This window comes from uncultured Victivallis sp., from assembly GCA_944389935.1.
Lineage (GTDB): Bacteria > Verrucomicrobiota > Lentisphaeria > Victivallales > Victivallaceae > Victivallis.
The window spans coordinates 1-115,343 of record CALXOE010000001.1; the positions used below are offsets into that span (position 1 = coordinate 1).

The 115,343-nt window shown below is 59.1% G+C and carries 98 protein-coding genes and 4 tRNA genes (1 of these 102 running past the window's edge); 22 read left to right on the plus strand and 80 right to left on the minus strand.

Annotated features, from left to right (window positions below; all coding sequences use genetic code 11):
- The 28 genes from rpoC to purB all read right to left on the minus strand — a co-directional run.
- A partial coding sequence (gene rpoC / locus Q0J85_RS00005; RefSeq protein ID WP_367274565.1) for a DNA-directed RNA polymerase subunit beta' occupies positions 1-3,924 on the minus strand: 3,924 nt, incomplete at its 3' end.
- A 48-nt stretch (positions 3,925-3,972) separates the two neighbouring features.
- On the minus strand, positions 3,973-7,797 hold the full coding sequence (gene rpoB, locus Q0J85_RS00010) for a DNA-directed RNA polymerase subunit beta (protein WP_294477013.1): 3,825 nt from the start codon (positions 7,795-7,797) through the stop codon (positions 3,973-3,975).
- Between the two features lie 364 nt (positions 7,798-8,161).
- Complete coding sequence (gene rplL, locus Q0J85_RS00015) at positions 8,162-8,551, minus strand: 50S ribosomal protein L7/L12 (protein WP_294477014.1); 390 nt, start codon at positions 8,549-8,551, stop codon at positions 8,162-8,164.
- A 29-nt stretch (positions 8,552-8,580) separates the two neighbouring features.
- Positions 8,581-9,102 (minus strand): 50S ribosomal protein L10, encoded by a 522-nt coding sequence (gene rplJ / locus Q0J85_RS00020; RefSeq protein ID WP_294477016.1) that lies wholly within the window; start codon positions 9,100-9,102, stop codon positions 8,581-8,583.
- On the minus strand, positions 9,099-9,806 hold the full coding sequence (gene rplA / locus Q0J85_RS00025; RefSeq protein WP_294477018.1) for a 50S ribosomal protein L1: 708 nt from the start codon (positions 9,804-9,806) through the stop codon (positions 9,099-9,101). Before rplA ends, rplJ begins: the two co-directional genes overlap by 4 nt.
- On the minus strand, positions 9,799-10,227 hold the full coding sequence (gene rplK, locus Q0J85_RS00030) for a 50S ribosomal protein L11 (protein WP_294477019.1): 429 nt from the start codon (positions 10,225-10,227) through the stop codon (positions 9,799-9,801). Before rplK ends, rplA begins: the two co-directional genes overlap by 8 nt.
- A 96-nt stretch (positions 10,228-10,323) precedes the next feature.
- Entirely contained in the window at positions 10,324-10,911 is a 588-nt protein-coding gene (gene nusG, locus Q0J85_RS00035) for a transcription termination/antitermination protein NusG (RefSeq protein ID WP_294477020.1), read from the minus strand.
- Between the two features lie 9 nt (positions 10,912-10,920).
- Positions 10,921-11,163, minus strand: a complete 243-nt coding sequence (gene secE / locus Q0J85_RS00040) for a preprotein translocase subunit SecE (protein ID WP_294477022.1) — start codon at positions 11,161-11,163, stop codon at positions 10,921-10,923.
- 38 nt (positions 11,164-11,201) lie between these two features.
- A tRNA-Trp gene (locus Q0J85_RS00045) sits at positions 11,202-11,278 on the minus strand.
- Between the two features lie 21 nt (positions 11,279-11,299).
- Entirely contained in the window at positions 11,300-11,449 is a 150-nt protein-coding gene (rpmG, locus tag Q0J85_RS00050; RefSeq protein ID WP_294477024.1) for a 50S ribosomal protein L33, read from the minus strand.
- Positions 11,450-11,530: 81 nt separating this feature from the next.
- On the minus strand, positions 11,531-12,727 hold the full coding sequence (gene tuf, locus Q0J85_RS00055; RefSeq protein ID WP_294477025.1) for an elongation factor Tu: 1,197 nt from the start codon (positions 12,725-12,727) through the stop codon (positions 11,531-11,533).
- Positions 12,728-12,782: 55 nt separating this feature from the next.
- A tRNA-Thr gene (locus Q0J85_RS00060) sits at positions 12,783-12,858 on the minus strand.
- A 107-nt stretch (positions 12,859-12,965) separates the two neighbouring features.
- A tRNA-Leu gene (locus tag Q0J85_RS00065) sits at positions 12,966-13,050 on the minus strand.
- Positions 13,051-13,238: 188 nt separating this feature from the next.
- Positions 13,239-15,011 (minus strand): hypothetical protein, encoded by a 1,773-nt coding sequence (locus Q0J85_RS00070; protein WP_294477027.1) that lies wholly within the window; start codon positions 15,009-15,011, stop codon positions 13,239-13,241.
- The gene (locus tag Q0J85_RS00075; RefSeq protein WP_294477029.1) at positions 15,008-16,207 is read right to left on the minus strand and encodes a hypothetical protein; all 1,200 of its coding nucleotides are present in this window, start codon (positions 16,205-16,207) and stop codon (positions 15,008-15,010) included. Before Q0J85_RS00075 ends, Q0J85_RS00070 begins: the two co-directional genes overlap by 4 nt.
- A gap of 7 nt (positions 16,208-16,214) precedes the next feature.
- A complete protein-coding gene (ftsA, locus tag Q0J85_RS00080; RefSeq protein ID WP_294477032.1) occupies positions 16,215-17,492 on the minus strand; it encodes a cell division protein FtsA in 1,278 nt (425 codons plus the stop codon).
- 89 nt (positions 17,493-17,581) lie between these two features.
- Entirely contained in the window at positions 17,582-18,655 is a 1,074-nt protein-coding gene (locus tag Q0J85_RS00085) for a glycosyltransferase family 2 protein (protein ID WP_294477034.1), read from the minus strand.
- A gap of 71 nt (positions 18,656-18,726) precedes the next feature.
- Positions 18,727-20,067 (minus strand): tRNA (N6-isopentenyl adenosine(37)-C2)-methylthiotransferase MiaB, encoded by a 1,341-nt coding sequence (gene miaB, locus Q0J85_RS00090; RefSeq protein WP_294477035.1) that lies wholly within the window; start codon positions 20,065-20,067, stop codon positions 18,727-18,729.
- Complete coding sequence (proB, locus tag Q0J85_RS00095) at positions 20,064-21,194, minus strand: glutamate 5-kinase (RefSeq protein ID WP_294477036.1); 1,131 nt, start codon at positions 21,192-21,194, stop codon at positions 20,064-20,066. The genes miaB and proB overlap by 4 nt, the downstream gene beginning before the upstream one ends.
- Before the next feature lie 49 nt (positions 21,195-21,243).
- Complete coding sequence (locus Q0J85_RS00100) at positions 21,244-23,142, minus strand: hypothetical protein (RefSeq protein WP_294477038.1); 1,899 nt, start codon at positions 23,140-23,142, stop codon at positions 21,244-21,246.
- Positions 23,139-24,950, minus strand: coding sequence for an O-antigen ligase family protein (locus Q0J85_RS00105; RefSeq protein WP_294477043.1), 1,812 nt, complete (start codon positions 24,948-24,950; stop codon positions 23,139-23,141). The genes Q0J85_RS00100 and Q0J85_RS00105 overlap by 4 nt, the downstream gene beginning before the upstream one ends.
- 83 nt (positions 24,951-25,033) lie before the next feature.
- On the minus strand, positions 25,034-25,624 hold the full coding sequence (locus Q0J85_RS00110; protein WP_367274560.1) for a type II secretion system protein: 591 nt from the start codon (positions 25,622-25,624) through the stop codon (positions 25,034-25,036).
- 246 nt (positions 25,625-25,870) lie between these two features.
- Entirely contained in the window at positions 25,871-26,881 is a 1,011-nt protein-coding gene (locus Q0J85_RS00120) for a DUF4105 domain-containing protein (protein ID WP_294477045.1), read from the minus strand.
- Positions 26,859-28,757: an alpha/beta fold hydrolase gene (locus Q0J85_RS00125; RefSeq protein WP_294477047.1), complete on the minus strand. Its 1,899-nt coding sequence runs from the start codon at positions 28,755-28,757 to the stop codon at positions 26,859-26,861. The genes Q0J85_RS00120 and Q0J85_RS00125 overlap by 23 nt, the downstream gene beginning before the upstream one ends.
- Positions 28,758-28,774: 17 nt before the next feature.
- Positions 28,775-30,724, minus strand: coding sequence for an AI-2E family transporter (locus Q0J85_RS00130; protein ID WP_294477048.1), 1,950 nt, complete (start codon positions 30,722-30,724; stop codon positions 28,775-28,777).
- Positions 30,725-30,829: 105 nt separating this feature from the next.
- Complete coding sequence (gene purM / locus Q0J85_RS00135; protein WP_294477050.1) at positions 30,830-31,873, minus strand: phosphoribosylformylglycinamidine cyclo-ligase; 1,044 nt, start codon at positions 31,871-31,873, stop codon at positions 30,830-30,832.
- A gap of 89 nt (positions 31,874-31,962) precedes the next feature.
- Positions 31,963-33,333, minus strand: coding sequence for a glucuronate isomerase (gene uxaC, locus Q0J85_RS00140; protein ID WP_294477053.1), 1,371 nt, complete (start codon positions 33,331-33,333; stop codon positions 31,963-31,965).
- 15 nt (positions 33,334-33,348) lie between these two features.
- The gene (gene purB, locus Q0J85_RS00145; RefSeq protein WP_294477055.1) at positions 33,349-34,788 is read right to left on the minus strand and encodes an adenylosuccinate lyase; all 1,440 of its coding nucleotides are present in this window, start codon (positions 34,786-34,788) and stop codon (positions 33,349-33,351) included.
- A gap of 222 nt (positions 34,789-35,010) precedes the next feature.
- Between purB and Q0J85_RS00150 the strand changes: the two genes are divergently transcribed.
- Positions 35,011-35,364, plus strand: coding sequence for a VOC family protein (locus Q0J85_RS00150; protein WP_294477057.1), 354 nt, complete (start codon positions 35,011-35,013; stop codon positions 35,362-35,364).
- A gap of 113 nt (positions 35,365-35,477) precedes the next feature.
- On the opposite strand, the gene Q0J85_RS00155 is transcribed toward Q0J85_RS00150, so the two are convergent.
- The 4 genes from Q0J85_RS00155 to Q0J85_RS00170 all read right to left on the minus strand — a co-directional run bounded on the left by Q0J85_RS00155 (position 35,478) and on the right by Q0J85_RS00170 (position 40,839).
- On the minus strand, positions 35,478-37,352 hold the full coding sequence (locus Q0J85_RS00155; RefSeq protein WP_294477059.1) for a beta-galactosidase: 1,875 nt from the start codon (positions 37,350-37,352) through the stop codon (positions 35,478-35,480).
- Positions 37,353-37,406: 54 nt separating this feature from the next.
- Complete coding sequence (locus tag Q0J85_RS00160) at positions 37,407-38,375, minus strand: DUF4838 domain-containing protein (RefSeq protein WP_294477062.1); 969 nt, start codon at positions 38,373-38,375, stop codon at positions 37,407-37,409.
- A 34-nt stretch (positions 38,376-38,409) separates the two neighbouring features.
- Complete coding sequence (locus Q0J85_RS00165; protein WP_294477065.1) at positions 38,410-39,285, minus strand: prepilin-type N-terminal cleavage/methylation domain-containing protein; 876 nt, start codon at positions 39,283-39,285, stop codon at positions 38,410-38,412.
- A 423-nt stretch (positions 39,286-39,708) separates the two neighbouring features.
- On the minus strand, positions 39,709-40,839 hold the full coding sequence (locus Q0J85_RS00170; RefSeq protein ID WP_294477067.1) for a substrate-binding domain-containing protein: 1,131 nt from the start codon (positions 40,837-40,839) through the stop codon (positions 39,709-39,711).
- Positions 40,840-41,051: 212 nt separating this feature from the next.
- On the opposite strand from Q0J85_RS00170, the gene holA reads away from it, so the two are divergent.
- Positions 41,052-42,146, plus strand: coding sequence for a DNA polymerase III subunit delta (holA, locus tag Q0J85_RS00175; RefSeq protein WP_294477068.1), 1,095 nt, complete (start codon positions 41,052-41,054; stop codon positions 42,144-42,146).
- On the opposite strand, the gene Q0J85_RS00180 is transcribed toward holA, so the two are convergent.
- Positions 42,127-42,762 carry a phosphopantothenoylcysteine decarboxylase gene (locus Q0J85_RS00180; protein ID WP_294477071.1) on the minus strand — a complete coding sequence of 212 codons (636 nt, stop codon included), beginning with the start codon at positions 42,760-42,762 and terminating at the stop codon, positions 42,127-42,129. The two genes, holA and Q0J85_RS00180, sit on opposite strands and share 20 nt — an antisense overlap.
- A 148-nt stretch (positions 42,763-42,910) precedes the next feature.
- Between Q0J85_RS00180 and gatB the strand changes: the two genes are divergently transcribed.
- Both gatB and Q0J85_RS00190 read left to right on the plus strand, forming a co-directional pair.
- The gene (gene gatB / locus Q0J85_RS00185; RefSeq protein ID WP_294477073.1) at positions 42,911-44,350 is read left to right on the plus strand and encodes an Asp-tRNA(Asn)/Glu-tRNA(Gln) amidotransferase subunit GatB; all 1,440 of its coding nucleotides are present in this window, start codon (positions 42,911-42,913) and stop codon (positions 44,348-44,350) included.
- 7 nt (positions 44,351-44,357) lie between these two features.
- The gene (locus Q0J85_RS00190) at positions 44,358-44,972 is read left to right on the plus strand and encodes a recombination protein O N-terminal domain-containing protein (RefSeq protein WP_294477075.1); all 615 of its coding nucleotides are present in this window, start codon (positions 44,358-44,360) and stop codon (positions 44,970-44,972) included.
- Positions 44,973-45,135: 163 nt separating this feature from the next.
- Here the strand turns inward: Q0J85_RS00190 and Q0J85_RS00195 are convergent, their stop codons facing one another.
- The 14 genes from Q0J85_RS00195 to Q0J85_RS00260 all read right to left on the minus strand — a co-directional run bounded on the left by Q0J85_RS00195 (position 45,136) and on the right by Q0J85_RS00260 (position 56,167).
- A complete protein-coding gene (locus Q0J85_RS00195) occupies positions 45,136-45,384 on the minus strand; it encodes a hypothetical protein (RefSeq protein WP_294477077.1) in 249 nt (82 codons plus the stop codon).
- Entirely contained in the window at positions 45,318-46,253 is a 936-nt protein-coding gene (locus Q0J85_RS00200) for a GDSL-type esterase/lipase family protein (protein ID WP_294477079.1), read from the minus strand. Before Q0J85_RS00200 ends, Q0J85_RS00195 begins: the two co-directional genes overlap by 67 nt.
- Positions 46,254-46,674: 421 nt before the next feature.
- Complete coding sequence (locus tag Q0J85_RS00205; protein WP_294477081.1) at positions 46,675-46,821, minus strand: hypothetical protein; 147 nt, start codon at positions 46,819-46,821, stop codon at positions 46,675-46,677.
- Positions 46,822-46,920: 99 nt separating this feature from the next.
- Complete coding sequence (locus tag Q0J85_RS00210; RefSeq protein ID WP_294477084.1) at positions 46,921-47,229, minus strand: hypothetical protein; 309 nt, start codon at positions 47,227-47,229, stop codon at positions 46,921-46,923.
- 63 nt (positions 47,230-47,292) lie between these two features.
- Positions 47,293-48,303 carry a phosphate acetyltransferase gene (pta, locus tag Q0J85_RS00215; protein WP_294477086.1) on the minus strand — a complete coding sequence of 337 codons (1,011 nt, stop codon included), beginning with the start codon at positions 48,301-48,303 and terminating at the stop codon, positions 47,293-47,295.
- Between the two features lie 83 nt (positions 48,304-48,386).
- Positions 48,387-49,589, minus strand: a complete 1,203-nt coding sequence (locus Q0J85_RS00220; protein ID WP_294477091.1) for an acetate/propionate family kinase — start codon at positions 49,587-49,589, stop codon at positions 48,387-48,389.
- A 103-nt stretch (positions 49,590-49,692) separates the two neighbouring features.
- Positions 49,693-49,911, minus strand: coding sequence for a translation initiation factor IF-1 (gene infA, locus Q0J85_RS00225; protein ID WP_294477092.1), 219 nt, complete (start codon positions 49,909-49,911; stop codon positions 49,693-49,695).
- On the minus strand, positions 49,893-50,663 hold the full coding sequence (gene map / locus Q0J85_RS00230; protein ID WP_294477094.1) for a type I methionyl aminopeptidase: 771 nt from the start codon (positions 50,661-50,663) through the stop codon (positions 49,893-49,895). The genes infA and map overlap by 19 nt, the downstream gene beginning before the upstream one ends.
- A 2-nt stretch (positions 50,664-50,665) precedes the next feature.
- The gene (locus Q0J85_RS00235; RefSeq protein ID WP_294477096.1) at positions 50,666-51,316 is read right to left on the minus strand and encodes an adenylate kinase; all 651 of its coding nucleotides are present in this window, start codon (positions 51,314-51,316) and stop codon (positions 50,666-50,668) included.
- 39 nt (positions 51,317-51,355) lie between these two features.
- Positions 51,356-52,621: a histidine--tRNA ligase gene (hisS, locus tag Q0J85_RS00240; RefSeq protein WP_294477097.1), complete on the minus strand. Its 1,266-nt coding sequence runs from the start codon at positions 52,619-52,621 to the stop codon at positions 51,356-51,358.
- 133 nt (positions 52,622-52,754) lie between these two features.
- Entirely contained in the window at positions 52,755-53,054 is a 300-nt protein-coding gene (locus tag Q0J85_RS00245; protein ID WP_294477099.1) for an HU family DNA-binding protein, read from the minus strand.
- A gap of 118 nt (positions 53,055-53,172) precedes the next feature.
- A complete protein-coding gene (gene larC, locus Q0J85_RS00250; RefSeq protein ID WP_294477101.1) occupies positions 53,173-54,444 on the minus strand; it encodes a nickel pincer cofactor biosynthesis protein LarC in 1,272 nt (423 codons plus the stop codon).
- Positions 54,441-55,529 (minus strand): tRNA guanosine(34) transglycosylase Tgt, encoded by a 1,089-nt coding sequence (gene tgt / locus Q0J85_RS00255; RefSeq protein WP_294477103.1) that lies wholly within the window; start codon positions 55,527-55,529, stop codon positions 54,441-54,443. Before tgt ends, larC begins: the two co-directional genes overlap by 4 nt.
- 92 nt (positions 55,530-55,621) lie before the next feature.
- Complete coding sequence (locus Q0J85_RS00260) at positions 55,622-56,167, minus strand: DJ-1 family glyoxalase III (protein WP_294477105.1); 546 nt, start codon at positions 56,165-56,167, stop codon at positions 55,622-55,624.
- Positions 56,168-56,255: 88 nt separating this feature from the next.
- On the opposite strand from Q0J85_RS00260, the gene xerD reads away from it, so the two are divergent.
- From xerD to Q0J85_RS00280, 4 genes are all read left to right on the plus strand, one after another.
- On the plus strand, positions 56,256-57,155 hold the full coding sequence (gene xerD / locus Q0J85_RS00265) for a site-specific tyrosine recombinase XerD (protein WP_294477107.1): 900 nt from the start codon (positions 56,256-56,258) through the stop codon (positions 57,153-57,155).
- Positions 57,156-57,277: 122 nt separating this feature from the next.
- Positions 57,278-58,381 carry a LacI family DNA-binding transcriptional regulator gene (locus tag Q0J85_RS00270; RefSeq protein WP_294477109.1) on the plus strand — a complete coding sequence of 368 codons (1,104 nt, stop codon included), beginning with the start codon at positions 57,278-57,280 and terminating at the stop codon, positions 58,379-58,381.
- Positions 58,378-59,148 carry a prepilin-type N-terminal cleavage/methylation domain-containing protein gene (locus Q0J85_RS00275; RefSeq protein ID WP_294477112.1) on the plus strand — a complete coding sequence of 257 codons (771 nt, stop codon included), beginning with the start codon at positions 58,378-58,380 and terminating at the stop codon, positions 59,146-59,148. Before Q0J85_RS00270 ends, Q0J85_RS00275 begins: the two co-directional genes overlap by 4 nt.
- A 24-nt stretch (positions 59,149-59,172) precedes the next feature.
- Positions 59,173-61,038: a beta-galactosidase gene (locus Q0J85_RS00280; RefSeq protein ID WP_294477114.1), complete on the plus strand. Its 1,866-nt coding sequence runs from the start codon at positions 59,173-59,175 to the stop codon at positions 61,036-61,038.
- A 163-nt stretch (positions 61,039-61,201) separates the two neighbouring features.
- On the opposite strand, the gene murJ is transcribed toward Q0J85_RS00280, so the two are convergent.
- The 18 genes from murJ to Q0J85_RS00370 form a co-directional block, all read right to left on the minus strand.
- Positions 61,202-62,806, minus strand: a complete 1,605-nt coding sequence (gene murJ, locus Q0J85_RS00285) for a murein biosynthesis integral membrane protein MurJ (RefSeq protein ID WP_294477116.1) — start codon at positions 62,804-62,806, stop codon at positions 61,202-61,204.
- 7 nt (positions 62,807-62,813) lie between these two features.
- Entirely contained in the window at positions 62,814-63,533 is a 720-nt protein-coding gene (locus Q0J85_RS00290) for a pyridoxine 5'-phosphate synthase (protein WP_294477118.1), read from the minus strand.
- Positions 63,527-64,297 (minus strand): hypothetical protein, encoded by a 771-nt coding sequence (locus Q0J85_RS00295; protein WP_294477121.1) that lies wholly within the window; start codon positions 64,295-64,297, stop codon positions 63,527-63,529. The genes Q0J85_RS00290 and Q0J85_RS00295 overlap by 7 nt, the downstream gene beginning before the upstream one ends.
- Positions 64,294-64,950 carry a riboflavin synthase gene (locus tag Q0J85_RS00300; protein ID WP_294477123.1) on the minus strand — a complete coding sequence of 219 codons (657 nt, stop codon included), beginning with the start codon at positions 64,948-64,950 and terminating at the stop codon, positions 64,294-64,296. Before Q0J85_RS00300 ends, Q0J85_RS00295 begins: the two co-directional genes overlap by 4 nt.
- A gap of 1 nt (position 64,951) precedes the next feature.
- Positions 64,952-65,989: a bifunctional diaminohydroxyphosphoribosylaminopyrimidine deaminase/5-amino-6-(5-phosphoribosylamino)uracil reductase RibD gene (ribD, locus tag Q0J85_RS00305; RefSeq protein ID WP_294477125.1), complete on the minus strand. Its 1,038-nt coding sequence runs from the start codon at positions 65,987-65,989 to the stop codon at positions 64,952-64,954.
- A gap of 5 nt (positions 65,990-65,994) precedes the next feature.
- On the minus strand, positions 65,995-66,945 hold the full coding sequence (gene ftsY, locus Q0J85_RS00310) for a signal recognition particle-docking protein FtsY (protein WP_294477128.1): 951 nt from the start codon (positions 66,943-66,945) through the stop codon (positions 65,995-65,997).
- The gene (gene nusB / locus Q0J85_RS00315; RefSeq protein ID WP_294477131.1) at positions 66,942-67,463 is read right to left on the minus strand and encodes a transcription antitermination factor NusB; all 522 of its coding nucleotides are present in this window, start codon (positions 67,461-67,463) and stop codon (positions 66,942-66,944) included. Before nusB ends, ftsY begins: the two co-directional genes overlap by 4 nt.
- On the minus strand, positions 67,463-67,948 hold the full coding sequence (ribH, locus tag Q0J85_RS00320; protein WP_294477132.1) for a 6,7-dimethyl-8-ribityllumazine synthase: 486 nt from the start codon (positions 67,946-67,948) through the stop codon (positions 67,463-67,465). The genes nusB and ribH overlap by 1 nt, the downstream gene beginning before the upstream one ends.
- Positions 67,949-68,010: 62 nt before the next feature.
- Positions 68,011-70,395 carry a phenylalanine--tRNA ligase subunit beta gene (gene pheT, locus Q0J85_RS00325; RefSeq protein WP_294477134.1) on the minus strand — a complete coding sequence of 795 codons (2,385 nt, stop codon included), beginning with the start codon at positions 70,393-70,395 and terminating at the stop codon, positions 68,011-68,013.
- A gap of 26 nt (positions 70,396-70,421) precedes the next feature.
- A complete protein-coding gene (gene pheS, locus Q0J85_RS00330; RefSeq protein ID WP_367274566.1) occupies positions 70,422-71,432 on the minus strand; it encodes a phenylalanine--tRNA ligase subunit alpha in 1,011 nt (336 codons plus the stop codon).
- 268 nt (positions 71,433-71,700) lie between these two features.
- The gene (rplT, locus tag Q0J85_RS00335; protein ID WP_106053777.1) at positions 71,701-72,051 is read right to left on the minus strand and encodes a 50S ribosomal protein L20; all 351 of its coding nucleotides are present in this window, start codon (positions 72,049-72,051) and stop codon (positions 71,701-71,703) included.
- Between the two features lie 25 nt (positions 72,052-72,076).
- Positions 72,077-72,277 carry a 50S ribosomal protein L35 gene (gene rpmI, locus Q0J85_RS00340; RefSeq protein WP_106053776.1) on the minus strand — a complete coding sequence of 67 codons (201 nt, stop codon included), beginning with the start codon at positions 72,275-72,277 and terminating at the stop codon, positions 72,077-72,079.
- An 86-nt stretch (positions 72,278-72,363) separates the two neighbouring features.
- Positions 72,364-72,864: a translation initiation factor IF-3 gene (gene infC, locus Q0J85_RS00345; RefSeq protein WP_294477145.1), complete on the minus strand. Its 501-nt coding sequence runs from the start codon at positions 72,862-72,864 to the stop codon at positions 72,364-72,366.
- 99 nt (positions 72,865-72,963) lie between these two features.
- Entirely contained in the window at positions 72,964-74,694 is a 1,731-nt protein-coding gene (gene thrS, locus Q0J85_RS00350; protein ID WP_294477146.1) for a threonine--tRNA ligase, read from the minus strand.
- A 147-nt stretch (positions 74,695-74,841) separates the two neighbouring features.
- The gene (gene ahcY, locus Q0J85_RS00355) at positions 74,842-76,248 is read right to left on the minus strand and encodes an adenosylhomocysteinase (RefSeq protein WP_294477148.1); all 1,407 of its coding nucleotides are present in this window, start codon (positions 76,246-76,248) and stop codon (positions 74,842-74,844) included.
- A gap of 1 nt (position 76,249) precedes the next feature.
- The gene (locus Q0J85_RS00360; protein ID WP_294477150.1) at positions 76,250-77,272 is read right to left on the minus strand and encodes an adenosine kinase; all 1,023 of its coding nucleotides are present in this window, start codon (positions 77,270-77,272) and stop codon (positions 76,250-76,252) included.
- 6 nt (positions 77,273-77,278) lie between these two features.
- Positions 77,279-78,475: a methionine adenosyltransferase gene (metK, locus tag Q0J85_RS00365; protein ID WP_294477152.1), complete on the minus strand. Its 1,197-nt coding sequence runs from the start codon at positions 78,473-78,475 to the stop codon at positions 77,279-77,281.
- Between the two features lie 144 nt (positions 78,476-78,619).
- Entirely contained in the window at positions 78,620-79,255 is a 636-nt protein-coding gene (locus Q0J85_RS00370; RefSeq protein ID WP_294477154.1) for an OmpA family protein, read from the minus strand.
- A gap of 265 nt (positions 79,256-79,520) precedes the next feature.
- On the opposite strand from Q0J85_RS00370, the gene Q0J85_RS00375 reads away from it, so the two are divergent.
- The 4 genes from Q0J85_RS00375 to Q0J85_RS00390 all read left to right on the plus strand — a co-directional run bounded on the left by Q0J85_RS00375 (position 79,521) and on the right by Q0J85_RS00390 (position 83,890).
- The gene (locus Q0J85_RS00375) at positions 79,521-80,528 is read left to right on the plus strand and encodes a branched-chain amino acid aminotransferase (RefSeq protein WP_294477156.1); all 1,008 of its coding nucleotides are present in this window, start codon (positions 79,521-79,523) and stop codon (positions 80,526-80,528) included.
- A gap of 2 nt (positions 80,529-80,530) precedes the next feature.
- Positions 80,531-81,382, plus strand: coding sequence for a pantoate--beta-alanine ligase (gene panC, locus Q0J85_RS00380; protein ID WP_294477158.1), 852 nt, complete (start codon positions 80,531-80,533; stop codon positions 81,380-81,382).
- Entirely contained in the window at positions 81,379-82,668 is a 1,290-nt protein-coding gene (gene hisD / locus Q0J85_RS00385; protein WP_294477161.1) for a histidinol dehydrogenase, read from the plus strand. The genes panC and hisD overlap by 4 nt, the downstream gene beginning before the upstream one ends.
- Positions 82,669-82,750: 82 nt before the next feature.
- Positions 82,751-83,890, plus strand: coding sequence for a hypothetical protein (locus Q0J85_RS00390; RefSeq protein WP_294477163.1), 1,140 nt, complete (start codon positions 82,751-82,753; stop codon positions 83,888-83,890).
- Here the strand turns inward: Q0J85_RS00390 and Q0J85_RS00395 are convergent.
- Both Q0J85_RS00395 and Q0J85_RS00400 read right to left on the minus strand, forming a co-directional pair.
- Complete coding sequence (locus Q0J85_RS00395; protein ID WP_294477165.1) at positions 83,857-84,756, minus strand: hypothetical protein; 900 nt, start codon at positions 84,754-84,756, stop codon at positions 83,857-83,859. The genes Q0J85_RS00390 and Q0J85_RS00395 overlap by 34 nt on opposite strands.
- Positions 84,753-87,617, minus strand: coding sequence for a glycoside hydrolase family 2 TIM barrel-domain containing protein (locus Q0J85_RS00400; protein WP_294477167.1), 2,865 nt, complete (start codon positions 87,615-87,617; stop codon positions 84,753-84,755). The genes Q0J85_RS00395 and Q0J85_RS00400 overlap by 4 nt, the downstream gene beginning before the upstream one ends.
- 242 nt (positions 87,618-87,859) lie before the next feature.
- Here Q0J85_RS00400 and Q0J85_RS00405 point away from each other — a divergent pair, with 242 nt between their 5' ends.
- From Q0J85_RS00405 to Q0J85_RS00425, 5 genes are all read left to right on the plus strand, one after another.
- Positions 87,860-88,090, plus strand: a complete 231-nt coding sequence (locus tag Q0J85_RS00405) for a NifU family protein (RefSeq protein ID WP_294477169.1) — start codon at positions 87,860-87,862, stop codon at positions 88,088-88,090.
- Between the two features lie 225 nt (positions 88,091-88,315).
- Entirely contained in the window at positions 88,316-89,623 is a 1,308-nt protein-coding gene (gene tig, locus Q0J85_RS00410; RefSeq protein WP_294477172.1) for a trigger factor, read from the plus strand.
- Between the two features lie 162 nt (positions 89,624-89,785).
- The gene (gene clpP, locus Q0J85_RS00415) at positions 89,786-90,391 is read left to right on the plus strand and encodes an ATP-dependent Clp endopeptidase proteolytic subunit ClpP (protein ID WP_294477174.1); all 606 of its coding nucleotides are present in this window, start codon (positions 89,786-89,788) and stop codon (positions 90,389-90,391) included.
- A gap of 6 nt (positions 90,392-90,397) precedes the next feature.
- On the plus strand, positions 90,398-91,741 hold the full coding sequence (gene clpX, locus Q0J85_RS00420) for an ATP-dependent Clp protease ATP-binding subunit ClpX (RefSeq protein ID WP_294477175.1): 1,344 nt from the start codon (positions 90,398-90,400) through the stop codon (positions 91,739-91,741).
- Positions 91,742-91,761: 20 nt separating this feature from the next.
- Complete coding sequence (locus tag Q0J85_RS00425; RefSeq protein ID WP_294477176.1) at positions 91,762-92,886, plus strand: serine/threonine-protein kinase; 1,125 nt, start codon at positions 91,762-91,764, stop codon at positions 92,884-92,886.
- Between the two features lie 44 nt (positions 92,887-92,930).
- Here Q0J85_RS00425 and Q0J85_RS00430 read toward each other — a convergent pair whose 3' ends face one another.
- Both Q0J85_RS00430 and Q0J85_RS00435 read right to left on the minus strand, forming a co-directional pair.
- A complete protein-coding gene (locus Q0J85_RS00430) occupies positions 92,931-95,885 on the minus strand; it encodes a pitrilysin family protein (protein WP_294477177.1) in 2,955 nt (984 codons plus the stop codon).
- 151 nt (positions 95,886-96,036) lie between these two features.
- Positions 96,037-96,726 carry a hypothetical protein gene (locus Q0J85_RS00435; RefSeq protein WP_294477179.1) on the minus strand — a complete coding sequence of 230 codons (690 nt, stop codon included), beginning with the start codon at positions 96,724-96,726 and terminating at the stop codon, positions 96,037-96,039.
- On the opposite strand from Q0J85_RS00435, the gene Q0J85_RS00440 reads away from it, so the two are divergent.
- Positions 96,707-97,378, plus strand: coding sequence for an AraC family transcriptional regulator (locus Q0J85_RS00440; protein WP_294477181.1), 672 nt, complete (start codon positions 96,707-96,709; stop codon positions 97,376-97,378). The genes Q0J85_RS00435 and Q0J85_RS00440 overlap by 20 nt on opposite strands.
- Here Q0J85_RS00440 and Q0J85_RS00445 read toward each other — a convergent pair.
- Positions 97,363-98,370: a Gfo/Idh/MocA family oxidoreductase gene (locus Q0J85_RS00445; RefSeq protein ID WP_294477183.1), complete on the minus strand. Its 1,008-nt coding sequence runs from the start codon at positions 98,368-98,370 to the stop codon at positions 97,363-97,365. The two genes, Q0J85_RS00440 and Q0J85_RS00445, sit on opposite strands and share 16 nt — an antisense overlap.
- On the minus strand, positions 98,367-99,758 hold the full coding sequence (locus tag Q0J85_RS00450; RefSeq protein ID WP_294477185.1) for an MFS transporter: 1,392 nt from the start codon (positions 99,756-99,758) through the stop codon (positions 98,367-98,369). Before Q0J85_RS00450 ends, Q0J85_RS00445 begins: the two co-directional genes overlap by 4 nt.
- A 311-nt stretch (positions 99,759-100,069) precedes the next feature.
- On the opposite strand from Q0J85_RS00450, the gene Q0J85_RS00455 reads away from it, so the two are divergent.
- Together Q0J85_RS00455 and Q0J85_RS00460 are read left to right on the plus strand one after the other, a co-directional pair.
- Positions 100,070-100,801 (plus strand): DUF1559 domain-containing protein, encoded by a 732-nt coding sequence (locus Q0J85_RS00455; RefSeq protein ID WP_294477186.1) that lies wholly within the window; start codon positions 100,070-100,072, stop codon positions 100,799-100,801.
- A gap of 18 nt (positions 100,802-100,819) precedes the next feature.
- Positions 100,820-103,255, plus strand: coding sequence for a DUF4962 domain-containing protein (locus tag Q0J85_RS00460; protein ID WP_294477189.1), 2,436 nt, complete (start codon positions 100,820-100,822; stop codon positions 103,253-103,255).
- A gap of 1 nt (position 103,256) precedes the next feature.
- On the opposite strand, the gene Q0J85_RS00465 is transcribed toward Q0J85_RS00460, so the two are convergent.
- A complete protein-coding gene (locus Q0J85_RS00465) occupies positions 103,257-105,296 on the minus strand; it encodes a family 78 glycoside hydrolase catalytic domain (protein ID WP_294477190.1) in 2,040 nt (679 codons plus the stop codon).
- Positions 105,297-105,466: 170 nt separating this feature from the next.
- Between Q0J85_RS00465 and Q0J85_RS00470 the strand changes: the two genes are divergently transcribed.
- The gene (locus Q0J85_RS00470) at positions 105,467-106,048 is read left to right on the plus strand and encodes a DNA-3-methyladenine glycosylase I (protein ID WP_294477191.1); all 582 of its coding nucleotides are present in this window, start codon (positions 105,467-105,469) and stop codon (positions 106,046-106,048) included.
- Positions 106,049-106,108: 60 nt separating this feature from the next.
- Here the strand turns inward: Q0J85_RS00470 and pgi are convergent, their stop codons facing one another.
- The 4 genes from pgi to add form a co-directional block, all read right to left on the minus strand.
- On the minus strand, positions 106,109-107,680 hold the full coding sequence (gene pgi, locus Q0J85_RS00475; protein WP_294477193.1) for a hypothetical protein: 1,572 nt from the start codon (positions 107,678-107,680) through the stop codon (positions 106,109-106,111).
- Positions 107,681-107,711: 31 nt separating this feature from the next.
- On the minus strand, positions 107,712-109,028 hold the full coding sequence (locus Q0J85_RS00480) for a hypothetical protein (protein ID WP_294477194.1): 1,317 nt from the start codon (positions 109,026-109,028) through the stop codon (positions 107,712-107,714).
- 164 nt (positions 109,029-109,192) lie between these two features.
- The gene (gene rpsD / locus Q0J85_RS00485) at positions 109,193-109,795 is read right to left on the minus strand and encodes a 30S ribosomal protein S4 (protein WP_294477197.1); all 603 of its coding nucleotides are present in this window, start codon (positions 109,793-109,795) and stop codon (positions 109,193-109,195) included.
- Between the two features lie 216 nt (positions 109,796-110,011).
- Positions 110,012-111,019: an adenosine deaminase gene (add, locus tag Q0J85_RS00490; protein ID WP_294477198.1), complete on the minus strand. Its 1,008-nt coding sequence runs from the start codon at positions 111,017-111,019 to the stop codon at positions 110,012-110,014.
- Positions 111,020-111,201: 182 nt separating this feature from the next.
- On the opposite strand from add, the gene Q0J85_RS00495 reads away from it, so the two are divergent.
- Positions 111,202-112,119 carry an aldo/keto reductase family oxidoreductase gene (locus Q0J85_RS00495; protein ID WP_294477199.1) on the plus strand — a complete coding sequence of 306 codons (918 nt, stop codon included), beginning with the start codon at positions 111,202-111,204 and terminating at the stop codon, positions 112,117-112,119.
- Positions 112,120-112,183: 64 nt separating this feature from the next.
- Here the strand turns inward: Q0J85_RS00495 and Q0J85_RS00500 are convergent, their stop codons facing one another.
- The 4 genes from Q0J85_RS00500 to Q0J85_RS00515 all read right to left on the minus strand — a co-directional run.
- Positions 112,184-112,756, minus strand: coding sequence for a hypothetical protein (locus Q0J85_RS00500; RefSeq protein WP_294477218.1), 573 nt, complete (start codon positions 112,754-112,756; stop codon positions 112,184-112,186).
- A gap of 131 nt (positions 112,757-112,887) precedes the next feature.
- Positions 112,888-112,961: transfer RNA gene (locus Q0J85_RS00505), tRNA-Cys, on the minus strand.
- Positions 112,962-113,089: 128 nt separating this feature from the next.
- A complete protein-coding gene (locus Q0J85_RS00510) occupies positions 113,090-114,772 on the minus strand; it encodes a solute:sodium symporter family transporter (protein WP_294477220.1) in 1,683 nt (560 codons plus the stop codon).
- 221 nt (positions 114,773-114,993) lie between these two features.
- Positions 114,994-115,343 carry the 3' portion of a Gfo/Idh/MocA family oxidoreductase gene (locus Q0J85_RS00515; protein ID WP_294477222.1) on the minus strand. 661 nt of this gene lie beyond the right edge of the window, so the window shows 350 of its 1,011 coding nt (coding positions 662-1,011); its start codon lies beyond the right edge, outside the window; its stop codon occupies positions 114,994-114,996.

A 115,343-nucleotide genomic window follows, 5' to 3' on the forward strand; every position in this document is an offset into this window, starting at 1 on the left:
GATCGGCTCGGCTTCCGCCGGCTTGCCGCCTTTCTCGATCATCTCCCGGTTGACCCGGTCGAACTCCGTCCGGTCGAGCTGTTCGCCCGGCAGATAATCCGTCGAACCAGACTCCGTGATCCGGACTTTCTGCATCATCTGCCGGATGATGATCTCAATGTGCTTGTCGTTGATCTCAACACCCTGCGCACGGTACACCAGCTGGATCGCATCGACCAGATGCCGCTGCAGCTCGTGAATGCCGCAGACCTCGAGCAGCGTATGCGGAACAATCGAACCCTCGGTCAGCTTCTGACCTTTGCGCACAAAGTCGCCTTTGCTCACAGTCAGATGCTTGTGCGCCGGAATGTTGTTGTGCTCCTCGGTCATACCCGACTCCGGATCGCGAATCAGCAGCTGCCGCTTGCCGCGGCTCATCTTGTCGACCTCGATGTAACCGTCGATACGCGCAATCTCGGCAACGTCTTTCGGCACACGCGCTTCAAACAGCTCCGCAATACGCGGCAGACCACCGGTGATGTCCTTGTTCTTCGCCGACTGCCGCGGCACACGCGCAACCACCATACCGGGCGTCACTTTCGCACCCGGCTTGGTCATCAACACCGCTCCCGCCGGCAGCGGATAGTTCGCCAGGAACTGTCCCTCGGGCGAATTGATGACAATCTGCGGATGCAGGTCTTCCCGGTGCTCCATGACCGTCGCCTGATCGGATCCGCCGCGTTTCTGCTTCTGCAGCGTCACGCCCTCAACGAGGTCGTGCAGCTCGACGATACCGGCCTCCTCGATGATGATCGGCACGTGGTTTGCTTCCCAACGAACGAACACCTCGTTGGCTTTCACGGTGTCGCCGTCGTTCTTGTCGAGCACCGAACCGGCCTCGAGTTCATAACGATCGAGCTCCGCTTCCCGGAGAGCATCTCCCCAGAAATCGTAGTCCTTGTTATAGACCGTACCGAGCGCTTCCGCCTCAATCTGGGCACGTTCGCGCGCCGCCTTTTCCGCCGCTTTCGCCACATTCGGGTCGTAGACAATCACATAGCCGTTCTTGTTGACCACGACCGTCTTGCCTTTCTGATTCTTGATCGTGCGCACGTTGAACAGCTTGATCACGCCGTCGTGACGCGAAGCAATGACCGGCTGCTTGTATGCGCTCGAAGCCGTACCGCCGATGTGGAACGTACGCATCGTAAGCTGCGTACCAGGCTCACCGATCGACTGCGCCGCAATGATTCCAAGCGCATCGCCCTCTTTCGCCTGCCGGTCACTGGCCAGGTTGCGGCCGTAACATTTCACACAGACGCCACGCAGCGTCTCGCAGGTCAGCGTCGAGCGGATCAGCACACGCTGAATTCCCCGCTTGTCGATCAGGTCAACGATCTCCGGCGTGAACTCTTCCCCCGCCGAGATGATGAGCCGCCCGTCGGCATATGCCGGGTCGCGGATATCCTGTGCACTGAACCGCCCGAGAATCCGGTCTTTCAGCGGCAGGATCACCTCGTCGCCCTCGATGATCGCGCTGGTCCAGACTCCTTTCGTCGTCCCGCAGTCCTGCTCACGGCAGATGATGTCCTGTGCCACATCGACCAGACGGCGGGTCATATAACCCGAGTCCGCGGTCTTGAGCGCGGTGTCGGCCAGACCTTTGCGCGCGCCGTGCGTCGAAATGAAGTATTCCAGCACCGACAACCCCTCTCGGAAGTTCGAGATGATCGGCCGTTCGATAATGTCACCCGACGGTTTCGCCATAAGTCCGCGCATACCGGCAAGCTGACGGATCTGATCCTTGCTGCCTCGCGCGCCGGAGTCGAGCATCGCGTAAACCGGGTTGATCTCTCCACGGCGCGAGGCCGCTTCCAGACGGGCAAACAGCTCGTTCGCCACCGCGTTGGACGCCTGCGTCCAGATGTCGATGACCTTGTTGTGCCGCTCGCCCTCGGTCAGAAGACCGTTGTTGTACTGATCAAGCACACTGTCGATCTGCGCGCGGGCCGCTTCGATGATCTCCTCTTTCTTCTCGGGAACCTGCAGGTCCGCAATCGAAATCGAAAGTCCGGCCAGCGTCGCGTGACGATAACCGAGATCTTTCAGATCGTCCAGCAGCCGGATCGTCGCATCATGCCCCGCAATGTTGTACGAATCGCTGATGAGGCGTCCGAGATCTTTCTTCTTCGCAATCTGATTGAAAAATCCGAGCCGCGGATCCCAGATTTCATGGAAGAGGCACCGTCCCGGCGTCGTCAGCAGGTATTTGCTCTCCTTGTCGCCGTAGATCGTGTCCTTGCCGTAGTCCGGATTCGGAATCCGCACCGCATCATGAATTTTGATGAAACCGGCCTGCATCGCATACAGCACTTCAAAGAAATCGCGGTAGAGTTTCGCTTTTTCCTTGTTGCGCGGCTCGCAGGTCAGATAGTAGCTGCCGAGCGTGATATCCTGCGTCGGCGAGACAATCGGCTTGCCGTTCGCGGGCGAGAAGATGTTGTTCGGAGCGAGCATCAGCAGCTTCGTCTCCATCTGCGCCTCATTGGAAAGCGGCACATGCACAGCCATCTGGTCACCGTCGAAGTCCGCATTGTACGCCGTACAGACCAGCGGGTGCAGACGGATCGCCGATCCCTCGATCAGCACCGGATCGAACGCCTGAATCGACAGACGGTGCAGCGTCGGCGCACGGTTCAGCATGACCGGATGCCCCTGCGTCACCTCTTCGAGAATATCCCACACCTCCGGCTCGCCGCGCTCGATCATCTTCTTGGCGCCGCGCACCGTATGAGCAAATCCCCGTCCTTTCAAATGCCGGATGATGAACGGCTCAAACAGGATCATCGCCATCTTCTTCGGCAATCCGCACTGATGGATCTTCAGTTCAGGCCCGACCACGATGACCGAACGACCCGAGTAATCCACACGCTTACCGAGCAGATTCTGACGGAAGCGGCCCTGCTTGCCCTTGAGCATGTCCGAGAGACTCTTCAACGCACGGTTGCCCGCACCGGTGACCGCGCGGCCGTGACGGCCGTTGTCCATAAGCGAGTCAACCGCCTCCTGCAGCATGCGCTTCTCATTCCGGATAATGACTTCCGGCGTACGCAGCTGCAGCAGATTCTTCAGCCGGTTGTTCCGGTTGATGACGCGGCGGTAGAGATCGTTCAGGTCGCTCGTCGCAAACCGACCTCCCTCCAGCGGAACCAGAGGACGCAGATCCGGCGGAATCACCGGCAGCACCGTGAGAATCATCCACTCCGGGCGCGAATTGCTGTTCATGAACCCTTCCACCAGACGCAGCCGTTTGGCCAGCTTCTTGCGGATCGCCTTGTTGCGCGTCCCCTCAAGGCTCACCTCGAGTTCCGCTTTGAGCATCGGCAGGTCAACCCGCTCGAGCAATGTCTTGATCGCCGGCGCACCCATATCCGCCGTGAACGCATCGCCGTAGTCATCGACCGCCTGACGGTATTCGATCTCGTTCATCGTCTGCCCGACTTTCAGCGGCGTATCGCCCGGATCGGTCACGACATATTCCTCGTAGTAAATCACGTGCTCAAGCGATTTCGCCGTCATATCGAGCACCAGCCCGATGCGGCTCGGCATGCACTTGAAAAACCAGATGTGCGACACCGGCACCGCCAGTTCGATGTGCCCCATACGCTCACGCCGCACTTTCGCCTGGGTGACTTCCACTCCGCAGCGGTCACAGACGATGCCTTTGTGCTTCACGCGCTTGTATTTGCCGCAGTTGCATTCCCAGTCGCGGGTCGGTCCGAAAATGCGCTCGCAGAAAAGACCGCCTTTCTCCGGTTTGAAACTGCGGTAGTTGATGGTCTCCGGATTCTTCACCTCGCCGAACGACCACGAACGGATCACTTCCGGCGAAGCGACGTTGATCGAAACCGCTCCGAACGAAGAGGCCGAACTCTTGCCCAGCAGCTCCCGGTAAGCATAAGTATTGTCAATCAAGGTAAATTCCTCCTCGAATTAATGTTCGCCCGTCTTCTTCACGGTACGGATGTCGAGCCCGAGGCTCTGCATTTCTTTCAGCAGCACGTTGAAAGATTCCGGTCGACCCGCTTCGAGCACGTTCTGCCCTTTCACGATCGACTCGTAGATCCGGGCACGACCGGCGACGTCGTCCGACTTCACCGTCAGCATCTCCTGCAGGTTGTGAGCCGCGCCATAAGCCTCAAGTGCCCACACCTCCATTTCTCCGAAACGCTGACCGCCATGCTGCGCCTTGCCGCCGAGCGGCTGCTGCGTCACCAGCGAGTACGGACCAACCGCACGCGCATGGATCTTGTTCGCAACCAGGTGGTCGAGTTTGAGCATGTACACATGGCCCACCATCACACGCTGATCGAACTTGTCGCCCGTGCGCCCGTCATAGACGTCGGCCTTGCCGTCATACACCCAGTTGCCGGCCTCATCCTGGCGGAACCCCCAGTGATAATCATGCCCCTCACGAGCCGTGAAAGCATCATTCCCCTCTTTCATAAGCTCGACGATCTTCTCCTCCGGAATACCGTCGAACACCGGAGTCGCGACCTTGATTCCAAGCATCTTCGCCGCCCAGCCGAGGTGCGTCTCAAGCACCTGCCCGATGTTCATGCGGCTCGGCACGCCGAGCGGATTCAGAATGATGTCAACCGGCGTACCATCCTCAAGGAACGGCATGTCCTCAACCGGGACGATGCGGGACACGATACCCTTGTTCCCGTGACGACCGGCCATCTTGTCGCCGACCTGCAGCTTGCGTTTGCAGCCGACATAGACCTTCACCCGCTTGATGACTCCATTGTCCGCATCCGCATACTCATTGCTGCTGTCGCCGAGACGACGACGCTTCTCCTCATTTTCCTGGAACAGCGGAATGAACGTGTCGATGATGCCGGTCAAGGTCTTCTTGAGTTCGCAATCATCCATCCGCCAGCTGTCATAGTGCGCGGCAAGCTTCTGGATCGAGCTCTTCGTGACCTTGCGGTTCGGACTGATGAGCACCGTATTCTCACGCGACGGCGACTGGTCGAAAATCGGATACGGCAACTTCACGCCGAGCATCACATCCGACAACCGGGCGGTCAGATCATCAATGAGACCGTTGTAAACCTCCCGGTAATCGTTCTTCATCATCTTCTCCTGACGCTTCGCCTCCGTCCGGGTCATCGACGCACGGGCCGGATCTTTCGCATACTCAATGCGGATATCCATGACAATGCCGCCCTTGCCGCTCGAAACAGTCAGACTGGAGTCTTTCACGTCAGCCGCCTTTTCACCGAAGATCGCCCGCAGCAGCCGCTCTTCCGGAGCGAGTTCAGTCTCGCTCTTCGGCGTGATCTTGCCGACCAGGATGTCTCCGGGCCCGACCTCGGCTCCCTCGTAGACGACGCCCCGCGTATCCAGATTGCGCAGCGCATCTTCGCTGACGTTCGGAATGTCGCGCGTGATCTCCTCGGGCCCGAGTTTCGTCTCCCGACTCGTGATCTCAAATTCTTCCACGTGAACGCTCGTGTAGACATCTTCTTTCACAAGGCGTTCCGAAACAATGATCGCGTCCTCGAAGTTGTACCCGCACCACGGCATGTAGGCAACCAGCACATTCCGGCCGAGCGCGAGTTCTCCGTCCTGCGTTGCGGCACCGTCAGCGAGGATGTCACCTTTCTTCACGACCTGACCGCGCCGGCAGATCGGCCGCTGGTTCACGCAGGTTCCGGCATTGCTGCGCAGATACTTGTAAAGACGATAATACTGATAGGAGTCTTTCGGCGCATCAGCGGCGGGCAGATTCCCGTCCGGCGTCACGACAATGTGATCGCTGACCACCTCCGCAACGATACCGTCCGCTTTCGCAGCGACCACCGCGCGCGAATCGCGGGCGATACGCGCCTCCAGCCCGGTACCGACCAGCGGCGAATCCGGCATCAGAAGCGGAACCGCCTGGCGCTGCATGTTCGATCCCATCAGTGCGCGGTTCGCGTCATCATGCTCGAGGAACGGAATGATACCGGCCGCCGCACTCACGAGCTGCTTCGGCGAAACGTCCATGTACTGAACCTCTTCGCGCGGATGCTCCTCATTTTCGCTCTTGTAGCGGCTCATCACCGTCGGACGCACAAAACGGCCGTTTTCATCGAGCGGGGCATTCGCCTGCGCGATGACAAACTGCTCCTCCTTGTCGGCGGTCAGGTAGTCGATCTGATCGGTAACCTGACCGTTGACCACTTTGCGATACGGCGTCTCCAGGAATCCGTACTCATCGATGATCGCATAGAGCGACATCGAAGAGATCAGACCGATGTTCGGACCTTCCGGCGTCTCGATCGGGCAGATGCGCCCGTAATGGCTCGGATGAACGTCGCGCACCTCAAACCCGGCACGATCACGCGAAAGACCGCCGGGACCGAGCGCGGAAAGACGACGTTTATTCGTAAGTTCACTCAACGGATTTGTCTGATCCATGAACTGAGAAAGCTGGCTGCGCGCAAAGAAGTCGCGGATCACACCGGCAAAAGCTTTCGGATTGACCAGCTTCGACGGAGTTACATTCGGCTCATCAAACGTCATGCGCTCACGCACCAGACGCTCGGTCCGGAGCAGACCGGCACGGCACTGATTCTGCAGCAGTTCGCCAACGGTACGCACACGGCGCGCGCCGAGATGGTCGATATCGTCGACCTGGCCGCCGGAATGGCGCAATTTGATCAGCATCTTCGTCGCCGCCATGAGATCTTTCGGATCGAGAACGCGCTGCGTGAGCGGAATATCCTGCTTGAGCCGCTCATTGAGCTTGTAGCGCCCGACCGCCCCGAGATCATAACGGCGATTGTCGAAGAACAGCCGCTTGATGAGCAGACGCGCGTTGTTGATGTTGGTCGGATCGCCCGGGCGCATGCGCCGGTAAATCTCTTTCAACGCATCCTCTTCATTGCGCACCTGATCCTTGCGCATGCAGCCGATCAGGTAGTTGTCGCCGTCAGCGACATAAGCGAGCTCAACCTCTTTGATTCCGGCATCGACGAGCTGTTTGAGATGGTTTTCCGTGAGCTGCACAAGCTCGTCAATCACGACAATGTCATCCTCGCTGGTGATGTCATCGATCGTGTAGTATCCGGAAAGATCTTTCTGCTTAAGCAGCTGCGCAACCGTATATTTCTTGACTTCGTAGCACTCCGAAAGGATGTCGCGGTTGGTCGGATATCCGATCGCGCGCAGGAATGTCGTGATATAGAACTTCCGGCGACGGCGGCGACGGTCCAGATAAATAAAGATGAAGTCGTTGATGTCGAACTGAACATCCATCCACGAACCGCGGTCCGGAATGATCCGATAGGAGTAGAGCGTCCGGCCGGACGTGTGGCGCGTCTTTTCAAAACAGATGCCGGGAGAACGGTGAAGTTGACTGATGATCACGCGTTCGGCACCGTTGATGATAAACGTTCCCTGCTCGGTCATGATCGGGATTTCACCCATATAGACACGTTCGGGAATCTCATTTCCATTGATCTTGAGCAGAAAATTCACATAGAGCGGCGCATCGTAGATCTTACCGTCCTTGATGCAGTCAACAACATCGCCCTTATGTTCGTTCGCATTGCCGATTTCATAGGAGACGAACTCAAGCGACATCTGTTTGTCGAAACTCTCGATCGGGAAAATCTCGTTGAAAACCTCCTGAAGCCCCTGATTCTTCCGCTCCGCCGGCGGAACATCGCTTTGCAGAAAGTCACGGTAGGAGTCCACCTGGAGACCGATCAGATCCGGCACATCCAGAACATCCCGGAGTTTCCCATAATTGATTCGTTTTGCCATACCCTGCCTGTCGTTTATGATTCAAAGAAAATTAAAAATTCATATCAAAAATTCAGAAGATTTTTTTTGCCGCAACAGCGCAAGCTCCCGATTTGAGCTCAAATCATCCGAAAAATGCCAAAGCCAAAACACAAAGAAACCGACCTGCCGGCAAAAAACCACACCAACAGTTCGGAAATATCTGATTTTTTTCTAAATGAAAGACGACACAAGTCGAAAAAACCACCAACTTATGCCGCCCGCAGCGCAAATTCAACAAAAAACCACATTAAAAAGCGCCGCCGGAGAGTGGGTCCAAGACCCGGATACGGAAAAACGGCGGGAGACGCCCGATGCGTCTCCGCCGTGGGAAATCAAAGTAAAATTACTTGACTTCAACCTTAGCACCAGCTTCTTCAAGCTGCTTCTTGATCTTCTCGGCTTCGTCCTTGGCAACCGCTTCCTTGAGCGGTTTCGGAGCACCTTCGACAAGATCCTTGGCCTCCTTGAGACCGAGACCGGTGAGTTCGCGGACAACCTTGATGACGCCGATCTTCTTCGCAGCATCGAAGCCGGCGAGGATCACGTCAAACTCGGTCTTCTCTTCCTCGGCAGCAGCAGCGGCGGCAGCCGGGGCCGCGGCGGCAACCGCAACCGGAGCCGCAGCGCTCACGCCGAGACGCTCTTCAAGAGTCTTGACCAGCTTGGAAAGCTCCAGAACGGTCATATTCTCGACATACGAGACGAACTCTTCCATCTTGTTTTCTTCCGACATGTTAAATGCCTCCATTATTGTTCGTTGGCTTACTGTTTTTCAACTTTGTCTTTATAGGCATTGAGCACGTTCAGGATGCTCGCAGCCTTGGCATTGAGAACGCTGACCAGATTCCGCGACGGAGCCTGCAGCACACCGAGCAGCATCGCCTGAAGCACCGGCTTCGAGGGCAGCTCAGCAAGATTGCCAACCTGGGCAGGGGTGAGAATCTCACCCTCCATATAACCACCCTTGGCGGCGAGTTTGTCATTCTTCTTGCCGAAATCAAGCAGCAGTTTCGCAACCGTGCTGCAATCTCCACGGCCGAACACCATCGCGGTCCCCAACGTAAAATCGATGGCATCCGTTCCGTTGATGTTCAGAAGTTCGCAAGCTTTCTTGATCAGCGTGTTCTTCAACACGTGACAGGAAGCATTGGCATTCGCCAACTGCTTGCGGAGTTCCTCCAGCTCTTTGACCTTGAGGCCGGAGAACGAGACGAAGTAGACATAATCGGAAGAACCGATCTTTTCACTGATCTCTTTGACCAGAAACTGCTTTTCGCTTCTCATTCCTTACCCCTCGCCAACTCTTTCGGATTGATCTTGATCCCCGGCGTCATCGTCGCGGTGATCGTGCAGGAGAGGATGTAAGCTCCTTTCGCAGTCTGCGGCTTCGCTTTCTGGATCGCGTCGACAATCACATCGAAATTGCTCTTGAGCGCCGCATCTTCAAAAGAGAGCTTGCCGAACGGAACGTGGACACAGGCTCCACGATCGGCACGAAACTCCGCACGACCGGCTTTCGCCTCGCGAACAGCATTGCCGATCTGATCGGTAACCGTACCGGTCTTCGGGTTCGGCATAAGTCCGCGCGGACCAAGCTGACGACCAAGCGGACGCACAAGGCGCATCGCGTCAGGCGTGACAATCAGGATATCAAACTCCTGCCAGCCGCCCTTGATCTTTTCAACCACATCTTCAAATCCGACAAAATCCGCGCCGGCTTCTTTCGCCTCAACTGCGGCGGCGCCGTCGGCAACAACCGCAACCCGGATGCTCTTGCCGGTACCGGCCGGAAGCGCAACCGCTCCGCGAACCGTCTGGTCGGATTTCCGGGGATCAATGCCGAGCTTGAACGCAACCTCAGCGGTCTGATCGAATTTCACTCCCGGAAATTTCTTGAGAAGAGCGATCGCTTCCGCCACACCATAACGCTGCTGCGGATCGTACCCCTCGATCTCAATCTGCTTCTTGTAAAGCTTACTTCTACGCATCGACCACCTCAATTCCCATGCTGCGCGCGGTTCCTTCGATGATGCGCATTGCCGCTTCCTCGCTGCGGGCGTTGATGTCAGCCTTCTTGATCTGAACGATTTCACGGATCTGCGCACGGGTAATCTTGCCGGCCTTTTCATAGCCCGGCTTCTTAGCCGCGGAAGCCACTCCCGCCGCCTTCTTCACAAGGACGGCCGCCGGGGGCGACTTGCAGATGAACGTGAACGACCGGTCCTGGTAGACCGTGATCACGACAGGAATAACCATCCCGCTCTGTGACTGAGTGGCGGCATTGAACTGCTTACAGAAGTCCATGATGTTGCAGCCGGCCTGCCCGAGGGCGGGACCGATCGGCGGTGCAGGCGTCGCTGCGCCGGCAGGAATCTGCAACCGGATCAGACCTGTAACCTTCTTTGCCATGATTATATTCCTTTTCCCGATTCAAAGGTGGTCCGGACCGGCAGGTATCCCGCCACCAGTGAATCTAACGACATGTTACAAAAGTTCGAGTCACCGTCAAACGGTGCGCTCGACCTGCCAGAACTCCAACTCGACCGGGGTCGAACGTCCGAAAATCGACACCATGAGCTTCAACTTGCCACGCTCGTTGTCAATCTCCTGAATCGTTCCCTCGAAATTCTCAAACGCACCATCCTTGATGCGCACAGTTTCACCAATTTCAAATTCCACTTTCGGCCGCGCAGCAGCACTCTCTCCAGCCTGCACCGGACGAAGCAGATCCTCAACCTCGGCATCCGACAGCGGCGTCGGCTTGTTCGTCCCGCCGAGAAACCCGAGAACTCCCTGAACGCTCCGAACAAAATACCAGGCCTTTTCATCGATCATGCCGAGATCATCATAAAGATCCATCCGAACCCAGATATAACCCGGAAAAAGTTTGCGGGTCGTCGTCCGTTTCGTCCCCTGACGAACCTCCGTCACTTTCTCCGTCGGTATGAACGCTTCATAGACCGGGACCTGATCGCCGTTCTGAAGCTGACGCAAAATCGTATCACGAACCTTATTCTCATGGCCGGAGAGCGTGTGAATCACAAACCACTGTCCACGATTGTCCCGCTCGGTGTTGACTGAATCGTTCATCATTCTCTCTCTTTAAAACTTACCGACCGTAATCAGACGGATCACCCACGCCGCAACCCAGTCAACCCCGGCGACAAAACACGCCAGAATCACAATGCAGATCACAACCAGCACCGTGGATTCAAAAAGCTGCTGACGGTTCGGCCAGGTACAACGACGCAACTCGGCCACAGTCTCAGAAATAAAACGCCGAATCTTACCCGTAACCAAATCATAACCGGCGACCGCACCTACGCGCTTTTTACCGTTGTCCATCTGATTTCCTACCTGGTTCTCAACTGTTTCACAAAAAATGGCAGGAGAGGTGAGGCTCGAACTCACGACCTGCGGTTTTGGAGACCGCCGCTCTAGCCAACTGAGCTACTCTCCTGACTGTAAACGCCATTCCGATTCAGCGGGTCTCTTTGTGGACCGTATGCTTACGCTCGAATTTGCAGTACTTTTTCTTTTCCAGACGCTCGGGCGTATTACGCTTCTCTTTCATCGTCGTGTAATTGCGCCGCTTGCACTCTGTGCATTCCAAAATAACCAGTTCACGCATAATTTCTTACCCTAGTGTTACACGAAACTCCCGAGCCGCCGCATAACCGACGGCCCGGGGGATTTCTACGGGGCCGAATAATTACTCGATGATCTCGGTAACCCGGCCGGAGGCAACCGTGCGGCCGCCTTCACGGATCGCGAAACGCAGACCCTTTTCCATCGCGATCGGAGCGATCAGCTCAACCGTGATCGTGGTATTGTCACCCGGCATAACCATCTCGGTGCCCTCTTTCAGGGTAATCGTGCCGGTCACGTCGGTCGTACGGAAGTAGAACTGCGGACGATAGTTGTTGAAGAACGGCGTGTGACGGCCACCCTCTTCTTTCGACAGAACGTAGATCTCGCCCTTGAACTTCGTGTGCGGGGTCACGCTGCCCGGCTTGGCCAGAACCTGACCGCGCTCGACGTCCTCTTTCTTCGTGCCGCGGAGCAGGCAGCCGATGTTGTCGCCGGCCTGGCCCTGGTCGAGAAGTTTCCGGAACATTTCGATACCGGTAACGGTCGTCTTCACCGTCGGCTTCAGACCGATGATCTCAACTTCGTCGTTGAGCTTGATGATTCCGCGCTCGACACGGCCGGTCACCACGGTGCCGCGACCTTCGATCGAGAAAACGTCCTCGATCGGCATCAGGAACGGCTGGTCAACATCGCGCTTCGGCTCCGGAATGAAGCTGTCAACCGCATCCATCAGATCAAGAATGCACTGGCAGGCCGGATTGTTCAGATCGCCCTCGGCCTCGACCGCCTTCAGAGCGGAACCGCGGATGATCGGAGTATCGTCGCCCGGGAAGTCATAGCTCGAAAGCAGCTCACGGATCTCCATCTCAACGAGCTCGAGAAGCTCGGGGTCGTCAAGCTGATCAACCTTGTTCAGGAACACCACGATCGCCGGCACACCCACCTGACGGGCGAGCAGCACGTGCTCACGAGTCTGAGCCATCGGGCCGTCGGTCGCCGCAATCACGAGGATCGCACCGTCCATCTGCGCCGCACCCGTGATCATGTTCTTCACATAGTCGGCGTGTCCCGGGCAGTCGACGTGCGCATAGTGACGATTCTCAGTCTGGTACTCAACGTGCGCGGTATTGATCGTGATGCCGCGCTCCTTCTCTTCCGGAGCGTTGTCAATCTCATCGTACCTGCGGACTTCACCGCCGAACTTCTTGTTCAGCACCATGGTGATCGCGGCAGTCAGAGTCGTCTTGCCGTGGTCGACGTGACCGATGGTACCGATGTTGACGTGAGGCTTGGTTCTTTCGAATTTTTCCTTAGCCATTTTTCCCTCCTGAAAGGTTTAGAGTTTTTCGCCTGAAATTTTCCAATTCGATACATGGAGCCCACAAGCGGACTTGAACCGCTGACCTCATCCTTACCAAGGATGTGCTCTACCGACTGAGCTATGTGGGCATAACCCAACCATAAAACCGACCGCTTCCGACAAATAGACCGGCATGTCTTTCCACACGCCGGCTTATATTCCCGCATCCGGAACCGTTCTTTATCTGATAAAAAAATGGTACTCGAGGGGGGACTTGAACCCCCAAGGATTGCTCCATATGGACCTCAACCATACGCGTCTGCCAATTCCGCCACCCGAGCACGTCTGTTGTTGTGACCGCCTCGATCTTGTCGATTCCGTCAATCACATTTCCTAATATATTCCATTTGACTCCATTTGCAAATCAAAAAAACAGTTTTTTTTAAAAAAAACCGCTATTCTCTCTCGCAAACCCTGTTTTCTCCCTCAAAATCGCCGCGCTCAAGGCGTGCTTCGACCGATCACTGCCTCAACGACGGAGCCTGAAACCGTCTTCTCCCCCGATTTCGACGCCATCGATTTTCCGTTTTTCCGTCCCTGTCGTTCGCGGATTCCCTTGTTCCACCGGAAACTTTCCATTCCGATAAGCGAGTGCGCCACCCGTTCGCGGATCAACCCGCACCGCCCCGGAAACTCCTTTGAGCTCCTCAAGCGTCGCTGGAAATGCCCCGCGCTCTTTGTGATATCGGTCCAGCTCAAGCGCAACCCGACCTGCCCGCAACTTACGCACAAGCGCAAAATAACGGGCGACCGTCCCATCCGCCTCGCGGAGCGCAATGAGCCCGGGGAGCGTTCCAATCGGAAGATTCCCGGACCAGGCCCGGTATCCGGCGGACTTCCCCGGTTCGGCGATCACAGCGGCGAACATCCGCATCCCCTCCAAATAGACTGCCAGACTTTCCGCTCTGGACCACTCCAGTACGGGAAAAATTCTCCCAAGACTGCGCCAGTTGCTCCCCCCGTTCATCTCCGACAGCGGATCAAAACCGGAAAGCAGATTCCAGGAGGCCTCGCTCTTCAACGCCGCTGGAAGAATTTTTCCGAATTCAAGCTCCGTCAATGCCAGGTCGGACGCGAAAAAATCCGCCTCATTCTTCCCATACACTCCGAACTCGTTCAGCAGACGCTCGAGGGCACCGAGACGGCGGAACTCCATCTCCATGACGGTGCGGCAACCCGAGAGCAGAGGTTCGCCGCTTAATTGACGGCGCAGTGTGCCCAGAACGCTCCAACTCTCCTCCACCCGGCGGCTGTTGCCGACGGCGGCGGATGCGTAGAATTTGAGCCGTTCAAGCGTTTCAAGTTTCCGGTAGCGCGCGAGAAGTTCCGTTCCCTGCGCTCCTGCGCCCGCACTCCCCGGCTTAAACACAAATCCGAGGCGTGCCGCCTGAATCCGTCCGATTTCAGCGAGCGCCTCCATGGTCGCCCCGTGTTCAAAGACGAATTTCTCCATCTCCACGTAGGAGTCAGGGGAAACGTTCTCGATCCGGACACCCTCCGCGAGACGGGTCAGCTCCTCCGGGACCGCAGGCAGGCGTGTCAGAGCACGTACCGCATCAGCCCCGTTTTTGCCCGAAAGACGATAACCCGAAGCGAGCTCGGATGCCGACATCAGAAACGATTCCGCCCGAAGCCGGGCTGTCTGCTCCCGGCAGGCCGCCTCCGCAACCGCAGCCTCATAACGTACATATCCCCAGGCAGCCGCAGCAACGGCAAACAGGAGAAGAATCCGCCCCCAGGTGCTGAAGGAAACCGCCCGCATCTCTCCCGTCACAGAACGCACCTCGGCAGAGCGCACCAGCATCCCCGTCGCTCCCCAGACCAGAACCAGAAACAGAGCGGCAACCCAGAAATTCAACACTGCGGCCAGAAACGCCATGGGAAGCGATATGTAGTTCATCCGCAAGGTATTGACATATCCAGGAATCCGGCGGCGAACACTCTCAAGCCGATCCCCCCAGAGACGTGAAAACGAAAAAAAACCATAAATCTCAACGGGATCCATTCCCTCCCGGGCATGAATGAGATTCGCCAGGCGAATCACGCTCCGGCGATAATGGACCGCGAGCGCGACCAGTGCTCCAACACTCATGACTCCGACCACTATCGCCCCTGTGAGTCCGGCCCGCGCATCCGCAGCAGCCCAGAAGCCCCCGACTTGAAGCAATGTCCAGGGGAGCGTCAGCAAAGCGGTCTGCGCCAGGTTGGTTCGCGCGAGCGCGCGTTTCACTTCCTCCATCACTCCACGCCCCGTTTCCCGTTATCGATCGCGATGTTCCGTCGTTTGAAAGTCGGAATATCCAGCTCTTCGTTCCCCCACTTTACTTGCGGTCCCCGCTCCATGACACCTTTGGAGACCGGTTCGAGCGGGAGCGTCAACTGATCTCCGTCCACGGCGTGAGCCGCAGGAGACGTCGTGCGCGTTCGCCGTGGATGCGAGACAGAACTGCTGCGCAGAAGTTCCGAAGCCTCGCTCTCCGCATCGAATTTGACGGTTATGGCCGCAAGCAGAATTTTATCCGTCCACTCCTCTCCCGTCGCAGCCCCCACGATCAACTGCGCTTCCGGCTTGACCTGACGTGCTGCCAACTCAAGAATCTGGCGGCTCTCACCCAGTGACAACTCCGGTCCGCCGAGCAAGGTAACGATCACCGCATCCGCAGCGCCAAGTTTATCCGCACCGCCCAGAAGCGGAGATTGCAACAACCGCTCCATCGCGGCCTCTCCACGCTTGCCCGCATCAATCTCACCCGAGGCAATACCGACTCCGATGCTGCAGAAACTCTTCTTCTTTTTCAGCAGCGTAATGAAACTGCCGAAATCAGCCGCGAGCAGATTCCCGTGCAGCAGCACCATCGTGAGCGCCAATACCGTGCGGGACAACTCCTGATCGGCGAGTTTGAACGCATTCGACAAAGGTGTAGTCGACTCCAGCACCGAAAACAAGAGGTCATTCGGCAGGCAGATCACGGCATCCGCCAAGCCGAGCAGTTCGTTTTTCACCGTATCCTCGGCGATCTTGCGCCGGCTGTGCCCCTCCAGCGTAAACGGCAGAGTCACAACGAAAAGCGTCGGAATCTCCAACTTCCGCGCCACCGAGAGAACCACCGGCATGCCACCGGACGCCGTTCCCCGGCCGAGACCACCCACCACCAGCAGAAATGAAACCCCGTCAAGCAGTTTCTCGATGTGGGTTCGCTCGTGCGCGACCACCCGCTGCCCGTCGATGACATTGCCGCCGCAGCCGCGCCCGTTGCGCCACCGTTCTCCGGCCAGAAGCCGGCAGCTCTCCTCAAGACCGCAGGCTTCCAGACCCGCAACATCGCTGTCGATCGCAATCAGCCGGAGCGGAGCAGCCAGCGGATTCTCTTTCAAAATTCCGACGATCCGGCAGCCGCTGCCGCCGATCCCGAGAACAGTGATCTTCTTCTGGTCCATCGTTCGATCACCCCCTCCTCGCGCCTTTGAAATTCAACCAGCCGAGCCGGGTCCGGTTCAAAACACCGTCCACGACGTCGATCAGATTCCCGAACATGCCGCGCCCTCCCTGACCGGCGTACAATTCATTGTAAAACGCAGCGATTTTCAGCGCCCCCCAGATCGTGCTGCAGCGCGGCGTATCCAGTCCGGTCAGAGCGCCCCCCGCCTCGAACGGCTGACCGATGCGGCACGACATATCGAAAACTTCACGGAAAATCGGCGCGGTCCGATCGAACAACGCCCCCCCTCCGGTGAGCACGCCACCCGCATCCAGCACGGCAGGGGCCCCCTGTGCGGTCGCCATGGAACGGATGATCTCAAACGTCTCACGAATCCGCGCATCGATGATCGTCTCGAATGAGGAGAGCGGAATCCGGCGGACCCGGCCGGTCGAACTCGGGAACTCCATGTATTCACGCCGCTCACGCATCGCGTTCTGCAAGGTCTTATCCTCGATCATCTTGCGGCAGACGTCAATATGCAGATCGAGCCCCAGCGACAAATCGTTGCAGACGTGGTCGAATCCGACCTGAAGCACTCCGGAGGCCTGAACTCCGGAGTTGTACTCCACCACAAATTCGGTGGTTCCCGCTCCGAAATCAACCAGCAGAACCCCCTGCTCGCGCTCCTCGTCCGAAAGAATTCCGAAGTCGTCTGCCAGCGGCGAAAAGGCAACGTCGATATGAGCCTCCTCAAATCCGGAATCGCGCACGATTGAGCGAAAATTCTCCAACCGGACCGCATCCGCATGAACCACATGCACATACGCTTCGAGCTTGTTCGCAGTGTGATTCAACGGATTCCGGATCCGCCGCTCATCGATGGTAAAGTAGGACTCGGAACTGTTGATGATCTCGCGCCCGGTCGCAAGCTGCAGCACCCGGGCGTTCTCGTGAGCCTCCAGCCGCTCCCGGTTCGTCACTTTATGCTCAGGATTCTTCACCACAACCGAGCCGATTCCCTGAAATGCCTCGATCCGGCACCCGGTCACAACCACGACGACGGATTTCGTGCTGTTGAGCATTCCATCCGAAGCATTTGCCGCATCTTCGATCGCCGTTCCGAGCTGCTCGAAAGCGAGCTCCATATCCTCTATCTCGCCCTTGACGACCGAACCGGCGGAGGGCGCGGTACCGCGACCGATCACGCTCACGCGACCATCCGTCCCCGCTTCGCCGACCAGCACATTGATTTTCGAGGTACCGATCTCGATCGCAGTCACGATATCCCTGGAATGAAACATGATCCCCCCGTTAAAAATTTTGCGCCAGACCTTTTCAGAATATACAGGAGAATCCGGAAAATGTCCAGTCCCTCCGGTGATTTTCCGGATCAAATCACCGGTTTCTCTGCCTGCTGCCGGTCGAAACGGTGCAGACACCGCAATGTTCTCAGGCCGTCAAACCAGAGATGAAATGCCGCAAGACGCGCCCCGGCCCGTTTCGGCGTATTCGCAAGAATTTTCGGCCAGACAGCCGGGAATCCCTCCTCTTTCAGAAACGCGCGAAAGCATGGATCGAGTTTTCCCATAAGAAGTTCTGCATCGTCCAGTCCGGCCGGGGCAGCCGCCAGAGTGAGCAGAACACCGAGGTGCGAAAACGCCGCATCTGAAATTTCAGAAAGCCTCTCGCCCGCCATGAGTTTCCTCACTGCCGGACCGGTCCCGAACGGAACCCGATCCGACGGACGCGCTGAAGGATGGACCAGAACCTTTCTCCCCGTCGCAACCGTTCCGACCTTGGCTGTCGCCTGCAGAAAATAAAAGTCCTCTCCCCCGCGGCGGACACGCATCCCGCCGGCACGGACATAGGCATCGAGCCGGACCGCAAAGGCCGATCCCACCGTCTGAAACGCATAGGGGGATCCCGCTTCACGTAACTTCGTCACATAACGCTCGAGATACGCTTCATATCGCCGGATCGCCAGTTCCTCCTCCGGCGTCTCTCCCGGCTGGTGACGGAACGGAATCGTCAGCGCCGCAATCTCCGGGGTGCGCCCGAACTCCGCCAGGATTTCGGGAAAATAATCCCGCTCCGCAACCGTATCGGCATCGAGAGACGCGAGAATCGTCTGTTCCAGCATATCCGCCCTCTGCGAAGCGACGACGGCATCCATGCCGAGCTTGCGCGCTTCCCCGACGCCGCCGCGCAGATCCGGAGCGTCGATCCAGTGCAGATTCCGACATGGAGACCATCCTGCACGCAATCGGCCAAGCAGCTCGAACGAAGAGCGTTTCACGCGGGAATCCGCCCCCTCCGGATGATTCACGACCACCATTGCCGCGCAATCATCCGGAACGACAAGCGACGCAAGCGTGCGTCCGATCGTCTCAAGTTCATCGCAGGCCGGAATCACGGCAACACAGCGCAAGCCCGGAGAGAGCGGGAGCGGTTCAACATCACGCAAGTCACATTTCCGCAAGTACTTCTGATATTCCCGCTCTTTCAAGCCGGCACCTCTCGCCCATGAAAAAATTCTTAAAGCAACTCGCCGAACAAAGAGACGCTCCCGGCCCGGGTGATTCTGACTTGACGCAGCGTACCGGGTTTCACTCCGGACTCCGGCAGAAAATGCACCATTCGGTTCGTCCCGGTCCGCCCGCACCAGCGCTCCGGATTGCGCGGACTCGTCCCCTCGACCAGAATTTCCTGGACACTTCCGACCTGTGTGCGCAGGGAAGCGGCGACGCGCGTTTTCAGATCGTCGAGCAGAATCGCGTTGCGTTTCTCTTTCACTTCCTGCGGCACGGAATCAGCGACCTGCGCCGATTTCGCGCCGGGACGCGGTGAATACTTGAAAATGAAGCTGTTATCATATCCAACCTCATTCATCAGATCCCGGGTGAGCAGGAAATCCTCCTCCGTCTCCCCGGGAAATCCGACGATCACGTCGGTCGAAAACGTCACATCCGGAATCGCACTCCGGATCGCACGCACCACCTGCCGGTAGCCATCCGCCGTGTACTGTCGATTCATCGCCCGCAAAATCCGATCCGACCCGGATTGCAGCGGCAGATGAATATTGTGGCATACCGTCCGGCTCGACGCAATCACTCCGATCAGCCGATCGTTGAAGTAGGTCGGATATGGCGATGTGAAACGTATCCGCAGCAGTTCCGGAATCCGGTCGAGCTCTTCAAGCAGGTCGGCGAACGGCGAAACTCCCGATGGCGGAGGATTGATGTTCCCACCCCAGCCGTAAGCCGCGACGTTCTGGCCGAGCAGCATAATCTCCCGGGCGCCGTCGGCGACCAGCATGCGCGCCTCGGCAATGACATCCTCCGGTTCCCGGCTGATCTCCCGACCGCGCACATACGGCACAATACAGTAACTGCAGAACCGGTTGCAGCCGCGCGTGATCGCGATCTGCGCCTTGAAACCGGACGAATCTCCCGACGGCCGGTAGTGGCTGCCCATCCCGGTCAGCACATCGACCGACTCCGCGATCGACGCAACCTGGTGACGGTCCGCCCGGATCGACTCAATCAGCGGTACGAGCGTATGCAGCTGCCCGGTGCCCAGCACGAAATCAAGATGCGGAAGTTCGTTCAACAATTCATTTCCAAGGCGTTGCGCCATGCAGCCGAGCGCGCCGATGACGAGATCGGGGTTCTTCGCCTTGAGTTTCTTCATATAACCGATTTTGCCGATCGCCTTACGCTCGGCCTGTTCACGAACGCTGCAGGTATTGAACAGAAGAACATCGGCTTCCTCCTCGGCGTCGACCATCGTGTGACCCGCTGCGGTCAACATTCCGGCCAGCGCCTCGGAGTCACGCTCGTTCATCTGGCAGCCGTAGGTCTTGATATGGATCTTCATGGCAGATTCAACGTAAGGTTATCGCGATGAATGAGTTCCTCATCTACATTTGGTCCGAGGATCGAGTGAACGCATGCCGAGCTCTTCCCGCAGATCCGCAGGCATTCAGCCGCATCGAAATTCACCAGACCGCGCGCAAACGGCACACCGTCCGGTCCGGCGATCTCGACGGTGTCGCCGCGCTTGAACTCGCCCGAAACGAATTTCACACCGGAGGGCAGCAGACTGCGCCCCTGTTCCCGAACCGCTTTCGCCGCGCCCGCATCCACCAGAAGCGAACCCGAGACCCGGCTGAAAAAACGGATCCACCGTTTGCGCCCCGGAATCCGGCGGGCGCGCGGCAGAAATACCGTGCCGATATCTTCTCCGGCCAGAATCCGCCCAAGCGCTCCGGGCTCACGCCCGTCCGCGATCCAGAGATACTCTCCTGATGCGGTAACAAGTTCAGCCGCATGGATTTTCGAGCTCATTCCGCCGATCGAAAACTCCGAGTTATCAGTGCCGCCGGCCATGGCACGAACCGAATCGGAAACCTCTTTCACCACCGAGATCCGCTCACCGAGCGTGCCGTCCCCGTTGCGTCGGCGCAACCCCTGTTCGGTCGTCAGAATCACCGTCAACCGCGAATCCGTGAGCGAGGCGAGCATTCCCGCCAACGTATCATTGTCACCGAACTTCAGCTCGCTCACCGAGACCGAGTCATTCTCGTTCACGATCGGCAGCACCCCCGCGTCCCACAACGCTCCGATGCAGTTCATCACATTCAAGTAACGCTCCCGATTCCGCAGATCAGAGGCAGTCAGCAGCAACTGTGCAGTCAGAAAACCGCGCTTCCGGCACTCTTCCTCGTAAATCGCCATCAGCCGGCTCTGCCCGATCGCGGCAAGTGCCTGCACCTGAGCAAGCTCTTTCGGCCGCTTCGCCAAATTCAGTGCGCGCATTCCCATGCCGACCGCACCGGAAGTCACCAGAAGAACCCGACGGCCATCCCGCCGAAGCAGATCGATGCCGGATACAAGTTCGGCTATCGCCTCCTGACTGGTCAGCAGCCGGGTTCCGGCCTTGACCACCACCTGACGGGCGCTTTTCAGCAATTCACGCCGTATTGCAAGATTATTCTCGTCCATGATCGTCCCAGATTGAAATCGTTGATAAATCCCGCGTTAATATACACCGTCAGTATACGACTTTCAACAACAGGTAGCGTCCGCTTTCCGGAACAGGAACAAATTCAAGTCTGCCCTGTTTCATAAGATCAAGGAGACGATCCGTCAACTGCGCATTCTGCACGTCGAAATCCGAAATGGGATCGGGATTCCGCGGCGATTCACCACCGGTCAGAATCACAAGATGGCTGATTTGATCGCTCCGGAGCCTTTCATAAACCTCCTCCGCCGAATCCGGTACCGGGGTAAAATACTCCTCCTGAAAAAATGGCGTACCCAACACGTAATCTCGCGGCATGTAGAGCCCGCGCCGGTCGAAAATCAGCATAACCCGCGCTTCCTGCGGAAGTGAATCCGCCAGAAAAGAAAGCGTATTCATATATTCCCGCTCTCGCGAACCAAACCGGACAAACTCAACCGGTGCTTTTCTGCCGACCTCGAGGGAACGCCAGGCATAATAGAAATTTTTCCAGACTTCCGGTTGAAACGAAATCAGCGTCGCGACCACAATCGCTCCCAGAGCAAAATTCCGCTGAAACGTCGGCAGAAACTTGAGACCCGCCCCTGCCAGAAACAGGACCAGAAAGTAAAACGGCAAAATAAAGCGCGATTGTTGGGAACTGAAACACCAGAAGCAATAAAAGAGCAGAACTCCCATCCCCGCCCAGATAAACGCTTTTCCTTTCGCACGGAATCGGCGAGCTGCAAGATACCAGCCGACCACTCCGATCAGAATCATCAGAGGGAATTGCCAGCCGAGGACATACCCGTCGTAAATCTCCATACGGTAGGCGATTGTGACCCAGGAGGAAAACAACGCTTCCATTCCGCTCAAACCGAACCGGCTCGTTCCGAGCAGAGAGTGGTAGACTTCCACGGCCGCCGCAGGAGAGGTCGGATCCAGCAAAGCCGAACCGAAAGGATAAAACGGATTCCGCGCCGCCAGCAGCGGCCGCAGATAAAACGGAACGGCGGCAACCGCTCCGGCCAGAGCAAACCAGCCGAGCGCAACAGCAACCCGGCGGCGCGGAATCCGGTCGAACGCCAGCACACAGAAAAACAGGCAGATCACCACCAGCGATGCAGATGCACCGGTGATCTTCACCGCCGTCGCCATCCCCGCCGCAAATCCGGTCAGCAGCGCCAGAGATGTCAACCGACTGCGGAACTGTCGGATCGCTTCGGCCCCGGCGAGCAGATTCAGCAGGATAAATGACTCCAGATAAACCTCCCGCAGCATCCCCCCGGTCAGCGGAGAAAACAAAAAAGCAGCCGTCAGAATCCATGCCGTTTTTTTCCCGAAACGCTCGAGCAGAAGATAGATCCACGGCAGCGCGATCAGGTATGTGCCGAGAATCAGCAGCCGGGGAAAATTCAGTCCCCCCAGTTTCACCCCCCAGAGCATCAGGAAATGCGGCATCGACGAAAGCGCGGAATAGGGATTGTCCGCCAATACGGCTGTCGATCCCTGCCGGAGATACCGGTACATCAACGCCACCTGATAGGATTGCTCATCCCACGAAAAGGGCGGCACAAAAGCCGGAGCCGCCGCAATCGCAGCCAGCAGCAAAACGCCGCCCCAGAGTATCCAGTCGATTTTGCGGAATCCACGCGCCTGCCGGATCAGCAGCCAGCCGCCATAAGCAGCTGGACAAACAGCGATCCCCCACAACCACGCGCCCGGGAGGTGAATCACCGCATAATCCCCGAATCGGAAAACAATCGCCAGCAGATCCATTCCCACGACCAGCGCCAGCAAGCCGATTCCGCGTCGCTCCGGCTCCCCCCCCAGTTTCCGCAGAATCGGAAATCCGATGCCGTAACCGGCAAGCAGCAGCACCAGAAAAGCGGCCGCCGGCTCATACCATGCACCCTGCATCGAAAGAATCCATTCATGCAGACTCATCATTTACGCTCCCTGTTCAAAAAGAATCGGAGTTCCTGCGGACTGTCGTCAAGCAGCTGATTCTGCATCAACCAAGGGAACTCTTCCGGACCGATCCCTTTGATTTTCAACAGCTCCCGCCATAAACCGAGCATCTCGTCCGCCTCCGTTGTCCGCCCCAGTTGGCGCAGCACGGATTGCCACAGGAACAAATTTACGGCACTGCGGGGAAAATTCTCCTGTTCCGCAGCGAAAAACGGCAGCGACTCCTCCAGTTTCCCGCGCGCCGCGAACGCACGCGCCAACCGTCCGGAGCTGTGCGCGTAAGAGGAAAGCCGCAGATCGTCCCGGATTCGCAGGAGCGCCTCCCCGGCACCGACCGGGTTCTGGAAATCAAACAGCTCCACAGTCGCCAGTGTGTACAGATTCTCTGCCGTCGGCCGGATCGAGACACTTCGCCGGAGATCGCGCCGCGCAGTCTCCGGATCCCCCGCAAGCAACGCAAGCTTGCCGCTCCGGCAATACCACCCACCGCAGAGGTTCAGGAAGAAGAATACGACAGCGACGATCGCACATCCGACCGCAACGGCAATCTGGATCCGCCCCACCGACCATTTTTTCACCCGACGGACTCCCGTTCCGGCCAGCATTCCGGTCAAAAGCAGAAAAAGACCGCCTGCCAACGGGGTTTGCAGCAGAACGTCAATTTCTCCATGGAAAAACAGCAGCCACCAGCCCCAGAGCGCCAGCAAAGTCAACTCATCCCGGCGCTGCCGCAAAACTGCGCTCCGAATGCCGATCCAGAGAGTCAGCAGCCACCACAGAATTCCAACAACCCCGAAGCTGCACCAGTAGAACAGCAGCTCATTGTGCGGATGCGGATGACGATCAGTCGCCAGATCGGAATCGAAATAACTCACCGGCAGAAACGGTGCGATTTCCCCCTCATAACGATCCTGACCGACACCGGAAAGCCAGTGAGCTTCCCCGAGCGCCAAACTCCCCTGCCAGACCATCAACCGATTTTCGCCAGGCAACCGTTCGGAAAAATACCCGGAGCGCACTCCATAATAAATCCCACTTCCGACCGCAAGGACCAGCAGGATCGCAACAACCGCAAAACCTTTCCTGAACCGGGGCTGCCGGTGCAGAAACCATGCAGCTCCGAGCGTGGCCGCTGCCGCGGGAGCCGCAATCACCGTCCCCCGGGAGGAGTAATACCCGCAAAACAAATACTGCCCGAATGCGACCGCAAAAGCCAGAACGATTCCCACCGCGATCTTCCGGCGCCGATCCCGCAGAAAAAAAGCGAGGCCGGGGGCTGCTGCCGTCAGAAGCGTCCAGTTCCAATTCCAGTTGCCCGCCAGTCCGACAGCGAACTTCTCGCGGAAATACTCATGAAACATCATGATTCCGCTGACACAAATCAGTATCGAAAAGAAAATCGGCAGAATCCGCCGCAATTCACGGGCGAGCAGCAGCCCGGCAATCGGAACCAGAAAACACGCGATTCCCGACAGCAGCGAGACCGCATTCCACCCGAACAACCCCTGCTGCAGCAAGACAACAAGGCATCCTGCTCCGCTCCCGACAAACAGAATGCGGACCAGCTCCGGCTGCTTCGCCAGCGGTTTCAAAAACGGAAATGCCAGAACAATCGCACCGGTCGAAAGCAGAGCCAGAATCGAAAAATCAACACCGGGAGCCTCTCCGAACAACGGAACCAGTCCCATCCAGATCTTTCCGAACGCCAGCGGAAACGAGAACGGCAGAGCAAACAGCAGAAACGCAGCCGCTCCGCGGAGAATTTTTTCATTGCGGCAGTCGAACATGGATTCAAAACGAATTCAGAATGATAAAAAAGGGAGGCGTTGCCGCCTCCCCTTTCACGTTTCGTAAATCAGTTGAAAACTGATTACTCAGCCTTACCGTCGATGTTGGTGTTCGGATAGATATCCGGGGTGTAACCGCGGTTCGCTCTGGTGTACCAACGGCTGGTGCTGAATCCATTGACGTTGCCGCCGAGGAACAGGATGTTGCCGTAATCGGTGTGGTTCGGGGAATTACCGTTGCGGTTTCCGCTCTCGTTGCCGTCAGCCATATCAGCCGCGACGCCGGAATCGGAACGACCGAACTTGGTCGAGTCGCCCATCATCATGTTCGGGCAGTAGGCATAGTCGCAGTTCGTGGTGCTCAGCGCAGCGGTGCCGGTCTGAGCCGAGGAGGTGGTGGACGGGCAGAGGTAGACCGCATAGTCGGTCAGCACACCGCTCGAACGAAGCTCTTCCAAGCCTTCGTTGAACGCTTTTTCCGGCAGACGGCTGTCGAAGTCACCGGCATACTGCGCAAGAGCGAGACCGATCTGCTTCATGTTGCTGACGCAGGAAATACGACGAGCGCGTTCGCGCGCCTGGTTCAGGGCCGGCAGCAGCATTCCCGCCAGAATCGCGATAATCGCGATCACGACGAGGAGTTCGATGAGGGTAAACCCACGACTTTTCTTCATTTTTATCTCCCTATTGATTGATTTCAAACCCCGGCTCCGTCTTTATAATGCCAATACTTAGAAAGACGAATCCGTGCTCGTTACCTATATTTTAGCAAAGAATCTTCAAATATGCAAGAGTTTTTCTTTTTTTTTTTCAATTTTTTTCCAAAAAAATGCGTTTTTGAATGTCTTTTGCCCTTTTTTTACGGAAAAAGAGAGCTTTTCTCCGTTTTGCGTCCCGAGTTAAACGGTTTACCTCCGCCATCACAGGTTGGTCCGGATCTGAGTAGAATACGGGAGATCGGACTCCGACAAAACGTAGCGGTCAGCAAGGCGACGCGCCTTGAGTTCGGCGAACGTCTCGCCCTCCCGGCATTTCAGATAACCGAGCTCGAACAGCAGCTCGTCGGAGAAACCATTCAGCAGCAGCCGCAGATCCCCCTCGAAACTCGGGTCGATCACGCGCAACAGCGGCGCCAGACTCGTCGTACAGTTCCGCGCAATGCTGTTGTAGAACTCCGGATGTCTCGACAGCGAATCGGCCCGCTGCACAATATAATCCAGCAGAACCCGCGCCTGCCCGGCAGTCGCATTGGTCCGATAGAGATAGAGCTCCTCGCGTCGGTAATTCGTGCGCAGCTTGAACAGATCCTCCTCCGTGGCCAGCACCATCAGCAGTTCATACTGGCGATAAAAGCCCGGCAGAAATCCCTGTTCCACACCGACCGGCAGCCGCGTCTCCATCGACACCGCCAGATACCGTCCGTCCTCGAACCCGAACGAAAGCATCGTATGGGCGATCGCCTGCATACCGTCCCAGTGCGACACCGCGACGTCGACACTTCGCACAGTCGCCGGATCGAAATGGAAATCCACGTAACGAATATCGTAATCGTCCACACTGCGGTAACGGAAGTCGCGCACATTCCGCAACGTGGTCACACCCCCCGTATATTCCACGGACGGGACCCTCCCCCAGGGAGCCTGCCACACGGTCTCTGCAAATACACGTTCCGGCGTCATCGCTGCAAACGCAACCATCACGGCACACGCCATCCCCGTCGGAATCAGCAACAGTTTCCGGAGCCGGAATCCCCCGATCCAGAACCCCAGCAGCAGCCCGCTGTATACCGCAGTCATGGCCCCGGACCAGTGAAACGCATAGAAAACCGCTCCGGCACTCCAGAGGCCGATCAGAGCGATCCCGGCAAACAGAGGGATGCGGACTCCGAGCCGCAGCAGAAATTTCCGATCAACGTGGATTTTTCGTTTCATTGCCCACCTTGTCCGGGAATTTCGGCAGGTCCACCTTGAGCTCCGGGAACTGGCGCAGATGCTCGATCAGAATCCGCCGCAACTCCTGAATCGCCAGCGGATTGACCTGTACGCTGTGACCGGACTTCACCACAAGTTCACTTGCCGCCCCGTCCAGATGACTCGACAGATACGGGACAATTCCATCGCTGCCGCCCGGCACCCCGTCCTCTTCGCGGTTGCCGATGACGGAATGGTAGACGACACCCGGCGCAAACGGCAGCGATCTTAGAAAATTCAGCATCCGGTTGTCGGGATCAAGATTGTCGATCCCGGTTGCGAACTTCGTATCATCCGGCATGAATACACCATGATCCATCAGCGCCTTGAAAATCCCCTCTCCGCGCGTCACAAGCGTGACCGGAAGCCGGATCAGAGAGGAACCGAGATGCGCAATCCAACTCTGCGCCATCTCCGATCCATGATGCGGAACCGCAAAGAAGACCAACCGTTTTGCAAACGGCAACGCTTCAAAATTCATCATCTCCTCGACGAAAAGCCGCTGTTCCGGCTCAAGGCCTTCGAGTTTTTCCTGATAGTCCTCTCCGAGGACCGACTCCAGCAGCCGGTCACCGGAATTCATCGCCATCGTTTTCGCGACCAGCCCGCCCATCGAATGGCCCACAATCACCATGCGGGAAAACATCTCCGTCGAACGACCCGACTCGCGCAGCCGCTCCTCCTCCAGCAGCAGATCGTCCCGCAGCATCTTCGCGGAAAGCAGCACCGGATTTCCGCTCGAATAGGTGAATCCCCAGAACTGATAATGCTTCCGCAGCACCGGATCGCTCTGCAGCGTGTTGATCAACTGCATCCAGGTACGGATATTGGACATCAGACCATGAACCAGAACAACCGGAATCCGATCCTCACGGAACGGCTCGAACATATACAACCCCTGCATCTGCCGCGTCGCCTCCGGACGGAGCATGTAGGTCAGATAATCGAACGGCAGCGGATTGCGCACCATGTAGGCCAGCGGCGTCGAAAAATCCTGTTCCACGGGCAGATTGTATTTCCCCAGCCGCACGGTCTCCCGGTTTTTTGAATCGAGATAAAGCAACCGCGCATTCAACACCCCCCGTTCCGGCATCTCAAACCGGATCAGCAGTGTCGCCGGCAACGTCTGCTGTTCGGCAAAACGGGTCTGGCCGCCCTCTCTGATCGCATCTTCCGTCAACTCGCAGATCAGCGGAGCTCCCACCCCGAAACTGCGGCTGATGTGAGTGAGATTCTTCGTCCGGTAGTCCGCGCAGAGAAGATAATCACCGAAATGTTCCGGTGCGAGCGGCAACTCAAATTCCGGAGATTGGAAGTTCACCCGCTGCCCCCCCGCCGCATTCAACGAGAAAGACGACTTCAGATGCAGCCCGCGCCGATGCAGATAATCGAAAAGCTCCGTCGTCGCCAGATTGTAGATCCGCATCATCAACAGCCGTTCGGCATTGTACGGCTCCAGATCGGGCCGGTCGAGGGCCGCCAGATAGCCGTAACTGTACAATGCCGCGGAAAGGTAATACCGCGCCGCTGTATCCGGGTCGCTGCGGTACCGCAGCCCGATGTTCAGCGAGCAATCCGCCAGAGCCGCCAGATAACCGGGCTGCGGCTCAGAACGGAACAGCTCCTCCAGCTCCATAACAAGTTCAGTCGGCCGCTCTTCAAACGTCTCTTCCAGCAGGAAGTTCCCGAGCAGATTGTTCGTCTCCTGCGAAATTCCGGCGGGAGTGATCGACTCACCGTATCCGATCCGGCCACTCGCGCCCACTCGAGTCACGGAGATCTCACTGGAACAACCCGACACCAGCAGCAGACCGCCGATGGATGCCGCAAACGGCATCAGAGATTTCCGCAACCTCATTCTCCCGCTCCTTTTTGCGGTGACACCGCGCGCCCCCATGTGTGATAGATCTGCGGCACCAGATATTTGATCACCGATGCCGCCGGCAGCGCCAGAATCATGCCCGGAATTCCGGCAAAAATCGCACCGAGCAACACCACGATGATCGTCTCGAGCGTCGTAAGCCCGAGCGATTCACCAATCACCGCCGGGTACAGAATGAACTGTTCAATCACACCGTTGTAAATCAGATAGGTCGCAATGATTCCCGCAAGCTGCAGCCCGCTCACGGAAGAACCGCCGACCGCCAGCGTCACCAGAATCGTCACCAGCGCCGACAGAATCGGCCCGATGTACGGCAGCAGAATTCCGCAGCCCGCCAGCGGCCCGAGCAGAGCAAAATAGGGCACACCAAGAAAGAAAAACGCCGTCGTGTACACCGTCGCATCGACAACCATCAACGTCAGATAGCCGCGCACCCAGACCCGTAATTTATTGATGACCTCCCCGATGATCCGCTGCGCCTCCGCCACGGTTTCGGGGCTCGCCCCCGGCAGCCAGTTGCCGTTGAACACGGTCCTCACCAGATACTCGCTCTGCCGCTGCCGATTCGGATCGTCGCCCGGGCCGCAGAACTCCGCGAGTTTCATCAGGAAAAGCAGGAAGAAGAAAATCGCCAGCAGCAGATCGGTAATCACAACCCCGATCGTACCGATCACCCCCGCAGTGAACGAGAACAATCCCCCTGTCCGCTGCAGAAGATACCCCGCAAGCTCCCGCTGCGCGGATTCATCGTGCAGAATCCGGCTGATCTGGTCGAGCCCCCATTTCACCAGCGGCAGACTCTGAAACCGCTCACGCAACCGTTCCAGATAAATCAGCCCCTGTTCAATCAGCTTCCCGGCGCCGTTCGTCCAGATTCCGTCCTCTCCCGGAACCACCGTCCTCGCCGGAACCGATTCCGCTTTCCCGGGAACTCCGGACTCCGTCGCCACCACCGGCTCGGCGACCGAAAGGCGGGAACTGCTCTCCGCCATCTGCGCGCGAGTCCAGCCTTTCAAATTCTGAAAATAGTGGTTTGTCAACAGGGAGATCCCGCTCACAAGCAGAATCACGAAAATCAACATGACGCCGCAGGTCAGCGTCACGGCCTGCGTGATGATCTTACGAGCAGCCCGCTTCCGGATTTCCACCTCGTCCGGCTGTCCGCCGCGACCGCGGCGCTGGAGTCTGGCGGCAAGATTGCGCAACGGGGCGTAAATGAAATCCACAACCCGGAAAATCAAATAGCCGATCCCCTTTTTCCGGTACAATCTCCGCTCAAAATATTTTTCGAGCGGGAGCATCACATAGGCGGCGATCAATCCGAAAATCACCGAACGCAGCAGGGTCGCAGTCAGAATGAACACCGCGATCACAATCAGCGCAACGAGGACTCCCGCCCCCGACCGCAGAATGCGCATCCGGCGCCGCTGCGCTTCAACAACCTCATCGCGCATCCGGGAGATGAGCTCTCCGGAAAAACCGAACCTGGCGGCAAGATCATCGATCAGGGGCGAACTCTCCTCCAGGCAATCACTGCCCGCCGCGAGAATCAGCAGCAGCCGGATCAGACGCTCCCGGTCCTCCTCCGGCTGCGCCTGAAACAGCGGCGCAGCCTCCTCCGCCGTGGTGATCGGCGCCCGTCCGAGATCCGAGATCATCCGTTCGATCTTGAACGGCGAGAAGTCTTCGGAGAGCAGTCGGCGAAACAGATCGATCTCCGCTTCGCCCATCGGCTTGCGGCTTTCCAGGACCGTTCTGACCAGCGACAGGAACGCTCTCCGTCGCGCCAGTTCCACCTCGTCGGCAGGCTCCTCGCTGTCTCCGCTGAACAAAGCAACGGCACGGGCAAACGTCTTGCGCAGCGACCGTTCGACTCTGCCCCGGATTCTGATCGACCCGGATATTCTGGAAAAATCAACCATTGCCCGTCACCCCTCCATCCGTCGCGCTCAGGGAGCGGCATAGCGCCGTTCCTCCGTACCCGGACCCGCGCCGCGGCAGCAGGAGTTGCCGCGGCACCTCGATAATCAATGAATCCGCACGTCGCGATGGCCGGGAACGACCTCGCCGATCACGCCGACCGTGAACCCCTTGCCGCGGGCGATCTCGAGAGCCTGATCCACCGCTTTCTCCGGCACGAACCAGACCATGCCCACGCCCATGTTGAACACGCGATACGCCTCGACCGGGTCGACATGCCCCTTTTCCACCAGCACTTTGAACACCGGCGGAATCGGCAGCACATCCGTACGGAACACCACCGAGACATCATCCGGCAGAATGCGCGGCACGTTGTCGTAGAGCCCGCCCCCGGTGATGTGCGCAATGCCGTGCAGCGGCAGATCCGCATCCTGCGCGGCCCGGATCGCCGGGTAGTAGCAGATGTGCGGTTTGAGCAACGCCTCTCCGACGGTCTCCCCGAGCTCCTCGAGGTAGGTCTTGACCGTGTAGCCGCACTGCGAGAAGAAGATGTTGCGGGCGAGACTGAACCCGTTCGTATGCAGGCCGTTCGACCCGAAACCGATCGCCACGTGACCCGGGCGGATCTTTTCGCCGGTGATCATCTTCGACTTCTCGACCACTCCGGTGATCACGCCGACCAGATCGAAATCGTTGCCGTACATGCCGGGCATCTCCGCGGTCTCACCGCCGAGAATCGCGCAGTTGGCAGCTTTGCAGGCGTCCGCGATTCCGGTCAGAACATGCTCATAAAGCGGGCTGCGCAGCTTGCCGATTCCGATGTAATCGAGAAAATAGAGCGGCTCAGCCCCCTGCACGGAAATGTCGTTGATACAGTGATTCACGATATCGTGACCGACCGTATCGTACTTTTCCATCATCATTGCAATCATCAGCTTTGTACCGACGCCGTCGATGCTCGCAACCAGAACCGGCTCCTTATATCTGGCCAGATCGAGCTGGAACAATCCACCGAATCCTCCGACCGGCGCAAGCATTTCCGGCCGCCGGGTCTCGGCAAATTTCTTCTTGACCTGATCGAGCAGCGTCGTCGCCAGATCGATGTCAACGCCGGCAGCCTTGTACAAATCGCTCTTCACCTTTTCGCTCATACGCAAATCCTTCAAACAATATAAAATGAAATCCAGCCCGGAGTCCGGGAACATTCACACGAACAAAATATACACGTTCCCCGGCCCGATTACAAGTTCCAGAAGCTCTTGACTCCGGTATAGGCCATCCGCACGGCGAGTTCCCGGGCGATCTTCTCCGGCATCTGACCGCGTTCAACCATGCCGCCGAGCACGTCGGAGAGCACGCGGCGGAACATCTCGAAACGCGATCCGTAGCTCAGGAGTTTGCGCGAATCCGAGACCATTCCCGCGAAATTCGACAGCACATCGATCGATCCGATGTACTCAAGCTGACGGCGCATACCGATCGGCGTGTCATTCAGCCACCAGGCCGATCCGAGCGAGACATTCGCCCCGAATGCGCGCGTCAGCGTCGCCAGCGTCATCTGGTGAATCGCATCCATACAGTAGAGAACAACCTTGAGCCGGCCGTCGAACCGGTTCAGGAAACGGACCAGATTCGGCGTGAAATCGAGCAGATGATTCGACACATCCCCGCCGACATCGGGCCCGAGCGACTCGTAAAGCGAATACCGGACGTCACGCACCGCGCCGATGTGCAGCTGCGTCACCCAGCCGGTCTCGGCGTTCAGCGCGGCGGCTTCCGCGAGGAACGTCCCCATGTAGCAGTCGATCTCGGCCTGGCTCAGCTCTTTTCCATCGAGGGCCTTGCGGAACGTCTCGTTCACATTCCCGAACGCGCAGTCGGCGTAGACCGGATATTCGAGCCCGTGGTCGCTGGCGCGGCAGCCGTGCTCCGCGAAAAATGCGTGCGAACGACCCATCGCCTCAAGCATGTCGTCGAAGCTCTCGATCTTCATGCTGAACCGCTCCTCGACCTGCCGGATATACTCCCGCCAGCCCGGGGCGAAAATCTTCATCGCCTTGTCCGGACGCCAGGTCGGGCGGACCAGCACGCGGCCGACCGCCTCGTTGACCTGCTTATGATACTCGAGCGTATCGATGAGGTCGTCGGTCGAGCTCATGACTTCGACATTCAGCGGACCGGTCAGCAGCTGCTGAGGACGGTAGGCATCGGTCGCGAGTTTCGCATTGACCTCGTTCCAGATCCGTTCACCGCTCTCTTCGTCGAGCTGCTCCGTAATGCCGAAATAGTTCTTGAGATCGAGGTGAATCCATTCATAGACGGGGTTGCCCGCCAGTTCCGGGAAAATCTTCGCCATGGTGAGAAACTTCTCCCGCGGCGCGGCATCACCGGTGATGAGCCGTTCCGGAACGTTCCGCTTGCGCAGCATCTCCCAGACGTAGTGATCGGTTGCGGCGAAAAGCTGCCACGCATCCTTGTAATTCGTATTTTCGGCGATCTCCTTCACGTTGGCATGGTTGTGCGGGTCGACCACCGGAAGATCCCGAATCGCCTCGAAGAGTTCCCTGCCCGTCTCGTTTGTAATGAGATAATTCAAATCCAGAAAAGCCATGATGAACACTCCCCGTTAAACATTGATGGAATCGGCGGAAGCCCCGGCGAGTTCCGCCTGGTACTTGTTGAGAATCGGACGGATCTGCTCTGAGAGGAACTCCTCGACCTGCTGCGGCGCACGGCCGACAAAGGTCGCAGGGTCGAGCAGCGAATCGAATTCATCGCGGATGCAGTCGAACGCCGGATCGGCCTTGAGCCGTTCGAGCAGATCGTTGTCGGCCCCCTCCTCTTTCACGCGGCGGGCGGCTGCCATCGAATGGGTGCGGATCACCTCATGCAGCTCCTGCCGGTTGCCGCCTTTTTTCACTGCGGCCATCAGCAGATTCTCGGTGGCCATGAACGGCAGTTCCGCCTGGATGTGGCGTCGGATCACGTTCGGCCAGAGCTGGATGCCGTCCGTGATGTTGATGAGCAGCGACAAGATGATGTCAACAGTCAAAAAGCCCTCGCCGAGCAGGATCCGGCGGTTTGCGGAGTCGTCGAGCGTCCGTTCAAACCACTGAGTCGCCTCGGTCATAGCAGCGTTGCCGGGCAGATTCATGACATAACGCGCGAGCGAACAGACCCGCTCGCAGCGCATCGGGTTGCGTTTGTAGGCCATCGCGGAGGAGCCGATCTGTTTTTTGCCGAACGGCTCCTCGACCTCTTTCAGATTCGCAAGCAGCCGGATGTCGGTCGCCATCTTCGCGGCCGACTGCGCGATGCCGGAAAGGATCGACATGACGAAGTAGTCGATTTTTCGCGTGTAGGTCTGTCCGGAAACCGCGATCACATGGTCGAATCCCATCGCGGCGGCGACATCTTTTTCAAGCTGCCGGCATTTCGCATGATCGCCGTCGAAAAGCTCGAGAAAGCTCGCCTGGGTTCCGGTGGTACCCTTGACGCTGCGGAACGGCAGTTCCTCGATCTCGCGCTCGAGCCGCTCGAAGTCGAGCATGAAATCCTGCAGATAGAGGCAGAAGCGTTTGCCGACCGTGGTGAGCTGCGCGGGCTGATAATGTGTGAATCCGAGCGTCGGCAGCTCGCGGTTCTTCTCGCAGAAATCGGCCATCTGGGCCATGAGTTTCAGAAGTTTTCCGCGCAGAATCTTCATGCCCTCGCGCATCTGAATGAGTTCGGTGTTGTCGGTTACGAAGCAGCTTGTGGCGCCGAGGTGGATGATCGGCATCGCCTCCGGGCAGCATTCTCCGAAGACGTGGATATGGCTCATGACGTCGTGTCGAAGTTCTTTCTCCTTTTCGGCGACGCGGTCGAAATCGATGTCGTCGAGGTGTTCGGACATCTGGCGGATCTGGGAATCGGTGATCTCCAGCCCGAGTTTCTGTTCACACTTCGCGAGTTCGAGCCAGAGCCTCCTCCAGGTTGAGTGCTTGAACTGCGGCGACCAGACATAACTCATTTCCGCTCCGGCGTAGCGGTCGGTCAGCGGGCTGGCATAAGTGTTGTGATTCACGGAAAACCCCCTTTTCGGATTCCATTATGGTTATTTTAAACTTATTTGCAAAACCGGAGTTGACTTCGCGGAAAACAAAGCTATATATAATTTAAGTCACAAAAGACGGTTTGGCAAGGCGGAACGGTTTGAAAACCGTTTTTTTATGGATTCCGGGGACATTTCGGACGGGTGAAAAAGGACTCCGCGGCTCCGGGCCGGAAAAGTTATGGAGAGCGATTGATGAATGCTGCGTATTTCAGCCTGATACTCAAGGTGAACGACCTGGACGGCTGCCGGATTTTCTACCGAGATCTGCTCGGACTCGGGGAACCGGTGTTCGACAGCACGTTTGCGGTGGTCTTTCTGCTGGGGGAGAAGCTGACGCTGATGTTGGAGAAGAGCGCGGCGGAGTATCTGGAACACGCCTCGGCCGCGGCGAACTTCGCATTCGCCGTACCGGATCTGGAGGAGTTTGCCAGGAGACTTGACGACAACGGCTGCCCGCTCGAACCGGATTCGATCCGGATCGGCATCGTCGAATACCGGCGCGGCACCGATCCGGAGGGCAACCCCTTCCTCGTCTGTCAGGCATAACAGATTTTGAGCATTCCTCCGGACGGCTTCCGCCGGACCGGCTTCGGAAAGACGGTGAAAAAAGCGGGGCGGCTGACCCGTCCCGCTTCCGACCTGGTTTCCAAGCCGTTCGCTCAGCGCACATCAATCGAAACCGATTCCGGGCCGACCAGATAGAGAATTCCCGGCGTCGCAGTGTACCGGTTTCCCGGGACAGGCTGTTTCTCCCCGAGGTGATTCACCGCTTCAGCGACCTTTCCCCCTATCTTGAGCTTGACTTCCTCCGGATACCGCGGAGTCCACACTGCCCAGACGTTCACGCCGTCCGGGCGCGTCCAACCGGCGAGGCGGCATTCTCCGCAAACGGAGATGTTCGGCACGGTGGAACCGGCAGGGCACATCGCAGTCAACGTCCGATAGGCGCAGAACGCGGATTTCGGCGTCAGATCGGCATGAACGATTCCGAAATGATGTTCCATCTCATCCGGTTTCCACTCTCCCGCCCGAAGATTGTACCAGAAAATCCGTTCGATGCCGTTGGCCATAGCCAGAAGATAAGTGCGCGGCAGCATCTCTGCCTGACGTTTCTCCGAAACGGTGTTCGCTGTTCCGAACCCGGTATAGACGATGATGTTCCCTTTCAAATCACTGTTGAGTTTGTAAAGTGCGAAGACGGTTCCCGTATAACTGTCGGTTCCGGCTTCAATCACCGGGATAAATTCATCGCCATCTTTCAGGTTTGCCGCAGTCAGAAACCGACCGGTCGGTTTGAAGTCGACCGAAAATTTTCCGGAAAAACGGGAAGCGGTTTTCTGCCGCTTCTCCTGTTCGGGGACGCCCTTTCCGGTCCAGTGAGCTTCCCAGGAGATGTGCAGATCAGCCAGGTATTTGTCGTTGACCTGCACCGACCGGCCGCCGCCCCTGCCGTCCATCTGAAAATCCTTGTAGAACGGCAGTCCGGACGGAAGCAGAAGCGTCCCCCCGCGCTTTACATAGGCGATCACATCCGGCAGAAAACACATCGGGAACTCCTCAGACAAAGAGGGGACCAGAACCGGAAACTGTTTCACATTCAGCGATTTCAGGTCGCTCAACCGGATGCGTTCCACCTTTCGGAACATACCGAAGTGGAAATCCGCATCAAAATTCTGCAGCTCGGGAAATCCAAGATCCGGATCATTCACGACAGCGACCGCCGACGCAGCCGGATCAATTCCGATTTCCGCCAGAACCGGAGGCAGCACGTCCACGTAAATCGGTGATGGCTTCGGAGTGGACCACCCGATTTCAGTGATCCAGATCGGCTTCTCTCCAGCCCCATGCTTCCGCATCAGCGCACGCAGTTCCGGAAGCCGGGAAAACATCGTCTCCGGAACACCACGCCAGTGATACGGATGAATGTTCATCACATCGAAGTACCCGGCCGCCCCGGCCTTAAGGGAATCCTCGATAAAATCGAGCGGAATCCCGGCAGTGCCACCGTAAAGAACGGTCAGTTCCGGATCGATCTTCTTGACCTCCTCCCAGGTGCGCTTCAGCAGAAGGGCATAATGAGCGCCATCCGGTTCATCCCGCCAGAAACCGCGTCCGTTCGGCTCATTCCAGGCCTCCCAGCAGCGCAGTTCTTTCGCATAGCGGGTCACGACGCGGCGGACATATTCCCCCCAGGAGTCGAGATGTTTCCACGCCGGAGTTGCCCACGGCACATCGTAGTCGAGAATCGGCAGGATGTTGATCTCCGACTGTTTCGCCATCGAAACAAGCCGATCGAGACGGCTGAAATCCCATGTCCCCGGTTTGGACTCAACTCCTTTCCAGTCAAAATCCGTGCGGGCCCAGTTGCTGTTCAACTCTCTCATCAGCCGGAATTCCTGCGGCGCGATCTCCAATTCGGCGCGGCTGACATGGGCGCAGACGCCGTAAGGATCCTCCGTCCGATTTTCCGCCTCCGCTGCGAAAACCATACCTGCGGTCAGCAGGCCGAGAAGCCAAGCGGCAGAATATCTCATAATTGGTTCCTTTCTTCAGATTGTTTTCAGAAATCTTCAGAGAGCCGGTCGAATTCACTCACCGTCATCGGGCAAAAACTCCCGCAGCGCGGCTGCATACTCCTCGAGCGCGGCCGATCCGTATGCGGCAAAATATTCCCCATCCATATAGACGGCAAACGAGGAGACGTTCCGTACCCCGGCCGTTACATACGCCTCCAGATCGCGCCGCAGCAATTCCGGCCGCACGAACGGCTCGCGCGCCGGTTTCCGGTAATTGCTGAAAAGCGATGAATCGAGCCAGTACTCCAGAATATGGGTATTCTCCATGCCGAAAAAAGAGCCGAGTTCCCGAAACACCTTGAAGAATCGCCGGTTCACCGAACACTCCGGATCATTCAGCGCATGATGGTAACAGCGAACATAGGGAGCGAATTCGAGAAACACGTTCTCCCGCTTTTCAACCCGGCCGGGAACTTCGCAGTATTCCACATAGGCAAGGCAGGCGACCTCGGCCAGCGGGTCTACGCGCCGGACCCCGTCTGCAATCGCATTGACGCTCAGGAGATTCAACTCCGACGGAGTGTATTTCGAACATTCCGGACAGTGACAGAACGCTCCCCGGCCATCCGCGCCCCAGAAATAATAACGATGGGTCGTCGAACGCAGTTTTTCCGCCAGTTTCCCGGCATTGGCCGCAAGAATCTCCGGAACATCGGGATTCGTGATGCACCAGTTGGCCGCCGCAGTGCGTTCCCCCTCCCGGAAGCAGAGTGCAAAATATTCGGGATGGCTTTCAAACCAGCACTCCGGCAGCAGCGATGAGGCGGCATGGACTTCATACTCGCACTCGATCCCGGCGGCGAGAAAATCGCGCCGGAACTCCTCCGAAGCGGTCTTGCCGAGCAGTCGAAGCACATCGTGATTCGCTCCGCCCCCGGAATGGAGTCCCAGTGTATTGAGCCCCAATTCCGTCATTCGGGATTTCCAGTCCACGCCGGAGAAATCCGGCGGAGTCAAAACCACTCCTCGTTTTCTCATCATGGTTTCCTCGGTATCGTCATTCCGCCGTTTCTGCTCAGATGAATGCCCCGGCAGCATTCAGGATCCGCTTGAACTTTGCGGGAGAGGCTTTCATTTCCTCTGCCGTCTGCGATTCGACGTGGCCATCCGCCATACCGAGATTCGCCTCGTTGTTGTGAATCGTCGCGACGGATGCCTGATCGGTGGGATCCCCTTCCGCCAAATACCACTGCCAGATCCCCTTGCCGGCGTTGGCTGAAGTCCCCGCACACTGGGTGTCGGCGCACAGAGGCGTCACGCTCGGTTTCTTCATCCGAACGGTCAGATAGAACTGATCATTCCGGTTTCCACCGTGGTATTCGGCATTGTATTGATAATTGCCGAGCTCATCCCGCTGTTCGTAATAGGTCGTATCGCCCTCCGGTCTCGGAAACCCGTAAACATCATAAAAGTAATAATCACTCTTCTTGCCGGGCATCTTGGGACAACGCAATACCTCGGCCGACATGTATCCCGCAAAAACTTTCTTCTTGCTCGTATTGTGAGTCAGTTCAGCATTGGTACTCAGCAGGTACATCCACGGTTCATATTTCGGCGAGCAATCGTCTCGGTAAACGGTGAACACCATGTGCTGTCTGTGATCATCCGCATAGCTGATCTGACCGAACATCACCTGACGGATATTGCCGATGCAGTTGCTCTTATAACCGGATTCACGCGCCCGGTTCAACGCCGGCAGCAGCATCGCAGCCAGAATCGCAATGATCGCAATCACAATAAGCAGCTCAATGAGCGTAAATGCCGCTTTTTTCGCTACCGGGTCGTGGGAGGCTGGGGGCGTGTCCGCCGCCCCCCGCACCCCCTGCGTCCGGCAAGGTGCCGGTGCCGCGTACGGGTCGGAGTCGGACCCGGCTGCAGTCGGCCGACGCAAGGAGAAAGAGCCGCTTGCCGAGCGAAGACTCTGTTGCGGGACGATGATCGACCGATGAGAAGTTTGCTGGATGGTTGGTACGGGGAGAGACGCGCTCCTGCGAGCCGCTTTCTCTCCCCCGAACCCCTCTCTTGACTGCCCGGTGCAAACAAGGAAAGAATGGTATATTTGACGAGTTTTCACCACGAGCAGCTCTATCAATGTAAAGGCCGCTTTGGACACAGCATGGTCGCGGGAGGCTGGGGGCGTATCCGCCGCCCTCTCTCTTGAATGCCGGGCACAAATTCGGGAAGAACGGGATATTACCTCTAAAAATTCAATCTGCGCAACAAAAGAAGCACTGCAGCGCATGTTTTTTCCGTTGTTTTTCATAGACCAATCCTCCTTTGGGTTACATGCAGACCTATCCTTTTCCGGCACCGATCACGGGTGCGGCGCAACGAAGTTCAAGTCCCGGACGCTCTCGCGTTCGATCAGCGTATGCGGAAAAAAGAGATTGTGGTTCTGCGGCCGGAGCTTGCCGAGGATGATATCGACGGCCGCGCAGCCGAGCTTCCCGTAATCGGGTGACGAGACCGTCAGCTGCGGAGAGAGATAACGGTACAAACTGCGTTCTCCCTCGCCGATCACGCTGATCTCCTCCGGGACCCGCAGCCCGGCCTGCTTGAGTACGCGCAGCGAAACCAGCGCCCCGCCGGCCGATTTGTAAATCAGTGCAGTCAGCCCGAGCGCCTTGATCTCGTCAAGACTGTTCCGGGTCAACTGCACAGCGGCATCAAGCGAATTCTCCCAGGAGCGGATCTGGGAACTGAAAATACGATCCGGCCCGAATTCGACATTCGCCCGCTTCAGCGCAGCCGCCAGCGACTTCTGAAACAAATCCGTGTATTCGGTGCGCGGCTCGTTGCGGATGTAACCGATGCGGCGATGCCCGTTCCGGACCAGAAGTTCGACGATCTCCTCGGCACAGTCGACCGCATCGGGAGAGAGTACATAGACGTTATCCGGAAGAAAGTTCGCATAAAAATACATGCTGTCGACAATCACAACCGTCATCGGCAGCCGCCCGAGCGCTTCGAGCCGATCCGCATCCATCCGGTCTGCCCCGACAAGCAGAATCAGCCCCGCACACTCAGGGCACGACTTCGCAAACCGGATCAGCGCCTCCGTCGAAGTATCCGGGTAAATTTTGCAGTCCTGTATGTTGCATTTATTCAAACGGGTGTACTGGGTGATCGTATGAACCATCCGCCAGGTGCTCTCATCCGGATAATCGTTGTACGCGAAGAGAATCTGTCCGGATCCGGCGTTCGCAACATCTTTCTCCAGCCGTCCGACCGTCCGTTCGGTCCCCGCAGCCACGATCCCCGACCCCTGCCGCCGCACGATCACCCCGTCGTTCTCGAGCTCCGAGAGTGCCCGGTTCACCGTCGCCAGCGACACATTGAACTGGCTCATCAGCTCCCGGACCGTCGGCATCCGCCTCCGCGACTCCGGACGCACCGCTACCTCTTCCAGATAGGATTTGACTTTCAGATATTTCAACGGAGGCATGATTTCATCCTTATTTGCACCACTGTTGCGATACTGTTATAATTATGAATCAAATCAAGTTGAATGTCAAGAGAGAAATTGAAAAAAGGCTAAAAAAACTTCAAAAAAATTGTGAATCCACGTGAGGGGCTCCCATTTCCCGCGCGATTCTCCGTAGCTGCATCTTGACTACGGCGGGATGCGCGGCTATGTTATGTGACCGCAGAAGCAAAATGGAAACGGAGGCGGACAACGTGGGGAAACTCTACATCATCACCGGCGACGACGAGTTCGCCATCAAGGAACGTTCCCGGGCGCTCGCGGTTGAACTTGGCGGCGAGGAGCTCGAGGAGAATCCCGCCGTCGAGATCATCCCCGGCGACAGCGACACTCTCAAACCCGACGAGATCGCCCGCCGATTTCTCGAAGCGATGCGCACCCCCCCGTTTCTCTGCCTGTCGAAATTCGTCTGGTTGCGCCACTTCCTGAATTTCGACGTTTTCAATGCCAAAGAGCCCGCCCCGGTCTACACGGAAATTCAGTCGATGCTGACTTCGCCGCTCCCGGAAGAACTGACCGTCCTTGCCGACGGCTTCAACCTCGATCTGCGCAAACAGTTCGGCAAGGCGCTGAAAGCCGCGAAAGTCGGAATCGAAGTGCTGAATCTGCCCAAAAGCAGCGACCGTCGCTACGCCGAAGACCGCCGCATGAGCATCCGCGCAATCTGCCAGGAGCTCGGGAAAGGGATCGAATCGAACGCCGCGGCTTATCTCACCGAGACGCTCTCCGGAGACTCGGGACTGCTGCGCAATGAACTGGAGAAACTCGCCTGCTATGTCGGCGATGCCCCCGCCATCACGCTGGCGGATTGCCAGGCGGTCTGCAGCCGCACTCCGGAGACCGTCAGCTGGGAGTTCACCGGCGCGATCTCTGCGCGCAACGTCGCCGGCGCCATGAGACTGCTCGACGTACTGCTCTCGCAGGGGGAACCGGAAATGCGACTCATGGCCGCACTTTCCGGAGAGTTCCAGAAACAGATTCAGACCCGGCTCGCAATGCAGCAGCTGAATCTGACCCGGGTCTCGCCCCGGACGTTCGACTCGCTGCCGCAGGAGCTGCGCGACAAATATCCGGACAATCCGCTGCTCAAACTTCACCCCTACCGCGCATTCAAGGTGTGCGAAAGCGCCGCGAACTTCACCGACGCCGAGCTCGTCCGCAACCTCGAACTCGTACGTGACGCGAACCGCAGCCTCGTCTCGGGCGGCGGCGACCGGCGGATCGTGCTCGAACAGCTGATTTTAAAACTCACTGCCCGGAGTCGGTGACGATCTCGAGAATCGCCTCCGCGACAGCCCGTTTCGTATCCGGGCCGATGCCGTAACGCTGTCCGTCGCGCCCCATCAGCGTGACGCAGTTTTCATCGCTGCCGAAGCCGATGTCCGGACGACTCACGTCATTCGCACAGATCCAGTCGAGGTTTTTCTTTTCGAGTTTTCCGGCGGCGTTCGCAAGCAGATCATCCGTTTCCGCCGCGAATCCGACGAGGATCTGTCCGGGCGACTTCATCTTCCCGAGTGACGCGAGAATATCCTCGGTGCGTTCAAGTTCGAGCACAAGGTCGCCGTCGCGTTTCTTCATTTTCCCGGCAAACACCTGTTTCGGCCGGTAATCGGCGACGGCCGCACACATGACGACAAGTCCCATCTGCGGAGCGCGCTCTTTCACGGCTTCCGCCATCTCCGCGGCCGACTCGACCGGAACGAGCATGATGCCGCGCGGAACCGGCAGCGCGACTGGACCGGAAACGAGCGTCACTTCATGACCCGCGTCGCGCGCGGCCTCGGCCATCGCATACCCCATCTTTCCGGTTGAACGGTTCGTCAAAAACCGGACTGCATCGAGCTTTTCGCGTGTCGGTCCGGCGGTAATCAGCACTTTCATCGATACCCCCTCGTGTTTTTCGGAACATAACGTAGCACCCGAAACGGTTGAAATCAACCGAAAAGTCCCGCCGCGCCATTGACAAAACGCGGCGCGTCCGCTACATTAAAAGGAGGAAACATCAACCCTTTAAGCAGATTTGAAGAATATGAAATACGAAGCAGTCATCGGCATTGAAATCCATGTCCAGGTCCGGACGAAGAGCAAAATGTTCTGCTCCTGCGAAAACCGCTACGGAGCCGAGCCGAACACGCTGACCTGCCCGGTCTGCCTCGGATATCCAGGAACACTGCCGGTTCCGAACCACGAAGCGATTCTCAAGGCCGTGCGCGCCGGACTTCTGACCGGGTGCGAAATCGCGAAATTCAGCAAGTTCGACCGCAAGAGCTACTTCTACCCCGATCTTGTCAAGAACTATCAGATCAGCCAGTACGATCTGCCGTTCTGCAAAAACGGCAAACTGCGGATCGGCGGGACCGGTTTCTCCGGGGAAGCTCTGCCCGACAAGGTCATCGGCATCACCCGGATCCACCTCGAGGAAGATCCCGCCAAGCTGAACCACATGGGCAGCGCCTCGGGAGCGGACTACAACCGTTCCGGCGTGCCGCTTCTCGAGGTCGTGAGCGAACCGGATATGCGCAGTGCCGACGAAGCCTACGCCTACCTCGCCGGGATCAAGGAGATCATGCAGTACGGCGGCATCAGCGACTGCGACATGGAAAAGGGGCAGATGCGCTGCGACGTGAATATCTCGCTCCGGCCCGTCGGGCAGAAGGAGTTCGGCACGAAGATCGAGCTCAAAAATATGAACAGCTTCCGCGCCGCCCACCGCGCGATTGAATATGAGATCTGGCGTCAGGCGGAACTTCTCGACCGCGGCGAAACGCTGCGCCAGGAGACCCGCGGCTGGAACGACGACGCGGGCGAAAGCTATCTCATGCGCACGAAAGAGGAGGCGCACGACTACCGTTACTTCCCCGATCCGGATCTGATGCCGGTCACGTTCACGGATGCGGAAATCGAGGCGATCCGCGCGGAACTGCCGGAGCTCCCGGCCGCGATGCGCGAACGGTTCCTGCGCGACTACGGCCTCACGGAGTACGATGCGGGAGTCATGACGCAGTCGAGTGCGCTTGCCTCCTGGTTCGACCGGGCGGCGAAAGCGTCGAAGTCGCCGAAGCTCGTCGCGAACTGGATCGGCAGCGAACTGTTGCGCATGCTCGGGGAGACGAAGTGTCCGATCGACGAGTGCCGCATCACGCCGGAAAACCTCGCCGAACTCGTCGACCTCATCGAACAGAAAACCATCAACGGCAAGATCGCCAAAGAGGTGTTTCCGGAGATGTTTGAAACCGGAAAAAAGGCCTCCGAAATCGTCAAGGAAAAAGGTCTCGTGCAGGTCAGCGACTCCGGTGCGATCGCCGAAGTCGTATCGCAGGCGATCGCCGCGAATCCCGCGCAGGTCGAACAGTACAGGAGCGGCAACGCGAAAGTGCTGCAGTTCCTCGTCGGACAGGTGATGAAGCTCTCGAAAGGCAAGGCGAATCCACAGCTTGTGGTCGCCGAACTCAAGAAACAGCTGGGATAAGATTGCGATGATTTCCACGCAGATGATCGTGCTCGCGAAGCAGCCTTACCGGGAGAACGCGCTGCTGCTCTCCGGGATCAGCCCCGACTATGGGAAACTGAATCTGGTTGCGAACGGGGCGCAGCAGCTTTCGGAGAAGAAATTCCCCGCGGCGGATCTGTTCCGTGAGCTCGATGTGGAATTCAACGAAACCGGGTCCGGCGACCTCTTCACGGCGAAGCAGCTCGAACTTGCGACCGCGTTCGACGCACTGGCAACACACCCGAAACACTTTCAGCTGGCGGGTCGGATCGGCAGTTTTCTGCTGAAGAACGCCGTTCCCGCCGTGCCACTGCCGCTGACTTACGATGCACTGCGCTGCATTCTCGGGCAGCTCTCGCTGCCGGATGAGGCGCCGGAACGGTGGACGATGGAGCAGTGCGCGGTCGTGATCCGCGTGACCTATCTCTACGAGAACGGCATGCTGCCGGAGGTCAAGAGCGAGCGGGAAAACGACTTTCTCGAGAATCTCGTAGCCGCGGGAGTCGAAAATTCCCCGCTGCCGAAGTGCCGCCCGGACTACTGGCAGACCCTGAACCGCTGGCTCCGCGACCTCTGCGAATTCCACCATTTGCAGAAATAAACAGCCGGTCGGACAAAAACCTTGAACGAAAGGCTCATTGGCCCGTGTGGTGCTCCCCCCCTGCTCTGATCCAGCCGGAATCATGCGAACGGGAAACTGGCGCGGGACCGGGATTCTCCTGTCCAGGATCAGGTCCCGCAAACGAAATCCGGCAGAAAGGAAACTATTCCCCTTTGAGAAGCGCGACCCATTCCGGTCGCGAGAGGACGTAATCCGCCATCGCCCGGACACCGATCTGATTCGGATGGATGCTGCCGCCGTATTTCTGAGCGGGTTTTCCAGATCCGTCGTCAATCACATGATACCAGTCGATCACCGGCAGTTTCTGCCGGGCGGCATACTCTTTCAAGGCGACATTGAAACTGGTGACATCCCGGCTGTCATTCCGGGGCAGAAGTTCACAGAGAACCACCTGAATCCTTTTTTCCGGGCCAGCTGAACCATCCTGTCGATATCGTTCAGGGCGGAAAGCGGCTTCGCGTTATTGGTCCCCTCGAAAATCACCACGACGCGCGGATGCAGTGCCGTGACATCAGTTTCAAACCTCTCCAGGCCGGCGGCGGTCCCTTCGCCGGCGATTCCGCAATTCGCGATGGAGAGCCAGAGACGGGCGGCAACCTCATTCTGCCAGCGGCAATGGTGCGTGATCGAATCCCCGAAAGCGACCACCGGTGCATAAGACATGGTTGCGGAAAGAGAAAAGCGCGCCGTGCTCACGGGCATGTCGACCGAAACGATTCCGCTCCGATGAAAGATCGCCAGACCGAAGAAAGACCGGGCCACCCGTTTCCCGTTGACAGTGATATCGTAATGAGATTGCGGGACAAAATCCAGGCGGATGGAACAGTGGTCTCCGAGGTCCATGGTCCATTCCGAACGTACCCGTTGAATGACGTCTCCGTTCCGCCGGGATAACTCCCCGACCTTGAGTTTTTTCTCGGCGGGGTAATAAAGAACCGCGCAACCATTGTTCCCGTTTTCGCCGGAATGGATGTTCCCGAGTTGAAGTCCAACAGCGCCTTTCCCCTGCGCCGAAAATTTCAGATCAGCCTCCAACGTGATCTCCTTGCGACCGGAGTACAACCGGGGAGAAAGGGTTTCCCACCCATGTCCGGAGCTGCGCCACGTTCCATTTTCAAACTCCCATGAGCCGAGACACCTGGCTTCCCCCGTCATGCGGCCGCCCTGAAGAGCAAAGACAACAGGTTCGATCCGCGGGATTTCCGTACCGGTCAATACAAAGAACACCGCCATGAGAAGAGTGATGAGAATTCGTTTCATATGTCGTTTCCCTGCTCCTGAATCCGTAAAATTCCGTCACGGTTCCGAATACGGAAAAAACGCTCGCCGTTCTCAACATCGAAGCCGGAACCGCCGGGCATTTTCTGCAGGTCCGTCCGGAAACCCATTGAGGCTTCGGCATTGACAACCTGTCTCCACACCAATCATGAATTCCGGCGACACCATACAACATGGCGCCGATCTGCCCTCCTGGCAGTCCGTCGCGGGCGGCCGCTCTCAAAAAGATATCCTCTCAACTCTTTCCCGTCAAGCGCCGAATCAGGTATCCGAACGAAAATTTGCCAAAAACGTCCTGAAACGTTTCTCCCGACGCCCGGCAGTAGAAGAGAGGGGGTCGGGAGAGAAAAACGGCTCGCAAGGGCGCGTCTCTCCCCGGTCCAGACAACCCTCAAACACCCCATCAGCCAAGCATCGCCCCCCAACTGAGTCTCCGCTCGGCAAGCGGCTCTTTCTCCTCGCGCCAGCCGCAGTCGAGTCCAATTCCGACCCGTACGCGGCACCGGCACCTTGCCGGACGCAGGGGGTGCGGGGGGGGCGGACACGCCATCCGCCTCCCAACTCATTACTGCGCCCGGCAGTAGAAGAGAGGGGTTCGGGGAGAGAAAGCGGCTCGCAAGAGCGCGTCTCTCCCCGGTCCAAACAACCCTCAAACACCCCATCTGCCGAGCATCACCCCGCAACGGAGTCTCCGCTCGGCAAGCGGCGAAGTGGAGCAAAAACACGAAGCGATCTTTCCGCAGAAAAGCGGGAAGATCGCTTCGTGTTTTTGCGGCTCTTTCTCCTCGCGCCGGCCGACCGCAGCCGAGTCCGACTCCGCCCCGTACACGGCACCGGCACCTTGCCGGACGCAGGGGGTGCGGGGGGCGGCGGACACGCCACCCGCCTCCCACGACCACGCAACGCTCCCCAACGAGGCACCTTGCCGGACGCAGGGGGTGCGGGGGGCGGCGGACACGCCACCCGCCTCCCACGACCACGCGGCGCCTGAAAGCCCGAGGCCACGCGGCGGTCTAAAAACTCAGTTGGCCGCCTGGCAGACCGTAATGACGATCTGGCCGAAGATATCGTCGGCGACACAGCCGCGCGACAGGTCGTTCAGCGGTTTTGCGAGTCCCTGGAGGATCGGGCCATAGGCGTCTGCTTTCGCGAGACGCTGCACGAGTTTGTAGCCGATGTTTCCGGCGTTCAGATCGGGGAACACGAGGATGTTCGCGCCGCCCGCGAGCGGACTGCCCGGAGCTTTGGCGGCGGCCACGCCCGGAACGAGGGCGGCGTCGGCCTGGAGTTCGCCGTCGGCGATGATGTCGAGTTTTTCGGTCTCGATTTTCTCTTTCATCATTGCGGCGGCTTCCTTGACCTTGTTCAGAATCTCATGGTCGGCGCTGCCCTTGGTCGAGAACGAGAGGAACGCGACTTTCGGCTGACCGCCGAGCAGAGAACGATAAGTCGCGCTGGTTGCAAGCGCGATGTCGACCAGCTGTCCGGCATCCGGATTCGGGTTCACGCCGCAATCCGCGAAGAGCAGCACATCGTCACCGGACGGGGTCGGGGTCTTCAGGTCCATCACGAAGCAGCTGCTCGCGATCTTGATTCCGGGGGCGGTGCCGATGCAGTGGAACGCAGCGCGCAGCATATCCGCCGTGGAGGCGATGCTTCCGGCGACAAGGCCGTCCGCGAGGCCGCGGCGACACATCATCGCGCCGAAGTAGATGCGGCTCTTCATTGTGGCGGCGGCTTTTTCGGGGGTCATGCCTTTCTTCTCGCGCATCTTGCAGAACTCAGCGGCGAAATCCGCGAAGAGATCGCTTGCGAGGTAGTCGAGGCACTCGAACTTCCGCTCGGAGACGCCGGCTTTCGCGCAGGCGTCCGAGATTTCCGCTTCACTTCCAAGGACGATCGCGCGGCTCACGACTTTGTTCTCCACCGCCTTGTTTGCGGCGACCACGACGCGCGGATCCTGCCCCTCGGGCAGAACGATGACTTTCGGATTCTTCCGGGCGCGTTCGATCAGGGTATTCAGAATCGACATTTCAACAACTCCACTCTTCCAACTTTACTATCATTCGGGGGGGAGAGAGGCGAAACGCCCTCTCCCGGAACCGGTTACCTCTTTCAGAGTCCGAGGGTCGCGACGGTGTCTTTCGCGATCATCAGCTCTTCATCGGTCGGCATGACGATCATCTTCCAGGCGCTGTCGTCAGTCGAAATCACGCCGGCCTTGCCGAAACACTCCTTGTTGCGCGCGTCATCGAGCTTCACGCCGAGCACCTCAATCTGGGAGGTGATCCGTTTGCGCATCGGGACGGAATATTCACCGACGCCGCCGGTGAAGACCAGCGCATCGACGCCGCCGAGCAGCACGTAGTACGCGCCGATGTATTTGACCACGCGCCGGGCGAACATCTTGAGCGCGAGTTCCGCCTGCTCATTGCCGCCCTCGGCTGCGGTGATCATGTCGCGCATGTCGCCGGAGTTGATTCCGCCGACGCCGTAGAGGCCGGACTTCTTGTTCAGGATCGTATCGACCTCTTTCGAGGTGTGCCCCTGATCGATGAGACGGATGACCACTGCCGGATCGAGATCGCCGGAACGGGTTCCCATCATCAATCCCTCGAGCGGGGTCAGACCCATCGTCGTATCGATGACCTTGCCGTTCTTGACGGCGGCCATGCTGCAGCCGTTGCCGAGGTGGCAGGTAATCAGCGTCACATCCTCCGGCTTCTTGCCGAGGAAATCCGCCGTCGCAAGCGTGACGTAGCGGTGGCTCGTCCCGTGGAATCCATACTTGCGAATGCCGTACTTCCGGTAATATTCATACGGGATCGCATAAAGGTACGCCTCGGGGGGCATGGTCATGTGGAACTGCGTGTCGAACACGGCGACGTTCGGAACACCCGGCATCGCCGCTTCGCACGCTTCGATTCCGGCGAGGTTGGCCGGATTGTGCAGCGGCCCGAGCGGAATGTACTCGCGAATGATCGCCTTGACCTCTTCATCGACCTTGACCGGTTTCGTGATCTTCTCGCCGCCGAGCAGCACGCGGTGGCCGATCGCGACGATCTCGCTGAGCTCTTTCATCACGCCGTCAGCCGGATCAACCAGCTTCGCGCAGACCCGTTTCAGAGCTTCCTCAAGATTCTTCACCGGGACGATCCCCTCGAATTTCAACCCGTCCGAGAGGCGCTTGTAAATCATATTCGGCTTGTCGGTGCCGAGACGCTCGAACTGCCCTTTCGCCAGAACCTTCTTATCCGCCATCGAGAACAGCGTGAATTTCATCGAACTGCTGCCCGCATTGATGACCAGTACTTTCATTGTCTTCCCTCTCTCTCCTGTGGTTAAATGATATATGCAATGTCCATGCGTCATTGACTGAAGCAGGAAAAGGAGCCCGCAAAAGGCTCCTTTCCATCTTGTCTCATTTTTTGCGGAATACGATCCGGCCCTTGGTCAGATCGTAAGGCGACATCTCAAGCGTCACCGAGTCCCCGGGGAGAATCCGAATGAAATTCATCCGCATTTTGCCCGAAATATGGGCGTTGACCGTATGCCCGGTCTGGATCTCCACCTTGAACATTGTGTTGGGCAGAAGTTCTTTGACCACGCCCTCCACGCGGATTACATCGTCTTTGGCCACGTTAAAATCTCCGGTTCGTTTTCTGTGATTAAAACCATATGCTCGAAATGGGCGGCGCAGGCCCCGTCACGGGTGCGCACCGTCCAGTGATCCACGGAGTCCGTCGTGACTTTGTGCGTGCCGAGATTCAACATCGGCTCGATGCAGATCACCATTCCCGGCACCAGCAGCGCCCCCTTGCCGTACCCGACGAAATTCGGGACCTCCGGTGGTTCGTGCAGACTCGTGCCGCAGCCGTGCCCGACGTATTCGCGTACCACCCCGAGGTGATACCGTTTCGCAACCGTCTCGACCGCATGGCTGATGTTACGGATGTAGTTGCCGCGCCGCGCCTGCCGGATTCCGGCATCGAGCGCCTCCCGGGTTCCGGTGAGCAGCCGCTTCAAATCCGGCGTAAGCTCGCCGAATCCGAACGTCAGAGCCGTGTCTCCGACCCCGCCGTCGATCTCCACACCGACATCGATGCTCACGATGTCGCTCTCCAGCAGAATCCGGTCCGGACGGCCGATCCCGTGCACAACCTCGTCGTTGACCGAAATGCAGATGTTGCCGGGATACCCGCGATATCCGAAGAACGCACTTTTTCCACCCGTGGCGCGGATCAGCTCGCCCGCCACCTGGTCGAGATCGAACGTCGTCATTCCGGGACGCGCCGCCGCAGCGATTTCATCGCGGACCTGCGCGGTCAGCGCGGCCGCACGGCGAATCCGCGCGATCTCGTCCGGAGTGTGAATGACCTGATTGCGGGACATGATTATTCCAGCTCCGCAGCCAGAATTTCGCAGATCTTGTCCTTGTCCAGTTCCGTGATCTCGAGAATCAGATTCCGGCTGCCGTAATAGTCGATCAGCGGACTGGTCTGGCGGTAGAACACCTCGAGCCGCGACTTCGCGGTCTCAAGCGAATCGTCCGGACGCTGGAACAATTCCGAACCGCAATCATCGCAGACATTCTCGACTTTCGGCGGCATGAAGAGCTTGTTGTAGATCCGGCCGCACTTTTTGCAGTTCAACCGCGCGGTCAACCGCTGCAGAATCACATCGTCCGGCACCTTGAAGTAGACGACGCGGTCGAGCTTTCTGCCGAGCGACGCAAGCGCCTCTTCAAGCAGATCCGCCTGCCGGATCGTGCGCGGGAACCCGTCGAGAATGAAACCGTTTTCGCAGTCGGGCTGCGCAAGCCGCGTACGCACCATCCCGGCGATCACCTCGTCCGGTACGAGTTTCCCCTCTTTCATGAGTTTCGCGGCCTCGCGGCCGAGTTCCGTGTCGCGTTTGACCTCGTCGCGCAGGATGTCCCCGGTCGAGATGTGCGCCATCGGATGACGCTCCAGCAGCAGTGCCGAGAACGTTCCCTTGCCCGCACCGGGCGCGCCGACGAAGATCAGATTCTTCTGTTTGAGCATTTTGTTTTCCTGTCTGTTTTCTGAATGATATATGATAAATCAGAGCTTCCGGGCAAAGTCGGTCAGATAACCGGCCAGTTCCGAATCTTTGAGTTCCACCTGCTCGCCGTTCGCCATGGTCTTGACAACCGCAACGCCGCGTTCGAGCTCCGAGTCGCCGCGGATCACCGCGAGAAGCGCACCGGATTTGTTCACATTCCGCAACTGCGCCTTGAACGACCGCTCTTCCAGTTCAAGCTCGACCCGGACGCCCGCTCTCCGCAGCTCGCCGGCGAGTTTCAAATTCGCGAGCCGCGCCGCGCTCCCGAGTCCGACCAGGTAGACCGGCAGAACCGGCGCGGGCGCCCCGGCGATGCCGAGCGCGTCCTGCACCATCAGCAGCCGCTCCATTCCGGCCGCAAACCCCACACCCGGAACCGGCTTCTTCTGACCCGGCAGAAAGAGTTCGTACCGGCCGCCTCCCGCGATCGCGGTCTGAGCGCCGAGCCCGCCGTGCGTCACTTCAAATACGGTGTGCACGTAGTAGTCGAGCCCGCGCACGAGCAGCGGATCGACCGTGTATTCGACCCCGAGCGCATCGAGCGCCGCGCAAACCTCCGCGAAATACGCGCGGGAGGAATCGCTGAAACTGGCCACATAATCGGGCGCATCCGCAACGATTCTGCGGCACGCCTCCTGTTTGCAGTCGAGAATCCGCCAGACATTGCGCTCGAGCCGGGCCTTGCAGTCGTCGCACATGTGATCGATATGACGACTGAAATAATCGGTCAGAAGTTTCCCGGCCGGAGCGCGGTCTTCCATCACGCCGCGCGTGTTGATTGCGAGGTGCGCATCCGTGATGCCGATCGCATTCAGATAATCGATCAACATCGCAATGCACTCCGCATCGATGAGCGGCGCAACCCGGCCGACATTCTCGACGCCGACCTGGTGAAACTGCCGGCGACGGCCCGCCGCGGGACGCTCCCCGCGAAACATCGGCCCGTAATAGTAAACCCGGTGCTCGACGCCGTTCATCACATCGGTACCCGAAAGTGCACGCATCACGCCGGCCGTCCCCTCCGGACGCAGCGTCAGACTCCGACCGCCGCGATCCTCGAACGTGTACATCTCTTTTTGAACCACTTCCGTCTCGTTTCCGAGGCCTTTCTGAAACACCTCGGTGTACTCGAAGATGGGGGTTCTGAGTTCTCCATATCCGTACCGGGAAAAGACCGCCGCAGCGGTGTTTTCCAGATTCCGCCAGCGGCGCGCCTCATCCGCAAAAATATCCGCCGTACCCGGCGGCGGAGTGTAGGTCGCCATAACTATAAACTCCTGAAATTCAACTGTACAACCGATCCCGGCAACCGGATCACCGAAACCGGCAAAACAAACCACGCCCGACGAAAGAAAAAAATTCGTCAGGCGTGCATGCGATTCATAACCGGCAACCGGCTTATTTGAACCGTTTCGGATCGAGTTTTTCGACCGCTTCCTTGAGCTCCTTGCCGGCGCGGAACTTGACCACGGCGCGTTCCGGGATCACAACTTCGTTCTTCGGCTGGTTCGGGTTGCGGCCCTTGCGGCTCTTGCGGACCTTGATCTCAAAAACGCCGAAGTTGCGCAGTTCGATCGTATTACCGGCGATCAGGTCTTCCGCGATGTAATCGAGCGTCTTCTGAACCACTTCCGCAACGTCGTTCTGGATGAAGCCGGTCTCGCGGGCAATCTTAACCACCAAATCACGCTTGGTCATTTTCTTTCTCCATAATTTATGAATGTAAGGTTTTTAAGTTTCTCTTCTTTTTACAGTTAGATAATATTACGCCAAAATCGTCCTTAGTCAATATCTCCGCAGGAAAAAAGCAGTTTTTTTATCGGTTTTTCTCCCAGAAAGCGTTCGTCGCCGCGAGGAGGACGACTTTCAGCGGAATCTCCGTCGCTTCGGCAAGACGGCGGCAATCCTCGAATTCCGGCTTGAAAGTGAGAAGTTCGCCGTCACCGTTCCGTGCGAACTTTATGCGCACGGGACCATACGGCGTCTCGACCGTCTCGAACGAACGCGCCAGGACACGCCGCCGCATCGGCGAAATGCGCACGCCGAGCGTCGACCCCTCCCGGAACATTTCCGTCAACACCGCTTCGCGTTGTTCCGGACGCACAAGCGCGCAGAGTTTCACTCCGGGACGCTGCTTCTTCATCTGGATCGCCTCCGTCCAGACGTCGAGCGCTCCTGCCGCCGCCAGCCGCTCCGTGAGATACCCCACAAGTTCGCCCGTGCAGTCGTCGAGATTGCAGGCGAGCTCTTCGACCGCCTCCTCCGCGCCCTCCGGTTTCATTTCTGCTTCCGGCGCGGTTTCGATCAGCATCGCGCGCAGCAGGTTCGGCGTATGGAGCAACTCCCGCTGCCCGAAAGAGTTTGCGGCGGCCATCACCCGTGCTCCTGCCGGAATCGGATGTTTCGGCCACGCCGAGAGAAGCGCCGCACCGGTCGGAGTCAGCAGCTCGAACGGCTCATCGGAGGGGGCAATCTCAAGTCCGCGCGCGAGCAGCTCCGCCGTAGCGGGAGCGGGCACCGGCATGATCCCGTGCGCACAGCGGACCGTCCCGTTCCCGGTCGGCAGCGGCGAAACCGAAATCGCTTCGACCCCGAGCAGATGCAGCGCGAGACAGCTCCCGACGATGTCCACAATCGAATCGACCGCCCCGACTTCGTGGAACGAAACCTCCTCCGGCGCCTTGCCGTGAATCTTCCCCTCGACTTCCGCGAGCAGCGAAAAGACTGCAACACTCGAACGCTTCACCGCCTCCGGCAGCTCGGAGTTCTCAATCAGCGCCCGGATCTCCCGGAACGCATGATGATCGTGATGGTGATGATGGTGCTCATGCTCATGCTCGTGCTCGTGCTCGTGGTCGTGGTCGCGGTGATGATGGTGATGGTGATCGGCTTCCGGCAGCGACACGGTCGCACGCACGCCCGCAATCCCATGGGAAGAGAGTTTCTCGACCGAAAGCGTGAAATGTCCCGGCAGCAGCCGGTCGAGCTCCTGCGCAACCGCGCCGCAGTCGGCGCCGAGTCCGATCAGCGCGCCGAGGATCATATCCCCGGAAGCGCCGCCGACACTGTCAAATCGAACGATTTTCATTGAAATTCCCTCCGCAGCTCTTCAAACGTCCCGGCCTCGATCGAGGCGCGGATCCGCCGCATGAGATTCAAAAAGTAGTGCAGATTGTGCAGCGTGACGAGCCGCACGCCGAGAATCTCGCCGACGTTGAACAAATGACGGATGTACGCCTTCGTGAAATTCCGGCACGCATAGCAGTCGCATTCCGGGTCGATCGGCGTGAAATCTTTCGCGTACCGTCCCGCCTTGACCGGAATCGTGCCGCCGTTCCCGACAAAGGCCGAGCCGTGCCGCCCGAGCCGGGTTGGCATCACGCAGTCGAACATGTCAACTCCGCGCGCGACGCTCTCGACGATCTGCCGCGGCGTCCCGACTCCCATCAGGTAACGGGGAGCTTCCTGCGGCAGATACGGCACGGCCGCATCGATCGCCACCATCATCTCAGGCTCGCTCTCGCCGACCGAAACCCCGCCGATCGCGTATCCGTCAAACCCGATTTCAACGATGCTCTCCGCCGCACGGCGCCGCAGCTCCGGATAGACTGACCCCTGGACGATTCCGAACCGGATCTGCCCGTCATTCAGCGGCTGTTCGCGGCTCATGCGCTCCCAGCGGGTCGTGATCGAAAGCGACTTTTCCGCCTGTTCAAACGTCGCGGGATACGGCGTGCACTCGTCGAACGCCATGACGATATCCGAGTCGAGCGTACGCTGAATCGCCATCGATTCGCGCGGCCCGAGAAAGAAGCGCGTCCCGTCGATGTGCGACGCGAACCGCACCCCGTCCGGCTCCATCTTGCGCAGCGTCGCGAGGCTGAACACCTGAAATCCGCCCGAATCGGTCAGAATCGACCGCTTCCAGCTGCTGAACTTGTGCAGCCCTCCCGCGAGCTTCATCAACTCCATGCCGGGACGCAGAAACAAGTGATAGGTATTCCCGAGGATGATCTCCGCGCCGAGCTCCTCGAGTTCCGCCGGGGACATCGCTTTCACGGTCGCGCGTGTTCCGACCGGCATGAACACCGGAGTCTGCACCGTTCCGCGCCGCGTCGTCAGAACCCCGCGCCGCGCCGCACCGCAGCGGGTCAGCACTTCAAACATAGACATACCCATTCCTCAAGATCAAAAAATACAGATGAACAAGGAATTAATATACACCATGTCCGGGTGAAATTTCAAGCCGCCCGCCGAACTTCCGTTCAGGCGTTTACGAACATCGCCGCATAAAGCGCATCGGTCTCCGCCCCGAGCGCGCCCGCAAGCACTTTTGCAAAGGCGAAAACCGCCCCCGGCCCTTTGCCGGTGACGATCCGTCCGTCCTGCACGGCCATTGCCGAGTCATAACGGTATCCGGCGGGGAGGTATTCATCCAATCCCGGATACATCGTGAATTTTTTCCCCTCGAGCAATCCCGCTTTTGCGAGCACCATCGGCGCGGCGCAGATCGCCGAGACGATCTTCCCGCCCCGCTCCATCGCGCGCACGAAGTCGAGCACCGCGGCAGATTCATACATTGCAAGAGCTCCCCCCATGCCGCCGGGCAGAAACACCGCGTCGAACTCCTCCGGAGCGCACTCCGCAAGCAGCCGCTCCGCTTTCAGCCCGAAACCATGCGCACCGGTTACGTCGAGTCCGGCCAGTCCCGCCACGGTCACCTCGAACGACAGGCGGCGCAGCACGTCCCCCACCGCAATGAATTCCGTCTCCTCCGCACCATCGGCGAGAATAATCACAATCTTCTTCATAAAACCTCCTTGACGATCGCTCCTTTTCAGAGTAGATTATAGTCCGGTAACGCCGATACTATAACACCTCCGGCGCGATCCGGCAATCATGTTTGAACGCGATTTCCAAGAATTTCTGAGATACCTGACCATCGAGCGCGGGCTCTCCCCGAATACGGCGGACGCCTACCGCCGCGATCTTGAGGATTTCGCCTCCTGGCTCGCCGACCGCGGCATCGACTCCTGCCGCGCCGTGAAACGGGAGATGATCGTCGACTATCTTGAGAACAGCCTCTCCGAACGGGCGATGGAACCCGCGACGATCGCACGGCGGCTCGTCGCGATCAAGATGTTCTTCCGTCATCTCGAGGAAGAGGAGCTCATTCCGACCGATCCCGCCGCCGTGATCGAGTCCCCGAAACTCTGGCGCGCACTGCCGGAATTTCTCTCGATCGAGGAGGTCGACGCTTTTCTCGAAGCGTGGCCCGCGGACGACGACCCGCTCAACCTGCGCAACCGCACCATGCTTGAACTGCTTTACGCCTCCGGTCTGCGTGTCTCGGAACTTACGACATTGCCGCTCACCGCGCCCGATTTCGACAACCGGACCATGCGCGTCACCGGCAAAGGCGAAAAAACCCGCATCGTCCCGGTCGGGGAAACCGCGCTCGAACTGCTTCAACGGTATCTGCGCGAAGCCCGCCCGTTCCTCGCGGAAAAAAATCCGTCCTCCCCCTACGTGTTTCTCTCCCACAACGGACGCAGACTCAATCGCGAACGGATCTGGGGCATCGTCAAAGAGGCGGCCGTACGCGCCGGAATCCATAAGAACATCCACCCGCACACGCTGCGCCACTCGTTTGCAAGCCATCTGCTCGCAAACGGCGCGGATCTGCGCGTCATTCAGGAGATGCTCGGGCACGCCGACATCGCCACGACCGAAATCTACACCCACGTCGACGCCAACCGCCTGCGCGAAGTTCACCGCAAATTCCACCCCCGCGGTTGAACAGATCCTTAGTTCATGAACTAGACGATGAAAAAGCGGTTTCTTTTCATAAAACGGCAAAAGCATTCTTGCTTTTATCGTTCCATTTCATTATACTTTTAGTGAAAAGACAAGAGGTGGTCATGCAGAAAACGTTTACCATCCGCGACATCGCCAGCGAGGCGGGAGTCTCGATCGGGACAGTCAGCCGGGTGATGAACCATGCCGGAAATGTGGACTCCGCCCTGCGGGAACGGATTCTCTCGGTCATGCGGAAAAATCACTACGTTCCGTTGCGCCGTCCGAGGAAGAACTCCCGGAGAAACCTGGCGGAGGGGAGTCGCATTGCCGTCCTCTTCTTCGACGTGCAGTTCCAGTGGGAGGAGTCGTATCACACCCGTTCCTACGGGGCTGGGATCACCGAGGTCTGCACCGCCTGCGGAATTCAGCCGGAGTTCTTCACGCTGCTCGACTGCCGCGACGATAAACTCTTCCGGCATCTTTCGGAATTCGACGGAATTCTCGTCAAACACAAGTTTCTCCCCGGAGATGAACGGCGACGGCGGCTCGAGAAGCTCGAGGAGAAACTGCCGATCGTCTGGTTCGGCATCGACGACTTCAACCGCAACGGTTCGAACGTCTGTTTCGACAACCGCGCGGCCGGAGCTCTCGCCGCCAGAGAACTCATTCAGCGCGGCCACCGCACCATCGCATTCATCTGCACCGATCCCGGCAACGGCATGTTCCGGCAGCGGGAAGAGGGATTCCGGATCGAGATGGAGGCATGCGGGCTGTGGAATCCGGAACTGCTCTTCATGGAGAAATCTCCGACCATTCAAGCCCTCGAACTCGATCCCGTACCGCCGCTGCTCGGACAGATTCTCGGGCGGATTCTCGCCCATCCGCAGAAAGTCACGGCCGCCGTCGTCTCGAACGACTGGGGTTGTGTCGGCCTCTACCGCGCCTGCGCCGAACGCGGTGTCCGAATCCCGGAAGAGCTGAGCATCATCGGATTCGACAATCAGGTCTCCATCTGCTGCAGCCTGAAACCGCCGCTGACCAGCATCGACAACCCGCTGGCCGACATCGGCAGATGCGCCATGCTGGACCTGCTTCAGAAGATCGATGCGCGCCGACGGAATCTGACGGTTCCCTCCGGCGTCCGGATGCTCTCGGGAGTCCTGGTAGAACGTCAATCGCTCTGTTCATTACCCATACCAATCTTTTCAGAAAGGGCCATGTCATGATAAAAAGGAATTCATTCACATTGATCGAACTTCTCGTTGTGATTGCGATCATCGCCATCCTCGCGGCCATGCTGCTGCCCGCACTGAACAAAGCGCGCGCGGCGGCGAAGAAATCCAACTGTCTCTCCAACCTCGGCCAGATGATGAAAGCACAGATCTTCTACGCGGAAGACAACGGCGGCTACATGGTGACCGTGGCGAAGTACGGCAGCAGCTACGAGCCGTGGACCGCGCTGCTCTCACGGGAAAAGAGCAACTCCGGACTGCTCTCCACCGGAAACGGCTACATCCCGCTGAAAACCCTCCGCTGCCCCGGCAAACCCGAAGACCAGTCGGCCAAAGCCGACGACCTGCACTGGGGAGTGTACGGCTTCGTCAAGGGTCGCAATGACGCCCAGTACCACGATTCCAACATGAAGAAGCGCAACCGGCTCGGCAACTACTTCCACACCATCGACAGCAACGACAACATGTTCTTCGCGCTGCATCGCATGAAACAGCCGAGCGGGACCTATCTGGCGGGTGATACCGCCGCCTCTGCGGGCAATCAGAAAGGGCAGTCGTGCTGGGCGTTCTCCCCCTCCTACGCGCTGGATACTCAGACGGTCGGACTCCATCTCGCCCACGACGAACGGGCCAACGTCGGCGCGGCTGACGGGCACGTCACTTCGATGAACAAGGTGGAACTGAACCGCTGCCCGTTCAATTTCCGCTACATGCTGTCGCAGGGGCTCGTCCCGGTCACCATCAGCGACGATGTCGATTGATCCACCAACCAGAGGAGAAATGCTATGAAAAACAAAATCCTGGGAAGCCTGGCCGTCGTTACGGCGGGCGCATCACTGTTCGCGGCACCGGAGGTGATTCACGATCCCTACGGCGTATGCGCCCACGTGAGCCGCGGCGAGTGGCAGTTCGCCCCGCAGACGTTTCAGAAGATGCACGAGGCCGGCATCAACTATGTGCGCACTGACTTCGACTGGAAATACGCGGAAATCAAACAGGGCACCTGGCAGTACAACCAGCTCGACCGGGTGGTCGAACTCGCGAAAAAGGAGAACATCAACGTTCTGCCGATCCTCGATTACGATGTGCCGTGGGCGACTCCGGCGTGGAAACATCTCGATTTGTGGAGCAACTACGTGCGGAATCTCGTGACCCGCTACCCGCTGCTCCGCTACTGGGAGGTCTGGAACGAACAGAACTCCCCCTCGTTCTGGCACGACACCTCCAGCGGAGAAAATTATGCGAAACTGCTGGAACGCACCTACCGGGAGATCAAGGCGATCAATCCGGAACTCACGGTTCTGTATGGCGGCACGGCGGGGGTTCCGCTCCCGTTCATCGAAGCGTCGCTGAAAGCCGGAGCGGGAAAATATTTCGATGTGATGAACATCCATCCGTACCACTGGCGCGGCGTGCCGGAAATGATGTTTTCCGATCTCACAAGTTTGAAAGCCCTCATGCGGAAATACGGTGTCGGCGAAAAACCGATCTGGATCACGGAAGTGGGCTGGGCCACGGCACGGCCGCCGCGCTTCTTCGTCGATGTGCTGCCGTCGGTTCTGGCGGAGGCGGGGGTCGATCCGGCGGCGGGAGCCGTTGCGGTCGTGAATGATCCGGAACTCGGGTTCTTTGAAGCGCCGAATTTCAACGCGGACTTCAATCTCGGCATGTTCCGCAAGGTTGAACGCATCCGGCTGAAAGATCTGAAATCACTGGACGTGAAGCGGTTCCCGGTTCTGGTTCCCTCCACATCCGAGGAGTTCCCGATGAGCTATCTTCCGGATGTGATCGACTACGTGAAGCGCGGCGGCACGCTTCTGCTGCCGACCGGACTGCCGTTCTATCATGATTACCAGATGGACGGCAAAGGGAGCGGCAAAAACGTGCAGGTCAATGACAAATACCTGAAACATCTCCACATCGCCTGGGAGACCTGGTGGGTCAAAAACAGCGTCCCCCAGCAGGAGAAATGGCAGAAACCCGCATCCCGCTTCGCCGGGAAATTCAAGGTCGATTTCAAGCCGACCGGCCGGTTCCTGACCGACGCCAACCTGAAGAAAGGCGACGAATTTATCCCGGTGATCGAAGCCGGTACCGACGACTACCGGGGAACGATCTGCGCGCTCTACAAGCTCAACAGTGATCTCAAAGGGAACATCATCGTCTACTCGGGACTCGGCGTCACTGATTCCACCACGGAAAAGCGGCAGGCGGAAATGCTGCCGCGCACCTATCTCATCGCGCTGGCGAACGGAGTTGAACGGATCTTCTGGTACAACTTCCGCGCGGGGGAGTGGAAGCCGGATGAACGCGAACACCACTTTGGAATCGTCCACGCGGACTTCTCGCCGAAACCCGCGTTCCACGCTTACAAGACGCTGACCACGCTCTGCCCGTCGGGTTCGACCGTTCCGGAAATTTCAGTTCACGGCAAGAGCTATCTCGCGAACTGGAAACGGCCGGACGGCGTGAAAGTCTGGGCCGTCTGGACGGCGGATTTCCATCAGAAGCTCTCCATGCGGATCAAAGGAAACGCCGAGGCGATGAATCACCTCGGCGAGAAACAGCCGGTCCCCGGAAAAGAGTTCACCGCCACGCCGTCGATCCTCTATCTGGTCGGCCCCGAGTCGGTCACGGTCGACGCGCGCTGAGCCTGCCGCCCGTTCTTCTGCGGTCCCGCGCCGGAGCAATCCGGTCACGGGACCGTTTTTCATCGTTATGCGGCACGTTCACTTCGCAGGCGGTACTCCCGGGCCTCATCGTCCGTGCACACTTTCCCCGGCAGGTTTCTTTTTTTGGGATTTTATCCGCTGTTCAGCGGCGGCGCAGAACGGCGATGAGTTCCGGAATCTCCGGTGCATGACAGAGGCGGCTTCCCCCGAAGTAGAGCAGCGCAAACAACACCCCCAGAAGCGCAAACGCAGGCAATTCGCCGACGTAACGGCTCGTCAGATGTTCCCGCAAAACCGGATAGAGCCACATCAGAGCAAATCCCGCAACAAGCGCGAATATGAGCGAACGCACGAACGTCCACCCGATTCCACGGATGTCCAGCGGAATTCCCTCGTTCCTCAAATGACGCAGCAGAAGCGTGTTGTTCAACATCGACGAGAGCACCGTCGCCAGTGCGATCCCCCCCTGCCGCAGCGGCCACATGAGCAGCAGATTCAACACCACGTTGCACCCGATCGCCACAAGCGAATAACGCAGCGTCGTACTCATCATCTTCCGCGCATTGAACGGAGCAAGCAGCACCTTGATCGAGCAGAACGCCGGAATTCCCGCCCCGTAGAAGATCGCAACCATCCGAGCCGCCTCCAGATCCTCCCGCGTATAGTTTCCGCCGAGACAGAGAATTCGGAGCATCGGCTCCCAGAAGAAAACGACCCCGACCGCCATCGGGACGCAGAGAAAATAGACGTGCCGCAGACTGAACCCGAGATCGTGTGAAATCTCCGCCAGATCCCCGCGCGCCGCCGCCCGTGACATCGTCGCAGTCAGCACCGATCCGAGCGCGATCGCGTAAATCCCGATCGGCAGATCGATGATCCGATCCACGTAGTTCAGCGCCGGAACCGCTTTCGGCCCGAGAAAGATCGCGAGCGAACGGTCGATCAGAAAACTGATCTGAAGTGCCGCTCCGCCGATCATCCCCGGCAGCACCAGCCGCCAGAGTCTCCCGAGAATGTCACTCTCCCGAAACGCCCTCCAGGAGAGGGACGGGAACCGCCCCGCCCGCCAGAGCAGCAGCAGCATCAGCACAAGCTGAATCGCCCCGGAGGCGAGAACCAGGTACGACAGCGTCTCGAGAAATCCGAACAGATTCGTTCCCGAAATCCCGCGCCGAAACGCCGTATAAAGTCCTCCGATCAGAAAAAAATTCAACAGCAGCGCCCCGAGGGCGGGCAGCACAAAGATCTTGCGGGTGTTCAGCACCGCACCGATCGCACCAATCAGGCAGATGAAGAACGCATACGGCATCAGAAGCGGCAGAATCGTGAGCGCCAGCTGTACGCGCCGGCTCGCCAGCACCCGAGACAGCCTGCCGAACGACTCCTCTCCGGCAAGTTCACGCAGCCCGATCGCACAACCCGCGACCACCGCCACAATCAACGCCAGAATCAGCGACAGCACCGAAAAGACAATGCCGAGCTCGCGCCGGACCTGTTCCGGCCCGGCTTTCTCATCGGTCTCGGAGACGAGCGGAATCAGCGCGGTCCCGAGCGCTCCCTCCCCGAGCAGTCGCCGGAACGTGTTCGGAATCGCGAACGCCAGTCCCCACGCGCTCGCCACGGCGTCGCCGCCGAGCACACGCGCCTCGAGCATCACCCGGACCAGACCGAGCAGCCGTGACAGCAGCGTCGCCAGGGAGACTCCGAGCGAACTCTTCAGAATGCCGTGACCGCGATGTGAACTCATGAATCAACTATTTCGAGTAAGGCTTCATCGCCTCGAGCATTTCGCCGACGGCGCGCTCCATGCCGACCATGATCGCCCGGCCGATGATCGAGTGACCGATGTTCAACTCCGAAAGGTGCGGAATCTCGAGGATTCCGGCGATGTTTTCGTAATCGATCCCGTGCCCGGCATTGACCGAAAGTCCGATTTTATGCGCATGCTCCGCCGCCGCCTTGAGCCGCTCAAGCTCCTGCCGCCGCGCTTCTCCGACCGTATTGGAATAGGTTCCGGTGTGGAGTTCAACATAGTCGGCGCCGACCTCTTTCGCCGCATCCAGCTGCGCCTCCACCGGATCGATGAAACAGCTCACGACAATCCCGGCCTCATGCAGTTTCTCCACGGCGGCGCGCACCTTGTCGCGCTGCCCGGCGACGTCCAGTCCTCCCTCCGTAGTCAACTCCTGCCGCTTCTCCGGCACAAGGCAGCTGCTGTGAGGCTTGACCTCGCAGGCGATGCGCACCATCTCATCGGTGACCGCCATCTCCATATTCAGATTCTTCACACTCTTCGCAAGTTCGCGGATGTCCGCATCCTGGATGTGGCGGCGATCCTCGCGCAGGTGCGCGGTGATCCCCCATGCGCCCGCCTTCTCCGCGAGAAGCGCCCCCTCCAGCGGATGCGGCGACGCGGCAAGACGCGCCTGGCGCACGGTCGCAATGTGATCGATATTCACTCCGAGTTTCAACATGATTCCTTCTCCCTGATTTCCGGCGGAGCCGCGGCCGCGCGACGGAACTCCTCCGCCAGCGCCGCTACGCCGTGAACATCTCCGGTCACAACTCCGAACCGGCGCGGAGAAACGCAGAGCGTGCCCGCATCCTCCGCGAGTTTTCGTATCTCATCAGCACTCCATCCCCGTCCGGTTTCGGGGTCCGGGTGCAGCACAAAGCAGTCTGAATAAAACCGCAGCGCATGGAGTGTTTCCGCCTCCACCGATCCGGGCGTGCATTCGAGCGAAAACACCAGACCGGGAAACAACATCTCCCGCAGAAAACGCACATACGCCTCCGCATCCCCGGGCAGACGCAGCGCAATCCGCAACTTCAGGCGGTACTCGTCGAGAATCCCGAATGTCCCGCGCAGCAACAAGAGCAGCGCCTCGCGATAGCTCCGCTCCGTTTGCATCCGTTCCCAGTCGATCCGCAGTCCGACCTCGCTGCTGCGCAGCTCGAGCGCCCGTTTGCAGCGTGCCCGGAAGACGCGCGCGAATTCCACTTTCAACGCGAGATTCTGTTCCGGCAGCAGCGAAACCATCTCATAGGAGAGAAGTTCGCGCGGCACAACCGCCACCTTGCCGGAGACAATCTTGTGGAGCTTCATGCGCAGCTCCTGACTCTCCAGCGCATCTCCGGGAAACATGAGAAACCCCAGCCCGGCCGGATACGGCTCCGGCATCCGGGCAAACCCCTCCGTCGAGGCGAAGACCGCGCCGAATTCCACTGCCGGCTTCACAGAAACCCCGCTTCCCGCAGCGTATCCATCGTGATCCCGGACGGAGCGGGCGCCGCGGCAGCCCCCTCCATGCGCAGCTCGAACTGACGGCGGATGTATTTGCCCACAAGATCTCCCTCGAGATTCACAAGTGTCCCCGGCGTTCGCGCCACCAGCGCCGTGTCATTGCGTGTAACCGGAATCAGGCAGACGGAGAAATCGCTCTTCCCCACATCGACTACCGTCAGCGATACGCCGTCAATCGCGATGCTCCCCTTTTCGACGATCTCGGGAGCGAGCGACTCCGGAAGTGCCACCCGCAATTCATAATCCCCGTCCGCCATCCGGCGGAAATCGATCACCTCGGCCGCCGCATCGATGTGCCCGGAAACAATATGCCCGCCGAGCCGGTCACCGAGCCGCAGCGCCCGTTCCATGTTCAGCAGTGCCCCGGGTTTCAGCTTCCCGAGATTCGTCCGACGCTGCGTCTCGGCCAGCGTGAAGAACTCGAGCACGCCGCCCGCAAGTTCACGCTCCAGTGTGAGGCAGCAGCCGTTCACCGCGACGCTCTCGCCGTAGACCGGCTTCTCGAATTTCTTCGACGGGCGCAGCCTCAGATGCTCCCCATGCAATCCGACCAGCACGCCGGTCATTTCCACCAGCCCGGTAAACATGTCACTCCTCCAGCCGCCCGCTGATGGCGATGTCCTCGCCGTAATGGGTCACTTTGACATTGTGCAGTTTCCGCGCGAACTCCATCGATTCGGGGTTGTTTCCACCGAGCACGGGACGGCTGTCGCGACCGCCGAGCAGCTTCGGCGCGATGTGAAACTCGACCATGTCGACCGCGTTCGCATCGATCGCCGCCGCCGCGAGCTCCCCGCCACCCTCGATCAAAAGACACGTGATGTTGCGCGCGCCGAGGCGGATCAGCAGACTGTGCCACTCCTCGTTCGTCTCGAGCTCGACCCGCTCGAAGTTCCCGTCCGGGAAGTAGGAAGCGACCTCCTCGTCATCCATGCTGCGGCTCGCGATGATCCGCAGCGGCTGGCGCGGCCACGATTCCGGTTCGCGCACGGTCAGCTGCGGATGATCCTGCCGCACGGTTTCGCCGCCGACCATGATCGCATCGCTGAGGCGGCGCAGCGTCTGAACCCGCCGCCGCGCTTCCGGCCCGGTGATCCACTTCGATTCGCCGGAAGCGGTCGCGATCTTCCCGTCGAGCGTCATGGCCATCTTCAGAATCACGAACGGCTTGCCGGTGCTGATCCACTTGAAGAACGCCTGATTCAATTCGCTGCAGGCGCTCTGTTCGACGCCGACCGTCACCTCGATTCCGGCCGCCTCGAGCAGTTCCACCCCGCGACCCGCATGGTGCGGATTCGGGTCGAGCGACCCGATCACGACCCGCCCGATCCCGGCGGCGATGATCGCATCCGTGCAGGGGGGCGTGCGTCCGGTCGTACAACACGGCTCAAGCGTGACGTAAAGCGTCGCCCCTTTCGGGTCATAACCGTGCCGCGCCGCGTCGGAAAACGCATTGATCTCCGCGTGCGGCTCCCCCGCCCGGAAGTGGTAGCCGCGCCCGATGATGACGCCGTCGCGCACGATCACCGCCCCGACCATCGGGTTCGGGCTGGTCAGTCCCCAGCCCATGCGCGCCAGCCCCAGCGCTTCGAGCATATACGAACGGTCTTTGTTCTCTCCGTCCATCGGAATCAGTCATGCTCCTCTTCTTCGTTCCCGGACTCTTCGCCGAACAGCGCGTCCGCGTAAAATTCCGGACTGAACGGCTGCAGATCCTCCGGCTGCTCCCCGAGCCCGATGAAAAACGTCGGCAGCTCGAATTCCTGGTGCAGCGCAACGACCATGCCGCCCTTTCCGGTTCCGTCGAGTTTGGTCAGCACGAGCCCGGTGACTCCGGTCGCTTTGGAAAACTCCCGCGCCTGATTCAGCACATTGCCGCCGAGACTCGCATCGACCGTGAGCCACACCTCATGCGGCGCACCGGGATAGACTTTCTCAATCGAGCGGCGGATCTTCGCAAGTTCGTCCATCAACCCTTTCTGGTTGTGCTGGCGGCCCGCCGTGTCGATCAGCAGATAGTCCGCGTTGCGCGCGAGCGCGGCCTGCGTGGCGTCGTAGGCGACGCTCGCGGGATCGGCCCCGTGTTTCGCGGAGACCACCTGCGAATCGGTCCGGTCGCCCCAGAGCTGCAGCTGTTCGACCGCGGCCGCCCGGAACGTGTCGCACGCGGCGAGCACCACCCGCTTGCCGTCCGCCCGGAAACGGGCTGCAAGTTTTCCGATGGTCGTGGTTTTTCCGCTGCCGTTTACGCCGACCATCAGAATCACGGTCGGCTTGCCCGCTTCCGCGTAATGAATCGGACGCGAGCGTTGACGCAAAATCTCCTTCACCGTCTCCGAAGCGACTTTGACGAGGTCGGCATTTGTGGCGATTGCGCCGCGCTCATACCGGTCCCGGATCTCTCCGACGATGCGGAGCGAGGCCGATACGCCGAAATCGGCGGAGATCAGCAGCTCCTCAAGTTCATCGAACGTTGCCGCGCTGTGCGCCTTGACCCCGGTGAAGATCGAACCGATCGTCCGGGCAACCCGGGTCGTGGTCTTTTCCAACCCCCGCTTGAAGATGGAGAAAATCGATTTCATTCCTGTTCGCCTTTTTTCGGTTGTTTTCCGCTGCGCGGATCCCGCTTCAAGGTATCCTTGATGCCGTTCAGCACGCCGTTGATGAAACAGCCCGCCTCATCCCCGGAGTAATCGCGCGCGATCTCGACCGCCTCGTCGATGCTGACCACCGGCGGCACGTCCTCGATATAAAGCATCTCGGCAACCGCAACCCGCATGATGTTGCGGTCGACATGCGAGATCCGCTCGAAATCCCAGTTCTGGCTCCGCTGACGAATGACCGAATCGATCTCGTCACTGTTCAGCGCCACCGCGAGATAGAGCTTTTCGGCATACTCCCGGGCCTTGCGCCCGAAACGGTTCTCCTTGAGCCCGTGCTCCTCCCGGATCTGATCGTAAAAGCGCGCAAACGTCTCCGCGTCGGGCAGCTCCTGCCGCATATCGCAGCGGAACAGATACTGCATCGCAAGTTCGCGCCCCATCCGTTTCGCGTGGGGGCGGGGCTCCTGAGCCCCGGTAAAGTCGTCGTCCTCAAACATCACTGGATCGCCCTGGTCAGATTCGCCATTTCAATCGCCGCGACCGCCGCGTCGACACCCTTGTTGCCGGCTTTCGTCCCGCTGCGCTCAATCGCCTGCTCGAGATTCTCCGCCGTAATCATGCCGTAAGTCACCGGCACGCCGAACTCAAGCCCGAGCTGCGCAAGCCCTTTCGCCACTTCCGCATTGATGTAACCCGCGTGCGAAGTCGCCCCCTGAATCACCACGCCGAGCGCGAGAACCGCATCGAACTTCTTCGTCAGAAGCAGCTTCTTCACGGCGAACGGAATCTCGTAAGATCCCGGCACATACGCCACCGCCACATCCGCGGCGCTGCCGCCGTGGCGCACGATCGCATCCATCGCCCCATCCAGCAAACGACTCACGAAAAAGTCATTGAAACGCGCGCAGACGATCCCGAACTTGAGACCTTTCGCGTCGAGATTCCCCTCGAACACCGTCCCGGCACTTCTGCTGTTGCTCATCGTTATTTCCTTCCCAAATTGCTGTTGCACATTCGATTCGGGACTCCCCGCCGCCGGGAAGATCACCGCAATTCCACTTTCAATTCGTTCTTCAGCTTTTCACGCAGCTTCTCGAAACGGGAGTTGACTTCCGCATCGGTCAGCGTTCGCTCCCGGTTCCGGAACGTGAGCTGATAAGCCATGCTCTTGCGTCCATCTTTCTCGAAAATATCGAAGAGCCGCACCGATTCGAGATCCGCCGGTTTCGCCTTGCGGATGAACTCCAGCACATCCGCATGCGTGAGCCCCGCCGGAGCGACGAACGCCACATCGCGGCTCGTCGCCGGGAAAAGCGAGAACGGAACGTAATAACCCACCCCGTGATCCGCCGCCAGAAGCGTCGCCATGTCGAGCTGAGCGACGAAAATCGGATAGGTCGTGCGCCACCCTTTCACGAGCGACGGCGCAAGTTCGCCGAATGCGCCCGCCTTTTTCCCCTCGATCTGCACTTCCGCGGCACGCCCTTTCCGGAACCGCCCGTCCTCGACCGGAACGAAGCGGTAACGTCTGATGTTCATCAGTTCAAAGAGCGACTCGAGCGCGCCTTTCATGTCGTAGAAATCATACTGCGCCTTGAGCTCATCCGAATACTGTTCCGGATGTTTCAAACCGGTCAGTGCCATGCAGAGCTCGAACCGCTCCTCCGGGAAGAGTTCCGGATTGCGGCAGAACGCCTTGCCGGTCTCAAAGAGCTTCAATGTGAGATTCCGGCGTGAAATGTTCCGCTCAATCGTGCCGAGCATCTCGCCGAGCAGACTCGGACGCATGATCGCCAGTTCCAGACTGATCGGATTCTTCAGCCGGATCAGGTCCGACTCCGTGAACCGGCTGTCCGACAGCGCCGACTCCCGATTCACCGTGCTGTAATGCAGACACTCGTAGAATCCGAGCGAGATGATCTTGTTCCGCAGCGTCTCGAGCGGCAGATACGCATCCTCACGGATCGACCCGCAGATCTTGCCGGTCACGGCGATCTCCGGAATCCGGTCGAGTCCGTCGATGCGGGCGACCTCTTCGATCAGGTCCGCTTCACGCTCAAGATCGAGACGGAAGAGCGGCGCGGTCACGACGCACCCGGTCTCCGTCACATCGTCCACTTTCAAATGCAGCGTCCGGAAAATCTCCACGATCCGCTCGTTCGACACCTGCGTTCCAATCAGCGCACGCACCCGGTCGAACCGGCATGGAATGACTTTCTCGGCGGGGCGGCCCGTGTTCACATCGACCGCCTCGCTGCCGAGTTCGCCGCCCGCAGTCTCGAGAATCAGCTGCGCGGCCCGCTTCGAGGCGAGTTCCGCCATATCCCAGTCGACGCCGCGCTCATAACGATAACTCGAATCGCTCGAAATCCCGAGCTCGCGACTCGTGGCGCGGATGTTTGAGGAGAAGAATACCGCGCTCTCGAGCAGCACATCGGTCGTCTCCTCCGTGACGCCGGAATATTCTCCGCCCATGACGCCCGCTAGCGCCATCGGCTTTTCGGCGTCGGCAATCACGAGGTGGCGCGGCTCCAGCGTCAGATTCTTGCCGTCGAGTGTCGTGATCTTCTCCCCGGACTTCGCGCGGCGCGCGATCACCCGCCCCTCCTTGAGTTTCGCGAGGTCGAACGCATGCAGCGGCTGCCCGAGCTCCATCATCACGAAGTTCGTCACGTCGACCACGTTGTTGATCGGCCGCAGCCCGACGCTCTCGAGCGACTTCTGAATCCACTCCGGCGACGGCCCGATCTTCACGTTGCGGATCAACCGCCCGATGTAGCGGGTGCAGAGATCCGGCGCCTCGACCGTGACGAGCCCCGGCGCGGGTTTGTCGCAAACGGGAATGGTGATTTCCGGCAGTTTCGCCTCCGTCCCGAGCAAACAGGAGACGTCGCGCGCGACGCCCCACATCGAAAGCCAGTCGGGGCGGTTCGGCGTCACTTCGATCTCGATGCGCGTGTCCCCCGGGAAGAGCCGGTCGACCGGCTGCCCGAGTTCCGTCGCCGGATCGAGAATCATGAGTCCCTCGTGGTTGTCGGAGAGCCCGAGCTCCTTTTCGCTGCACATCATTCCCTGCGACTCGACGCCGCGGAGTTTCGACTTCTTGATCTTGAAATCCCCCTCCGGCGTGTGGAACACCGTCCCGATCGTCGCGACCGGAACGACGCACCCGGCATCGCAGTTCGGCGCGCCGCAGACGATCTGCAGCACCGTGCCGCCGCCGATGTCGACCGTGCAGACCGACATGTGATCCGAATCCGGATGGGGTTTGCGGGTCAGAATCCGGCCGGTGACGACGCCGGCGGGTACCGTCCCCGCCGATTCGACCGCCTCGACTTCGATCCCGGCCATCGTGAGTTTATCGCAGAGAGTTTCAAGGTCACAATCGATCGTGACGTAACGGGCAAGCCAGTTTCGTGAAATATTCATTTGAGATCCATCCTCATTTCAGCCGTTCAGAATTGTTCGAGGAACCGGACGTCGTTCTCGTACAGATAACGCAGATCCGGAATCCGGTAGCGCAGCATCGCGAGCCGCTCGATGCCCAGCCCGAACGCGTATCCCGTCCAGATTTCGGGATCGTACCCGACGTTTTTCAGCACTGCGGGGTCAACCATACCCGCCCCGGCGATCTCGATCCAGCCTGAATGCTTGCAGACCGGACACCCCTTGCCGCCGCACATGATGCAGGAGAAATCGTACTCGACCGACGGTTCCGTGAACGGGAAGAAGTGCGGCCGCAGCCGGATCTTCACTTTCGGCCCGAACATCTCGGTCGCAAACATGCGCAGCACGCTCTTCAGATCCGCCATCGAGACCCCCTTGTCGATATAGAGTCCCTCGATCTGGTGGAAGTTCATGCCGTGAGTCGCATCCGGCGTATCGCGGCGGAACACCCGCCCCGGCGCAACGATGCGGACCGGCGGCTCATGCGACTCCATCGTGCGGATCTGCACGGGACTGGTCTGCGTGCGCAGAATGCGGCCGTCCTCAAAATAAAACGTATCCTGCGGATCGCGCGACGGGTGATCCATCGGCGTATTGAGCGCATCGAAGTTGTGGAAGATATCTTCGATCTCGGGCCCCTCCGAGACGATGAACCCCATGCGGCGGAAGATCTCCGCACACTCGTCGGCCACAATCGTGACCGGATGTTTGCGCCCGCAGTTCCAGCGCCGTCCCGGCAGCGAAAGGTCGATCGCCCCCTCGGCAGTGCCCGGAGCCGAGGCGAGACGCGCGGTGGCCTCATCGATCAGGGCCTGAATCCTGGTTCTCCCCTCGTTGAAAGCGCGCCCGGTCTCCTTGCGCTCCTCCGGGGCGACGCTCCCCATCTCTTTCGACAGCGCCGGAAACAATCCGTTGCGTCCGAGGTAATCGATCCGAATCTGTTCGACGGCGTCTGCGGCGGAGGCGGCCGCAGCTTTCGCCGCCGCCTCTTCCAGCGCCCGGTTGATTTTCTCTATGATCGCGTTCATAAAATTCCGTTCCTGAACTATATCATCTGCCGCCGTCGGGGCGGCTCCATTCCCGATTCCGAATTCCGACAAACACTCCCGCCGCCGGATGACCCGAATCCGCCCTCAGGGGACGGCCTCGGTGCATCTGGCGGCGGCCGCTAAATCGCCTCAATTCATACAAGATCATCGATCATTCTCCGCAGATAAAAGCAAAAACAGCTTGAAGCCGGTGAAAAAAGTCACCACCTTCAAGCTGCTTGAGCATGTGTTACGAGCCTCAGGCCTGGGTGACTTTTTCCACCAGAGCCTTGAACTCCGCGGGTTCGTTGACCGCGAGATCGGCGAGAACCTTGCGGTTCAGCTCGATGTTCGCTTTCTTGAGCCCGTTCATGAACTTGCTGTAGTTCACATCCAGCGCGCGGCAGGCGGCGTTGATGCGCACGATCCAGAGACCGCGGTACTGCTGCTTCTTCTGCTTGCGCCCCTTGTACGAATGGACGCCCGCCTTGTCGACGGCATCGTACACGGTACGGATGTTCTTGCTCGCATTCCCGTAAAAACCCTTCGCGCGCTCCAGGGTGCGCTTGCGGCGCTTGCGCGACGGCACGGCATAAGTAACTCTCGACATCTTCGTTTTCCTCCGTCGTTAAGAATTAGAGACCGTACGGGAGCGCGGCCTTGATCCGGCTCATTTCGGTCGACTTCACGGCTCCGTCCTGACGGAGACGACGACGGCGCTTGGCGTTCTTGGACGACTTCAGGTGTCGGGCGCCCGCCTTGTGGTGCCGGAACTTGCCCGTTCCGGTCTGCTTGAGCCGCTTGGCGGCACATTTTCTGGTTTTGAGCTTCGGCATTGTTGTTCCTACTTTCTTTGTAAGGATTGGTTTCCGTCGAGCCGGTCAATGCACCACCGGCTGCGACGACTCGTTTCCGCCCCCTCTTATTTCGGAGCGAAATTCACGGAAATATTCCGCCCCAGCATCTTCGGTTTCCCGTCGGCATCCGCATACGGTGCCAGCTCGGCCATCACCTGATCCATCAGCTGGAATGCCAGATCCTGATGGGCCATCTCACGGCCCCGAAGCGCCAGAGTGATCTTTAATCTACACCCTTTATCCAAAAAGTCAAGCGCATGTTTGATTTTTGTCTCATAATCGTGACTGTCGATGTTCACATGAAACTTGACTTCCTTCAGCTTCTGAGCCGCAGAATTCCGGCGCTGCGCCTTCAGATTCTTCTTCTGCTCATACTGAAGTTTGCCGAAATTCATGATGCGCACCACCGGCGGAGTCGAACGATCCGATACCAGCACCAGATCCAACCCGGCCTCATGCGCCAGCTCCCGCGCTCTCGCCAGCGGAACCACATCCATCTGTTCGCCCTCGGGACCGATCAGACGCACCTGATCCGCAGTGAAGCTGCGATCATTGGGTTTCAACAACTTAGCAATAGCGATACCCTCCTTCCAGACGTCGGCTCTTTGCTATGTCTCCGCACCGGGCCCCCCCCGGCGCGGATTGTCGTATCCGAATACAATACTTCAAACGATCTTATTTTCAACCTCGTAACGCATTTTTTCCGCAAGTTGTTCGACGGAAAGCGTCCCGAGTTCCCCTTCCCGGCGGTTCCGCACCGCCGCCGTGCCGTCCGCGGCCTCGCGTTCGCCGACCACGAGCAGATACGGGATGCGCTCGTTGCGCGCATCCTTGATCTTCGCCCCGAGGCTCGACGCGCGCACGTCGGTTTCGACCCGGAATCCTTTCTGCCGCAGCTCGAGTTCGAGCTTCTTCGCGTAATCGAGCTGCTTCTCCGAAACCGGCAGCACCCGCGCCTGTTCCGGTGCAAGCCACAGCGGAAACGCCCCCGCATACTGCTCGATCAGAATGCCGAAGAAACGTTCGAGCGAACCCATCAGCGCCCGGTGCACCATGAACGGACGATGCTTCTTCCCGTCCTCGCCGATGTAGGTCATGTCGAAGCGTTCCGGCAGATTGAAGTCGAACTGGATCGTCGCTGTCTGCCATTCGCGCCCGATCGCGTCTTTCACTTTCAGGTCGATCTTCGGCCCGTAGAACGCACCGCCGCCCTCGTCGACTTCGCACTCGAGCCCGAGTTTGTCCACCGCCTTGCGCAGCGAGGTGATCGCTTTCTCCCACCGCTCCGGCTCGCCCACCGCTTTCGCCGGACGCGTCGACAGATACGGTTTGATATCCTTGAACCCGAAGCAGTTCCAGATATAGAGACTGAAACGGAGAACCTCGGCGATCTCATCCTCAATCTGCTCCGGCGTGCAGATGATGTGCGAATCGTCCTGCGTGAATCCGCGCACACGCAGCAGCCCGTGCAGCGCTCCGGACTTCTCATAGCGATAGACCGTCCCGAGCTCCGCCCAGCGCAGCGGCAGCTCGCGGTACGAACGCAGACGCGACTGATAGATCTCAATGTGGAACGGGCAGTTCATCGGCTTGACGTAGTAATCCTTCTCGTCGATCTTCATCGCCGAATACATGCTGTCCCGGTAGAAATCAAGGTGTCCGCTCGTCTCCCAGAGCACACTCTGCCCGATGTGCGGCGTGTAGAGCAGCTGATAGCCGTTCTTGTAGTGTTCCTCTTTCCAGAAAGTCTCGAATGTGTGACGGATAAACGCCCCTTTCGGATGCCAGAGCACAAGACCCGGACCGACGTTCTCGGAGAAGCTGAAGAGATCAAGCTCCTGCCCGAGTTTGCGGTGGTCGCGCTTCGCGGCCTCCTCCTGCATGCGGATGTGCTCCTTGAGTTCCGCCTCCGTCGCGAACGCGGTCCCGTAAATGCGCTGCAGCATCTTGTTCTTCTCGTCGCCGCGGAAGTAGCTGCCCGCAATCGACAGCAGCTTCACCGCGCCGATGTCGCCGGTATTCGAGACGTGCGGTCCCCGGCAGAGATCGACGAAGTCGCCCGTCCGGTAAAAGCCGATCTTCTCCCCCTCGGGAATGTCAGCAAGACGTTCGAGCTTGTAGGGCTGTCCCGCCTCCGAGAGCATCTTCTGCGCCTCCTCGCGGGAGAGCTCGAAATGCTCAAACGGCAGCTTGCGGCCGATCAGCTTCTTCATCTGCTTTTCGATCTCTTTCAAGTCCTCGTTCACGAGGCGGTGCTCCATGTCGAAATCGTAGTAAAAACCGTTTTCAGTGGCCGGACCGATGTCGAATTTCGCATCGGGATACAGCTTCTGCACCGCCGCAGCCATCACATGAGCCGCGCTGTGGCGGATTGTCTCCAGAGGATAATCACTCATAATCGTAAACCTTATATTCCAAATTTCTTACTGCCTGCACGAAAAAACATCAACCGCGGCCGCCGGTCACGCCCGCGTCGGTGACGCGGGGGATTCCTCTCTGGGTCAAGTTCCGATTCATCCTGTTCACCCTTTCCGGCCCGGCCTCTAGTAACGGTAGTTCTCCGGCTTGTAAGGGCCATCGACCGGAACGCCGATGTAGGCGGCCTGTTCCGGCGTGAGTTTCGTCAATTTCGCGCCGAGTTTTTCGAGGTGCAGCCGCGCGACTTCCTCGTCGAGTTTCTTCTCGATCAGGTAGACGCCGACCTTCCGCCCCGCATTGCGGGCGATGTCGATCTGCGCGAGCGTCTGGTTCGTAAAACTGTTCGACATCACGAACGACGGATGCCCCGTCGCGCAGCCGAGGTTCACGAGCCGTCCCTCCGCCAGCAGATAGATGCTGTGGCCGTCCGGGAACGTGAAACGGCTGACCGGACACTCACTGCCTTTGATGACCGTCTTTTTGATGCCGGGCCAGCTCTCGAGCCGCGCGACCTCGATCTCGTCGTCGAAGTGGCCGATGTTGCAGACGATCGCCTGATCTTTCATCTTCGCCATGTGCTCGGCCGTGATGATCCGGCAGTTGCCGGTGGTCGTGACGAAAAGATCCGCCTGCGGCAGCGCATCCTCGACCGTGCAGACCTGGAAACCGGCCATGCACGCCTGAAGCGCGCAAATGGGATCGATCTCGCTCACCAGCACGCGGGCGCGTTCGTTGTGCAGCGCCTCTGCGCACCCCTTGCCCACGTCGCCGTAGCCGCAGACCATGACCGTCTTGCCGGAAAGCATCACGTCGAGCGCGCGCTTGATTCCGTCGGTCAGACTGTGGCGGCAGCCGTAGATGTTGTCGAATTTGCTCTTCGTGACCGAGTCGTTCACGTTGATCGCCGGGAAGAGCAGTTCGCCTTTCGCCTGCATCTGAATAAGCCGGTGAACTCCCGTAGTGGTCTCTTCCGAAACGCCTTTCACATTCGCGGCGACCTTGTGCCAGTGCTGCGGATCCTCCGCGAGAACGCGCTTGAGCAGCGCATTGATGATCGCAAGCTCCATCACATCGGTCGGAACGTCGAGAATCGACGGATCGTTCTCCGCCGCATACCCGCGGTGGATCAGCAGCGTCGCGTCGCCGCCGTCGTCGACGATCTGATCCGGTCCGGACCCGTCCGGCCAGGTCATCGCGCGATAGGTGCACTCCCAGTACTCCTCAAGCGTTTCGCCTTTCCATGCGAAAACCGGCACGCCGTCGGCCGCGATCGCCGCCGCCGCGTGATCCTGCGTCGAGAAGATGTTGCAGCTCGCCCAGCGGACATCCGCGCCGAGCGCCTTGAGCGTCTCGATGAGCACGGCGGTCTGAATCGTCATGTGCAGACTGCCCATGATCTTGACACCCTTGAGCGGCTGCTGCGGACCGTATTTCGCACGGGTCGCCATGAGGCCGGGCATCTCCTGCTCGGCGATTTCAATCTCTTTCCGGCCGAAGTCGGCCAGATTGATATCCTTGACCTTGTATTCCATCTTATTTGGTTCCTTCCTGCATCCTGCTTCTGATATAGCTCCAGCGCTCTTCCGGAATCTCGGAGCCGACCACCTTGACCACCTCGGAGCTCACGAGCGCACCGTAGTACGCGGCCTCCGCCAGATTCCGGTCGCGGCAGAGCCCGTAGAGAAATCCCGTTGCCCAGAGGTCACCCGCGGCGGTCGTATCGACCGGATTCTCGACGAGCTGCGCCGGAATCCGCACGGTTTCGTTGCCTGACTTCACAAGCGCGCCCTTCCGGCCGAGTTTCACGGCGGCGACATCACACCAGGAGGCGAGCCGGTCGAGCTGCTCCTCAGCGGACATCTCCCCGAGCAGCGCAGCGGCCTCCTCCTCGTTCGCGAGAATCACATCGACATACTCTTTGAGGATCGACGGCAGACTCTCGCGGAAATCCCGGACCACTTCAAACGATGCGAGGTCGATTCCGATCCGGCAGCCCGCCTCTTTCGCTTTCCGGAGCACGGTCGGCATGACCGCCGAGTAGAACATGTACCCCTCGATATAGACGAAATCATACCTCGAGTAGTCGACCGCATCGGCCTCTTCGGGACGCACAAGCAGCGAAGCCGCCAGCGCGGAGCGCATCGTGCGTTCCGCATCGGGCGTGATCATCGAAAGACACGTCCCGGTCGGCAATTCCGACGTCGCAATGAACTCCGCATCGGATCCGCCGAGTTCCCGCAGCCGGCTGCGGTAAAAATTGCCGTTTTCGTCATCGCCGAGCTTGCCGAACATCGCGACCGGAATTCCGAGGCGCGCGAGCCCGAAGATCGTATTGCCGGCCGACCCGCCCGGAACGAGCCGCGGTTCCGTCGGCAGCCGCCGCAGAACCTCCTCCTGAAACTCCGGTTCGACCATGAGCATGCCGCCCTTTTCTCCGGGGACGGTCTCAAGAAATGCCTCATCGACCGGGACGAGGACATCCAGCAGCGGCGAACCGACGCCGAGCAGCCGGAACTCCCCGCCGTTCGCGGAGTTGCGTCCGTTCAGAATTCCCATGATGCCTTACTTCAGGTATTCCGCCGCGGCGGCTTTGAGTTCTTCGACCTTGTCGAGCTTTTCCCACGGGAACTGCGGACGGCCGAAGTGACCGTAGGCGGCCGTATCCGCATAACACCAGCCGTTGCCGGGATGTTTGAGTCCGAGTGTCTGAATGATCGCCGCCGGCTTCAGGCTGAACACCTTGCGGACCACTTTCTCGAGATCCTGTTCGTTCCTGAGTTTGCCGGTGCCGTAGGTGTCGACGTTGATCGAGAGCGGCTCAGCCACGCCGATGGCATAGGCAACCTGAATTTCGCACTTGTCCGCGAGTCCCGCCGCGACGATGTTCTTCGCGATGTAGCGGCACATGTAAGCGGCCGAACGGTCCACTTTTGAGGGATCCTTGCCGGAGAACGCGCCGCCGCCGTGGCTGCCGACGCCGCCGTAGGTGTCGACGATGATCTTGCGGCCGGTCAACCCGGTATCTCCATGCGGACCGCCGATCTCGAACCGACCGGTCGGATTGACATAATACACAATGTCGTCATTCAGCAACTCGGCCGGAATAACTTTCTTCACGACCTCCCGGACCAGAGACTCCAGCCATTTAATATCCATATCCGGGGTATGCTGGTGCGAAACCACAACCGCGGTCACCGCAACCGGCTTCCCCTGAGAATAACGGATCGAAACCTGGCTCTTCGAGTCGGGCCGCAGGTAACGGTACTCTTTCGATCCGGTATGGCGCAGCCGCGCGAGTTCCTCGACGATCTTGTGGGCATAGTAGATCGGCGCCGGCATGTAGGCGGGAGTCTCGTTCGAGGCATAGCCGAACATCATGCCCTGATCGCCCGCGCCCTGCTCGGTGAAGAGCCCCTCACCCTCGGTCACCCCCTGCGAGATATCCGGAGACTGCTTGTGGATGCAGATCATCACCTTCGCGTCGTCGGCGCAGAAACCGACGCCATGTTCATTGTAGCCGATCTTGCGGACCGCATCGAGCGCAACTTCCTGCCAGTTGACTTTCGCTTTCGTCGTGATCTCACCGGAGATGACGACGAGATTCGTCGTGGTCAGCGTCTCGCAGGCGACACGACTCTCGGGATCCTGCATGAGGCAGGCGTCGAGGATCGCATCGGAAATCTGGTCACACACCTTATCGGGATGCCCCTCCGAAACCGACTCGGAGGTAAAAACATGGTCGGCATGAATTTTACTCATCGCTGTAAACTCCTGATATTTAAATATTTTCCACTTTTTATCATTCAGATGTAAAAAGCCCGTCCGACCGCAGACGCGGCCGGCCGAGCGAGATTTCCGGTTTTAGAAACGATCGTAAACGAACATCATGCGGTTCGTTGTAAATCAATGCTGCGGCATCCGCATCGGAACCGGAACGCCGCGCCGGTTCTGACCCCAGACCGCTTCGCCCGTCCCCTCGACCGCCGGCTTGTCCTTGCCGTAGCTGAGGGTTCTCATCCGCGTATCGGCAACGCCGCAGCCGGCGAGATAGGCGCGGATCGCATTCGCGCGGCGTTCACCGAGCGCACGGTTGTACTCTTCAGTGCCGCGCTGGTCGCAGTGGCCCTCGATCACGAGCCCGAGCGTCGGATTCGCCTGGAGATACTGGGCGATGCGGTCGAGGTTCGCCTGTTCGGAGGGTACGAGCACATCCGAGTCATAAGCGAAGTAGATGATCGGCATGTTGAGCCGGTTCCCGCTGGGATCGGCCTCGACCCAGCCGGTGCCGTCATCCGGGGAGACGGAGTTGATTCCCTCATCCGTCGCCCCGGCGGACCAGCCGGACGGACCGCTGCCGAAAGAATCGCCGGGAACGCCGCCGAGACCGGTGTTGTTCGGACCGAAGCCCGGATCCGGATACGCCTCCTCCACCGGGGAAGTCATTTCCGCCGGGGTCTCGTTACTGAAGAGACCGCAACCAGTGGTTCCGAATCCGAGAATTGCGAGCGCAAGCGCCGAACCGAAAAAATGCTTCATCATAACCGTTGTTCCTCTCTGGAAATGAGTCTCCGAAAACCAATGACAACTCGTTTTCTCTTAACATAGACTTGAAATACGAAATTTCCAATGATTTTCCAATAAAAGCGATTTTTTTTTGAGAATTCCATTTGCGGAGCGGTGCAACCGCAGGAAAAACCGCGCGCATTTGACGCCAAACTCGAAAAGCTGCTTGATATTGCAGAGCAACTCTGCTATATTTCCCTCTGTAACATCCTGTAAATGCAGACATGGAGGACAGCAGATCATGAACATCGATTGGGAAAACCTCGGATTCAAATTCATGCCGACCCGGAGCAACATCCGGTTTCATTACGCCGACGGGAAGTGGGACGACGGGAAACTGTATGAAAGCTACGACATCACCATGAGCGTCGCGGCGAATGCGCTCCACTACGGGCAGGCGATCTTCGAGGGGGGCAAGGCGTTCCGCTGCAAGGACGGCAAGGTCCGGATCTTCCGCCCGGACGAAAACGGAATCCGTCTGAACCGCTCGGCAGCCCATCTGCTCATGCCGCAGTTCCCCGTCGAAAAATTCGTCGAGGCGGTGAAAACCGTCGTGCGCGACAACATCGACTATGTTCCGCCCTACGGGACCGGCGGCGCGCTCTACATCCGCCCCGTGATGTTCGGCATGACGCCGCAGATCGGCGTCGGCGCGAGCCTCGAGTATGAACTCGTCATCATGGTCGTCCCGGTCGGAGCCTATTACAAGGGCGGCATCAAACCGGTCGACGCGATGATCTCGCGCGACTACGACCGCGCCGCGCCGCACGGCACGGGCCACATCAAGGCCGCGGGCAACTATGCGGCAAGCCTGATTTCGAGCAAACAGGCCAAGGAGAAAGGGTGCGCGGTCGCACTCTTCCTCGATCCGGCGACGCACACGTTCGTCGATGAATTCGGCACGAGCAACTTCCTTGCGATCACGAAAGACGGCAAATATGTCACGAGCCTTTCCGACTCGATTCTCGCTTCGATCACGAACAAGTCGCTCATGACCATCGCGGCCGACCTCGGCATGCCGGTCGAGCGCCGGAAAATCCGCGCATCGGAACTTCCCGACTTCGCGGAAGTCGCCGCGTGCGGGACCGCCGTGGTGCTCACCCCGGTCGGCCGTATCTTCGACGGGGACAAGGTGATCGACTACCATCTCACGGAGATCGGTCCGCATTTGAAGAAGCTCTACGATGAGATGACCGGCATCCAGGACGGCGCGCGTCCGGACAAGCACGGGTGGCTGGTGGAGATTTAATCATGAAGATCTTCAGAACGCCTGCCGAATTTCAGGCGTATGCGCTCGCGAACAAGCGGTCGGGCAAGACGACCGCACTCGTTCCGACCATGGGATATCTGCACGCCGGGCATCTGTCGCTGATCGACATCGCCCGGAAGAAAGCCGATATCGTGATCGTCTCGATCTTTGTAAACCCGATCCAGTTCGGGCCGACCGAGGACCTCGACAAATATCCGCGTGATTTCGAGCGCGATTCAAAACTCTGCGAGGAGCACGGCGCGGACGCGGTCTTCGCTCCGGAACCCGGCGTGATGTACGCACCGGACGCTTCGACCTTTGTGGAGGAGACCAGACTCTCGCGGCCGCTCTGCGGCGCGCGGCGGCCCGGCCACTTCCGCGGCGTCACGACCGTGGTGGCCAAGCTGTTCAACCTCGCGCTGCCCGACTACGCCGTCTTCGGCATGAAAGACGCGCAGCAGCTGCTGGTCATCAAACGCATGGTGCGGGATTTGAACTTCCCGGTGGAGATCATCGCTGCTCCGCTGATCCGCGAACACAGCGGACTGGCGCTCTCATCGCGCAACGCCTATCTCTCCGAAGATGAGAAAGAGCGGGCGGTCGTGCTCTCGCGCGTGCTCGACGCCGCGCGGCCGGCGCTGATCGAGGGGGGGATCGAAGCGATTCCCGCCGTACTCGAGGCGATGCGGCATGAGATCGAAAAGGCGGGCGGGCGGATCGATTACGTCGAAGCGCTCGACGCCTCGACCCTTGAACCGCCGACGGAAAAATCTGCAGACCTGCTCGTCGCGCTGGCCGTCTACTTCGGCAAAACGCGACTGATCGACAACACTCTCGTATGGGTGAAACGATGAAGAAACTTTATTACAACGCTCCCGGTTTTGAAGAGGAACTGCGGGCGCTGGCGGACCGTCCCGGCTACCCGCCGGAGATCGAATCCCAGGTTGCGGCCATCATCAAGGATGTCCGGAAAGAGGGAGACGCCGCCATCGTCCGATATGCCGCGAAATTCGATCACGCCGAACTTGATCCGTCCCGCTTCCGGGTGACGGAGGAGGAGATCGACGAAGCGGAACAGCTGCTTTCGGAACGGGAGAAGAAAGCGATCGATACGGCGCTCTTCCAGGTGCGCGATTTCGCTCTGGCGACGCTGCCGCGCCCGTGGAGCGCTTCGCCGCGCCCCGGGGTGACGCTCGGTGAGAAATTCACGCCGATGGATCGTGTCGGCGTCTACATTCCGGGCGGCACGGCGCCGCTGGTCTCGACCGTGCTGCACACGGCGGGGATCGCGGGGGCGGCGGGAGTCCGCGAAATCGTGGCGACCACCCCGGCGAACCGGGAGGGGAAGGTTCATCCGGCCGTGCTCTATGCGATGCGTCGGGCGGGGGTGACTGAGATTCTGCGGCTCGGCGGCGTCTACGGCGTCGCGGCGCTCGCGCTCGGGACGGAGTCGATCCGCCGGGTTGAAAAACTCGTCGGCCCCGGCAACGCCTACGTGACTGCGGCCAAGAAGCTGCTGTACGGCCGGGTCGCGATCGATATGGTTGCGGGCCCCTCGGAGATTCTCGTCATCGCGGACGCCCACGCGAATCCGGAGTTCATCGCGGCCGACCTGCTGAGCCAGGCCGAACACGGATCCGGACTCGAGCAGGCGGTGCTGGTCACGACCGACCGCGCGATGATCGAACGGGTGGAGGCCGCGTTCCGGCGGCAGAAAGCGACGTTGCCGCGCCTCGCGACGATCGAGCGCGTGGAGGAGCACGGAGTGTTCCTGATCCACGCCGCCGATCTCGAACAGGCCGCCCGCATCGCGAGCACTTACGCGCCGGAGCACCTCGAAATCCAGACGGAGAATCCGGAGGCGGTCGCGGCAAAGATCACCGCCGCGGGCGCGATCTTCCTCGGACCGTGGACGCCGGAACCGATCGGCGACTTCTGCGCCGGGCCGTCGCACGTGCTGCCGACCGCCTCGAGCGCCCGTTACTTCAACGGGCTTGAAACGGCCGGATTCTTCCGGCGCACGAGCCTCGTGAAATATGAGGAGTCCGCACTGCGCCGGGAGGTCGGCATCGTCGAGTGTTTCGGTGAAATGGAGGGACTCGCCGCCCACGGGCGCGCCGGAACGATCCGGGTGAAGTAGCCGGGTTGAGCTTGACTGCCCGGAAAGGCGGAGTATATTTATTCAGAACTCAAAATATTTCGTTTTTCCGGAGGAATTCTGTATGGAGAAAAAAATTCTGCTGTTTGCGGCCGCACTTCTGGCGGCGGTCGAGGCGTTCGCACTGCGCCCGGGCGATCCGGTCGAGGAGCTGATCGGGGTGAACTGGGTGCAGGGCGCTCCGCTCGCGATGCTGCCGCCGGAGAACCCGTCGCCCGACGACCCCGAGTTCAAGGTGGTGGTGTTTCTGCTGACCCGCGCCCAGAATACGGACGATACGCTCACGCTGCTGAATTTTCTCCGACGCACATTTGCGAACAGGGTGCGTTTCGCAGTCGTGACTCCGGACTCCGAAACCGATGTGAAAGAACTGCTCAAACGGCGCCCGGACTTCACCGCGAGTTTCGGGGTCGACACCAAACGGACGCTGACGCCGAAATACATCGGCAGCAGTCTGCTCCTGCCCCTTGCATTCATCACGGACGACGAGGGAGAGATCGTCTGGAGCGGAGAAGCGGCCTATCTCGGGGAAGCGCTGCAGAAGTGTCTCGACGGCACACTCGATCGCGATGCGCAGCGGAAACTCTCTCCGCTGCTCGATGAGCTCCCGACCCTGCTGCGCGGCGACAATGAATCGAGAATGCGACGTCTCGTCGATTCGATTTTACGGATCGAACCGGGTCAGCCGACCGCGTTGCGGATCCGGCTTTTCGTGCTCGAAAGCAGCGGCCGCGCCGATGAGGCGCTGAAACTTGTTCAGTCGCAGATCAAACTTGCGCCGCAGGTGACCCGGCTCTACTTTGAGGCGATGAACCTCATCGCCCGCAATCCGCAGCTCGCCTCGCAGAACGAAGCGGTCGTCCGCGCCTACACCGCGGCGGTGAAAAACGATCCCGACGCCGACAACCAGATGGCGTGGATGCTCCTGAACCGCCAGCCCGACGATCCGGAGGCGCTCAAGAGCGCCAAAATGCTCACCGCCCGCGCAAAAACCCTGTTGAAACATGACGCGCAGGGGGCATTGCGCGGTTCGTGCCTCAACACCCGGGCGCTGCTCGCCTACAGGCTGGGAAAGCTTGAAGAGGCAAAGACGCTTCAGGCGGAGGCCGTCCGCGTCTTTCAGGCTGCGGATCTGCCGGGGGCGGTCGCCGACGCGCAGCGGCGTCTCCGCTATTTTGAAACGGTGCTTTCGCTCGCACGCTGAGCGGATCCGGGCAGAATCTCCCACCGCTCATCGAGCCGGACACAGTCGCCGGGTTCGACCGGAGCAAGCGGTCCGAGCGATTCGATCTCGAGAAATCCGGGCATCGTGAAGAACTCCGCGTTGCAGCCGCCGTCCGGATAGGTCGCGGCGGGATCGAACGGGAAGTGCTTCACAAACCGCTCACCGGCGAGATCGTAAGCCGCCCAGCCGGCTTTCACGGCCGCGCCGAACTTCTGTTTGGAATCGTACCGGTTGTCCTGCCGCATGCGGATGAAGTCGTCCCCCCAGGTGAAGCGCGGGTCGGCCATCTTCGTGAACTGCCAGAGCACGAGCGGGCGCGCATACTCAAACGATTCGCCCGGCCCCTTGCCGTGCGGCACGTATGGTTCCTGCGGGACAACGAGTTCGCCGCCCTCGGCCATGACGGTCAGACACCAGGGCGCGAACGTGACCGCCCACGGATTTTCGTTGAAAATGCGGTGACGCAGAACGACTCCGGTACCGCTGCCGGGCAGAGAGATGTCGATCTCCTTGCGCAGCCCGGTTGAGCGTTCCGCCGCGCATTTGAGGGAGAGAGTCCGACCGTCCCATTTGTGCTTGACCGGCTCGACGTCGGGATAGTAGGTGCGCGGCCACACCTCAGGCGCATGCCAGAGACGGTGGCCGCCGTAGCTCTGCCACTGGTCCGGTTTCACGTCGGCCATCTCCTCGTCGAAATTCTTCATGAAATTCACGCCGCCGTCGATCCGGCGATAGCTGAGAATTCGGGGTCCGAGTCCGACGGAAACGATCAGCTCGACCGTTCCGTTCGACAGACGCAGACAGTTTTCCCAGTTCCGGTAGGAAATCGTATCGCAAAATGTCATTTCATCCTCTCCTGAATTGCCTGCCTCCCGCGGCGGAACCGGAAACGCGCCTCGATCCTCCGATTCGGGACACGATATGGATCGTGAACGTCGAGTCCCCAGCTGTTGTCGCCTCCGACGCCGCGCTGGACGTGGTCGAGCGTCAACTCCCAGATGCCCTCGTCATGCAGCTCCCCGGCGTGGCGTGCCCGCTCAAGCGATGCGGCCCGGTACGGGCGCAGCGTGAATCCGAACAGCCGATCCGAAGAGATCTCGAGCCGTTCCCCCGAAGCAGAGACGAGTGTAAGAAGCCGGACATCGATCCTCTGCCCGTTCTCCTGCGGCCGCGTGTAAGGTGTGGCGAGCGTCTCCGGCGCGTCCGCGGCATAACGCCCGACCAGCGCGGAACGTTTGCGGTCGCAATACGCCTCGTGCGGACCGCGCCCGTACCAGCGGAGACGCGCCACTGCCGTTTTCGGCAGCACGATTCGGAGTCCGACCCGGGCCACTTCGGGACAGGCGGGCTCGGGATCGAACACGAGTTCGGCGAGTGCGCCGTCCTCCGTCCGTTTCCAGACGAGCGAACTGCGGAAATCCCCGGGACGGCGCGCGCGGGTGCGACGGTCGAAGCCGCAGCCGCGATCGTTGTCGGTCTCGGCGCGGTCGAGAACGACCGCGGGCGGTTCCGCGAACGGCAGATCCGGTTCATTCTCTTCCACGGCGGATTCCGGTTCGACCCACATCGGATTCGGATCGGGGAAGAGTGTGAATGTCGGTTCCTGCCCGAGCGGCAGCTCCATTTCAGCGGAAGTTCCGAGTGCGATCCGCCAGAAGAGTTCCCCCGTTTCGGGCGGCTCCACCGGATACGGCACACACTTCGATTCGCCGGGTTCGAGGATGAAACTCCATTCGCCCGCGGCGATCTCTTCGCCGTCGCGCAGCAGTTTCCAGGTGAGCGGCTCCCCCGCGCTGGAGCGGAAAGAACGGTGCAGCGTCAGCGTGATCGTCCGGGCGGTTCGATCGAGCAGCGCTTTCAGCGGCCGGTGCACCCACTTCACTTCCGCGAGTCCCGGATTCGGCGTCCGGTCCGAACGCACGAGCCCGTCGCAGCAGAAATTTCCATCGTTCGGCCGGTCACCGAAGTCGCCGCCGTAACCGTAACCGCCGCCCGGCAGAGCGAGGGCATGTTCGCACCACTCCCAGATGAAACCGCCCGCAAGACAGTCGTGACGCCCGATCACATCCCAGTACTCCTGAAAGTTGCCGGTGCTGTTTCCCATCGCGTGCGCGTACTCATTCATGATGAACGGCTTCGTACTCGGACTCGGCCCGTGCTGGCGCGGATGCGGAATCTCGCCATGTTCGCCGATGCGGATCGCATTGTCTCCGGAATACTCCTCGAGCCAGCGCGGCGTTGGATAGGTCTGACTGTCGAAATCAGCGACGATGTTCATGTCGGCATACTGAATCGGCCGCGGATCGAGTCCCCGGATACGCGCGGCCATCGCCTCGAACGCGGTTCCGTATCCGGCCTCGTTGCCGAGCGACCAGATCGTGACCGAAACCGAGTTCCGGTCGGTCCGCACGAGCCGGTCGGCGCGGTCGACCGCTGCGGGAGTCCAAACCGGATCGTCGCCGGGAAGCACACAGGCGTGATAGGAGAGCTCGTGACTCTCGACGTTGGCTTCATCGATCACGTAGAGTCCGTACCGGTCGCAGAGTTCGTACCAGAGCGGATGATTCATGTAATGGCTGCACCGCACCGCGTCGAGATTGGCCGCTTTCATCATCTCGATATCGCGGATCATCGCTTCGCGCGTGACCGCACGGCCGCGCCGGGGATCGATTTCGTGCCGGTTCACGCCGTGCAGCTTGATCGGTTTTCCGTTGAACAGAAACGTCCGGCTGCGGATCTCGATCGTGCGGAATCCGGTGCGGAAATGGCGGATGTCGAGCACTTCACCGCCGCGGCGCAGAGTGAGCGTCACCGTATAGAGGTTCGGCGTTTCGGCGCTCCAGAGTTCGATCCGGTCGAGCTGCGCTTCGAGTGTCGCCCCTCCGGAAACGCGCGCGGCAATCCCCCCGGAAAAGTCGCGCACACACAGCTCGAGCGTACACGCATCGCTCCAGCCGGGGATCTCGCACCGCGCCCGGACCGTGCGACGCGCCGGATCAGCGCAGATCACGGCGTCCGCGAGAAACACCGGCGCAGTTGAATAGAGAAATACGGAACGGAACACGCCGGAGAGCCGCCAGAAATCCTGATCCTCCAGGTAACTTCCGCTCGAATATTTGCAGACTTCGAGCGCGACAAGATTGCTGCCCGCACACAGGAGCGGCGTGATATCGAACTCGGCAGGTCCCATCGAGTCCTCGCTGTATCCGGCGAACTGCCCGTTGATCCAGAGCCGGAACGCGCTCTGCACACCTGCGAAATGAATGACCGTGCGGCGTCCGGCCCACTCCCCGGGAAGCCGGAAACTCCTGCGCAGCTGTCCGGTCGGATTGCGTTCGGCAAACGCGGTCCAGTCGCGCGGCGGCTCCTCCATCACATGCGGCGGGTCGCAGCGGAACGGGTAAGTGATGTTCGAGTAGATCGGGGTACCGTAATTGGCGCACTCAAAGTTCGCGGGCAGCTCCATGCAATCCCAGGCGGAGTCAGCGAAACTGCAGGCTTCAAAGCCGTCGATTCGCCCGTCGGGAGTCGGAGACCAGTGCAGTTTCCAGCTGCCGTCGAGTGTCATGCGCCAGTCGTCGATGTCGTAGAGGAACTCTCCGGCCGGCAGTTCCGGTTTCCGAGACGGCCAGGAGGTGGCGCGGGGCGGAAGTTTGTGAATCCCGAATACGGCGGGATTTTCCAGCAATTCAATCAGATGATCCATGATTTTCCAGAGTGATCAAGTTTTGTTTCAACTTGATTAATGGAGCGCGGGAAAGCGTTTTTGCAACCTTTTCGGGCGGCAATCGGGAAAAAAAATATGATTTTTTATCCGGCAACTTGATTTTTCCATGATCCCGGCATATACTGTTTGACATAAGTAATGTCGAGCCGGTCGCGGAATCGGAATCGTGGAATTGTCCTCACCGCGCGGCTCATCACCAGAAACACCGGGAGCGATATAAGATGGATGAACTCAGCAAGAAAATCACGGATCGACTTGAAGAATTGAGAGTGCACCTGCAGGCGGATGGCGGCGACCTCGAAATCGTCGGCATCGACGGGAAGACCGTTCAGCTCCGGCTGCGCGGCGCCTGCGGCGGCTGCCCGCACGCGGCGATGACCATCAAGGGTGGACTCGAACGCATTCTGCGCGAAGAGATCGATCCGGAAATCGTCATTGAACGTGTCCTCTGAAGACTTTCTGCGGAGCGGGAAGCCGGGGTTCCGGGAGTTCGAGGAGCGGTTTTTTGCGGCCGGGATCGGATTTTCTGTTTTTTTTGTTTGAAAAACGGGAAAACGGGTGTTACATTAACTACTCTGTATCTGTAAGAGTTGGAAAAAGTAATGCAACGCCCGGCCGCAGCCGGAGAGCTTGAGCGGGAGCGACCGGAAGGCTTATAAAAGAAAGGTTTGATTCAGATGGCGAAAAGTCTGGTAGATTCCATGCAGATGGAAGTGCGTTCCAAGCAGCCGTGCCGCAAGGAGCTGGATTTTGTGGTTCCGGCGGAAACGGTCAAGAGTGAAATGGATAAGGTGCTTCGCGAATTTGCTTACGCGATTTCCATTCCCGGTTTCCGCCAGGGCAAAGCTCCTGCCGCGATGCTCAAGAGCAAATATGCCAACGAGATCCGTCAGGAACTCGAGCGCAAGATCGTCTACGCGGCGTTTGAACTTGCCGGGAAAGACGGATCGCTCGACATCGTGAGCTGCGGCATTGAGGGTGAGCCGAAACTCGAGTTCGACAAAGAGTTCAAGTTCACGCTCGGCGCGGACACGGCGCCGGAATTTGAACTTTCCGATTACAAGGCGATCAAGGTCAAGGAGGAGCTCGACGCGGTGACCGACGAGCAGATCGACGAGCGGGTGAAATTCTATCGCACGATGTACGGCAACTACGCTGAAGTTGCCGGCCCGGCGCAGAAGGACGACATGCTCAAGGTCAGCTACAAGAGCGACTTCGTTCTTCCCGAGGACGCCTCCGCGGCGCTGAAACGCCAGGTTGAAGCTGAAAACACGTTCCTGTGGCTCAGCGATCCGGAGACGATTCCGGGCTGCACCGCGGCGCTGACCGGAGCCGAAACCGGCAAGGAGTACACGTTCAAGGCTGAATATCCGGCCGATTACCGTGAAGCGGCTCTTGCCGGCAAAACGGTGGAGTACACGGTCAAGGTCGAAGGCATCCAGCGCCGCACCGAACTCAGCGACGAAGAGCTCGCGGAGAAAGCGCGCGTGAAATCCATTGCGGAGTTCCGCGATATGCTCCGCAAGGCGATGGAACAGGAGAACGCGGCCAAACAGCACAACGCGACCGTCGAAAAGGTCTACGAGGAGCTGGACAAGGCGATTGCGGAATTTGAACTGCCGCCGTCGATTCTCGCGGCAGAAGTCCAGAAAGAGCTCCAGAAAATGGCGCGTGAGGTCGTGAAGAGCGAAGAGGACGCCGAGAAGTTCAAGGCCGACCTCGAGGAGAACAAGAAGAAAGCGGAAGAGGCCGCGAAGAAGCTGCTGCGCCGCACGTTCATTCTCCGCCGGATCGCCAGGGATGAGAATATCAAGCTCGAAGAGAGCGAAGTCGATACCCAGCTCCGGGAGATGAGTCGCTACTACGGCTACAAGGAGAAAGAGTTCCGCTCGATGCTCGAGAAGAACGGCGGAATGGATGACATTCAGCTGGATATGCTCAGCAACAAGGTGCTGAACCATCTTGCCGCGATGGCGACCAGATAAACAGCACAAAGCGCACTTTCAAAGAGCCGGGTGGCGGACCGTTCCGGAACAGGGCGGCCCGACGCGGCTCTTTCTGTGTTTGAAGGGATTTTTTTGAGGAGGGCGCGGCGACGCGCCGGAGTAACTGCAAGCGTCAATCAAACAACAAGACGAGGTGACAGAATGAAAGCCAACTCTTTTCTGGTTCCCATGGTGGTCGAGCAGACCGGTCAGGGCGAAAGAGCTTTCGATATTTACAGCCGGCTGTTGAAAGACCGGATCATTCTTCTGGGAACGCCGATCGATGACGATGTCGCGAATCTCGTGGTTGCCCAGCTGCTGTTTCTGCAGGCGGAGGATCCGAAGAAAGACATCGATCTCTACATCAACAGCCCCGGCGGTTCGGTCACGGCCGGACTCGCGATTTACGACACGATGCAGATTCTTTCCTGCGATGTGAAGACCTACTGCGTCGGTCAGTGCGCTTCGATGGGGGCGGTTCTGCTCTGTGCCGGAGCGGCTGGCAAGCGGTTCGCACTGCCGAACAGCCGGATCATGATCCATCAGCCCTGGGGCGGGGCGCAGGGGACCGCCGCCGACATCGACATTCAGGCGAAAGAGATTCTGCGTCTGAAATCGATGCTGAACGGCATCATCTCCTCGCACACGAAACAACCGATCAAAAAGATCGAAAAGGACACCGAACGCGATTTCTTCATGGGCGCGGAAGAGGCGGTCAAATACGGCATCGTCGACAAGGTGGTGTCCAAACCCTCTCAGGAGAAGTAACGAGCCATGGCAGGAAAACGCGGCAACGACAATAAACTCATGTGCGCTTTCTGCGGAGCGCGCGAGGGAGACGAACCGCAGGTGATTTTTGCTCCGAGCGGCTACGAGGGACTCGCGATCTGCTCGAACTGCCTCCGCAACGGCTACGAAGCCCTCTGCCAGGAGAAACAGGCGAAGCGGAACGTTCCGCCCGTGCTCGGACTCAAGGTGCCGACGCCGGCGGCGATCAAGGCGGAACTCGACGCCTATGTCGTCGGCCAGGAACGGGCGAAACGGGTTCTTGCCGTGGCGGTTCACAACCACTACAAACGCCTGCAGACCCAGGCGGGAGTCCACAGCAAGGCGAATGCGGAGCTGTTCAAGGATGTCGAGCTCGACAAGAGCAACGTTCTGCTGCTCGGGCCGACCGGCAGCGGCAAGACGCTGCTTGCGCGGACGCTTGCCAGGCTGCTCGACGTGCCGTTCGCGATCTGCGACGCGACGACGCTGACCGAGGCGGGGTATGTCGGCGAGGATGTCGAGAACATCATCCTGCGGCTTTATCAGGCTTCCGGGAACGATATCGACCGGACTCAGATCGGCATCATCTACGTGGATGAGATCGACAAGATCGCGCGCAAAACGGAAAATGTCTCGATCACGCGCGATGTCTCGGGCGAGGGGGTGCAGCAGGCGCTGTTGAAGATTTTCGAGGGGACGATTGCGAACGTGCCGCCGCAGGGCGGACGCAAACATCCGCAGCAGGAGTTCATCCGGATCGACACATCGAACATTCTGTTCATCTGCGGCGGGGCGTTCGTCGGACTCGACAAGATCATCCAGCGCCGCTGCGGCAAGCAGGTGCTCGGCTTCAAGCGGCTCATCGACGACGAGGCGGAAAAGGCGGAAAAAGCGGCTGAAAATCTCGAGAAGAATCCCTATTCCAAGTGCGAGCCGGAAGATCTGATCCGGTTCGGGCTGATTCCGGAATTCGTCGGCCGGCTGCCGGTTGTGACCTCGCTCGAGCCGCTCGATCGGGACGACCTCATCCGGATTCTGAAGGAGCCGAAGAACGCGCTGATCCGCCAGTATCAGCGGCTGCTTGCGATGGAGGGCGTCACATTGGAATTCACGGATGATGCGCTCATCGCGCTGGCCGACAAGGCCGTGCAGCGCGGAACGGGCGCGCGCGGATTGCGTGCGATTCTGGAGGAACTCATGACCGATGTGATGTTTGAAGCGCCATCCGCCGAGGGAGTTACGCGGTGCGTGATCGATGCGGACGCCGTGCGCGGAGAAACTGCGCCGAAGCTGCTCTCCGACACGGTCAAACCGGTCACACGCCGGGTGATGAAGAAAGCCCAGGGCTGACCAGAGGATAATCATTACAGATGTCTCGTTCGGTTGATCTCAAGACGCAGGTCATCAGCGTAAACGCCCCGTCGGCGGGGCACCGGGACGACCGGGATATTTTTGCGACGCTGCCGATCAAGCCGCAGGAGCGCTACAAGTTTCTCCGGAGCATCGGATTCGGCGGGATGAAGAGCGTGCTGCTGGTATTCGATTCCGATACCGGCCGTGAAGTCGCGATGGCGATCATGCCGGATTTCCGGGAGCGGCCGCGCGCGGACCTCGAGCGGTTCGTGCGCGAAGCGAAACTCACGGCGCAGCTGGAGCATCCGAATATCGTGCCGGTGCACGATCTCGGGGTCGACAGTTCCGGCTCGCCGTTTTTCACGATGAAATTCCTGCATGGTCAATCGCTCGCATCGGTGCTGCGCCGGCTCAAGAAAGAGGATCCTGAGACGGTTCATCGTTTCAGCCAGCTTCGGCTGCTTCAGGTGTTCATCCGGATCTGCAACGCGATCGAGTTTGCGCATTCACAGGGGATCTGCCATCTTGACCTCAAGCCGGAAAATGTGAACATCGGCGAATACGGCGAAGTGCTGGTGCTCGACTGGGGTCTGGCGCGCTCGCTGAATCCGGATTCCCCCGTCGCCTCTCCGAACGTCGAGGACGTCGATGCGAACGGGCATGTAAAAGGGACGCCCGGGTATATGGCGCCGGAGCAGATCCGGATCACGCACGAACACCCGGTCGGTTTTGCCTCGGACATCTATGCGCTCGGCGGGATTCTCTATGCGATGCTTACATTGAGCAATCCGCTTGCGGCACTTCCGATGGAAGAGATTCTGCGGCGGACCGTCTCAGGGGAAATTGCACCGCCGGGGGCGGCCGCTCCCGATGACCGGCATGTTCCTGCCGCCCTCGAGGCGATCTGCCAGAAAGCGATGGCGCTCAACCCGGATAACCGATATCAGAGCGTTGCGGAGCTGCGGGAAGATATTTTCGCATTCCAGACCGGCTATGTGCCGAAAGCGGAAAACGCCTCCCCGTTGAAACATGCCGGAATGTTCCTCGGACGCAACCGGCTGATCGTGCTGCTGCTGCTGACGTTGATTCTGGCTGCGGCGCTGGCGACACTCGCCTACTACTATTTCGATGCGATCCGGTGACCTCCCCGCCTGCGGGCGGGGAGATGTGTGTGAACTGCGGAGTTTCAACGCGGGAAAATCTCGTCGACCGACAGCCGCGTGACCGGTCCGAACATTTCGAGCGCTTTCCAGTCAACTTTATCCGCATCGCCGACTACGAGGAGGGCACGAGGCCGCGGCTCGATCTCGCTTTGGTAGAACTCCTGAAGATCGGACGCGGAAACACTCTGAAGCTGCCGGTAAGTCACCTCCCGGTAATCCGGGGGGAGCTTCATCTTCCGGAAGTTCTCCGCCAGATCCAGGAGCGCCTCATCGTGCCAACGCTCGGCGGCCTGCGATTTCAGCAGCGTATCGCGGCTGTTCTCAATCGCGGCCGGATCGACGGGGAATCCCATCGCGGCGACCGCTTTCATCGCGTCCGCGAGCTTGTCGGCCTGCGTCGAAAGATAGATCATGAAAAAGTGTCTCTCCGTCGGCTCCTCCGGAGTCACATAACTCGAATAGCAGCTGTATGCGAGCGAATTGGACTCGCGCAGCTTCCGGAACGTGACCGACGCCATGCCGCCGCCGTAGTAACGGTTGAAAAGAAACCGCACGCCGACATTGTCGGGATTGAACCGCGCCCCATCGGCAAGATAGAGCAGTCTCAACTGGCTGACGTTCGGGACGTGTACAAAATAGACCGCCGGAGCCGTGATCGGCTGCTCCACAGGCCGCAGCGGAGGCGGAGGATTCCTCTCCTCCGACGGAGGCAACGGCGGGATGAGCCTCGCGGCGATGCGCCGGAGTTCCGGCAATTCCGGGCCGTAGTAGTCGACGCGGACCGGGAAACCGGTCAACCTCCTCAACAGCGAAGTGACCTCATCCGCCTCCACCTTTTCGAGCTCTCCGGCGGAGAGGGTGGATCGCTTCAGATACTCCGCCCCGTAACGCACGCAAGGGAGGAGTCCCGAGAACAGAACCGAATCCGGATTCTCCTTTTCCGCCCTGCGTTCGAGCAGGATCTTCCCGGTGAGCCGTCGCAGGGCGTCGGGATTGACGGCGGGGGAACTCAGCATCTCGTGCGCGATTCCGGCGATGGCGGGCAGATTCCGGGCGAGGCCCGTGAGGGTCACGACCGTCTCCTCCCTGCCGACGGCGATCGACACCGAACCGGCGAGTTTGTAAAGTTCGAGCTTCAGCGCCTCGGCGGAACGCTGTTCCGTCCCGGCGACTGCGCTGTACTCGCCGGCGAGCGGCAGCAGACGGTTGTGGCGGCTGCCGACCGCAAAGCGGTAACGCAGCTGGAAATAGTTGTCGCTGGAATTCCGAACCAGATCGAGTTCAACGTCTCGCCCCCCATGCCCGCTCGAGTCATCAGAGCGAAATTCACCGTGAGCCCGGATTGTGTCACGCTGAACTTCCGTTTCGAGATCGGGGAACTCCGGCTCGATCTCCGAAACCTCCATCGCCGCAAGTTCCTGGAAAAACGCCGAATGTCCTTGCGCGGTCACGAGCGGCGTAAGCGGCGGTTTTGCGAGTTTTTCGGCGGGCGCAAGCGGTCCGTTTTTCCGGAAAAACACCAGACGGTCCGGACCGAAATGCGTCCGCGCGAATTCGACGAGTTCAGCTTTCGTGATCGATCTCAAGCGGGCGGGAGTCCCCGCCGCGTCGGGCCAGTCGATGCGCTCGAGATAGCTGTCGAGCAGCTGATCGGCGCGGAAATCGTTGTTCCGCAGCGAACGGGATCGGTCGAGCTCGGCGTGGTCGAGAATCGCTGTGAGCAGCCAGTCGGGAAAGTCGCCGCGTTTGAGCTTTTCGATCTCGGCGTCGAGCAGTTCGAGCGCCTGTTCCGGGGATTCGCCGGAGTTCGGGGTCGCGCTCACGAGCAGGTAACCGTAGACGCCGGGCTTGCCGCCGCTGCCCGCGCCGGAGTCGGCGACTTTCTGCGGGATGTTCAGATTCTGGTCGAAAATTCCGGCCGATCCGTTCGACAAAACCCGCGCGGAGAGTTCGAGCAGGTCAAGCTCCCGCAGCGTCGGCTTGACGATCCGCCAGGCGACCGCGCCGAGTTCGTTCTCCGGCGCGACCAGCGTGTGGACGCTCTCCCCCACGACCGGTTCGAGCTCCGGCAGGGTAGAGGACGGCACTTCACGGGCAGGGAGTGTGCCGAACGTCTGCTCGATCATGCGCAGAGCCGCGTCCGGATCGAAGTCGCCCGCAAGCGCGATCACCATGTTGCCCGGCACGTAATAACGACGGTAGAACTCCATCACGCGGCGCGGCGACGGATTTTTCAGATCTTCCGGCAGGCCGATCACCGGGCGACCGTATGGATGGTTCGGAAACAACGCCCCGAGCAGCAGATGGGAAAAACGCGCATCGGAGCGGTCCTGATAGAGATTGTACTCCTCGAACACCGTCTCGAGCTCCGTGTGGAAACCGCGGAAAACCGGACTCTTGAACCGGTCGAACTGAAGCCGGATGAATTTCTCGAGCTGATTGGCAGGAAATGTGTTGAAATAAACCGTCCGGTCGAGGCTCGTGTAGGCGTTGAGCCCGCTGCCGCCCATCGCGTTGACAGCCTGGACGAACTCGTTCTGGACGGTATATTTCCCCGCCTCGGCCGAGAGGCGGTCGATCTCGCGGTAGAGCTCCTGCCGCTCATCGGGGTCGCGACTCGCCTCGTGGCGGTCGTAGAGCTGTTCGATCCGCTCGAGCAGCGGCCGCTCCGCCTCAAAGTCGATCGTCCCGAGCCGCTCGGACCCCTTGAACAGCAGATGCTCGAGATAGTGCGCGAGCCCGGTCTTGTCGGCGGGATCGTCCCCGGAACCGACCCGGAACGCGATGCAGCCGCGGATGTTCGGCGTCTCGCGGTTGACCGAGAACGCCACCGTGATTCCGTTGTCCAGGCGGTAAAAACGCGCCTGCATCGGGTCGTCTGCAAGCGGCGTCCCGAACAGCCCTGTCGCCCCGGGAAGTCCCGCCGCGCATACCACGCACAGCAGTACCGCCAGAGCGATTTTATAAAATAAACGCATATGGTTTCCTCCTCTTCTTCCTCATCTTCCCCGGGAGCCCGCCACGGGCGATTCCCGGAAATGTATGTTTCAACATAGTGCTTTGCGCCGGAAAATCAAATCCGAACAACGCAAACCGGGAAAAAAAGAGGAGAGAAAATCCATCCGGAAATCAATGCAGCGGCTTCATGTCGGAAAAAAAGATCTGAAGTCCGGAGACATACAGCGCCGCATTCCCGGAAGCCACGGCCTCCCCCTCCCCGGTGCGCGGAACTGTGACTCTCGCAACCTCAGCTCCATCCAACGTGTGGAGAATTCCCGTCACGGCCTGCGCGGACACAGCGATGCTCATCCGATAGTCCGTGCCGTATTCCCAGCGGAACTCGGCGCGGTGTTCACCGGGGGCAATGCCGTCAACGGCTCCCCAGCGCCCGGCCTTTTGCTGCTTGAGCTCGAGAAAACGGCGGCCGTTCACCCCCGGTGCTTCGCAGAAAGAGAAGAGAAAATAATTCCGCTCATCGCGGCAGACGGCGATTCCGCCGCTTTTCCAGTTTCTCTCCGGAGCACGGCTGCGGACCGGGCGGACCCGGACTTCCCATCCGCTCCCCTCTTTCACGGCGTATTCCGGCAGCACCTGCAGCGCCGTCCACGATTCGGCCGTCCCGGGCGAGATGACTCCGGGAGGAATCTCGCGCGTCGATCCCGGCGTCAGGCGGACGGTATAAGTCAGCCGGCCGTCGGCAGGGACGACAAGTTCGCAGCCGATCTTCCTCAAGCAGAGGGATCTGGTATTCATCAACCCGAACGTGCCGCACTTGTTCATTCCGAACGCGGAAACCGGAGTGGAACACACCTCCTGCATCTGGCGTTTCCGGGACGCGGAGGGAAACTACGGGCTCTTTCCGCTGCAAACCCTCAGCGACGGCAGCGATACGCGCGACTTCATCATCAAATCTTTGACCGACCTCGAAGCCTCTGGATTCCAGCGCCTCCACCGTCAGGCTGAAAACTACTACAACGAAAGCCGGCGTGAATTCAAGCTCTCCGGCCCGGACGAGAGAAATACCGGCTCGCTCTTCGATGCCACCAGCAGCTTCTTCAAACTCTGGCTGACCGGATTCAGCCTCGTTATGGATACCGACAGCCGAATCCCGCGACTGCAGAGCGATTCCCGTTCGTCCATCGTGGAAAACATCCACAAACTCGTGGAGATGAACTTCAATCTGACCGGATTCAGCGTCAACTATCTGGCTCAGGAACTGCAGATGCACCCCAACTACCTGAACACCCTCTTCGCCCGGGAAACCGGCTACTCCATCGGCCGCCTGATCCGGAACTACCGGCTCGAATATGCGAAAGATCTGCTGCAGCGAACCCGGCTCAGCATCGCCGATATCGCGGGCAAGGCGGGTTTCTCCCGCCACAACTATTTCGCGCGAATCTTCAAGGCGACCACCGGCATGACGCCGCATGAGTACCGGAAACAACTCTCTCCCGGTCAGGACCCGACCTGAACCGCCGCGACCGGGGCGAAAATCGCACGGCTGACCATCTCCGTCACCCGCACGGTGGAAACAACACGTTCCAGATCCGCGTTCGCCGGATTGAACTGCCCGCGCCTCACCATCTCAACAAAGGCGAGGTTTTCGTGATAGAACCCACCCAGGAGGAACGACTCATCCTCTCCGGCTGCGCCCGCCATCGGGATTTCGCGCAGCAGACGACCCTTGTGGTAGAGCACGATCCTGCCGGGAATATCGCTTGTCCCCAGGGCAGGCAGTTCCAGTGTCATGGCGTAATGCTCCGAAACCATGTGAATCCGCTCAAAACTGCAGCCAGACTGCGGGCAGAACAGAAACTGCGTACAGATGTTCCCGCTCATCTCGCACCACAGCGAAAGCGTCGTGCATTCACCGGCCTGGTTTCGCTGCAGCTGAATTCTCGATTCCGTATACGACGCATCCGCAAGAAAAGCGACCAGATCGATCCCGTGAATCGCCGTCGTTGAGAAATCCGGATCGTGCCGGTTGTGGCGGTAGAAATCGCAGCGAATACTCTGGAGCTTCTCCGGAGGAACCAGCTGCTGCCAGAGACGGCGCGCCTGCGTGACCAGCGGCATGTAACGCCGGTTGAAAGCGACCAGATGAGGCGTCCGCCGCAGTCGGTAAGCCTGCAGCAGCAGATTGTGCTCACGTATATTTCTCCCCGGGGGTTTTTCCAGCAGAAGCGGGATGTTGCGCCGGAGAATCGCACTGCCGATCTCGGCGGTCATGGCTTCCGACACGAGCAGCGTCACACCGGACGGCTGCTCGAGGTCGAGCATCTCCTCATAATCCGTATAAACCCGCCGGAAACCGAACTGCCGGGAAAACTGTTCCGCCCTCCCGCGCCGGATGTCGCATACGGCAGCCAGTTCCAGATCCGGCTCCCGCGCGGCGATCGCCGCCAGAGCCGGTCCATGCGTCAGGGCCGCATGCGCGCCCGCGCCGATCGTGACGATTTTCATGATTCCTCCATCCGCACCGCGGGCGCCTGATATCCGGCGTCACCGCCCAGAGCCTGATATTTTCTGTATACCACCAGCAGAAATGCAATTCCGAGAAAGGAAAACAAAGCCCCCGCATACCAGACAAGTTCATAGCAGTGTCCGCTCAAATCCAGAATTCCGCCGACAACCGTCGAGACGAACACCCAGCTCAGTGCGACGATAATCGCCATTGCGGAATTGAACTGCGCGAACAGCTCCCGCGGAAACAGCTTCTGCGCATAGGAGGCGCTCAGCGTAAAGTAACTGCCCGTCACCACCCCGTGCAGAATCATGATGATCGCAAAGGAGAGCTGCCCCCGGATGAAGAAAATCCCGCAGAGCGACACGATTCCGTACAGGAAAATCGACACCAGCCCGGTCCGGATCGGGTGAAACCGGTCGGCCAGCATCCCGAGAAAATAACTCAGTGCCAACGATATCAGATAGGTGTAAGCCAGATATTTTCCGACATCATCCATATCCACTCCGATGCTTTCGGCATAGAAAATCACGTAGGCGTTGAAAGGGATGTTCGCAAGCCCGCAGGTCACGTAAGCGAGAATCACCCAACGGTAGAACGAATGCCCGAAACATTCGACGAAATACCGCTTTGTCGCCGCAACCACCCCGCGATGCGTCTGTTCCTCGGCTACCACGGCCGGATACTCCCCCTCTTTCACCTTGAGACAGATGGTGACGAACCCCGCCGCATAGACGACCGCCAGTCCCGCGAAAATCAGGAAGAAGTTCTGCTCCGCTATCCCGAACAAATAATAATTGAAGAGAATCCCGGCAATCAGGCTCATCGCCCGGAACAGCCCGAAGAATCTCCCGAGGAATTCCCGGGGTACCACGTCGTTGACCAGAGCGACGAAAATACCGTTCGCAAGAGTCGTTCCGAAGTCGAGCATGAACCAGAATACGCAGAACACCGTCAGCGCCGCCGTCCGGTAACTGCAGAAATCCGGCCCGAGTCCCTCACTGATGAGCCGCCCGAGAAACGGCGCCGCCCCGATCCCGAGCATTCCGACCGTCACAAATGGAGTCGTGAACCAGAGATACGGAATCCGGCGACCCCACCGCCCGCGATGCCGGCCCGACCGGTAACTCACGATCGGAACCAGAATGATGTTCGTGATATTCGGAATCGTCAGAATGATGAGTCCGTAGAGAAAATCCGACACCTTGAACGACTTGATCATCAGCGTCGCGACGCTCGCGGCAGCCCGCTCCTTGAGCGACCAGGCAAAATCTCCCCAGAGCAGCCAGCCGAACAGAATCGCAATCCCGGCCGCCGTATAAGTCAGTGTCCCGACCCGCCAGATACGTGGAGCGGTGACGGTGTTTTCCGTCGGACCATGTTTCATTTTCTCTCTTTCATCCCGGATTTGGTTTCATGAGTTTGTCGCTTTTATTATAGCGAAATATCCGGGAATCTACAATGATGAAATTGTCAGAAAATTGACACGAATCCTCTTTTTTTTGACAGAAATGAGAAAAGTATCATTTTTCTGAATTTTTCATTATTGTACATTTACACCGCTTTCAGTATAATAAGGGATGAAAACAAAAAACGGGCCGGAACAGCTCAATGAGAGCGAATCAGGGACCGTAGAAAAGTATCAAGATGCACAATCGGATTTCGGAAGAAAACTCAATCAACGGAAAGGAATTTTGTATGGGAAAACAGATCCGGAAAACAGTCGGGCGCTTTACATTGATCGAGCTCCTAGTGGTGATTGCAATCATCGCAATTCTGGCATCGATGCTGCTGCCGGCGCTGCAGCAGGCGCGCGAAAAAGGGCGGCAGTCGAGCTGCAGCGGAAATCTCAAGCAGATCGGTATGGCTGCCCAGATGTATTCGGGAGACGCGAATGATCTGATCGTTCCGGCGGGATTCGGCGTCAAATGGTCGAAAGTCTGGGGCTGGTACAATCTGCTCGGACCGTATATGGGGCTCTCAAACCTGCAGAATCTCGGGGCGGAGGGGGGCGAAGTCGTCTATCCCAAAATCTTCTCCTGCCCGTCGGTCACGCGGGAGAGCTACGATGAAAACGGGTGGGATGCTCTCGGCAATGTGCGCGGAAGCTACGGCATCAACAGCAGTTCAGACAGCGGAGCGGGAGTTTATCTGGCCGGTTCCTTTGAGCCGTGCGGCAAAATCACCAATTTTCGGAACGCGAGCAAGACATTCCTCTTCTCCGAGGGGTACTGGCAGCTGAGCCGCTACAAGCTCGTACAGACTCCGAACGACCGGAATTCTGACGGCAAACTGCTGCCGAATCCGCACGGCGAAGCGCGGAACGTCGGATATCTGGACGGACACGTCGAGTTTTACCGCGGCTATCTGCCGACATTCGACTGGAGCAACAAAAACGCACAGCTCTTCTACCTTGGACGCATGTACTGAAGAAAAGCGGGGAATTTTATGATGAACAGACTCTTTCTCTCTGCGGCGGCGGCGATGACGGCGCTGTGTCTCTCCGCGGGGAGCACGGAACCGGAGAGTGCCGTAGCCGGAGATACCGAAGCGGCACGTCTCGGAATCGACCGCGAACCGGTTTTCCGCGTCAATCTGCCTTACCAGCCGGCGGACGGCTCGAAACCGGAACTGAATCCGACCCCGTTCTGCTGGCTGCCCGCGACGGGATGGAGTCCGGACAAGATCAGCTATTCCCTGGAATACTCCCGGGATCCCTCATTCCGTTCAACCGATACGGTCCGCCGAACCGGACTGAAGATCCACACCGAGATTCCGGAAACCGTCCTCGAACCCGGCATCTGGTACTGGCGTTACGGCGTGGAACTCCCGGACAAAACCGTCTGGAGCAGAACCAGGCGCTTTGAAATGCGCCCGGGCCTGCCCGAATTTCCGTTTCCGACCCGGGAACAGATGACCGCCCGGCTGCCGAAGACCCATCCCCGCCTCTCCATCACCGCCGAACAGCTCCCGGCGTTCCGGAAAAGAGCCGCGAACGGCGACCTCAAAGCGGTGACGGAAAACCTGAAGAAAACCATGGCCGAACACATCGGGCGCGAACTGGTGCCGGAACCGCCGTTCCTGCCGCCGCGGGACGATCCCAAATGGAGTGAGATGTACACGAAGATCTACTCCACGACCCGGCCCGATATGGCAAGAATGGAGAGTTTCGCCCTGCTCTACCTCCTGACCGGCGACCCGCTCTACGGCAATGAAGCCAAACGGCGCGTGAAATACTTCTTCAGCTGGGACCCGAAAGGATCGACCTCCATTTTCCACAACGACGAGCCGGCCCGCAGCATCATGTCACAGGGCGCATGGGCCTATGACTGGACCTACGACCTGTACACCCCGGAGGAACGTACGGAGATCGAGAAAACTCTGCTGGCGCGCATCCGGGAAAACTACGAGTATCTGCGCCGTAAGCCAATGGACAACAACCCTTATGAGAGCCACACTCACAGCTTTGTCGTCTACATGACGCAGGCGGCGATGGCTTTTTACCCGGAGCATCCGGAACTCTGGGAGGAGTATCGTTACGGTCTGCAGATGTTCTGGGCGCATTTCCCGAGCTGGGCGGAGAGCGACGGAGGCTGGAACGAGGGTCCCGGTTACTGGGCCTATTATCTGGTCAACGCGCTGCGGCTCGTAACCGACCTGCGCACCGCCACCGGAATCGACGCCGGGAAAAAACCGTTCTGGCAGAATACCCCATACTACGTGTTGTACGGCTGGCCCGGGCGCTCGAAACAGGCCTGTTTCGGCGATGACGCCAACCCGCGTTATCAGGCGATGGTGCTGCGTGATTTCGCCGCCTGCCTCAACAACCCCGACTTCCTCGCGCCGGCGCTCGATCTCAAACTCGGCCGCTGGAATCAGATCAACAATCTGCTCCCGGAGTACGACAAACTCGGAAAACCTGATCTTGCCAAACTCCCGCCCGCCCGTTATTTCAAGGGGATCGGGTTCGTCGCCATGCGAACCGACATGGGGAATTTCGACAATGACATCGGGCTGCTCTTCCAATCCAATCCGATGGGGGTGCAGTCCCACCATCACCAGTCGCAGAACTGCATCATGCTCGAAGCGTATTCGGAGCCGCTGGCCATTTCGAGCGGACATTACGACTTCTATGGTTCACCGCACCACACCGGGTGGATGCAGCAGACCAGGTCGCGCTGGGGAATCACATTCGACGGCGGCAAGGGGCAGTTCCGCAGCCCGGAAGCGGTGGGAGCGATCACGAAGTTCTCAACCGGAAAGGATTTCGATCTCGCAGTCGGCGACGCCTCCCGTGCCTATCGCGAACTGGACCGCTCGCTGCGGACCATCGTCCACGTCCGCCCCGGAATCTTCGTGATCCGGGACGAAAATTCCGCCCCGGAGCCGCACGTATTTGAATACAATATGCACGCGGTCCGGCCGGGAACGGTCGATGAAGCGGATCAGAGCGTCACCATCCGGATGGACAAGGCGTTCCTGAAAGTGAAATTCTTCGCCGACTCGCCGTGGAAATTCCACTCGTTCGACAAATTCCCGATTCCGATCATCAACGCGCGCGGCCACAAGGACGTGGAGAAACTCTGGCCCGAACAGTGGCACTGCGTCGCCTCCGCACCGGCGCCCGCGACGTCGATGGATCTCATCTCGGTTCTTCTGCCGGGCAGAGCCGGCGAAGAAAACCGAATCCCCCGGGTCGAGAAACTCGACAGCGCCACCGCGCATGGCGTCCGGCTCACATTCGCGGACGGCTCCGGCGCCATCGTCGGATTCTCGAAAACGGACAAGGAGTGCGAACTTGCCGGAGTGCGCAGTTCGCAGCGGGTGTTCGCCGCCAGATTCGACGCCGCCGGAAAAATCGGAGCGACGCTCGGCGTGGAGTGACTCAACGCCCGGCGGGAAACCGCAGGATGCCGCGGATATCCCAATCCGTGAGGAACAGCGCCCCGAGCGTCAGGGTCAGATGGAACAGCGAAGTGTTCCACTTCAAATCCCTGTACCACCCCTCGAACGTGCGGGTCGCCCCTTCGCCGATCATGCGCAGCCAGGCATCCCGATCGGTCAGGAGATCGTGCACGAGCGCCTCCTCCCCCTCGCGGGTCAGGAAAGCCAGCAGCGGAAACGTCTCGAAGAAGAGACTCTGCGTGAGCCGCTTCTCCCGGATCATCGCGATGGTCTTTTCGACGCCGGCCCGATCCGGAAACAGCTCGTAAAACGCGGCGTAGACGTTGCCCGGCAGGCTGATGTGCGCCGACACGTCGCTGTCGCGGAACAACTGCTCTTCCGGATCGTAAAACGCCTTGATGAACGCCGCTTCCAGCGGGGCGGGGTCCATGCAGGGCTTTTCCCCGATCAGTTCCGCCACCCGGTTCAGGGATTTGATCGCGCCGATGTAGTAGGCGTTGATCACATTGTGCCGCGTATCGCACCGTTTTCCCTCGGTCAGATCGACGTCGTAGCCGTCGCGCACATTCGCTGGCCACTCGACTACACACCACTTGTCGAGATGGTTCAGCAGTCCGTCCGCGTCGGCGTACTCCTCCCGGTAGAAGTCGAGAATGTCGACAAAGGCGGCATACCGTTCGCGAACGTACTCCCGATTTCCCGTGAGACAGCAGTATTCCAGCAGCAGCGTGAACATGATGAGCGGATATTCGGCGATCTCCTGCATGAACGAACATGCCGCGCAGGTCATGAGTCCCCGGTTCACGAACGAGGTGCGCAAAAAGTCGTCGAAAAACTTCTCCATAAGGGTGTAATCGCGCGTGAGCAGACAGTATGCGAGCAAACTGTAACAGCCATCCCCGAGGTAGTATCCTTTCTCGCGCTCCATGCAGTCCTGAATCACCTCCTGTACGCCGTAGTGCAGCGAATCGACGCACAGCTTCCAGACCGCCAGCGATTTCTCATCACTGCGGTTGCAGGCGGCCCGCAGCGTGAACGGATAGTGCCGCGCCAGAAGCCGCAGCGAATCCGGCTCGATCTCACAGCCGGGGGGCGGCAGAAGTTCCACGTAACGGAAGCTCTTGTAATCGAACTGATTGAGTGTGTCATTCCCGCCGGAAAGTCTGAAATACTCCACGTAGCGGCAGTTCGCGCGCAGCTCGTACCGGGCGGAGCCGTCCTTATTGAGCTCCTGTGCGAACCGCATTTCGATCTCGTCGCCGCGCTTTCCGGCTGCGCGGAACGTCAGACTGCCGACGAAGATTCCGCCGAAATCGATGAGATATCCGGTTGCATTTTTCGTCACTCCAACCGGGGCGATCTCCTCGAATTCGAGCTGTTTCGACGGCTGGAGGAAGAGTTGATATTCGGCATGCTTCCGCCGCTTCGCAAACTCCCATGCCGAATCGTCGAATGCCGGCTGCTCGAAGCCGACCTCCGGGGAAGCGGCGTCGTACCGCTCCATGAACTGCGTCTGATATCCCGCCGTCCCTGCGGCGGAGAATCCTGAGTGCACCCGGCAGCGGAAACTCTCGTCCGACGCGACTACCGTCTCGCCGTTGACCAGAAGATCGAGCAGCAGCCCGTGCTGCCGGTCACCGCTGACCCAGACCCGGTTGATGAGCCCCTGATAGTAAGTGTGGACCGCGATCGTATTTTCGCCGGGACGCAGGAATCGGGCGATGTCGATCCGATTGTAAAAGTAGTGGAACGAGTAACCGGCCGCCGGCCCCTGCGCGACGAACGCGCCGTTCACGTAAAGCTTGTAATAGTCGTCGGCGGAGATGCGGATCTCGGCGGAATCGATCCGGTCGAGCGTGAACTTCCTCCGGAACAGGATATGCCGATTCTGCAGTTCGGGATCGATCTCCGGCAGCGACGACCGGTCCAGCTGGCGGTGAAACACATTCTGCACGACAAGGTCGCTGAATTGCGCCGTGGTGATCCAGCTCCCTTTGAAAACCTGCGGTTCCTCTTTCATTGCGGACTCCCTCATTGGTTGGTCATGTCAAATACCGGTCTACTATATCCGTTCGCGGAGCGGATTGCCAGTTTCACCGGAAAATTTCCGGCAAAAAAACGGAGAGACGTTGACTTTCGACGTTTTCCGGGTTATCTTTCCCGGCGGAACGAAATGACGGAGGCGGAATCATGAACTGGAAAGAGGATGCGGACCGGTGCGGCTGGTGCGTCGGCGACCCGCTTTACGAACGGTATCACGACGAAGAGTGGGGGCGCGAAGTCACCGACGACCGCACGATGTTTGAATTTCTGACGCTCGAATCGGCACAGGCGGGACTGAGCTGGATCACGATCCTGCGCCGCCGCGAAAACTATCGGAAAGCATTCGCCAACTTCGACCCGGAGAAAGTAGCGGCGTTTACGGAAGCGGATGTCGAACGGCTGCTTCAGGATCCCGGCATCATCCGCAATCGAGCAAAGATCCGGGCGGCCGTCTCCAATGCGAAGTGCTTCCTCGAAGTGCAGCGGGAATTCGGCAGCTTCTGCGCCTACTTGAAACGCTTTCTGCCAAACGGGAAACCGGTCGTGAATCACTGGAAAACGCTGGCGGAACTCCCCGCCTCGACACCGCTCTCGGACGCGATCAGCAAAGATATGAAACAGCGCGGCTTCCGCTTCTTCGGGACGACGATCTGTTACGCGCATCTGCAGGCGGTCGGCTACGTCAACGACCATCTCGTCCACTGCCGTTGCCGCCGCAGCGCCGAATAAAATGAAAAAACGCGGCGGAGTGGTTTCCCCGCCGCGTTCTGTGTGATCTTTCCTGTCCGATTATTTCACGGTGTAGATCCACTGATTCGATTTCGCGCAGAATTCGCGCGAGACTTTCGGGCAGTTGACCGCGGCCTTGTCGAGCAGTCCGCCGATCTCGACCGCTTCGTCCGGACAGCCGGCCTTTTCGGCGATCTCGATCGCGCTGCCGGTCACTCCGCCGAGTTCAGCGAGTTTCGCATGGAGTTTTTCGCGCAGTGCGAGCACCCCTTTCGCGGCGAGCTTGTAGTTCTGCACGCCGGGCTGGTGGAACGCATTGATGTTGATGAACTCGGCATAGATCGCAACCGCACGCTCGTAGAGTGCGATCAGCATGCCGAGTTCGTACTCAGTCACCTGCGGGACGCGAATCGTGATGACCTGCCGACCCTTGCCGCGCAGCGCGGCCGAGAGCCCCTCGAGGAAGCCGTGCAGATAGGTACCCATGTCGGTCGACTCCGTGATCGGGAGCTTTTCTGCGTCCTTGAGCACCTCGATGAAAGTCGCGAAGAAGTCGTCGCGGCCGTCGTTGAGCTGCTGAATGAATGCGTGCGCATCCGTGCCGCCCTTGTTGCCGAAGACGTTAAGTCCCTGATGCACGACCTTGCCATCGAGATCGAGCTCCTTGCCGAGGCTCTCCATCACGAGCTGCTGCATGTAGCGGGACAGCAGGATCAGCCGGTCGGAATAGGGGACGATCACCATATTCCGGTCGCCCCTGCCCTTGCCCGCGATGTACCACATCGCCGCGAGCATCATGGCGGGATTCTTCAGAGGATCGGCTGTGCGGGTCCACTCGTCCATGCGGCAGGCGCCCTCGAGGAACCGTCCGAACTTCACGCCGGTCAGCGCTGCCGGAACGTGGCCGACGATGCTCGTTTCGCTCGTACGTCCGCCGATCGACTCGGCCATCTCGAAGACCGCGAGCCAGTTGTTGCCGCGCGCATGGCGGTCGAGTTCACTGTCTTTCATCGTGATCGCGGCGGCGTGCTTCGGGAAAGAGAGTTTCTTCGCGGCGTAGAGCGACTCCATCGCGATCATGTTGTTCTTCGTCTCCTGCGTGCCGCCGGACTTGCTGATGACGAGATGCAGCGTCACTTCCGGATCCATCACCTCGACGAGATCGGCGAATTCGGCCGAATCGGTGTTGTCGAGAAAGTAGATCTTCAGATAGCCGTTCCGCTTCGCGTCGCTTTTTTCATTCCAGTAGGGGCCGTTGATCGCGAACTGCATCAACTGCGGACCGAGCGCCGAGCCTCCGATGCCGTTAACCACGACCGCCTCAAATTTTCTGCCGGTTTCGCCTTTGATCCGGCCGGAGCGAACCTCCTCGGCGAACGCCTCGACCGAGGCGAAAAGTTCGCTCGCTGGATACTTCTTGCGATCCGAGAAGTGGGTCACTTTGCGGTGTTCATCGGGGTTCTTGATCTCGCCGGCTTCGATGCGGGCCATTTCGCGGGCGGCGCGCTCGAATTTCGGCTGGAGCGCTTCCAGATCGGATTTCTGGAACTTCATTCCGGCGAAGTCGATGGAGAATTGGCTCGGGGCGTCCACGAGCGTGTATTCGATGTTGCGTTCAATCCATTCGTTCATGTTCAAAACCTCATGTTGGTTGGTTGGGAAATCATCCACGACCCAGATCGTCCAGCCGCTCCTTGAGCAGCCGTTTGATATGCTCCTCCCCGTAGAGGGAGCGCATCAGTTCGATGTTGAATTCGTAGAAAAGCTGTGCATCCGGACGCGTGACCATCGGCCCGGAGGCGAGTTCGACGATCGTGCGCCGTTTGTTGCGGTCATGTTCGTAGCCGGAGAGATAGCGGACGAGGCTGCGCGGCGAGAGCTCCGTGAACTTTTTCTGTCCGAACTCCTCGGTGTAGTCCGCTGCGATCTGCGAGATCAGATTGCGGTGGTAGTGTCTCACGCCGAACGTCGCAAGAAAATCCTCCACCATTTCGCAGCAGCGCAGCTCATCGAAAAGCGGGAACGAGATCCGCCGTCCGCGCGAGAGAATATTCGCCGGGAACTCGTAGTTTGCCGAAAGCACCGGCATGACGTTCTCCGGCAGCGAAAACGCCCCGCCGACGTTCGTGCGGAAGTGAAACCAGTTCGTTTCACGCGGATCGATGTCGTCGAAGAAAAGCACGAACCGGTGATCCGGCCGCGCCGCCAGCGGTTCGACCAGTTCATTCCAGCCGCTCTCGAGCGTCACCGGTTCCGGCAGAATGATGACCAGTTCCGGCTCCGCGTAGGCGTAGGAGAGAATCATGCTGGTCTTGCCGTGACCGGGCAGGCTGTTCACGAGCAGCGGCAGATTGCTCTTCCCCTCCGCGAATTTGCGGAAGTGGTCCAGAAACTGTGCGCGCACGCTCGGAAATCCGAAAAAGCGGTCGAGCGGCTTGATCGAGTCGAATTTCGTCTCAAAGAAACGTCCGTTCCAGTAACGGAACATCCGGGACTGCCGGAAACGGTCCGCCGCGAGGATCACCTTTGCCAGAGATTCCCGCTGCTGCTCGACTTTCCCCGTCGGAACCGGTAGAGCGGCGAAGTAATCGAGCGCATCGGGGAACACCTTTTTCGGTTGTTTCGCGAGTTCGCGCGCCACCGCCGCGATGCCGCTCCACAGATCACGCGCGGCGTCGAGCAGAAACCGGCAGCCGTCGCTCCACTCCCCCGCCTCGAGCTCTTTCGGCAGAATCCGGTTCTCGATGAAAAAATCGAACAACAGCGAAGCCAGCCGGGATTCCAGCGGGATCTCCCCGAATTTCCGGTAGATCAGGTTCGCATACGCAATGCGCTGCTCCGGCGAGAAGAGCGCATTCAGACATTCCGGCAGGGAATCAGCGGCAAATTCCGCCCCGGAGCCGTCTCTCCCCGGCTCTGCAAACAGGAACTCCAGCGCCCAGCGGGCCCGGATCAAACGGTTCTGAACGGTATCGGCCACAGCGCCCCCCGGTTGTTGCAACGGACGAAATTCGATTATTATAATATAATTGTGTTTCGCTCTCTTTTCAATTCCCGGAGAAAAAGAAAACCGTTCCGCCGGAAACCGGACACAAAAAAACCGGCCTCCGCGGGGCCGGCTTTTCCGAACACTCTGCTGATCGATTAACGGGCGTAGTATTCGATGACGCTCATGATCTTCACGCTGACCGGAATCTCTTCCAGCTGCGGCGCGCGGGTCAGAGTCGCCTTGAGGTTCTCGAGATCGACCTCCATGTACGGCGGAATCGTCGCGTTGCCTTTCTTCGCGATCTCGGCGATCGCGGGGGACTTGGCCGCGTCGATGGAGATGGTCTGCCCCTCCTTGAGCTGATAGCTGGAGCGGTCGACCCGCTTGCCGTCGACGAGGATGTGGCCGTGGTTCACGAACTGCTTCGCCGCGAAAATGGTCGGCGCAAATCCCGCGCGGTAGACCATCGCGTCGAGACGCTGCTCAAGGCTGCGGAACAGCTTTTCATGCGCCTGGCCCATACCGGCCTTCGCCTTGGCGTAAGCGATCTGGAGCTGCTTCTCGCTGATCGCGTAATAGTTCTTGAGTTTCTGCTTCTCCATGAGCAGTTCGCCGTAGGTGGAGAGTTTCACCCGGCGGCCCTTGCCGTGCGGACCGGCCGCATACGGACGCTTCACGCTCGGGCAGGTCGCATCTCCCCAGATGCACTGTCCCACGCGACGACAGAATTTGTGTTTCGCTCGACTTGCGGTTGGCATAACCAATCCCTTTCGTTGTGCCCGGCAACAACCATGCCGGAACGTTTTCAATTACGCGGAATCCGGGTGTCAAGCCTGCAATATGAAATTGGGGCCCGGAATCCGACCGGTACAGAAAACTTAAAATATCACAGATTCCCCTCTTCGTCAAGCTCTTTCGACCGGATTTTTCACGAAAAGTCGCAAAAACTTCCGCCGAACGCGATTCCGGAACGGCTACGCCGACGGCAGCACGCGGTTGATCTTCTCCCGCAGAACGGCTTTCCGCGCATCGGGCAGAAACGACGCCTCGACACCGTTCAACGCGAGCTGCCGCAATTCCGCGCCGCTCAAATCGAGCGCGCGATGAACGGCGTCCCAGTTGTCACTGGCGTATCCGAGGAAATAGGCCGGGTCATCGGAGTTGATCGTCACACACACGCCCCGGGAGAGCATCTGTTTCAGGGGATGTCCGGCCAGCTCGTTCACGACGTTGAGCCGGAGGTTTGAAATCGGACACATTGTCAGGGGAATCCTCTTCGCCGCCAGAAGCTGCACAAGCTCCGGGTCGTGAATCGCCGCGTTTCCGTGATCGATCCGGTCGATTCCGAGCGCGACCGCTTCGCGCACGTATGCGGCAGGCCCCTCCTCCCCGGCGTGAACACAAATGCGGAATCCCCGTTCACGGCAGGCGTCGAAATAGCGCTGAAAACGCGACGGCGGATTGCCGTTCTCCGCGCCGCCCATGCCGAATGCGGCGATCCGGTCATACCAGGGGGCGAGTTCGTCGAGCGCGCGCAGCGCCTCCTCCACGGGACGGGTTCGCATGACGGTCCCCATGTAGAATGACGAAATCCGGTCGTGCATCTCATCCATCGCACAGAAAATCGCGCGCATGATCGCCGCCAGCGGCGTCGACTCCCGGCAGAAAAGCTGCGGATTGAAGTAAAATTCCGTGTGCACGACACCGTCGGCGGCCGCCCGTTCCAGATAGGCGCGCGCAAGATCGTAAAAATCCTGTTCCGTCACCAGAACTTCGCACCCTTTGTAGTAGATCGCGAGAAATCCGGCCAGATCCCGGAAGCGGCAGGCTTCCCGCAGCATCGCGGGACTCTTCCACGGCAGCGTAATGTGATTGCGCCCGGCGAGGCGGAACAGCATCTCCGGCTCGAGCGTACCCTCGAGGTGGACATGCAGATCGGTTTTCGGCAGTTTCACAAAATCAAAACGGGACTCCGGACTCATACTCTCCCTCTCTTTTTCCGTATAATATACTCCGGCAGCGGCTCAGCTTCAACCGATCCCTCCCCGGGAAAGGGGGGAATTCGATCCTGCCACTTGCAATCGCCGGACGGGGGAGTATAGTAATCCAAATGACAGAAAACAGATCCGGTGGATTCCTCCACCCTGCAGCAGGAGAAACTCTAGTGAAAACGATCGATCTCGGAAAAAGCGGGCTGACCGTTTCCGCCATCGCCCTCGGATGCATGCGAATTGCGGAGCTTGCCGATGACAAACTCGAAAAATTGATTTTCACGGCGCTCGAAACAGGAATCAACTTTTTCGACCACGCCGATATCTACGGCGGCGGCAACTGCGAAACCCGGTTCGGGAAACTGCTCGCCAAACATCCCGGACTGCGCGGGAAGATCCTGATCCAGAGCAAATGCGGCATCCGGAAAGGATTTTTCGATTTCTCGAAAGAGCATATCCTCTCCTCGGTGGACGGCAGTTTGAAACGACTGCAGACCGATCATCTCGATCTGCTTCTTCTTCATCGCCCCGATACGCTGATGGAGCCGGAGGAGGTCGCGCAGGCATTTGAAACCCTGCACGCTTCGGGCAAAGTCCGTTTTTTCGGTGTGAGCAACGAAAATCCGGCGCAGATGGAACTGCTCCAGAAATTCGTCTCTCAGAAATTGATCGTCAATCAGCTTCAGTTCGGCCCGGCGCACACTTCGCTCGTCGACTGCGGACTCAATGTGAACATCAACACTCCGGCCGGAACGATGTTCGACGGCAGCGTACTCGAGTATTGCCGGCTCCGGGAGATCACGATCCAGACCTGGTCGCCGTTTCTGTTCGGCTTTTTCGAGGGGAACTTTCTGGTGGACGAGCGCTACACGGAACTGAACCGGACGCTCGGCAGAATCGGGGAGCGATACGGCATCTCCCGCGAAGCGGCCGCCGTCGCATGGATTGCGCGCCATCCGGCCCGGATTCAGACCATCATCGGGACGACCCGTCCCGAGCGCGTCGCCAATTACTGCCGAGGCGCCGATGTGGAGCTCTCCCGCGAAGAGTGGTATGAAATCTACCGTTCCGCCGGCAACCGCCTGCCGTAAAATGCGGCGTCAAACCAATCATCGCAAGAGCCCCGGGGACTCCGGGGCTCTTTTCTCCTCGCGATTATGCGCGGAAAATTCCCTGGACTTTGCGGAAGAGAGAGCGGATTCCGGAGTTGACGTATGCGCCTAAGAGATACTTTCTCTGCTGTTCGTCACTGAATTTCGTGCAGAAACAGCAATACAGAACGGCAAAATACCCGGTGAATCCGAAATAGAAAATGGAGTACAACAGCAGATCCGGAGCATTCAGGATCACGCTGCGAATCCAGACGATGAGTCCGAACACCGCAGCGGTCGAAAAGCATAGAAGCCATATCCAGGTGAAATCCAGAAACGGGATGATCTTTCCCGCAGGGCAACCGTTCCGCTGCAAAGTTTCGGCCAGTGCTTTTCTGGAAAAGACGAACAATCCCGGAAAATATACGCCCGTGTTCCCCGCCAGCACAACCAAAGCGACAAAAGCCGGAAACACCAGATTCAGCCAGGGAGCGGAATTCTCCCCGCCACCGCCGGGCGTCATATTTCCGACAATACCGCGCGCGAGAATCTCTTCCGGAAACCTCAGACCGCTCACAACTCCCTGCAGAACGAAAACCAGCAGAATCACCAGTTTCACAATCATTATCTTTCTCACGTTCCTGCTCCCAGTTAAGGTTGCCGCAGTCTCATGTGCGCGGGTTGGGAATTATCATACTCCGCCGTCCCGGAATTTGCAAGCGGAATAAGGGAAGATCTGTCCGGAGTCTCTTTCGCGGGCAAAAAAAATGGAGGCGTGGACCGGAATCGAACCGGTCTAAGCGATTTTGCAGACCGCTGCCTAACCTCTTGGCTACCACGCCTCGTGATGAGGGTATACTATAATCGAACTTTCCGGAAAAGCAAATCGTTTTCCCGTTTTTTTTCAAAATAATGAGAAAATCTCCTCCTCCCCGCCCGATTTGTCCGGAGAAAAGGAGATTTTTCCGAGTTACTGGAGCGGAACCACCGCCTCCGCCGACTCCGGTGTCGCCACAACATCCACGCTTTCATTCAAAACCGAGAAGTCCGCGAAACACGCATAAATCAGCACCACCAGCACCAGAAGCGCGATTCCGCACGGAACCACGTACTTCCAGGGATGCAGATCCACTTCGCCGGAATCCACGTGCACCCACGGCGTCGGACGCGGAAACGCATACGCGAAGAACAGCATGATCGCCACAAGCAGCACAAACACCACCCCGAAGAAGTGCCACTGGCCGCTGAATATCCGCGTCACCTGATCAGGGAACGCCAAAACTCCGAGCGCAATGATGACCACTCCGCCCACCAGCGCGATCTTCGCCGCAATCGCCGGAGTCCGTTTGCTCAGCAACCCCACGATCACCACCGCACAGATCGGAATGTTGTAGATGCCGTTCATCGTCTGAAGATAGGTGAAGATGCTGTCCTGACCCGCCAGCAGCGGCGCGACCACCATCGAGATCACCGCGATCAGACAGCCGAAGTATTTGCCCGAACGCACGACTTCGATCTCCGAAGCCTGCGGCTTCCAGAGCCGCTTGTAGATTCCGAGACTGAACAGCGTGCAGGTACTGTTCAACGCCGAATTGTAACTCGAGAGAATCGCACCGACCAGCACCGCGGCGAAAAATCCCGTCAGCCACCACGGCAGCACCTCACGGACCAGCGTTCCATACGCGAGAACCGACTTCACATCCTGTCCGCGCTGCACCACGAACACATAATACGCGATGATCCCCGGCAAAACCAGGTAGATCGGGCCGAGCAATTTCAAGAGCGCAGTCAGCAGCACCCCTTTCTGCCCCTCGGCAAGGTTGCTCGCCGCCAGCGTCCGCTGAATGATCTGCTGATTCGTACACCAGTAGAAGATGTTGATGATGAGCACGCCGGTGAAGATGTTCCAGAACGGAACCGGATCACTGGGTCCGCCGATGGAGTTCAGACGATCCGGAATCTCCGTGGAGAGCGTCTTGAGGCCGCCGAGGAATCCCGCGTCACCGCCGATCAGTTTGAGCCCGAGGAACGTGATGAGGAATCCGCCCACCAGCAGCCCGATCCCGTTGAGCATATCCGAAAAAGCCGTCGACCGCAAACCGCCCAGCAGCGCGTAACCCGAACCGATGAGACCGATCATCCAGACCGAAAGCCACAGCAGCGTCGTCTCATTCTGAATCCCCGTCAACTCCGGCAGATTCAGAATACTCGCCATCCCCTGCGCGCCCGTGTAGAGAATGATCGGCAGCAGAATCGTCATGTAGGCGATGAGAAAGATCAGATTGCAGATGATCTGCGTTGTACTGTCGAACCGGATTTCAAGCAGCTGCGGCACCGTCGCGATTCCGCTCTTTAAAAAGCGCGGCAGAAAAAAGAGCGCCATCGCCACAAGTGCGACCACCGCCACCACCTCCCACACCATGACCGAGAGCCCCGCGGTAAACGCATCGCCGTTCAACCCCACCATCTGTTCGGTAGAGAGGTTCGTCAGCAGCAGAGATCCGGCGATCACGGGAAACGTCAGCGAACGCCCGGCCAGAAAGTAGCCTTTCTGTGTTTTGAGATCCTCCCCGCGGGTCGCCAGCCAGGTCAGTACGGCGACCAGGCCGGTGAAGAAAACAAATGAAATCAATGTGAACCAGATAGCCTGCATAAAACCATCCTTTCCTGACTGCGGGCGACCGGACGTCACGAAATCCACAGTGCCGTCCGGCGTCCCCTGATTAAGCTTCGCTGCTGTTTCGCAAAGCAGGGGTGTTGCACGGCTGTATCGGGCAACCGGCAGCCTTGTTCCCATGCTTATGCCGTGAAGTGGAATATATCATGAATTTCCAATAATTTCAATCGCCGTTTCGAGGGAAACGCCGGAAAAACTTACGCCCGGGAACGCTCTTCCCACGCCTCGTCAGCGGGGAAGCGGATTCCGGTCAGACGGCGCGCCTCGTCCATCACTTCGAGTTCGAGCAGCGAAAAACGATTGTGCGGATTTTCCCCGTTCCCCTCCCGGATCAGCCTGCACCACTCGCGGAGTTCGTAAACCATGTTGTTGTTCGACTCTTCCGGGCGGGAGTAGACGCTCTCGGCGGTGCCGTCGTTGCGGATGATCGTCACCTCGCGCGGATTCGCGATCTCGCGGATGATCATGCTGCCGGATTCCCCCTGGATCTGGCTCGGAATCCGGCTGTTCGTGATCTTCGAGTAGAGCAGTTCGGATTGCATGCCGC

Excerpts from the sequence above, each read along its gene's own strand:
- secE (WP_294477022.1), bottom strand. The coding sequence starts at position 11,163 with ATGGACAACGGTAAAAAGCGCGTAGGTGCGGTCGCCGGTTATGATTTG.
- Q0J85_RS00465 (WP_294477190.1), bottom strand. The coding sequence starts at position 105,296 with ATGAAAGAGGAACCGCAGGTTTTCAAAGGGAGCTGGATCACCACGGCG.
- ahcY (WP_294477148.1), bottom strand. The coding sequence starts at position 76,248 with ATGGAATACAAGGTCAAGGATATCAATCTGGCCGACTTCGGCCGGAAA.
- Q0J85_RS00280 (WP_294477114.1), top strand. The coding sequence starts at position 59,173 with ATGAAAAACAAAATCCTGGGAAGCCTGGCCGTCGTTACGGCGGGCGCA.
- Q0J85_RS00180 (WP_294477071.1), bottom strand. The coding sequence starts at position 42,762 with ATGAAAGTGCTGATTACCGCCGGACCGACACGCGAAAAGCTCGATGCA.
- Q0J85_RS00120 (WP_294477045.1), bottom strand. The coding sequence starts at position 26,881 with ATGAAACGAAAAATCCACGTTGATCGGAAATTTCTGCTGCGGCTCGGA.
- thrS (WP_294477146.1), bottom strand. The coding sequence starts at position 74,694 with ATGAGTGATTATCCTCTGGAGACAATCCGCCACAGCGCGGCTCATGTG.
- Q0J85_RS00190 (WP_294477075.1), top strand. The coding sequence starts at position 44,358 with ATGATTTCCACGCAGATGATCGTGCTCGCGAAGCAGCCTTACCGGGAG.
- Q0J85_RS00470 (WP_294477191.1), top strand. The coding sequence starts at position 105,467 with ATGAACTGGAAAGAGGATGCGGACCGGTGCGGCTGGTGCGTCGGCGAC.
- proB (WP_294477036.1), bottom strand. The coding sequence starts at position 21,194 with ATGGACGAGAATAATCTTGCAATACGGCGTGAATTGCTGAAAAGCGCC.
- panC (WP_294477158.1), top strand. The coding sequence starts at position 80,531 with ATGAAGATCTTCAGAACGCCTGCCGAATTTCAGGCGTATGCGCTCGCG.
- Q0J85_RS00150 (WP_294477057.1), top strand. The coding sequence starts at position 35,011 with ATGAATGCTGCGTATTTCAGCCTGATACTCAAGGTGAACGACCTGGAC.
- holA (WP_294477068.1), top strand. The coding sequence starts at position 41,052 with ATGGAAACGGAGGCGGACAACGTGGGGAAACTCTACATCATCACCGGC.
- Q0J85_RS00360 (WP_294477150.1), bottom strand. The coding sequence starts at position 77,272 with ATGGGAATTCTGAACGGACGCAACTCCGCGAACGGCGGGGAGTTCCGG.
- tuf (WP_294477025.1), bottom strand. The coding sequence starts at position 12,727 with ATGGCTAAGGAAAAATTCGAAAGAACCAAGCCTCACGTCAACATCGGT.
- nusB (WP_294477131.1), bottom strand. The coding sequence starts at position 67,463 with ATGTTTGAGGACGACGACTTTACCGGGGCTCAGGAGCCCCGCCCCCAC.
- larC (WP_294477101.1), bottom strand. The coding sequence starts at position 54,444 with ATGAAAATCGTTCGATTTGACAGTGTCGGCGGCGCTTCCGGGGATATG.
- Q0J85_RS00450 (WP_294477185.1), bottom strand. The coding sequence starts at position 99,758 with ATGAAACATGGTCCGACGGAAAACACCGTCACCGCTCCACGTATCTGG.
- Q0J85_RS00290 (WP_294477118.1), bottom strand. The coding sequence starts at position 63,533 with ATGTTGAAACTCGGAGTGAATATCGATCACATTGCGACCGTGCGCCAG.
- Q0J85_RS00460 (WP_294477189.1), top strand. The coding sequence starts at position 100,820 with ATGATGAACAGACTCTTTCTCTCTGCGGCGGCGGCGATGACGGCGCTG.
- ribD (WP_294477125.1), bottom strand. The coding sequence starts at position 65,989 with ATGGACGGAGAGAACAAAGACCGTTCGTATATGCTCGAAGCGCTGGGG.
- Q0J85_RS00100 (WP_294477038.1), bottom strand. The coding sequence starts at position 23,142 with ATGATGAGTCTGCATGAATGGATTCTTTCGATGCAGGGTGCATGGTAT.
- Q0J85_RS00390 (WP_294477163.1), top strand. The coding sequence starts at position 82,751 with ATGGAGAAAAAAATTCTGCTGTTTGCGGCCGCACTTCTGGCGGCGGTC.
- Q0J85_RS00075 (WP_294477029.1), bottom strand. The coding sequence starts at position 16,207 with ATGGACCAGAAGAAGATCACTGTTCTCGGGATCGGCGGCAGCGGCTGC.
- gatB (WP_294477073.1), top strand. The coding sequence starts at position 42,911 with ATGAAATACGAAGCAGTCATCGGCATTGAAATCCATGTCCAGGTCCGG.
- xerD (WP_294477107.1), top strand. The coding sequence starts at position 56,256 with ATGTTTGAACGCGATTTCCAAGAATTTCTGAGATACCTGACCATCGAG.
- hisD (WP_294477161.1), top strand. The coding sequence starts at position 81,379 with ATGAAGAAACTTTATTACAACGCTCCCGGTTTTGAAGAGGAACTGCGG.
- Q0J85_RS00155 (WP_294477059.1), bottom strand. The coding sequence starts at position 37,352 with ATGAGATATTCTGCCGCTTGGCTTCTCGGCCTGCTGACCGCAGGTATG.
- map (WP_294477094.1), bottom strand. The coding sequence starts at position 50,663 with ATGTCCCGCAATCAGGTCATTCACACTCCGGACGAGATCGCGCGGATT.
- Q0J85_RS00220 (WP_294477091.1), bottom strand. The coding sequence starts at position 49,589 with ATGAAAGTACTGGTCATCAATGCGGGCAGCAGTTCGATGAAATTCACG.
- tgt (WP_294477103.1), bottom strand. The coding sequence starts at position 55,529 with ATGTCTATGTTTGAAGTGCTGACCCGCTGCGGTGCGGCGCGGCGCGGG.
- ribH (WP_294477132.1), bottom strand. The coding sequence starts at position 67,948 with ATGAGCAACAGCAGAAGTGCCGGGACGGTGTTCGAGGGGAATCTCGAC.
- rpmI (WP_106053776.1), bottom strand. The coding sequence starts at position 72,277 with ATGCCGAAGCTCAAAACCAGAAAATGTGCCGCCAAGCGGCTCAAGCAG.
- Q0J85_RS00125 (WP_294477047.1), bottom strand. The coding sequence starts at position 28,757 with ATGCCGTTTGCGGCATCCATCGGCGGTCTGCTGCTGGTGTCGGGTTGT.
- ftsY (WP_294477128.1), bottom strand. The coding sequence starts at position 66,945 with ATGAAATCGATTTTCTCCATCTTCAAGCGGGGGTTGGAAAAGACCACG.
- Q0J85_RS00205 (WP_294477081.1), bottom strand. The coding sequence starts at position 46,821 with ATGGCGTGTCCGCCCCCCCCGCACCCCCTGCGTCCGGCAAGGTGCCGG.
- Q0J85_RS00300 (WP_294477123.1), bottom strand. The coding sequence starts at position 64,950 with ATGTTTACCGGGCTGGTGGAAATGACCGGCGTGCTGGTCGGATTGCAT.
- Q0J85_RS00130 (WP_294477048.1), bottom strand. The coding sequence starts at position 30,724 with ATGGTTGATTTTTCCAGAATATCCGGGTCGATCAGAATCCGGGGCAGA.
- rplJ (WP_294477016.1), bottom strand. The coding sequence starts at position 9,102 with ATGAGAAGCGAAAAGCAGTTTCTGGTCAAAGAGATCAGTGAAAAGATC.
- clpP (WP_294477174.1), top strand. The coding sequence starts at position 89,786 with ATGAAAGCCAACTCTTTTCTGGTTCCCATGGTGGTCGAGCAGACCGGT.
- Q0J85_RS00455 (WP_294477186.1), top strand. The coding sequence starts at position 100,070 with ATGGGAAAACAGATCCGGAAAACAGTCGGGCGCTTTACATTGATCGAG.
- rpsD (WP_294477197.1), bottom strand. The coding sequence starts at position 109,795 with ATGCCAACCGCAAGTCGAGCGAAACACAAATTCTGTCGTCGCGTGGGA.
- metK (WP_294477152.1), bottom strand. The coding sequence starts at position 78,475 with ATGAGTAAAATTCATGCCGACCATGTTTTTACCTCCGAGTCGGTTTCG.
- Q0J85_RS00245 (WP_294477099.1), bottom strand. The coding sequence starts at position 53,054 with ATGACCAAGCGTGATTTGGTGGTTAAGATTGCCCGCGAGACCGGCTTC.
- Q0J85_RS00170 (WP_294477067.1), bottom strand. The coding sequence starts at position 40,839 with ATGCCTCCGTTGAAATATCTGAAAGTCAAATCCTATCTGGAAGAGGTA.
- rplT (WP_106053777.1), bottom strand. The coding sequence starts at position 72,051 with ATGTCGAGAGTTACTTATGCCGTGCCGTCGCGCAAGCGCCGCAAGCGC.
- rplA (WP_294477018.1), bottom strand. The coding sequence starts at position 9,806 with ATGCGTAGAAGTAAGCTTTACAAGAAGCAGATTGAGATCGAGGGGTAC.
- purM (WP_294477050.1), bottom strand. The coding sequence starts at position 31,873 with ATGAGCGAAAAGGTGAAGAGCGATTTGTACAAGGCTGCCGGCGTTGAC.
- nusG (WP_294477020.1), bottom strand. The coding sequence starts at position 10,911 with ATGATGAACGATTCAGTCAACACCGAGCGGGACAATCGTGGACAGTGG.
- Q0J85_RS00235 (WP_294477096.1), bottom strand. The coding sequence starts at position 51,316 with ATGCTCAAACAGAAGAATCTGATCTTCGTCGGCGCGCCCGGTGCGGGC.
- pta (WP_294477086.1), bottom strand. The coding sequence starts at position 48,303 with ATGTCGATTCTGAATACCCTGATCGAACGCGCCCGGAAGAATCCGAAA.
- miaB (WP_294477035.1), bottom strand. The coding sequence starts at position 20,067 with ATGAAGATCCATATCAAGACCTACGGCTGCCAGATGAACGAGCGTGAC.
- Q0J85_RS00110 (WP_367274560.1), bottom strand. The coding sequence starts at position 25,624 with ATGAAGAAAAGTCGTGGGTTTACCCTCATCGAACTCCTCGTCGTGATC.
- pheT (WP_294477134.1), bottom strand. The coding sequence starts at position 70,395 with ATGAATATTTCACGAAACTGGCTTGCCCGTTACGTCACGATCGATTGT.
- add (WP_294477198.1), bottom strand. The coding sequence starts at position 111,019 with ATGAGTCCGGAGTCCCGTTTTGATTTTGTGAAACTGCCGAAAACCGAT.
- Q0J85_RS00435 (WP_294477179.1), bottom strand. The coding sequence starts at position 96,726 with ATGCAGGAGGTGTGTTCCACTCCGGTTTCCGCGTTCGGAATGAACAAG.
- Q0J85_RS00510 (WP_294477220.1), bottom strand. The coding sequence starts at position 114,772 with ATGCAGGCTATCTGGTTCACATTGATTTCATTTGTTTTCTTCACCGGC.
- Q0J85_RS00260 (WP_294477105.1), bottom strand. The coding sequence starts at position 56,167 with ATGAAGAAGATTGTGATTATTCTCGCCGATGGTGCGGAGGAGACGGAA.
- Q0J85_RS00160 (WP_294477062.1), bottom strand. The coding sequence starts at position 38,375 with ATGATGAGAAAACGAGGAGTGGTTTTGACTCCGCCGGATTTCTCCGGC.
- Q0J85_RS00405 (WP_294477169.1), top strand. The coding sequence starts at position 87,860 with ATGGATGAACTCAGCAAGAAAATCACGGATCGACTTGAAGAATTGAGA.
- Q0J85_RS00400 (WP_294477167.1), bottom strand. The coding sequence starts at position 87,617 with ATGGATCATCTGATTGAATTGCTGGAAAATCCCGCCGTATTCGGGATT.
- hisS (WP_294477097.1), bottom strand. The coding sequence starts at position 52,621 with ATGGCGACCTACACTCCGCCGCCGGGTACGGCGGATATTTTTGCGGAT.
- Q0J85_RS00200 (WP_294477079.1), bottom strand. The coding sequence starts at position 46,253 with ATGAAACGAATTCTCATCACTCTTCTCATGGCGGTGTTCTTTGTATTG.
- Q0J85_RS00425 (WP_294477176.1), top strand. The coding sequence starts at position 91,762 with ATGTCTCGTTCGGTTGATCTCAAGACGCAGGTCATCAGCGTAAACGCC.
- rplL (WP_294477014.1), bottom strand. The coding sequence starts at position 8,551 with ATGTCGGAAGAAAACAAGATGGAAGAGTTCGTCTCGTATGTCGAGAAT.
- Q0J85_RS00445 (WP_294477183.1), bottom strand. The coding sequence starts at position 98,370 with ATGAAAATCGTCACGATCGGCGCGGGCGCGCATGCGGCCCTGACGCAT.
- uxaC (WP_294477053.1), bottom strand. The coding sequence starts at position 33,333 with ATGGCTTTTCTGGATTTGAATTATCTCATTACAAACGAGACGGGCAGG.
- Q0J85_RS00395 (WP_294477165.1), bottom strand. The coding sequence starts at position 84,756 with ATGACATTTTGCGATACGATTTCCTACCGGAACTGGGAAAACTGTCTG.
- tig (WP_294477172.1), top strand. The coding sequence starts at position 88,316 with ATGGCGAAAAGTCTGGTAGATTCCATGCAGATGGAAGTGCGTTCCAAG.
- Q0J85_RS00105 (WP_294477043.1), bottom strand. The coding sequence starts at position 24,950 with ATGTTCGACTGCCGCAATGAAAAAATTCTCCGCGGAGCGGCTGCGTTT.
- rpmG (WP_294477024.1), bottom strand. The coding sequence starts at position 11,449 with ATGCGTGAACTGGTTATTTTGGAATGCACAGAGTGCAAGCGGCGCAAT.
- rplK (WP_294477019.1), bottom strand. The coding sequence starts at position 10,227 with ATGGCAAAGAAGGTTACAGGTCTGATCCGGTTGCAGATTCCTGCCGGC.
- Q0J85_RS00270 (WP_294477109.1), top strand. The coding sequence starts at position 57,278 with ATGCAGAAAACGTTTACCATCCGCGACATCGCCAGCGAGGCGGGAGTC.
- Q0J85_RS00430 (WP_294477177.1), bottom strand. The coding sequence starts at position 95,885 with ATGCGTTTATTTTATAAAATCGCTCTGGCGGTACTGCTGTGCGTGGTA.
- ftsA (WP_294477032.1), bottom strand. The coding sequence starts at position 17,492 with ATGTTTCATTCCAGGGATATCGTGACTGCGATCGAGATCGGTACCTCG.
- clpX (WP_294477175.1), top strand. The coding sequence starts at position 90,398 with ATGGCAGGAAAACGCGGCAACGACAATAAACTCATGTGCGCTTTCTGC.
- Q0J85_RS00370 (WP_294477154.1), bottom strand. The coding sequence starts at position 79,255 with ATGATGAAGCATTTTTTCGGTTCGGCGCTTGCGCTCGCAATTCTCGGA.
- Q0J85_RS00275 (WP_294477112.1), top strand. The coding sequence starts at position 58,378 with ATGATAAAAAGGAATTCATTCACATTGATCGAACTTCTCGTTGTGATT.
- rpoB (WP_294477013.1), bottom strand. The coding sequence starts at position 7,797 with ATGGCAAAACGAATCAATTATGGGAAACTCCGGGATGTTCTGGATGTG.
- Q0J85_RS00375 (WP_294477156.1), top strand. The coding sequence starts at position 79,521 with ATGAACATCGATTGGGAAAACCTCGGATTCAAATTCATGCCGACCCGG.
- murJ (WP_294477116.1), bottom strand. The coding sequence starts at position 62,806 with ATGAGTTCACATCGCGGTCACGGCATTCTGAAGAGTTCGCTCGGAGTC.
- pgi (WP_294477193.1), bottom strand. The coding sequence starts at position 107,680 with ATGAACGAATGGATTGAACGCAACATCGAATACACGCTCGTGGACGCC.